Origin of the sequence: Pseudoduganella sp. R-34 (assembly GCF_049904655.1) — a bacterium.
GTDB lineage: Bacteria > Pseudomonadota > Gammaproteobacteria > Burkholderiales > Burkholderiaceae_D > Rugamonas.
Window position 1 is genome coordinate 2,428,411 of the sequence record NZ_CP184572.1, and the last position, 111,719, is coordinate 2,540,129.

At 62.1% G+C, this 111,719-nt stretch carries 106 protein-coding genes, 3 tRNA genes, 1 pseudogene and 1 riboswitch (2 of these 111 only partly in view); of the genes and pseudogenes, 28 read left to right on the top strand and 82 right to left on the bottom strand.

Annotated features, from left to right (window positions below):
- The 12 genes from cheB to ACN9MW_RS11180 all read right to left on the bottom strand — a co-directional run.
- A protein-coding gene (cheB, locus tag ACN9MW_RS11125; protein ID WP_426170716.1) for a chemotaxis-specific protein-glutamate methyltransferase CheB crosses the window boundary here: on the bottom strand, window positions 1-517 show its 5' portion. It extends 512 nt beyond the left edge of the window; only the first 517 of its 1,029 coding nucleotides appear in the window; it begins with the start codon at window positions 515-517; its stop codon lies off the left edge, out of view.
- Window positions 514-2,811 (bottom strand): hybrid sensor histidine kinase/response regulator, encoded by a 2,298-nt coding sequence (locus ACN9MW_RS11130; protein WP_426170718.1) that lies wholly within the window; start codon window positions 2,809-2,811, stop codon window positions 514-516. The genes cheB and ACN9MW_RS11130 overlap by 4 nt, the downstream gene beginning before the upstream one ends.
- Entirely contained in the window at window positions 2,808-3,479 is a 672-nt protein-coding gene (locus tag ACN9MW_RS11135; RefSeq protein WP_426170720.1) for a chemotaxis protein CheW, read from the bottom strand. The genes ACN9MW_RS11130 and ACN9MW_RS11135 overlap by 4 nt, the downstream gene beginning before the upstream one ends.
- 15 nt (window positions 3,480-3,494) lie before the next feature.
- A complete protein-coding gene (locus tag ACN9MW_RS11140; RefSeq protein WP_426170721.1) occupies window positions 3,495-4,808 on the bottom strand; it encodes a CheR family methyltransferase in 1,314 nt (437 codons plus the stop codon).
- Window positions 4,805-5,263 carry a chemotaxis protein CheW gene (locus tag ACN9MW_RS11145; RefSeq protein WP_426170723.1) on the bottom strand — a complete coding sequence of 153 codons (459 nt, stop codon included), beginning with the start codon at window positions 5,261-5,263 and terminating at the stop codon, window positions 4,805-4,807. Before ACN9MW_RS11145 ends, ACN9MW_RS11140 begins: the two co-directional genes overlap by 4 nt.
- Window positions 5,260-7,071 (bottom strand): methyl-accepting chemotaxis protein, encoded by a 1,812-nt coding sequence (locus ACN9MW_RS11150; RefSeq protein ID WP_426170725.1) that lies wholly within the window; start codon window positions 7,069-7,071, stop codon window positions 5,260-5,262. Before ACN9MW_RS11150 ends, ACN9MW_RS11145 begins: the two co-directional genes overlap by 4 nt.
- A 96-nt stretch (window positions 7,072-7,167) precedes the next feature.
- The gene (locus ACN9MW_RS11155; protein ID WP_426170726.1) at window positions 7,168-8,400 is read right to left on the bottom strand and encodes an argininosuccinate synthase; all 1,233 of its coding nucleotides are present in this window, start codon (window positions 8,398-8,400) and stop codon (window positions 7,168-7,170) included.
- A gap of 59 nt (window positions 8,401-8,459) precedes the next feature.
- Window positions 8,460-9,386 carry an ornithine carbamoyltransferase gene (gene argF / locus ACN9MW_RS11160; protein ID WP_426170727.1) on the bottom strand — a complete coding sequence of 309 codons (927 nt, stop codon included), beginning with the start codon at window positions 9,384-9,386 and terminating at the stop codon, window positions 8,460-8,462.
- Between the two features lie 45 nt (window positions 9,387-9,431).
- Window positions 9,432-12,266, bottom strand: coding sequence for an ATP-binding protein (locus ACN9MW_RS11165; RefSeq protein ID WP_426170729.1), 2,835 nt, complete (start codon window positions 12,264-12,266; stop codon window positions 9,432-9,434).
- 10 nt (window positions 12,267-12,276) lie between these two features.
- On the bottom strand, window positions 12,277-13,176 hold the full coding sequence (rsgA, locus tag ACN9MW_RS11170) for a ribosome small subunit-dependent GTPase A (protein WP_426170731.1): 900 nt from the start codon (window positions 13,174-13,176) through the stop codon (window positions 12,277-12,279).
- On the bottom strand, window positions 13,173-13,514 hold the full coding sequence (locus tag ACN9MW_RS11175; RefSeq protein WP_426170732.1) for a 4a-hydroxytetrahydrobiopterin dehydratase: 342 nt from the start codon (window positions 13,512-13,514) through the stop codon (window positions 13,173-13,175). The genes rsgA and ACN9MW_RS11175 overlap by 4 nt, the downstream gene beginning before the upstream one ends.
- On the bottom strand, window positions 13,511-14,782 hold the full coding sequence (locus ACN9MW_RS11180) for a M48 family metallopeptidase (RefSeq protein WP_426170734.1): 1,272 nt from the start codon (window positions 14,780-14,782) through the stop codon (window positions 13,511-13,513). The genes ACN9MW_RS11175 and ACN9MW_RS11180 overlap by 4 nt, the downstream gene beginning before the upstream one ends.
- Before the next feature lie 57 nt (window positions 14,783-14,839).
- Between ACN9MW_RS11180 and orn the strand changes: the two genes are divergently transcribed.
- A complete protein-coding gene (orn, locus tag ACN9MW_RS11185) occupies window positions 14,840-15,427 on the top strand; it encodes an oligoribonuclease (RefSeq protein WP_426170736.1) in 588 nt (195 codons plus the stop codon).
- Between the two features lie 28 nt (window positions 15,428-15,455).
- Here orn and ACN9MW_RS11190 read toward each other — a convergent pair whose 3' ends face one another.
- The 8 genes from ACN9MW_RS11190 to ACN9MW_RS11225 form a co-directional block, all read right to left on the bottom strand.
- Window positions 15,456-16,817, bottom strand: a complete 1,362-nt coding sequence (locus tag ACN9MW_RS11190) for a DUF3526 domain-containing protein (RefSeq protein ID WP_426170738.1) — start codon at window positions 16,815-16,817, stop codon at window positions 15,456-15,458.
- Window positions 16,818-18,251 (bottom strand): DUF3526 domain-containing protein, encoded by a 1,434-nt coding sequence (locus tag ACN9MW_RS11195; RefSeq protein ID WP_426170740.1) that lies wholly within the window; start codon window positions 18,249-18,251, stop codon window positions 16,818-16,820.
- Window positions 18,248-18,973, bottom strand: a complete 726-nt coding sequence (locus ACN9MW_RS11200) for an ABC transporter ATP-binding protein (RefSeq protein WP_426170741.1) — start codon at window positions 18,971-18,973, stop codon at window positions 18,248-18,250. Before ACN9MW_RS11200 ends, ACN9MW_RS11195 begins: the two co-directional genes overlap by 4 nt.
- A 17-nt stretch (window positions 18,974-18,990) precedes the next feature.
- Window positions 18,991-21,099: a TonB-dependent siderophore receptor gene (locus ACN9MW_RS11205; protein WP_426170742.1), complete on the bottom strand. Its 2,109-nt coding sequence runs from the start codon at window positions 21,097-21,099 to the stop codon at window positions 18,991-18,993.
- Window positions 21,100-21,159: 60 nt separating this feature from the next.
- On the bottom strand, window positions 21,160-21,498 hold the full coding sequence (locus ACN9MW_RS11210) for a hypothetical protein (RefSeq protein ID WP_426170743.1): 339 nt from the start codon (window positions 21,496-21,498) through the stop codon (window positions 21,160-21,162).
- Between the two features lie 68 nt (window positions 21,499-21,566).
- A complete protein-coding gene (locus tag ACN9MW_RS11215) occupies window positions 21,567-21,899 on the bottom strand; it encodes a hypothetical protein (protein WP_426170745.1) in 333 nt (110 codons plus the stop codon).
- Window positions 21,900-21,973: 74 nt separating this feature from the next.
- The gene (locus ACN9MW_RS11220) at window positions 21,974-22,795 is read right to left on the bottom strand and encodes a crotonase/enoyl-CoA hydratase family protein (protein WP_426170747.1); all 822 of its coding nucleotides are present in this window, start codon (window positions 22,793-22,795) and stop codon (window positions 21,974-21,976) included.
- A 14-nt stretch (window positions 22,796-22,809) separates the two neighbouring features.
- A complete protein-coding gene (locus ACN9MW_RS11225; RefSeq protein ID WP_426170748.1) occupies window positions 22,810-23,499 on the bottom strand; it encodes a UPF0149 family protein in 690 nt (229 codons plus the stop codon).
- A gap of 66 nt (window positions 23,500-23,565) precedes the next feature.
- Between ACN9MW_RS11225 and ACN9MW_RS11230 the strand changes: the two genes are divergently transcribed.
- Together ACN9MW_RS11230 and ACN9MW_RS11235 are read left to right on the top strand one after the other, a co-directional pair.
- Window positions 23,566-24,543, top strand: a complete 978-nt coding sequence (locus ACN9MW_RS11230; RefSeq protein ID WP_426170750.1) for a serine/threonine protein kinase — start codon at window positions 23,566-23,568, stop codon at window positions 24,541-24,543.
- Between the two features lie 188 nt (window positions 24,544-24,731).
- Window positions 24,732-27,020 (top strand): hypothetical protein, encoded by a 2,289-nt coding sequence (locus tag ACN9MW_RS11235; protein WP_426170752.1) that lies wholly within the window; start codon window positions 24,732-24,734, stop codon window positions 27,018-27,020.
- A gap of 76 nt (window positions 27,021-27,096) precedes the next feature.
- Here ACN9MW_RS11235 and ACN9MW_RS11240 read toward each other — a convergent pair whose 3' ends face one another.
- Together ACN9MW_RS11240 and ACN9MW_RS11245 are read right to left on the bottom strand one after the other, a co-directional pair.
- The gene (locus ACN9MW_RS11240) at window positions 27,097-27,459 is read right to left on the bottom strand and encodes a hypothetical protein (protein ID WP_426170753.1); all 363 of its coding nucleotides are present in this window, start codon (window positions 27,457-27,459) and stop codon (window positions 27,097-27,099) included.
- On the bottom strand, window positions 27,459-28,490 hold the full coding sequence (locus tag ACN9MW_RS11245; protein ID WP_426170754.1) for a DUF475 domain-containing protein: 1,032 nt from the start codon (window positions 28,488-28,490) through the stop codon (window positions 27,459-27,461). Before ACN9MW_RS11245 ends, ACN9MW_RS11240 begins: the two co-directional genes overlap by 1 nt.
- A gap of 68 nt (window positions 28,491-28,558) precedes the next feature.
- Here ACN9MW_RS11245 and ACN9MW_RS11250 point away from each other — a divergent pair, with 68 nt between their 5' ends.
- The 5 genes from ACN9MW_RS11250 (at window position 28,559) to ACN9MW_RS11270 (ending at window position 38,539) form a co-directional block, all read left to right on the top strand.
- Window positions 28,559-28,981 carry a divergent PAP2 family protein gene (locus ACN9MW_RS11250; RefSeq protein ID WP_426170755.1) on the top strand — a complete coding sequence of 141 codons (423 nt, stop codon included), beginning with the start codon at window positions 28,559-28,561 and terminating at the stop codon, window positions 28,979-28,981.
- Window positions 28,982-29,206: 225 nt separating this feature from the next.
- On the top strand, window positions 29,207-30,391 hold the full coding sequence (locus ACN9MW_RS11255; RefSeq protein ID WP_426170757.1) for an efflux RND transporter periplasmic adaptor subunit: 1,185 nt from the start codon (window positions 29,207-29,209) through the stop codon (window positions 30,389-30,391).
- Window positions 30,392-30,430: 39 nt separating this feature from the next.
- A complete protein-coding gene (locus ACN9MW_RS11260) occupies window positions 30,431-33,643 on the top strand; it encodes an efflux RND transporter permease subunit (RefSeq protein ID WP_426170759.1) in 3,213 nt (1,070 codons plus the stop codon).
- Window positions 33,644-33,724: 81 nt separating this feature from the next.
- Window positions 33,725-36,934, top strand: coding sequence for an efflux RND transporter permease subunit (locus ACN9MW_RS11265; RefSeq protein WP_426170760.1), 3,210 nt, complete (start codon window positions 33,725-33,727; stop codon window positions 36,932-36,934).
- A 156-nt stretch (window positions 36,935-37,090) separates the two neighbouring features.
- Window positions 37,091-38,539: an OmpP1/FadL family transporter gene (locus ACN9MW_RS11270; RefSeq protein ID WP_426170761.1), complete on the top strand. Its 1,449-nt coding sequence runs from the start codon at window positions 37,091-37,093 to the stop codon at window positions 38,537-38,539.
- Between the two features lie 45 nt (window positions 38,540-38,584).
- Here ACN9MW_RS11270 and ACN9MW_RS11275 read toward each other — a convergent pair whose 3' ends face one another.
- On the bottom strand, window positions 38,585-39,808 hold the full coding sequence (locus ACN9MW_RS11275; RefSeq protein WP_426170762.1) for an NADH:flavin oxidoreductase/NADH oxidase family protein: 1,224 nt from the start codon (window positions 39,806-39,808) through the stop codon (window positions 38,585-38,587).
- A gap of 133 nt (window positions 39,809-39,941) precedes the next feature.
- On the opposite strand from ACN9MW_RS11275, the gene ACN9MW_RS11280 reads away from it, so the two are divergent.
- Entirely contained in the window at window positions 39,942-40,373 is a 432-nt protein-coding gene (locus ACN9MW_RS11280; RefSeq protein WP_426170763.1) for a MerR family transcriptional regulator, read from the top strand.
- A gap of 45 nt (window positions 40,374-40,418) precedes the next feature.
- On the opposite strand, the gene ACN9MW_RS11285 is transcribed toward ACN9MW_RS11280, so the two are convergent.
- From ACN9MW_RS11285 to ACN9MW_RS11310, 6 genes are all read right to left on the bottom strand, one after another.
- The gene (locus ACN9MW_RS11285) at window positions 40,419-40,745 is read right to left on the bottom strand and encodes a hypothetical protein (protein WP_426170764.1); all 327 of its coding nucleotides are present in this window, start codon (window positions 40,743-40,745) and stop codon (window positions 40,419-40,421) included.
- A 41-nt stretch (window positions 40,746-40,786) separates the two neighbouring features.
- A riboswitch (SAM-I-IV-variant riboswitch) is annotated at window positions 40,787-40,889 on the bottom strand.
- A gap of 115 nt (window positions 40,890-41,004) precedes the next feature.
- Window positions 41,005-41,649: a GNAT family N-acetyltransferase gene (locus tag ACN9MW_RS11290; RefSeq protein ID WP_426170765.1), complete on the bottom strand. Its 645-nt coding sequence runs from the start codon at window positions 41,647-41,649 to the stop codon at window positions 41,005-41,007.
- A gap of 147 nt (window positions 41,650-41,796) precedes the next feature.
- The gene (locus ACN9MW_RS11295; protein ID WP_426170766.1) at window positions 41,797-42,279 is read right to left on the bottom strand and encodes a hypothetical protein; all 483 of its coding nucleotides are present in this window, start codon (window positions 42,277-42,279) and stop codon (window positions 41,797-41,799) included.
- Window positions 42,280-42,296: 17 nt separating this feature from the next.
- Window positions 42,297-42,563 (bottom strand): hypothetical protein, encoded by a 267-nt coding sequence (locus ACN9MW_RS11300; RefSeq protein WP_426170768.1) that lies wholly within the window; start codon window positions 42,561-42,563, stop codon window positions 42,297-42,299.
- Window positions 42,564-42,581: 18 nt separating this feature from the next.
- On the bottom strand, window positions 42,582-42,941 hold the full coding sequence (locus tag ACN9MW_RS11305) for a helix-hairpin-helix domain-containing protein (protein ID WP_426170769.1): 360 nt from the start codon (window positions 42,939-42,941) through the stop codon (window positions 42,582-42,584).
- A gap of 289 nt (window positions 42,942-43,230) precedes the next feature.
- Window positions 43,231-43,965: an ATP-grasp domain-containing protein gene (locus ACN9MW_RS11310; protein ID WP_426170770.1), complete on the bottom strand. Its 735-nt coding sequence runs from the start codon at window positions 43,963-43,965 to the stop codon at window positions 43,231-43,233.
- A 451-nt stretch (window positions 43,966-44,416) separates the two neighbouring features.
- Here ACN9MW_RS11310 and ACN9MW_RS11315 point away from each other — a divergent pair.
- A protein-coding gene (locus tag ACN9MW_RS11315) for an IS3 family transposase (RefSeq protein WP_426161420.1) occupies window positions 44,417-45,585 on the top strand; the annotation gives its coding sequence in 2 pieces (ribosomal slippage) (window positions 44,417-44,684 and window positions 44,684-45,585; 1,170 coding nt in all).
- A gap of 301 nt (window positions 45,586-45,886) precedes the next feature.
- Here ACN9MW_RS11315 and ACN9MW_RS11320 read toward each other — a convergent pair.
- The 4 genes from ACN9MW_RS11320 to ACN9MW_RS11335 form a co-directional block, all read right to left on the bottom strand.
- Window positions 45,887-46,273: a hypothetical protein gene (locus ACN9MW_RS11320; RefSeq protein WP_426170771.1), complete on the bottom strand. Its 387-nt coding sequence runs from the start codon at window positions 46,271-46,273 to the stop codon at window positions 45,887-45,889.
- 389 nt (window positions 46,274-46,662) lie between these two features.
- On the bottom strand, window positions 46,663-46,944 hold the full coding sequence (locus ACN9MW_RS11325; RefSeq protein WP_426170773.1) for a hypothetical protein: 282 nt from the start codon (window positions 46,942-46,944) through the stop codon (window positions 46,663-46,665).
- A gap of 639 nt (window positions 46,945-47,583) precedes the next feature.
- Window positions 47,584-48,051 carry a hypothetical protein gene (locus tag ACN9MW_RS11330; RefSeq protein WP_426170774.1) on the bottom strand — a complete coding sequence of 156 codons (468 nt, stop codon included), beginning with the start codon at window positions 48,049-48,051 and terminating at the stop codon, window positions 47,584-47,586.
- A 17-nt stretch (window positions 48,052-48,068) separates the two neighbouring features.
- Window positions 48,069-48,437 carry a transposase gene (locus ACN9MW_RS11335; protein WP_426170776.1) on the bottom strand — a complete coding sequence of 123 codons (369 nt, stop codon included), beginning with the start codon at window positions 48,435-48,437 and terminating at the stop codon, window positions 48,069-48,071.
- 644 nt (window positions 48,438-49,081) lie between these two features.
- Between ACN9MW_RS11335 and tnpB the strand changes: the two genes are divergently transcribed.
- The 3 genes from tnpB to ACN9MW_RS11350 are packed head-to-tail and all read left to right on the top strand — an operon-like array spanning window position 49,082 to window position 50,404.
- Window positions 49,082-49,432 (top strand): IS66 family insertion sequence element accessory protein TnpB, encoded by a 351-nt coding sequence (gene tnpB / locus ACN9MW_RS11340; protein ID WP_426170777.1) that lies wholly within the window; start codon window positions 49,082-49,084, stop codon window positions 49,430-49,432.
- Complete coding sequence (locus tag ACN9MW_RS11345; protein WP_426170778.1) at window positions 49,384-49,935, top strand: transposase domain-containing protein; 552 nt, start codon at window positions 49,384-49,386, stop codon at window positions 49,933-49,935. The genes tnpB and ACN9MW_RS11345 overlap by 49 nt, the downstream gene beginning before the upstream one ends.
- A complete protein-coding gene (locus ACN9MW_RS11350) occupies window positions 49,904-50,404 on the top strand; it encodes a hypothetical protein (protein ID WP_426170780.1) in 501 nt (166 codons plus the stop codon). Before ACN9MW_RS11345 ends, ACN9MW_RS11350 begins: the two co-directional genes overlap by 32 nt.
- Before the next feature lie 419 nt (window positions 50,405-50,823).
- Here the strand turns inward: ACN9MW_RS11350 and ACN9MW_RS11355 are convergent.
- The 5 genes and pseudogenes from ACN9MW_RS11355 to ACN9MW_RS11375 all read right to left on the bottom strand — a co-directional run bounded on the left by ACN9MW_RS11355 (window position 50,824) and on the right by ACN9MW_RS11375 (window position 53,214).
- Window positions 50,824-51,219: pseudogene (locus ACN9MW_RS11355) on the bottom strand (IS66 family transposase).
- A 2-nt stretch (window positions 51,220-51,221) separates the two neighbouring features.
- Window positions 51,222-51,509 carry a hypothetical protein gene (locus tag ACN9MW_RS11360; RefSeq protein WP_426170781.1) on the bottom strand — a complete coding sequence of 96 codons (288 nt, stop codon included), beginning with the start codon at window positions 51,507-51,509 and terminating at the stop codon, window positions 51,222-51,224.
- A gap of 103 nt (window positions 51,510-51,612) precedes the next feature.
- Window positions 51,613-51,993: a hypothetical protein gene (locus tag ACN9MW_RS11365; protein ID WP_426170782.1), complete on the bottom strand. Its 381-nt coding sequence runs from the start codon at window positions 51,991-51,993 to the stop codon at window positions 51,613-51,615.
- 24 nt (window positions 51,994-52,017) lie between these two features.
- On the bottom strand, window positions 52,018-52,536 hold the full coding sequence (locus ACN9MW_RS11370; protein WP_426170784.1) for a hypothetical protein: 519 nt from the start codon (window positions 52,534-52,536) through the stop codon (window positions 52,018-52,020).
- A gap of 360 nt (window positions 52,537-52,896) precedes the next feature.
- Window positions 52,897-53,214 carry a hypothetical protein gene (locus ACN9MW_RS11375; protein ID WP_426170785.1) on the bottom strand — a complete coding sequence of 106 codons (318 nt, stop codon included), beginning with the start codon at window positions 53,212-53,214 and terminating at the stop codon, window positions 52,897-52,899.
- 823 nt (window positions 53,215-54,037) lie between these two features.
- Between ACN9MW_RS11375 and ACN9MW_RS11380 the strand changes: the two genes are divergently transcribed.
- Entirely contained in the window at window positions 54,038-56,341 is a 2,304-nt protein-coding gene (locus tag ACN9MW_RS11380; RefSeq protein WP_426170787.1) for an alpha-amylase family glycosyl hydrolase, read from the top strand.
- A gap of 46 nt (window positions 56,342-56,387) precedes the next feature.
- Here the strand turns inward: ACN9MW_RS11380 and ACN9MW_RS11385 are convergent, their stop codons facing one another.
- The 12 genes from ACN9MW_RS11385 to ACN9MW_RS11440 all read right to left on the bottom strand — a co-directional run bounded on the left by ACN9MW_RS11385 (window position 56,388) and on the right by ACN9MW_RS11440 (window position 67,260).
- Window positions 56,388-56,738: a hypothetical protein gene (locus ACN9MW_RS11385; protein WP_426170789.1), complete on the bottom strand. Its 351-nt coding sequence runs from the start codon at window positions 56,736-56,738 to the stop codon at window positions 56,388-56,390.
- A gap of 15 nt (window positions 56,739-56,753) precedes the next feature.
- Entirely contained in the window at window positions 56,754-57,113 is a 360-nt protein-coding gene (locus ACN9MW_RS11390; RefSeq protein ID WP_426170790.1) for a hypothetical protein, read from the bottom strand.
- 12 nt (window positions 57,114-57,125) lie between these two features.
- Window positions 57,126-58,052 carry an NAD(P)H-hydrate dehydratase gene (locus tag ACN9MW_RS11395; RefSeq protein WP_426170792.1) on the bottom strand — a complete coding sequence of 309 codons (927 nt, stop codon included), beginning with the start codon at window positions 58,050-58,052 and terminating at the stop codon, window positions 57,126-57,128.
- Complete coding sequence (locus tag ACN9MW_RS11400) at window positions 58,049-58,813, bottom strand: histidine phosphatase family protein (protein ID WP_426170793.1); 765 nt, start codon at window positions 58,811-58,813, stop codon at window positions 58,049-58,051. The genes ACN9MW_RS11395 and ACN9MW_RS11400 overlap by 4 nt, the downstream gene beginning before the upstream one ends.
- 215 nt (window positions 58,814-59,028) lie before the next feature.
- Entirely contained in the window at window positions 59,029-62,568 is a 3,540-nt protein-coding gene (locus ACN9MW_RS11405) for a pectinesterase family protein (RefSeq protein WP_426170795.1), read from the bottom strand.
- Window positions 62,569-62,599: 31 nt separating this feature from the next.
- Window positions 62,600-63,169 carry a PEP-CTERM sorting domain-containing protein gene (locus ACN9MW_RS11410; protein WP_426170796.1) on the bottom strand — a complete coding sequence of 190 codons (570 nt, stop codon included), beginning with the start codon at window positions 63,167-63,169 and terminating at the stop codon, window positions 62,600-62,602.
- 344 nt (window positions 63,170-63,513) lie between these two features.
- Window positions 63,514-63,825 (bottom strand): hypothetical protein, encoded by a 312-nt coding sequence (locus ACN9MW_RS11415; RefSeq protein ID WP_426170798.1) that lies wholly within the window; start codon window positions 63,823-63,825, stop codon window positions 63,514-63,516.
- A 32-nt stretch (window positions 63,826-63,857) separates the two neighbouring features.
- Entirely contained in the window at window positions 63,858-64,394 is a 537-nt protein-coding gene (locus ACN9MW_RS11420) for a YcxB family protein (protein ID WP_426170799.1), read from the bottom strand.
- Window positions 64,381-64,824, bottom strand: coding sequence for a TIGR02594 family protein (locus ACN9MW_RS11425; protein ID WP_426170801.1), 444 nt, complete (start codon window positions 64,822-64,824; stop codon window positions 64,381-64,383). Before ACN9MW_RS11425 ends, ACN9MW_RS11420 begins: the two co-directional genes overlap by 14 nt.
- An 85-nt stretch (window positions 64,825-64,909) precedes the next feature.
- Window positions 64,910-65,365, bottom strand: a complete 456-nt coding sequence (locus tag ACN9MW_RS11430) for a type II toxin-antitoxin system RatA family toxin (protein WP_426170802.1) — start codon at window positions 65,363-65,365, stop codon at window positions 64,910-64,912.
- Window positions 65,359-65,853, bottom strand: coding sequence for a GNAT family N-acetyltransferase (locus ACN9MW_RS11435; protein WP_426170804.1), 495 nt, complete (start codon window positions 65,851-65,853; stop codon window positions 65,359-65,361). The genes ACN9MW_RS11430 and ACN9MW_RS11435 overlap by 7 nt, the downstream gene beginning before the upstream one ends.
- Before the next feature lie 9 nt (window positions 65,854-65,862).
- Entirely contained in the window at window positions 65,863-67,260 is a 1,398-nt protein-coding gene (locus ACN9MW_RS11440; RefSeq protein WP_426170806.1) for an L-cystine transporter, read from the bottom strand.
- Between the two features lie 107 nt (window positions 67,261-67,367).
- Between ACN9MW_RS11440 and ACN9MW_RS11445 the strand changes: the two genes are divergently transcribed.
- On the top strand, window positions 67,368-68,999 hold the full coding sequence (locus ACN9MW_RS11445) for a methyl-accepting chemotaxis protein (RefSeq protein ID WP_426170808.1): 1,632 nt from the start codon (window positions 67,368-67,370) through the stop codon (window positions 68,997-68,999).
- Here ACN9MW_RS11445 and ACN9MW_RS11450 read toward each other — a convergent pair.
- From ACN9MW_RS11450 to ACN9MW_RS11465, 4 genes are all read right to left on the bottom strand, one after another.
- Window positions 68,918-69,115 carry a DUF2970 domain-containing protein gene (locus ACN9MW_RS11450; protein WP_426170809.1) on the bottom strand — a complete coding sequence of 66 codons (198 nt, stop codon included), beginning with the start codon at window positions 69,113-69,115 and terminating at the stop codon, window positions 68,918-68,920. The genes ACN9MW_RS11445 and ACN9MW_RS11450 overlap by 82 nt on opposite strands.
- A gap of 82 nt (window positions 69,116-69,197) precedes the next feature.
- On the bottom strand, window positions 69,198-69,947 hold the full coding sequence (locus ACN9MW_RS11455) for a hypothetical protein (protein WP_426170810.1): 750 nt from the start codon (window positions 69,945-69,947) through the stop codon (window positions 69,198-69,200).
- Window positions 69,948-70,005: 58 nt separating this feature from the next.
- The gene (locus tag ACN9MW_RS11460) at window positions 70,006-70,830 is read right to left on the bottom strand and encodes a GGDEF domain-containing protein (RefSeq protein WP_426170812.1); all 825 of its coding nucleotides are present in this window, start codon (window positions 70,828-70,830) and stop codon (window positions 70,006-70,008) included.
- Between the two features lie 167 nt (window positions 70,831-70,997).
- Entirely contained in the window at window positions 70,998-71,597 is a 600-nt protein-coding gene (locus ACN9MW_RS11465; protein WP_426170814.1) for an IMPACT family protein, read from the bottom strand.
- 96 nt (window positions 71,598-71,693) lie between these two features.
- On the opposite strand from ACN9MW_RS11465, the gene ACN9MW_RS11470 reads away from it, so the two are divergent.
- Together ACN9MW_RS11470 and ACN9MW_RS11475 are read left to right on the top strand one after the other, a co-directional pair.
- On the top strand, window positions 71,694-73,307 hold the full coding sequence (locus tag ACN9MW_RS11470; protein ID WP_426170816.1) for a hypothetical protein: 1,614 nt from the start codon (window positions 71,694-71,696) through the stop codon (window positions 73,305-73,307).
- The gene (locus tag ACN9MW_RS11475; RefSeq protein WP_426170818.1) at window positions 73,297-74,412 is read left to right on the top strand and encodes a sterol desaturase family protein; all 1,116 of its coding nucleotides are present in this window, start codon (window positions 73,297-73,299) and stop codon (window positions 74,410-74,412) included. The genes ACN9MW_RS11470 and ACN9MW_RS11475 overlap by 11 nt, the downstream gene beginning before the upstream one ends.
- Here the strand turns inward: ACN9MW_RS11475 and ACN9MW_RS11480 are convergent.
- A complete protein-coding gene (locus ACN9MW_RS11480) occupies window positions 74,324-75,673 on the bottom strand; it encodes an APC family permease (RefSeq protein ID WP_426170820.1) in 1,350 nt (449 codons plus the stop codon). The genes ACN9MW_RS11475 and ACN9MW_RS11480 overlap by 89 nt on opposite strands.
- The gene (locus ACN9MW_RS11485) at window positions 75,657-76,721 is read right to left on the bottom strand and encodes an aromatic ring-hydroxylating oxygenase subunit alpha (RefSeq protein WP_426170821.1); all 1,065 of its coding nucleotides are present in this window, start codon (window positions 76,719-76,721) and stop codon (window positions 75,657-75,659) included. Before ACN9MW_RS11485 ends, ACN9MW_RS11480 begins: the two co-directional genes overlap by 17 nt.
- Before the next feature lie 70 nt (window positions 76,722-76,791).
- Between ACN9MW_RS11485 and ACN9MW_RS11490 the strand changes: the two genes are divergently transcribed.
- From ACN9MW_RS11490 to ACN9MW_RS11500, 3 genes are read left to right on the top strand one after another with little or no spacing between them, the layout of a single operon-like run.
- The gene (locus ACN9MW_RS11490) at window positions 76,792-77,184 is read left to right on the top strand and encodes a hypothetical protein (RefSeq protein WP_426170823.1); all 393 of its coding nucleotides are present in this window, start codon (window positions 76,792-76,794) and stop codon (window positions 77,182-77,184) included.
- 20 nt (window positions 77,185-77,204) lie between these two features.
- Window positions 77,205-77,663, top strand: coding sequence for a MarR family winged helix-turn-helix transcriptional regulator (locus ACN9MW_RS11495; RefSeq protein ID WP_426170824.1), 459 nt, complete (start codon window positions 77,205-77,207; stop codon window positions 77,661-77,663).
- Complete coding sequence (locus ACN9MW_RS11500; RefSeq protein WP_426170826.1) at window positions 77,660-79,114, top strand: MDR family MFS transporter; 1,455 nt, start codon at window positions 77,660-77,662, stop codon at window positions 79,112-79,114. The genes ACN9MW_RS11495 and ACN9MW_RS11500 overlap by 4 nt, the downstream gene beginning before the upstream one ends.
- Before the next feature lie 19 nt (window positions 79,115-79,133).
- Here ACN9MW_RS11500 and ACN9MW_RS11505 read toward each other — a convergent pair whose 3' ends face one another.
- Window positions 79,134-79,700 (bottom strand): hypothetical protein, encoded by a 567-nt coding sequence (locus ACN9MW_RS11505; protein WP_426170828.1) that lies wholly within the window; start codon window positions 79,698-79,700, stop codon window positions 79,134-79,136.
- Between the two features lie 231 nt (window positions 79,701-79,931).
- Here ACN9MW_RS11505 and ACN9MW_RS11510 point away from each other — a divergent pair, with 231 nt between their 5' ends.
- Window positions 79,932-82,670 (top strand): TonB-dependent receptor, encoded by a 2,739-nt coding sequence (locus ACN9MW_RS11510; protein ID WP_426170830.1) that lies wholly within the window; start codon window positions 79,932-79,934, stop codon window positions 82,668-82,670.
- Here ACN9MW_RS11510 and ACN9MW_RS11515 read toward each other — a convergent pair.
- A complete protein-coding gene (locus tag ACN9MW_RS11515) occupies window positions 82,667-83,353 on the bottom strand; it encodes a YjjG family noncanonical pyrimidine nucleotidase (RefSeq protein WP_426170831.1) in 687 nt (228 codons plus the stop codon). The two genes, ACN9MW_RS11510 and ACN9MW_RS11515, sit on opposite strands and share 4 nt — an antisense overlap.
- A 51-nt stretch (window positions 83,354-83,404) precedes the next feature.
- A tRNA-Lys gene (locus ACN9MW_RS11520) sits at window positions 83,405-83,480 on the bottom strand.
- 83 nt (window positions 83,481-83,563) lie between these two features.
- Here ACN9MW_RS11520 and ACN9MW_RS11525 point away from each other — a divergent pair.
- Window positions 83,564-83,779, top strand: a complete 216-nt coding sequence (locus tag ACN9MW_RS11525; protein WP_426170832.1) for a hypothetical protein — start codon at window positions 83,564-83,566, stop codon at window positions 83,777-83,779.
- 1 nt (window position 83,780) lies between these two features.
- A complete protein-coding gene (locus ACN9MW_RS11530) occupies window positions 83,781-84,434 on the top strand; it encodes a pentapeptide repeat-containing protein (protein WP_426170833.1) in 654 nt (217 codons plus the stop codon).
- Between the two features lie 5 nt (window positions 84,435-84,439).
- Here the strand turns inward: ACN9MW_RS11530 and ACN9MW_RS11535 are convergent, their stop codons facing one another.
- The 4 genes from ACN9MW_RS11535 to ACN9MW_RS11550 are packed head-to-tail and all read right to left on the bottom strand — an operon-like array spanning window position 84,440 to window position 87,942.
- A complete protein-coding gene (locus tag ACN9MW_RS11535; RefSeq protein ID WP_426172172.1) occupies window positions 84,440-86,212 on the bottom strand; it encodes an FUSC family protein in 1,773 nt (590 codons plus the stop codon).
- Window positions 86,213-86,217: 5 nt separating this feature from the next.
- The gene (gene mdtN, locus ACN9MW_RS11540; RefSeq protein ID WP_426170834.1) at window positions 86,218-87,243 is read right to left on the bottom strand and encodes a multidrug transporter subunit MdtN; all 1,026 of its coding nucleotides are present in this window, start codon (window positions 87,241-87,243) and stop codon (window positions 86,218-86,220) included.
- A gap of 9 nt (window positions 87,244-87,252) precedes the next feature.
- The gene (locus ACN9MW_RS11545; protein ID WP_426170836.1) at window positions 87,253-87,462 is read right to left on the bottom strand and encodes a YtcA family lipoprotein; all 210 of its coding nucleotides are present in this window, start codon (window positions 87,460-87,462) and stop codon (window positions 87,253-87,255) included.
- 54 nt (window positions 87,463-87,516) lie between these two features.
- Window positions 87,517-87,942: a MarR family winged helix-turn-helix transcriptional regulator gene (locus ACN9MW_RS11550; RefSeq protein ID WP_426170838.1), complete on the bottom strand. Its 426-nt coding sequence runs from the start codon at window positions 87,940-87,942 to the stop codon at window positions 87,517-87,519.
- A 124-nt stretch (window positions 87,943-88,066) separates the two neighbouring features.
- Here ACN9MW_RS11550 and ACN9MW_RS11555 point away from each other — a divergent pair, with 124 nt between their 5' ends.
- A complete protein-coding gene (locus ACN9MW_RS11555; protein ID WP_426170839.1) occupies window positions 88,067-89,212 on the top strand; it encodes a glycerophosphodiester phosphodiesterase in 1,146 nt (381 codons plus the stop codon).
- 1 nt (window position 89,213) lies between these two features.
- Here the strand turns inward: ACN9MW_RS11555 and ACN9MW_RS11560 are convergent, their stop codons facing one another.
- The 4 genes from ACN9MW_RS11560 to ACN9MW_RS11575 all read right to left on the bottom strand — a co-directional run bounded on the left by ACN9MW_RS11560 (window position 89,214) and on the right by ACN9MW_RS11575 (window position 97,389).
- Complete coding sequence (locus ACN9MW_RS11560) at window positions 89,214-92,201, bottom strand: TonB-dependent receptor (protein WP_426170840.1); 2,988 nt, start codon at window positions 92,199-92,201, stop codon at window positions 89,214-89,216.
- Between the two features lie 114 nt (window positions 92,202-92,315).
- Complete coding sequence (locus ACN9MW_RS11565) at window positions 92,316-94,346, bottom strand: hypothetical protein (RefSeq protein ID WP_426170842.1); 2,031 nt, start codon at window positions 94,344-94,346, stop codon at window positions 92,316-92,318.
- A 10-nt stretch (window positions 94,347-94,356) separates the two neighbouring features.
- On the bottom strand, window positions 94,357-96,306 hold the full coding sequence (locus ACN9MW_RS11570) for a glycoside hydrolase family 97 protein (protein WP_426172173.1): 1,950 nt from the start codon (window positions 96,304-96,306) through the stop codon (window positions 94,357-94,359).
- Window positions 96,307-96,384: 78 nt separating this feature from the next.
- Entirely contained in the window at window positions 96,385-97,389 is a 1,005-nt protein-coding gene (locus ACN9MW_RS11575) for a LysR family transcriptional regulator (RefSeq protein WP_426170843.1), read from the bottom strand.
- A gap of 157 nt (window positions 97,390-97,546) precedes the next feature.
- Here ACN9MW_RS11575 and ACN9MW_RS11580 point away from each other — a divergent pair, with 157 nt between their 5' ends.
- Together ACN9MW_RS11580 and ACN9MW_RS11585 are read left to right on the top strand one after the other, a co-directional pair.
- Window positions 97,547-98,770 carry a GNAT family N-acetyltransferase gene (locus tag ACN9MW_RS11580; RefSeq protein ID WP_426170844.1) on the top strand — a complete coding sequence of 408 codons (1,224 nt, stop codon included), beginning with the start codon at window positions 97,547-97,549 and terminating at the stop codon, window positions 98,768-98,770.
- A gap of 104 nt (window positions 98,771-98,874) precedes the next feature.
- Complete coding sequence (locus ACN9MW_RS11585) at window positions 98,875-99,939, top strand: acyltransferase family protein (protein WP_426170846.1); 1,065 nt, start codon at window positions 98,875-98,877, stop codon at window positions 99,937-99,939.
- 6 nt (window positions 99,940-99,945) lie between these two features.
- On the opposite strand, the gene ACN9MW_RS11590 is transcribed toward ACN9MW_RS11585, so the two are convergent.
- The gene (locus ACN9MW_RS11590; RefSeq protein WP_426170847.1) at window positions 99,946-100,743 is read right to left on the bottom strand and encodes a TonB family protein; all 798 of its coding nucleotides are present in this window, start codon (window positions 100,741-100,743) and stop codon (window positions 99,946-99,948) included.
- A 365-nt stretch (window positions 100,744-101,108) separates the two neighbouring features.
- Here ACN9MW_RS11590 and ACN9MW_RS11595 point away from each other — a divergent pair, with 365 nt between their 5' ends.
- Window positions 101,109-101,786: a substrate-binding periplasmic protein gene (locus tag ACN9MW_RS11595; RefSeq protein ID WP_426170848.1), complete on the top strand. Its 678-nt coding sequence runs from the start codon at window positions 101,109-101,111 to the stop codon at window positions 101,784-101,786.
- On the opposite strand, the gene ACN9MW_RS11600 is transcribed toward ACN9MW_RS11595, so the two are convergent.
- Genes ACN9MW_RS11600 through ACN9MW_RS11610 form a run of 3 tightly spaced genes read right to left on the bottom strand, consistent with a single transcriptional unit; the run spans window position 101,783 to window position 104,918 of the window.
- A complete protein-coding gene (locus ACN9MW_RS11600) occupies window positions 101,783-102,094 on the bottom strand; it encodes a putative quinol monooxygenase (RefSeq protein WP_426170850.1) in 312 nt (103 codons plus the stop codon). The genes ACN9MW_RS11595 and ACN9MW_RS11600 overlap by 4 nt on opposite strands.
- Before the next feature lie 32 nt (window positions 102,095-102,126).
- The gene (locus tag ACN9MW_RS11605) at window positions 102,127-102,936 is read right to left on the bottom strand and encodes a helix-turn-helix domain-containing protein (RefSeq protein WP_426170851.1); all 810 of its coding nucleotides are present in this window, start codon (window positions 102,934-102,936) and stop codon (window positions 102,127-102,129) included.
- Window positions 102,937-102,968: 32 nt separating this feature from the next.
- Window positions 102,969-104,918 (bottom strand): phosphatase PAP2 family protein, encoded by a 1,950-nt coding sequence (locus tag ACN9MW_RS11610; protein ID WP_426170853.1) that lies wholly within the window; start codon window positions 104,916-104,918, stop codon window positions 102,969-102,971.
- A gap of 104 nt (window positions 104,919-105,022) precedes the next feature.
- Here ACN9MW_RS11610 and ACN9MW_RS11615 point away from each other — a divergent pair, with 104 nt between their 5' ends.
- Window positions 105,023-106,066, top strand: coding sequence for a hypothetical protein (locus ACN9MW_RS11615; RefSeq protein WP_426170855.1), 1,044 nt, complete (start codon window positions 105,023-105,025; stop codon window positions 106,064-106,066).
- A gap of 22 nt (window positions 106,067-106,088) precedes the next feature.
- Here ACN9MW_RS11615 and ACN9MW_RS11620 read toward each other — a convergent pair whose 3' ends face one another.
- The 11 genes from ACN9MW_RS11620 to tolB all read right to left on the bottom strand — a co-directional run.
- Window positions 106,089-106,706, bottom strand: coding sequence for a hypothetical protein (locus tag ACN9MW_RS11620; protein WP_426170857.1), 618 nt, complete (start codon window positions 106,704-106,706; stop codon window positions 106,089-106,091).
- A gap of 134 nt (window positions 106,707-106,840) precedes the next feature.
- Window positions 106,841-107,116: a type II toxin-antitoxin system RelE/ParE family toxin gene (locus tag ACN9MW_RS11625; RefSeq protein WP_426170858.1), complete on the bottom strand. Its 276-nt coding sequence runs from the start codon at window positions 107,114-107,116 to the stop codon at window positions 106,841-106,843.
- A complete protein-coding gene (locus tag ACN9MW_RS11630; RefSeq protein ID WP_426170860.1) occupies window positions 107,091-107,294 on the bottom strand; it encodes a stability determinant in 204 nt (67 codons plus the stop codon). The genes ACN9MW_RS11625 and ACN9MW_RS11630 overlap by 26 nt, the downstream gene beginning before the upstream one ends.
- Window positions 107,295-107,393: 99 nt before the next feature.
- A complete protein-coding gene (locus ACN9MW_RS11635) occupies window positions 107,394-107,915 on the bottom strand; it encodes a hypothetical protein (protein ID WP_426170861.1) in 522 nt (173 codons plus the stop codon).
- Between the two features lie 8 nt (window positions 107,916-107,923).
- Window positions 107,924-108,628, bottom strand: a complete 705-nt coding sequence (locus ACN9MW_RS11640; protein ID WP_426170863.1) for an FRG domain-containing protein — start codon at window positions 108,626-108,628, stop codon at window positions 107,924-107,926.
- 178 nt (window positions 108,629-108,806) lie between these two features.
- Window positions 108,807-108,882, bottom strand: a tRNA-Lys gene (locus tag ACN9MW_RS11645).
- Window positions 108,883-108,899: 17 nt separating this feature from the next.
- Window positions 108,900-108,975: transfer RNA gene (locus ACN9MW_RS11650), tRNA-Lys, on the bottom strand.
- A gap of 64 nt (window positions 108,976-109,039) precedes the next feature.
- Window positions 109,040-109,792 carry a tol-pal system protein YbgF gene (ybgF, locus tag ACN9MW_RS11655; RefSeq protein ID WP_426170865.1) on the bottom strand — a complete coding sequence of 251 codons (753 nt, stop codon included), beginning with the start codon at window positions 109,790-109,792 and terminating at the stop codon, window positions 109,040-109,042.
- Between the two features lie 87 nt (window positions 109,793-109,879).
- Entirely contained in the window at window positions 109,880-110,404 is a 525-nt protein-coding gene (locus tag ACN9MW_RS11660) for an OmpA family protein (RefSeq protein ID WP_426170867.1), read from the bottom strand.
- A gap of 80 nt (window positions 110,405-110,484) precedes the next feature.
- Window positions 110,485-111,009: a peptidoglycan-associated lipoprotein Pal gene (gene pal / locus ACN9MW_RS11665; protein ID WP_426170869.1), complete on the bottom strand. Its 525-nt coding sequence runs from the start codon at window positions 111,007-111,009 to the stop codon at window positions 110,485-110,487.
- Between the two features lie 55 nt (window positions 111,010-111,064).
- Window positions 111,065-111,719, bottom strand: the 3' portion of a protein-coding gene (gene tolB, locus ACN9MW_RS11670; RefSeq protein WP_426170870.1) for a Tol-Pal system beta propeller repeat protein TolB. 608 nt of this gene lie beyond the right edge of the window; 655 of the gene's 1,263 nt are visible here — the last part of the coding sequence; its start codon lies off the right edge, out of view; it ends in the stop codon at window positions 111,065-111,067.

Sequence of the window (111,719 nt, forward strand, 5' to 3'; positions counted from 1 at the left end):
GGATGCGCGCCACTGCCATGGGCCCGCCGGTCGAGGCGCCGATCGCCACCAGCGTGTCGAGCACCGCTTCGCGCGGTTGCGGCAGCGTTGCGTGCCGGCGCGGCGGCATGGACTGGTTGCCGCCGCTGTGGCGGATCAGCTTGTCCATGGTCTTGATCTTGTGCAGCAACTCCGCGTCACCGCCTTCTTTCCCCTGCAGCACCGGGGTGGCCGTGACGTCCAGGGCGCCGGCGCCCAGGGCGCGGAATACCTGGTTGACGTTGTCCTGCGGGCGCCCCGTCACCACCAGAATGGCGCAGGGACTTTCCTCCATGATGCGGCGCGTTGCTTCAACCCCGTCCAGTTCCGGCATATTGAGGTCCATCAGGACCAGGTCAGGGCGGTCGGTTGCGCATTTCAGCACCGCTTCGAGACCGGTGCGGGCGATCCATGCCACCTGGTGTTCCTGCGTGCTGGCGACCACGCGCCGCAGCGCTTCAGCCGCCATCGGAACATCGTTGGCGATGGCGATCCTCATCGGTAAGCGTCGCCTATCAGGTCGGACACCGCATCCAGCAGCGTCTCGTCATGGAAGCTGCCCTTGGTCAGGTAATAGTCCGCCCCCGCAGCCAGGCCGCGTGCACGGTCTTCCGGCCGGTCCTTGTAGGAGACGATCATGACGGGCAGCTTATGCAAGTGCAGGTCTTTCTTGATCAGGGTGACCAGTTCAATGCCGTCCATGCGTGGCATGTCGACGTCGGTGATGACCAGGTCGTAGTCGCCGCTGCGCACCACGTTCCAGCCATCGATGCCGTCGACCGCGATGTCCACTTCAAAACCGCGCCCGACGAGCAATTTACGCTCCATCTCGCGCACTGTCAGCGAATCGTCCACGACAAGGATGCGTTTCATTCTACGCCGTCCGGCGTGGTCTGAGCGCGTAAGTTGATGCAGGCCGCCTTCTTCCAGCAGCTTTTCGACGGAAAGCAACAGGTCCGGTACGTCCAGGATCAATACCGGTTCGCCGTCGTCCAGCAGGGCGGCGGCTGAAATATCGCGCATCTTGCCGAAAATCGGGTCAATCGCCTGCACTGCCAGGCTTTCCTCGCCGCGGATCTTGTCCACTACCAGGGCGTAGCGGCGCGCGCTGCCGCCGATGACGACGACGGGCATTTCCTCGGCATGTTCCATATCGCCCAGCTCCAGTACCTGGGCCGCAGCCACCAGGCCAAGATGTTCGCCGTCATGGTCGAAGAACTGTTTGTTCTCCAGCGTGTGCACGGCGCTTTGCTGCACCATGAGGACGCGCTCCACCTTGACGATGGGAACCGCATAGGCTTCGCCCTTGACGTCCACCACCAGGGCGCGCACGATCGATTGCGTCAGCGGCAGCGTGATCGAAGTGCGGAAGCCTTTGCCCAATTCGGAATCGATGCGCACCGTGCCGTTCTGCTGGCGGATGGTGTCGTGCACGATGTCCAGGCCGACGCCGCGGCCTGAAATCTCGGTAATGCCCCCCTTCAGGCTGAAGGCCGGCAGGAACAGGAACTCCATCAACTCTGCGTGCGACATGGCGGCTACCATCTGCTCGGTGGCCATCTTGCGCTCGATGACGGTGCTGCGTATTTTTTCCGGATCGACGCCGCGGCCGTCGTCGCTGATCTCGATATTCAGCATGCCGGCGCGGTGGCGCGCCTCCATCGCGATGGTGCCGGTGGCTGGCTTGCCGGCTGCAAGCCTTTCTTGCGCGCTTTCCATGCCGTGGTCGACGGCGTTGCGCAGCATGTGGTTGAGCGGGCTTTCGATGCGCAGCAGGATGTCGCGGTCGACCAGCGTGTCTTCGCCTTCCACTTGCAGCACCACGTCCTTGCCCAGGTTGCGGGCCAGGTCGCGCACCATGCGCGGGAAGTGCTGGATGCCGTCGCGGAAAGGCCGCATGCGCAGCGACAGCACTTCATCGACCATGTTTTCGGAGCCCGTCAGCAGACGGCGCTCGTAGTTTTCCATGTCGGTGATGTGCTCCAGCATGAATTGCTTGAGCGGCTGGCTTTTCTGGATCGCCAGCAGGGCCTTTTCCTTCAGTGCCGGGTCGCTGGTGCGGGATGCGGCTTCCATCACGTCTTCCAGCACCGCGAACAGGGCGGCCTGGTTGCGCTTGTAGCGCTGCATGCCCTGGATCAGGGGATGCAACTGGTGGGCGTTGATGCGGGCTTCGCTCGCCAGCGCGAGCAGGCGGTCGAAGTTTTGTGCGGTTTTCATCGGCGGAAGCGAGCGGCCGGGCACCGGCTGTTCCGCTACGCCGTCGGCCGGCGCCGCCGCGACCAGACTCTCCGGCCGGACCTCAGGCGCCGGCTCCGCTGCCGGCGCCGCCGTGATGGCTGGCGCGGGCGGCGGCAGGGCAGCCGGCAGTTCGACCGGCTCGGGCAGGAAGGCAATGCCCTGCACATCATGCATGGTCTTGCCGACTTGCGCGCTATTGGCCGCCAGCCAGGCATCCAGGTCGCCATTGAGGCGCGAGCACTGCACGATCAGGTCGACCGCAGCCAGCAGGGTGTCAACCCGGTTGGCAGTCAGTTTCAGTTTGCCTGCCTGGGCGGCGATGAATGCATCTTCCATGCCGTGGGCCAGTTGCACGATCATCTCCAGCCCAACGATGGACGCGGCGCCCTTGATCGAGTGCGCGGCGCGCATCATCGATTCCACGGCAGCCGGGTCGTTGCGGCGCTCGAAGGCCAGCAGGCCGTCGGTCAGGATCTGGGTCTGGCTGTCGGCCTCCATGCGAAACAGGTCCAGCATGGAGAACTGGCTCAGGTCATCCTTCTTGTCGGTCATCGCAAGGTCCTCGCTAGCTGGTGGCCGAGCAGGCTGTCGTCCAGGCAGCCCACCTGCATGTCCTGGTGCGGAAGGACCCCGGCCAGGTAACGCTCAATGCCCTTGTTGATGGTGGCGGCAGGTGGTTTCAGTTCGCTGGCCGCATAGCGGATGATGCCGTGCAGTTCCGCCACCGGCAGGGCGTAGGACTGGCCCTCCCACTGCACCAGCAGCATGCGGGCGAAAACATGGCGGCCGCCGGTTGCCTCGCCGCCGGCTTCGTCGATGCCCAGCAGTTCGGCCAGCGAGATGCAGGGATACAGCTTGCCGCCAGCGTTGACGATGCCGCGCAGCCCGCGTGCATTGCGGTGCGGCAGGCGATGCGAAATGGCTTTCGGCGCAATCTGCTGGAACATATTGGTCGGCAGGGCTAGCCACTCGCGGCCAATGCGGAAGGCGACGCAGGAGCTGTCGTGGCGCGTGCCCTCATCTTGCGGGGCGCGGAAGTGTTCGGCCCATTCGCGCAGGTAGGCCGGATCGACAGGGCGTTGCAGGTTGCGCAATGCGGCGCCGGCATACACGTCGCAATTGCGGCAGTGGACCGCCTTGTCGAGGATCTCGCAGCTATGGTCGCCGGCGACGCCGATACGGTTCCAGCAGGCGTCCAGGTCTTGGATTTGATCAGTCATTGTCTTGGTCTGCTATCACTGTGGCTGCTGGCGCTGGAAAGCGCGCGCGGCACGGGCCTTCAACGTAGCGGCGGCGCGGCTGTTGCCGCCTTGCTCCTGCAGCAGGGCCAGGTGGCACAGGGCTTCGTAGTGTTCCGGTTGCAGGTAGAGGCAGCGCTTCAGGTGTGCTTCGGCATCGGCCGGCTTGCCGGCGGATTCAGCCAGCAGGCCGAGGATGAAATACGCTTCGGCCGACTCGGGCTGCTGGGCAAGAAATTCACGGCAGGCGGCATCGGCTTCCAGCAGTTTGCCGGCGTCGGCCAGCTTGCGCGCGTGCGCGAGCAGGGATTCGTCGCCGGCAGCGACCGGACGGGACGTTGCGCTGGCGTTGGCGCGGTTGGCACGGGGCGGGTGCGGCGCCACCGGGGCAGGGCGGCTGCCGCGTGCCGGAAGGCTTGCCAGGGCCGGCGCAGCGGATGCGGTGGCTCGCTCCGGCGCGATGGCGGCGGGATGCGCGAGGCCGGCGCCGGACGGCAAAGGCGTGCCGGCAGGCAGGGCAGCCCGGGCCGGTGCCCCGGAGCGTTTGATGTCCTTGCGCAGGGCGAATGCCTGGCGGTGCGGCAGCGGCGAAAAGCCGTGACGCACGAAGGATGGCACTTCTGCGTATCCGGCCAGGATCATGCCGTCTCTGGCCAGGTATTCAGACAACCGTGCAATGGCAGCAGCGGTGGTTGGCTCGTCGAAATAGATCAGCAGGTTGCGGCAAAAGATCACGTCATACTGGCGCGCCGTTCCAAGCTCGCCTTCCAGGATGCTGCCCTGGCCGAACCGGATGCGCGCCCGCAGCGCGTCATTGATGCGATACAGTTCATCGTCGCCGGACCAGGTGAAATAGCGGTCGCGGAACGACAATTCCCGTCCGCGGAACGCATTGCGTCCAAATACCCCGGCCTCGGCGCGCATGATGCAGGCTGCGCTGATATCCACGGCATCGATCATGAACGCTTGCGGCTTCACGCCGGCATCGAACAGCGCCATCGCCATCGAATAAGGCTCTTCGCCGCCGGCGCAGGGCACCGACAGTATGCGCACGAGCCTGGACCCTTCGGCCAGCCGCTGGCGCACAAATGCGACCGCCGCGGCGAAAGCTTGCGGATCGCGGAACAGCCATGATTCCGGCACCACCACCAGCTCCACCAGTTCGCGCAGCTCCGCTTCATCCAGACCGTCTGCGTAAGCCTTGTGCTCCGTTGCGCCCGTCGCCTCCATGCGCCGCTTCACCGCCAGTTCGACCGTGTTGCGGGCCAGGTTCATGCCGGTCAGGCGGCGCAATGTGGCCAGTACATTCATCCCGCCGCAGCCTCCGCCGGGAACAGGCGTGCCCGCAACTCGGCTGGCAACAGGTCATTGACCTCGACCAACTGCACCATGCCTTGCGCATCGCCTGCGACCCGGCCCAGGAACGGCGCCGCCTGCACGCCGCTTGGCACCAGGTCTTGCGGCGCCACGTCCTGCACGCCCTGCACCCGTTCGGCCATCAGTCCCAGTGCGTGCACTGTGCCATCGGGCGCCGTGTAATCGGTCACCACGATGCGCGTGTCGTAATGCTGCCGCGACGGCGCCCGGCCGCTGATGCGCGACAGGTCGATCACCGGCATCGGGGCACCGTGCAGGTTCAGCAAGCCCGCCACACTGTCCGGCGCCAGCGGGATGCCCTTCAGTTCCAGCAGGGGCAGCACGCGCTGCACCTGCCGCAACGGAAGACCGTAGCGGTCGGCTCCAATGTGGAAGACTAATACTTTCATGCGTTCACGGCGAAAGTGGAGACGCTCGACTGCAGGTCGCCGGCCGCATACTGCAGCTGGTGCACGGCCTCGCTGGTTGCCTTCAGCGATTCGACGGTCTGCTGGGTGGCATCGTTAAGCTGCATCATGGTTTCGCTGATCTGCTGCGCGCCCACAGCCTGCGCCTGCATGCCTTGCAGCACCGCGTCGAATTGCGGGGCCAGTTTCTGCACCTGGTCCATCACGCCGGACAACTGGTCGGTCACCTGGCGCACCTCGCCCACGCTGCGGCGGATCTCTTCCGAGAATTTGTCCATGCCCATCACGCTGGCCGAAACAGCCGACTGCATTTCCTTCAGCATCTGCTCGATATCCCAGGTCGACACCGAAGTCTGGTCGGCCAGGCGGCGGATTTCGGTTGCCACCACCGAGAAGCCGCGGCCTGCTTCGCCGGCCTTCTCGGCTTCGATGGCGGCATTCAGCGACAGGATGTTGGTCTGGTCGGCCACCTTGGTAATGGTGGTCAGCACCGAGTTGATGTTGGACGCCTTTTCCGACAATGCCGCCAGCTTGGCATTGATCGAATCGGTCGCGTTGACCATGTTCTGCATGGTCTGGTCCATGCGGCGCAGGTTGCCCTGGGCCTCAGAAGTGGCGGTGGTGGTGTAGTCGGCCACCGCGGTCGCATCTTCCATCGTCTTCAGCAGTTGCGAGGTATTGGACGAAATCTCCTTGGTGGTGCTGAGCACCTCGACCGAAGTCTGTGCCTGCTCGACACCGGTGGCTTCCTGCTGCTTGGCCGAAGCGGCAATCTCGGTGGCCGAGGTGGTGACCTGGATGCCCGCCTTCTGCACATTGTTCAGCAACTGGCGCAGGTTGTCGAACATGCGCTGCAAGCCATCGCCCAGCTGGCCGATGGCGTCATCGCCGCCCACGGAGATCTTGCCTGTCATGTCGCCGCCGGCAGCGCGCGCCACAACGCCAAGCAGGGAATCGACTTTCGCGCGCAGCTCATTGGTCTGCGCCTGCTCGCGCAGCGTTGCATCCTGCAGTTGCTGCGCCATCTTGTTGAAGTCTTCGCTGACTTTCCCCAGTTCGTCGCCTGACGTCACCACGGTTCGGGCGGCCAGGTCGCCGCCGCCCAAGCGGGCGAGCCCAGCGGTCAGGTTGGCCAGCGGGCCCAGGATGGCGCGCCCCAGCGTATAGGCGATCAGCAGGGACAGCATGAATACCGCCGCGCCGCCGCCCAGCAGCAGGTTGGTTTGGTTCGAGTGCAGGTCGACCGCTTTGGCGCTGCGCTCGGCCAGCAAGCGGCGCTCTTCTTCAGACGCCTGGTCCAGCAGTTCGCGCGCGCTGCCGACGATGGCGCCGGCTTCCTTCAGCTCCGACGACTGCCCCAGGATTTCGGCCGCGCCTTTGGTGTCGCCGAGTGCGCGGCGCTTGTCGATCTGGCGACGGATATTGACGTCGGCCCAGGTCGTGAGCAAGGCCTGGGCGCGCTTCAGGCGCTCGTTCTGTTGCGGATTGTCTGCCGTCAGCTGGACTGCTTTGGCGATATGCTGCTTGAGTTGTTCCGCGTTTTCACGCTCGCTGCCGATCAGGGCTTCGCTGCCGGTCAGGATATAACCGCGCGTGTCGACCTGGATTTGCAGGGACACGCTGTTGATGCGGTCGAGCTGAAGCAGCACCTCCATCGTGTGCCGGTCCCACCTGTTGGCATCGGTCAAGCTGGCGAAGTTGTTATAGGCCGTGATCAACAGTAGCAAGATGATTGCCACGATGCTGCCGAAGCCGATATACAGTTTGTTCTTGATGCTCAGATTGTTCATGCGCGGGTCTCCGGGGACGGGGGGCTTTCTTCCAAGGCAATGTAGCAAAAAAAACGGGCCGCGCAAAGCGGCCCGTCTTAGAGGAGCGGAGGCAGCTTACTGGCCGCGCTTGTTCCTTGCGTTGGCGGCGATGCGCATGCGCAGCGCGTTCAGCTTGATGAAGCCGCCGGCGTCGGCCTGGTTGTAGGCGCCGCCGTCTTCGTCGAAGGTGGCGATGGTCTGGTCGAACAGCGAGTCGGTCTTCGAATCGCGCGCGACGACGATCACATTGCCCTTGTACAGCTTGACGCGCACCCAGCCGTTCACGGTGGCCTGGGTGTGGTCGATCAGGGTTTGCAGCGCGACGCGCTCCGGCGCCCACCAGTAGCCGTTGTAAATCAGCGAAGCGTAGCGCGGCATCAGGTCATCCTTCAGGTGCGCCACTTCGCGGTCCAGGGTGATCGACTCGATGGCGCGGTGCGCCTTCAGCATGATGGTGCCGCCAGGGGTTTCGTAGCAGCCGCGCGACTTCATGCCGACGTAGCGGTTCTCCACCAGGTCCAGGCGGCCGATGCCGTGCTTGCCGCCCAGGCGGTTCAGCTCAGTCAGCACGGTGGCCGGCGACATGCGCTTGCCGTTCAGGGCAACGATGTCACCCTTTTCGAACTCGATGTCCAGGTATTCCGGCTGGTCCGGTGCAGCTTCCGGGCTGACGGTCCAGCGCCACATCGATTCTTCGGCTTCGGCACTTGGGTTTTCCAGGTGGCGGCCTTCGAAGGAGATGTGCAGCAGGTTGGCGTCCATCGAGTAGGGCGCACCGCCGTTCTTGTGCTTCATGTCGATGTCGATGCCGGCGTCTTCCGCGTATTTCAGCAGCTTCTCGCGCGACAGCAGGTCCCACTCGCGCCATGGCGCGATCACGCGCACGCCTGGCTTCAGTGCATAGGCGCCCAGTTCGAAACGAACCTGGTCGTTGCCCTTGCCGGTGGCGCCGTGCGAGATGGCGTCGGCGCCGGTCTGGTTGGCGATCTCGATCAGGCGCTTGGCGATCAGCGGACGTGCGATCGAGGTGCCCAGCAGGTACTCGCCTTCGTACACGGTATTGGCGCGGAACATAGGGAAGACGAAGTCGCGCACGAACTCTTCGCGCACGTCGTCGATGAAGATGTTCTCAGGCTTGATGCCGAACTTCAGCGCCTTGGCGCGTGCCGGCTCCAGCTCTTCACCCTGGCCCAGGTCGGCGGTGAAGGTCACGATTTCGCAGTTGTAGTTGTCCTGCAGCCATTTCAGGATCACGGAGGTGTCCAGGCCGCCGGAGTAGGCGAGGACTACTTTCTTTACGTCGCTCATGATTTTCTCAGTCAGTTGGTATTGGTTGGTGTTGCCTGAAAAATGGGGTACGTCCCCATTTATCGAGCAATCTTGCCCAGCAGCAAATATTCGATCAGGGCCTTCTGTACGTGCAGGCGGTTCTCGGCTTCGTCCCAGACCACCGATTGCGGGCCGTCGATGACTTCGGCGGATACTTCCTCGCCGCGGTGGGCCGGCAGGCAGTGCATGAACAGGGCGTCCGGCTTGGCGCGGGACATCTTGGCGGCATCGACGATCCAGCCGTCGAAGGCCTTCAGGCGGGCCGCGTTTTCTTCCTCGTAGCCCATCGAGGTCCACACGTCGGTGTTGACCAGGTCCGCGCCTTCGCAGGCGTCGGACGGGTTGGCAAAGAAGGTGTAGCGGTCGGTCGATACCAGCGACATGTCCATGTCGTAGCCGTGCGGCGTGGAGACATTGACGTGGAAGCCGAACACTTCGGCCGCCTGCAGCCAGGAGTACAGCATGTTGTTGGCGTCGCCCACCCAGGCCACGACCTTGCCCTTGATCGAGCCGCGATGCTCGATATAGGTGAAGATGTCGGCAAATACCTGGCATGGATGGTGTTCGTTGGTCAGGCCGTTAATCACCGGCACGCGCGAATGCGCTGCGAAACGTTCGATGATGTCCTGGCCGAAGGTGCGCACCATGATGATGTCGCACATACGGGACATGACCTGGCCCGCGTCTTCCACCGGCTCGCCGCGGCCCAGCTGGGAATCGCGGGTATTCAGGTAGATCGCTGCGCCGCCCAGCTGGTGCATGCCGGCCTCGAAAGACAGGCGGGTACGGGTCGAATTCTTGTCGAACACCATGACCAGGGTGCGGTCGATCAGCGGGTGGTAAATCTCGTAGGCCTTGAATTTGCGCTTGATTTCCGCTGCGCGGGCGATCACATATTCGTACTCCTCCAGGGTCAGGTCCTTGAACTGGAGATAGTGCTTGATGCTTTTAGGTGGTATAGACATCTTTGCAAAGTTTTGCTGCGGTGGACTAAAGATTATACGGGCATTTCAATAAATCGTGGCCGGGCGTTCGGGGTCATGCCTTGGCGCCGATATCGGCAGGTCCAGCGTGAAGGTGGTGCCTGCGCTGCTGCTGTCGACGGCGATCTGGCCGCCCAGCAGGGAAGTGACGATGTTGTAACTGATTGATAACCCCAGCCCCGAGCCGCCCTGTCCCAGTTTGGTGGTGAAAAACGGGTCGAAGATGCGCGTCTGGTTCTCCGGCGCGATGCCGCTGCCGTCGTCACTGAACGATATTAGCACGCGGCCTTCCATCGGCGTGGTCGCCAGCAGGTGCAGCTGGCCCCCTTCGCGGCCGTCGAAGGCATGCAGCAAGGCGTTGTTGATCAGGTTCGTGATGACCTGGCCGAAGGGGCCGGGATAGCTGTCCAGCATGATCAGCTCCGGCACCTCGAATGCGATCGTGTGGCCTTCCTTGCGGATGCGGTTCATCACTGTCGCCACCACTTCATGCGTCACCTGCTGCAGGTTGAAAATGCGCCGCTGCTCGGTGGTGCGGTCCACCGCCACCTGCTTGAAGCTTGACACCAGGTCGGCCGCGCTGTGCAGGCCGCGCATGACCAGGGTGGAAGCCTTGCGCGCGTCGTCGATGTAGGCCAGCAGCTCGGATTTGCGCAGCCCCCGGCCATTGACCACTTCTTCCAGTTCGGTGGTTTTCTGTTCCAGCGTGCTGGCAATCAGCAGGCTGTTGCCGATCGGCGTATTCAGTTCATGCGCCACGCCTGCCATCAGCGCGCCCAGCGCCGCCAGCTTTTGCTGCGACACCAGCTGCGACTGGGCTTCCTGCAGCTGCCGGTAGGCGAGGGCGTTGTCGAGCGCGATGGCGCCGTAGGCGCACAGGGTGCGGAAAATCAGCCGTTCCCGTTCGCCATAGGCATTGGCATGCATGGCTTGCGCCGTCATTACGCCCAGCGCCCGCTCGCCCACCAGCAACGGCACGTACAGGGCGCTGCGGCTGGCTGCCGTGCCGGGCGTGACCGTGCTGTCGCGCTCGGGCGGGATCTGGTCGATGTACACCTCGCGCCGCTCGCGCAGGCATTGCGCGGTGTAGGCGGTGGGGTGGTCGAGCGGGATTGCGTTGCGGGGCAGGGCCTGGCCGGCTTCCACGCCGAAGGCACGTTCCAGCTGGCGGCCGGCCGGATCGACCAGGTAGACCGCGAAGGTATTGGCCGACAGCAGGGCGTGGGTGTGGCGGTCCAGGGCCTGGAATACGGCGCCGGCGTCGAGGTGGGTGGTGATTTCCTGACCGATGGCCGATAGCCGCTCCAGCAGCTTGGTGGTTTGCTGCAGCACTTCGGCGCGGCGCGCTTCGGACATTGCCAGTTCGCGATGATGCAGGCCTTCCGCACGCGCCTGTTCCGTCTGGTGGTGCACCTGCATGGCGATGGCGCGGCTGGTGGCGTCCAGCGTGTGGGTCTTTTCGCGCGCGGCGCTGGCGGCGGTCGCCATTTCGTAAGCACGGCCGAAATCGCCCAGGCGCGCGTACTCGGCGCCCAGTGCGTCATACAGGTCGCCCGGCACTGTGTAGCCTTTGATGGTCTGTGCCGCTTCCAGGGCCTGGTGCAGGTAATGCAGTCGGGCGTTGGGCGCCTGCATGCCGGGCGGCGCGGACAGCTGGAGCTGGCCGTGGATCAGGGCCAGCACCCGCAGTGCCGCCACGTGGTGGAAGGCATTATGGTGGCGCGATGCGCGTTCCACCGCCATCAGCGCCATGTCCAGTGCTTCCAGCGAACGATTGAGGAAGCACAGGGCATGGGCCTGGCCGCGCAGCGCTACGATCTTGAAGTCGCCCTGCTGCAAGGCTTCCGCGCGCTCAGACAGCCGCTGGAAAGCATCCAGCGCTTCGCCGTAATCCTTCTTGTCCAGGCACAGTTCGCCCAAGTGCTGCAAGGCGATGGCGTAGGTGCGGCCGTTCGCTTGCGGCGCCAGGATTACCAGCGCCTCGCGCAGCAGCTCTTCCGCCGCGCCAAGGCGGCCAAGGCGGCGCACGATGTCGGCCGTGTGCACCAGGCAGGAGCCGATGCTGCGCGGCCAACCGGTAGGTTTGGCCAGGTCCATGGCGCGCTGCATCCACTCCAGGCCGGAGTGGTGGTCGTTCAGTTGCGAGAATTTCTCCGCGATATTGATGGCGGCCGTGGCGGCTGCGCGAATCTGCCCCGTTTGCAGCGCGGCTTCATAGCTGCGGATGTAGAAGCTGGCCGAATTGCCGATATCGCCGGCCTGGCTGGCCGCGATGGCGAAAAAGTCGTTGATCCAGCATTCGATGCTGGGCGGCGCTTCCACCGACATGTTGAAACGCTCGCCCCAGCGCTCTGTCGCGGCGTGCAGGTCGCGCAATGCCGCCCAACGCGCCTGCACAGCATCCGCAATGGTGGCGCGCTGCTCGTCGGGCGCCGCATGGGCTGCGTTGGAACAGGCTTCCAGTTCAGCATCGCGCTGGCCATGGTTGCCGCGGTCGACCGAGATCCAGGCCTTCAGCCAATGGGCGTCGGCCCGGCCGATATTGTCGTTTTGTGCTTCGAACACCTCCAGCGCGCGCGAAGCGAGGCTGGCGGCGGCATCGAGCTCGCCAAGCAGCCAGCGGATTTCGCCGTCGACCAGGTGCAGTCGCGCTTCGAGCGAAGCGCGTGCATCGCCCGGCAGGTGAGCCAGGGGCAGCAGGGCGGCTGCTTCGCGCGCCAGTTCCTGCGCGCGCTTGCCGTCGCGCTGGCGCAAATGCCAGGCCAAGGGGAGCAGCACCGGAAGCCGCGCAATGCCGCGCAAGGGCAGCAATTCGAGCTCCCAGTGCGCAACGGCATCGTCATCGGCAAACAGAAGCTGCATTGGCGTCCCGTCAATAGAGCGTCTGCGAGGACTCGTGCAACAACTGGCCGTACAGCGTATGCCGCATTTTCGCGATCTTGCCTTCGTTGACGGCCTCCAGCACCGCGCATTGCGGCTCGCTCAGGTGGCGGCAGTTATAGAACCGGCAGCCGCCGAGATAGGGCTGGAAATCGCGGAAGGCCCGTTCCAGCATGCCTTCGCTCAGGTGGTAAAGCCCGAACTCCTGGAAGCCAGGCGAATCGATCACGCTTGAATCCGGGCCCACATGGTACAGGCGGGTGAAGGTGGTGGTGTGCTTGCCGGTGTCGAGCGCCTCGCTGATTTCTCGCGTGGCGATATCGGCGTCCGGCACCAGGATGTTGATCAGCGAAGACTTGCCCATGCCTGACTGGCCGATCAGAATCGAGGAATGACCTTGCAGCAGCGGCGCCAGCGTTGCGCCAGTCTGCTCGGGCTGGCCGGTGGCCGAGACTTCGATCACTTCGTAGCCCATCGCCGAATAGACCTGCAGGCGCTTGCGCGCGTGTTCCAGCATGTCGGTCACGTCAACCTTGTTCAGCAGCAGGCGCACGTGAATGCCGGCCGCCTCCGCAGCCACCAGGGCGCGCGACACCAGGTCGTCCGAGAAGCTTGGTTCCGTTGCGACCACGATGAACAGTTGGTCGACATTGGCGGCCAGCAGCTTGGACTTGTACTGGTCGGAGCGGTACAGCAGCGTCTTGCGCTCCTGGATCTTGTCGATCACCGCCTGGTCGGGCGAAGTCAGGGTCAGGTCAACGATGTCGCCGACCGCCACATTGGTCTTCTTGCCGCGCGTGACGCACTGCAGGCGCTGGCCGTCCGCTTCGGCCAGGTAGTGGCGGCCGTGGGCTGCGATGATGGTGCCGGTGCGTTTGGTCCCCTTGCTCATGCCTGGCCCAGTGCATCGGCCTTGGCGGCGCAAATGAAATCGTTGATCGACAAGCCGTTGACCGAGTGCGTGTCGTAGCGCACCTGGCAGGTCTTGTAGCCCACCACCATTTCGGGGTGATGATCTTCGCGGTGGGAAATATAGGCCAGCGCATTCACGAAAGCCATCGTCTCGTAGTAGTTGTTGAAGCCGAAAGTGTTCACCAGCTTGCCGCTGGCCATGCTCCAGCCATCCAACAACTGGACCAGGCGCAGCGCCTCAGGGGCGTCCAGGGCCTGCGTCTGGTGGCTGCAGCGCAGCGCGCGCAAATCGGCCGCGGTGTGGATATTCGCTGTCATTGAGATGCCGCCAGGTTGAGTTGACGAATCCGCACGCTGGCGGGCGGGTGCGAATCGTAGAAGGCCGAATGCAGCGGGTCAGGCGTCAGGGTTGACGCATTGTCCTCGTACATCTTGACCAGGGCCGACACCAGGTCGCGCGCATCGGTATGCCTGGCGGCGAAAGCATCGGCCTCGAACTCGTGCTTGCGCGAGCTGAGCGAAGTCAGCGGGCCAAACAGGAAGGTAAATACCGGCAGCACCAGCATGAACAGCAGCAGTGCCAGTGCGTCGTTGGACTGGCCGGGCACGATGATCGGATTCACGCCCAGGCCGGTGTAGAACCAGAGCTGGCCTTTCAGGTAGCCAAGCAGTGCGAGGAAACCCAATGACAAGCCGAACATCACCACGATGCGCTTGATGATGTGTTTCAGCTTGAAGTGGCCCAGCTCGTGCGCCAGCACCGCCTCGACTTCCTGAGGCGACAGGCTGGACACCAGGGTGTCGTAGAACACGATGCGCTTGGCCGCGCCGAAGCCGGAGAAGTAAGCATTGCCATGCGCGCTGCGCTTGGACCCGTCCATCACGAACAGGCCCTTGGAGGCAAAGCCGACGCGCGCCATCAAGCCCTCGATGCGCTGCTTCAGCGATTCGTCGGCCAGCGGCGTGAACTTGTTGAACAGCGGAGCGATCAGGTTCGGGTAGAGCGCCATCACCAGCAGCTGGAAGCCGCACCACACGAACCAGGCGTACAGCCACCACAGGCTGCCCGATTTTTCCATCAGCACCAGGATGACCCACACCAGCGGCAAGCCGATCACGCCAGCGACGCCGACACCCTTGAGCAGGTCGATGAAGAACAGGCGCTTGCTCATCTTGTTGAAGCCGAAGCGTTCCTCCAGCTTGAACTGGCGGTAGTAGTCGAGCGGCAGGTCGACCAGGCCTGAGATGACGCAGACGGCAACGATCAGGCCAAGCTGGTAAGCCATGCCGCCGCCGGTGGCATTGAACAAGGTGGCCGAGAGCCATTGCAGGCCGCCCAGCAAGGTAAGGCAGATCAGCATGATGCTGGACAGCATCATGTTCAGCAGTCCCAGCCTGGTGCGCTCGATGGTGTAGTCGGCGGCTTTCTGGTGGGCCGCGAGCGGGATTTTTTCCGCGAAATCGGCTGGCACGGCGGCGCGGTTTTGCAGCACATGGCGGATGTGGCGCGAAGCGAGCCAGAATCGCACCACCAGAGTTGATGTTAAAAATGCAATGAACAAATACGAAAACGCGTGTGAATACATTCTGTGCCTGTGAGAAAATGGCGGATTAACCTGCCCTATATTGTCTTAGAGAGAATTATGTCACAAGCGAACGACACCCCAGCAACCCCGGTCACCCCGCAGCGCCCGAATGAAATGAACCTGGTGTGGGTCGACATGGAGATGACCGGCTTGGAGCCTGAGACCGACCGCATTATCGAAGTGGCAATGGTGGTCACCGACATGCACCTGAACGTGCTGGCCGAAGGCCCGGTGCTGGCGATCCACCAGTCGGACGAAACGCTGGACAAGATGGACGCCTGGAACAAAGGCACCCACGGCCGCTCCGGCCTGATCGACCGCGTGAAAGCGTCGACCGTGACCGAAGCCCAGGCCGAAGCCGAATTCATCGCCTTCATGCGCCAATGGGTCCCGAACGGCAAATCCCCAATGTGCGGCAACACCATCGGCCAGGACCGCCGCTTCATGGTCAAGTACATGCCCAAGCTGGAGGCCTTCTTCCACTACCGCAACATCGACGTGTCGACCCTGAAGGAGCTGGGCCGCCGCTGGAAACCGGAAATGGTCGCCGGCTTCAAGAAAGCCCAGAAGCACACCGCCCTGGCCGACATCATCGAATCGATCGAAGAGCTCAAGTACTACCGCGAGAACTTCATCAAGCTCTAATCAGCCGAGCCCGTGTCACACCATGGGGTCACACCCCAAGTGTGACACGAGCTGTGCTGCGCAGCCCGAGCGCCAGCGCGGCGCCCGCCAGCAGGGCCAGCGCGCAGGCCAGCAGGGCAGGCGGAAAGCCGGCGCCCGGCGCCGGGACAAACACTGGCAACCGTGTAAAGTCCGCCGCGCCGAACGGCTTCTCGTCAAATACGTAAGGATAGAAGTGGCGTCGCACCCGCTCATGGTAGGCGGCCACGCGATCCTGGTAGGCCATGCGGGCCTGCATATCGGTTCCCGCCAGCCGATGCAGCAGCACCTGCACATTCACTCCCGCCAGAAATATTGCCGCATTGCGCGTCCACTCTTCACGCGACCACAGTGCGTTGCGGTACTGGGCTGCCTGCCCAGCAACCATGTCATCCCCGGCCTGGTGCATGGCGTAATACCACTTCCAATGGAAGCCTTCAGGCAGCGGCGCCGTGTTTTTCCACTCAGGATGGGTGCGGAAGAAGCGCTGCATCGTCTCCTCCTTCGGTTTGTCCCATGCCGCATGCACCGCCTGGCGCTGCGCCAGGGCCAGTTCCGCGCCTTGCGCTACCGGGATGGCCCGCTCCAGCGCGGCGTTGACTGCCGTCGGCAGCACCAATGCGAGCAGCACGAAGGCGGCCAGCAGCAACGCGGCGCCCGCTGCTGCGTTACGCGCCACAGCCGCGCCCCAGGCGGCCACGCCGCACCAGAAAACAAGGTAGAGCAGCGCAGCACCCGCCATCAGGGCCGTTTCACCCGGTGCGGCGTCGGACAGCAGCGCACCGGCAAGCAAAGGCACAAGCAGGGCCGCGGCAAGCAGGGCAAGGCGCAGCAGCACGCGGCGCCGCCACAGCGCGCCGGGCTTGCCGGGCAGGGAGGACAGCAAGCGCAAGCGCCCGGCCTCGCGCTCGCCGCTGACCATGTCGTGCATCAGGGCGATGATGAACAGCGGCGCCAGGTAGACCAGCACAAAGGCGAAGTCGAATCGTCCCGGCGCAGCCAGCTCGGGATTGATCGCTTCCGATTCATAGAGCTGCGCTTGCAGCCCAAGGGCGCGCACCTGCAGCGCATAGGGCTGGACGTCGCGCTGCCCGATGGCGGCAAAGGCCAACGGTGACGCCGGGTCGAAGGTCAGGTGAGGCGTGTAGTAGGCCGTGAGCCCGGCATCGCCGTCGGCAGGCTGGCGTTCTGCCCGTTCTGCAAGGTCGGCGGCATGGACGGCGGCGATCCGCTCAAGCGCGACGCGCTGAGCGCCCATCGCCTGCATGCCGTTCCAGACCGACAGTGCGGACAATAGCGCCAGCACCACGAGCGCCGCAGCCGCAGGCCGCGAGCGTAGCAACAGCAGAAGTTCAAATTTCCAGTTCTTCATTCAGATATTCCTTTCCAGGCGGCGCGCGACCCAGGCGGCCAGCAATGCGGCGGCCCCCAGCCAGCCGGCGAGGATGGCCAGCGCCGGCCATACGCGCTGCGCGACTGTGCGTTCCAGCGGCGAGGGGGGATGGCGGTAGCGCGGCAGTGCGCGCCAGTAGTCAGCCGAAATGCGCTGGGCGCGGTCGTCGTGATACTTCACTTTTTCGGCGTGCAGCCGGTTCAGCGCCTGGATCAGGCGATAGCGATAGTCCTCGCCGGCCAGAAGGAAGCGCTCATGCGCCGCCCGGTCGGTATCCGCCAGCGCCGCCGACATGCTGCGCAGGGCCAGCAGCGGCACCGCCAGCGCCGCCGTATCCAGCACGCTGCCTTGCGCGGCCTGGCGTGCGAAGTCGCGCTGCATGCTGGATAAAAACAGCTCGCTGGTCAGGCGCTCGCCTTCTTCGATCACCAGCCCCTTGTAGTTGACGGGCAGGTCCTCGACCTTGCTGACACCATACCGTTTCAGCACGCTGTCGCGGAAACTGCGGAAGTAGGGATCGTCCGGGTTATGGCTGTCGCCGATGCGCGCCAGTTCGGCGTGGACGGCCGCTTCCATTTCGATGCGGGTAGGGCGCGGCACCATGCTGGAAGCCAGGTCGGGCAGCATGCGCGGCAGCAGCACCGCCATCAGGGCCCAGGCGCCAACCAGCAAGAGCAGCGCATCGCGCGCCCGCCGCGCCAGGGCGGAAAGCAAGACCGCAGCAGCCGACCACGATAGCAGGTAGGCGGCGTAGCCCAGCGCCAGCCAGCCGGCCGGCGCCACCAGCAGCGGATCGGCCGCAGCGATCAACAGCAGGGCTGCCAGCGCCGGCGCCGCCAGCATGAGGGCCAACGCGCCGTGCGCCGCCAGCTTGCCCGTCACCAGCGCGCCGCCGCCGACGCCATGCGCCAGCATCAGCCGCAGTTGATCGCGTTCGCGCTCGCGCGCCAGGGCGCCGAACGCCAGGAACACCAGCAGTAAAGGGGCCAGCACCTGCAGCACGAAGGCCGGCGTCAATTGCCCGAAGCGCAGCAACAGCGAAGACTGGCCGGCGTCGCTGAAGTTGGCGCTGTTCTGGCGGTGCCCTTCCAGGTACAGCGTGCTGCCGGTGAAAGGCGCCACGCCGAAGTCGAAGAAGGCGAGGGCGGTCAGCGGGCGGAACACGTAGTGCCCGTAATGCACCACCCGGTGCGGATGACGGTCCGGCTGGCTGTTCCACTGCTCGTCGGCCTGCTGCTGCAGGCGGGCACGCTGCGCTTCCACGCTGTGGGCGCGTTCCAGGCTGACCATGATGGCCGCCAGTGTCAGCACCAGCAGCAGGCCCGCCGCAGCAACGGCGACCCTGCTGCGCCGCAGGGCGCGCCATTCCTCCAATGCCACGCGCCAAGCGGTGGCGGCAAACGCGGGCCTCATGCCGCCCTCCGTGCATCGGCATAGCGCTGGAACAACTGCTGGACATCGAAGCGCTGCGGCCCGTGCGCGGCCAGTTCATGGGCGATGCGGCCCCGGTCCAGGAAGCCGATGCGGTCTGCCACTTCGGCAGCGCCCAGCAGGTCGTGCGTCACCATGAACACCGTGACGCCGTGCTCGCGCAGCTTGAGCAGCAGGGCATTGAATTCGCTGGTGGCATGCGGGTCCAGGCCGGACGTAGGCTCGTCCAGCAGCAGCACCGGCACCAGGCGCGCCGCCGCCAATGCAATGGCAACCTTCTGGCGCATGCCTTTGGAGTAGCCGCCGAGACGACGGTCCCAGGCCGCCGGGTCCATGCCGACGTCGTCCAGCGCCGCCTCGATGATGGCGGGCGCGGCGTCGGCGCCGCCCATGCGCAGCAGGTAATCGAGGTTCTCGCGTGCCGACAGGTGTTCGTACAAGGCGACGTTCTCCGGTACATAGGCCAGGCTGGCGCGCGCCGCCAGCGGATCGAACGCGGGATCGATGCCGCACACGCGGGCATAACCCTCCGCCGGGCGGGCGAAGCCGAGGAAGGCGTTCAGCGTGGTGGATTTGCCGGCGCCGTTGCCGCCCAACAGGGCGTAGATCTCGCCCTGGCGTACCTGCAAGTCGAGGCAGTCAAGCACGCTGGCCGTGCCATAGCGGACCGTCAGGCCCACCGCTTCAAGTGCAATCTTGGTCATCTGTGTTCTCCTTTCAATCAGTAGGAAGCCTGCAGCCCCAGCGAGACCGCACGCGGCGTTCCGGGCGCGACCCAGGTGCGCTGGTAGGAACTGGTGTAGTAGGTCTTGTCGAACAGGTTGTCGATATCGAGCGACAGCCGCAGGCCGCGGGCGATGTGCCAGTGCGCGACCAGGCGCGCCACCGTATAGGCCGGCAGATCGAACGGCGCTGCACCGCTGCTGGCCTGGGCCTGGGTGCGTGCTTCGCCCAGGCGGCGGCCCGTGTGCGTCACGCCGCCGCCGACGCCGAAGCGGGCGCCGTTGGCCAGCGCGCCTTCGTACATCAGCATCAGGCTGCCGTTCACGCGCGGCACGTTGAGCAAACGGCCTCCCGTTTCCAGCGTGTTGTCGCGCACCACCTGGGCGTCGATCAGGGACAGGCTGGCATTGGCGCGCCAGGCGCGGCCCAGTTGCCCGGCCAGGTCGAAGTCCAGTCCCCGGCTGCGCACCTCGCCAGCCGCCACGGAATAGGCGGGTTGCTGCGGATCGGTGGTGAGGGCATTGCGTTTGCGGATGTCGAACAGGGCCAAGGTGGCGCCGAGCCGGCCGCCTGCCTGCTCCCATTTCAGGCCCGCCTCGCTGGCCTTGCCGCGCTCGGGCGCGAAGGCGGAGCCGCTGGCGTCGCTGCCCGTGTTGGGACGGAAGGAGCTGCCCCAGTTGGCAAACAGCGTCCACGCCGGCGTGGCGAGGTAGCTGGCGCCGATGCGCGGGGAAGTGGCGTTCGGCTCCTGGCGCGCAACCGTGCCGTTGCGCCGGTTGGCCAGGGTCTGCTCGTGCCGGTCGTGCCGCAAGCCGGCCACCACGCGCCAGTGCTGGCCGAGGCGCAGCGTGTCCTGCGCATACACCGCCACGTTGCGCTGCTTCTCCAGCGTGTCGGTAAACAGGGCTGGCACCGGCAGCGGCTGGCCGTAGACGGGCGCCAGCACGTCGATCGCATACGGCGCGGCGGCGCTCGGGCTGGCGCGGAACATGCGCAGGTCGTAATCAAAGCGGTAAGCTTCGGCGCCGAGCAGCAGTTCATGGCCCGGCGCCGGACTGCCCGCCAGTTCCATGTGTCCGCCCAGGTCGTCGGAGCCGTAATCGCGCAGGCGGCGCTGGCGGCGCAGCGTGCGCTGGTCTGCATTGAGGGCGGCGGCCGGTTCAGTGGAGTAGCCATCGAGCAGGCCGCGCTTCCACAGCAAGCCGCCGCGCAGTTGCCACGCGTCCGACAGTACATGCTCGAGCATCAGCTGCTGCGTGCTGTTGAAGATGCGGATATCGCCGTCGCCCGGTTCGCCGAGGAAGCGCCCGCGCGGCACGGCGCCCAGTTCATCGTTGACCGCTGCGATGCCGCGGTCCAGCGTGCCCACATGGCGCAGCAATTCGCCGCGGTACTCGAGGCGCGTGCCCGGTCCGGCCTTGATGCTGAGCGCCGGCGCCAGCAGGGTACGGCGTGAATGGACATGGTCGCGGAAACTGTCGCGCTTTTCGCTGGCAGCATTCAGGCGCCAGGCCAGCGCTTCGCCCAGCGGGCTGGTGGCGTCGAGGGCCGCGCGGCGCAGGCCGAAGCTGCCGGCCACCGCATCGAGCGCGTAGGCGGGCCGCCAGAGCGGCCGTTTGCTGACGATATTCAGCGTGCCGCCAGGTTCGCTGGCGCCGTACAGCGCCGCCACCGGGCCTTTCAGGAACTCGATGCGTTCGACGGCGGCCGTGTCGCGCGGCGCGTTGATGCCGCCGCGGTTGGCGGCAAAGCCATTCAGCAACAGGGCCATGCCGTTGTTCGGGTCCCCGGCCAGGCCGCGGATGGCGATGTTGTCCCACAGGCCGCCAAAGCTGTTCTGGCGCGACACGCCGCCAGCGTAATCGAGGGCATCGTCGATGCGCAGGGCGCCCAGGTCGTCCAGTACCTGGCGCGGCATGATGCGCACGGTTTGCGGCAGTTCACGCAGCGGCAAGTCGGTCTTGCTGCCCAGCGCGTCGCTGGCCAGGTAGCTGCCGGAGTCGCGGCGGCCCACGACTTCGACGGATTGCGGTTCTTCTGCACGAACCGACAGGGTGAGCAGTGCCAGCGCAGCCGGGATGGCACGCAGGCGGATTTTCTTCGTCATTTTTATCTTCTCGTCTTGCTTGATCAATGCGCCGCCGCACTGGGCGGCGCCGGGTCTTGGTCAGGGCAAGGCGTTGGCGGGCGGGCCGCGCGGGAGGTAGGGCGGTGCGGCGCGGCGGCCAGGCAAAGCCCGCTCGGCATAGGCCAGCGGGCGTGCCGGCGCCTGTGCCTGGGGCAGCAGGAGTGGCGCGGCCGGCAGGCGTTCGGCCAGCGTGGCGGCATCGTAAGCCAGGCAGGAATGCGCGTGCGCGACGTCGCGCACGTCCTTCTTCCAGGCGTGGGCGAGGCGGTGCTGCAGGCCGGCGGAAACCGCTGTCAGCAAGGCGGCCGCCAGCAGGGCGGCCAGCGCAATATGGATGGCACGCCGCGATGTCACGCGGGTGCGGCGGAATATGGGCATATCGGGTAGCGGCACGATGCCGCGGACGTAACAGGGAATCCTGCGCGCAAGCGGGCAGGGAGGTCAGGTCACGAAGCGATATGGGGCGGCGCCTGCCGCTGGGGGATCAGGTAGCGCTGGGGCGAAATTGCCGCTGGCGCCGAAGGCTGGCGCGCCAGGAAGTAGGCGACTGCCAGGAAGACCGCCAGGAGGGCGGGCGGCGTCGAAGGAACGTCGGCCGGGAAATGGCTGGCCATCTGGCAGGCCACGCAGTCATCCAGCTTGTCGGCCAGGTCGTGGCTGTGCGAGGACGCCGCCAGCAACTGCAATGCAAACACGATCGCGCACAACGCCAACAGCCAGCGCCACAAGCGATTGCCGTGGCGCAGTCCGGAACGTTGGGTATCGGGCCTGGTTTGCATAGCGAGCGAGTATAGCAACTTTTGTCCACTTTGTTCCTGACCCCAGGTGGACAAATTTTGCTGGTTGTTACTTGTCAGTCCTTGAACGCGGGCGGGCGCTTGGCCATGCCGGACATCATGGCTTCCTGCAGGTCGGCCGACATCAGCATGGCCGCGTTCCAGGTGGCGTTGTAATTGAGGCCGTCGGCAATCGAGTGGTCGCGCGCGTAGGTGATCATTTCCTTCACGCCGCGCACGGCCAGCGGCGCCTTGGCGGCGATATCGGCGGCAATGGCGCGCACGCCTTCGCGCAGCGCTTCCGGCGATTCGAACACGCGGTTGACCAGGCGGATTTCCCTGGCTTCCGCCGCCTCCACCTTGCGCGCCGTGTAGGCCAGTTCGCGCGCCATGCCTTCCCCGATCAGGCGCGGCAGGCGCTGCAGCGTGCCCACGTCGGCCGTCATGCCGATATCGATTTCCTTGATCGAGAACCAGGCGTCCGCCGAGCAGTAGCGCATGTCGGCGCAGGTGACCAGGTCGATGCCGCCGCCCACGCAGGCGCCATGCACGGCCGCCAGTACCGGCTTGCAGCAGCGTTCCAGGCTGGTGAGGGTGTCCTGCAGATCGAGGATGATGCGGCGCAGCGATTCGCGCATGCGGCCCTCGCAGTCGTTCTGGATCTGCTGGCCCAAGCCCATCATCATTTGCAGGTCGATGCCTGCCGTGAAGGCCTTGCCTTCGCCTTCCAGCACGGCGACGCGGATCTCGGGCGTGTCGTCAACGTAGCGGAAGGCGCTGCGGATGTCGTGCCACATGGCCAGGTTCATCGCGTTCAGCTTTTCCGGCCGGTTCAGGCGGACGGTGGCAATGTGGGCGTCAACGCTGATGGCGACAGTTTCGAGGACTGGAATGCTCATGGGGCTCTCCGTGCTTATTGCTCGGCGCCGTGGCACTTCTTGTACTTCTTGCCGCTGCCGCACGGGCAGTCGTCGTTGCGGCCGACTTTCGGCTCCTCGTGCTTGACGGTGGTCACGCCGGTCTTGCGGCGCGGCACCCACCATTTGTGGATGGCCGGCAGGTTGGCTTCGATGTCCAGCGCCAGTTGGTGGGCTTTCACCGGATCTTCCACTTCCGGCAGTTCTTCCGGCTTGATCTCGTCGGCGCCCAGCAGGTAGATCGGGCGCATCAGCGGAGCAGCTTCGGAATCCCAGATCTCGTCCCACGACCCCTCGCGCAGTTCCATGCCTTCCCAAAAGCCCCAGCACCAGGCCTCGGCGTTCAGCAGGACCTTGCCTTCATGTTCGTGCTCGACGAACAGCGGTTCGAATTCTTTCGGCGCCACTTCAAAGGTCACCAGCACTTCGTTCATGAAGCGGGTGATCAGGTTGTAGATGCGCTCTTCCTGCTTCGGGTTCTTGAACTTCGGACCGTGCTTGCGGTCCTCGCCCCAGATGCTCGGCAGCCATTCGGCCGGGGTAATCGGTTCCGGGCCGATGGCGATGGCGGTCAGGTAGCCATGCAGGTGGTCCATCGTCATGGAATCCTCCGGGCTCTGGTCGCCCAGCAGGAAGTTGTCGAGTTCGTCGAATTCTTTGTCGGTCAATGGCTGGTCGAGTTGCATGGCTTGGTGCTCTATATATTGGGTCGAAGGGCGACAGTATACGCCCTGGCCCTTACAATAGCGAGAATGACGCATCCATTCCTTGAACTGAGCCCCGACCGGGTACTCGACGCCCTGGCCAGCATCGGCCTGTATGGCGATGGCCGCCTGCTGGCGCTGAATTCCTATGAAAACCGTGTCTACCAGGTGGGCATGGAGGAGGGGCCGCCGGTGGTGGCCAAGTTTTACCGCCCAGGGCGCTGGACTGACGAGCAGATCCTCGAAGAGCACGCCTTCGTGCAGGAGCTGCAGGAGCGCGAGGTGCCGGCCGTGCCGGCGCTGGCGCGCGATGGCCGCACCCTGCATGAATTTGAGGGTTTCCGCTTTGCCGTCTTCCCGCGCCACGGCGGCCGTGCGCCGGAAATGGACGATCCCAAGGTGCTGGAGTGGACCGGCCGCTTCATCGGCCGCATTCACGCGGCAGGGGCGGCGCGGCCGTTCGCAACGCGCCCGACCCTGGACATTGCCTCCTTTGGCGAAGAGCCGCGCGACTGGCTGCTGGCCAACGATTTCCTGCCGCCGGAACTGGTGACGCCCTGGCGCTCGGTGGTCGACCAGGCACTGGACGGCGTGCGGCGCTGCTATGAGCGGGCAGGGCAGGCCGAGCTGATCCGCCTGCACGGGGATTGTCATGGTGGCAATGTTTTGTGGACCGATGCAGGGCCGCATTTCGTCGATTTCGACGATGCCCGCATGGGGCCGGCCGTGCAGGACCTGTGGATGATGCTGTCCGGCGAACGGAGCGACATGGTGCGCCAGATGGGCGATATCCTGGCCGGGTACGAGGACATGCGCGAATTCGACCCGCGCGAGCTGTACCTGGTGGAAGCCCTGCGCACGTTGCGCCTTATCCACTACTCGGCCTGGCTGGCGCGGCGTTGGGACGATCCTGCGTTCCCGGTGGCTTTTCCGTGGTTTAATACACAACGATACTGGCAAGATCGTATCCTCGAATTGCGCGAGCAAATCGCGCTAATGGACGAGCCTCCCCTCTGGCCAGTTTGAAAAACCGGTAACCCGGTGTCAGGCCCTGTGGGTCTGACACCTGCCACGCGGCTGGCGCAAGTCCGTGTCGCGGGTTTACCTGTTTTAAAACGAGAATTGCCGGGAAATCCCCGCTTTCCTCAAGAGCTTCGCCCCTGTTGGACTCATCGATAATGGCAACATCACCCCAAAAGCCAAGCGAGATCCTCATGCAAGCACAACTGCCGCCAAATACCGACGCCGTCGCCAGCGACCGTGCTGAGCATGAGAAAGCCGAGCTGAAGGCGATCACCGAAGCCATCGCCCGCGTCGAAGCCGAGGCGAAGGCCCAGTGCGCCGCAGAATCGCGCGCTGTGGCCGAGGCCCGCGCCCGCGCTCTGGCCGAAGACCGCGCCGCCCTCGAATCAGCCGCTGCTGCTGCTGCGGTGCAGAACGCCGAAGCTGCTGAAGAAGCCATCAAGATCAACAGGGAGCGCCTGGAAACCCTGCGCGCCGCCGCATCCGCCAGCGTGGCCCGCCTGGAAGCCGTCAAGCAGGAAACCGCCGAACTGCGCGCCCGCGTCGATGCCGACATCCAGGTGCGCCTGGCCGCCGAGCAGCGTGCCAAAGCCGAAGAAGAGAGCCGCCGCCGCGCCGCCGAGCAGGTGGCGGAAGAAGCCAAGCTGACCGAAATGGCCAGCAAGGCTGCCGAAGAACTGGCCGCGCAAGCCGAGCAAGCCCGCCTGCAAGCCGCCGAACGTGCCGCTGCCGTGCAAGCCGCCCGCGATGAAGTGGTAGGCGTGGCTTCTGCCGACGCCCGCATGACCACGATTGCACGCGAGCGCGAACGCCAGGCCCACGCCGCCCGCTTGACGGCCGAACAACTGGCCCAGGCCGAAGCCGAGGCCCTGGAAGCAACCCGCCAGCGCGAGCGTGCCGACCAGGTGGCCCTGGAGGCCGCTTTCAAGCGCGCCGCCGCCGAAGTGCGCGCGCTGGAAGAAGCCCGCGCCTTGGCACACCTGGAGCAGGAGCGTGAACAGATCGCCTTGGCCAAGGCCGAATCCGACCGCAGCGCCGCCCAGTCGCTGCACCTGCGCCTGCAAACCGAAAAGGAAATCCGCGACGCCGCCCTGCACCGCGAACGCGTCGAAGCCATGGCCGCCGACGCAGCCCAGGCTCGCCGTGATGCCGACCTGCAGATCATCGCCGCCACCGAGCGCCGCGTAGACACCGACCGCCAGCTGCACGCCATCGCCATGGCCCGCGTCGAGGCCGAGCAGCAAGCCGATTTCGAAACCCGAGCCCGCCTGGAGGCGGAGGCGGTAGCGCTGGAGCAGGCCAAGCTGCGCGAACAAGCCGAGCAGGCCGCTGCCGAGCAGGCCCGCATCGAAGCCGAGGAACACCAGCGGGCGGCCGCCATCGCAGCCGAACGCCAGCAACTGTCAGCGCGCTCCGTCGCCGTGGCAGCGGAGCAGGCTTCGGCCGAGAAGATCGAGCGCGATGCCGTCGCTGCGCAACTGGCCGCCGCAGAACAAGCCAATGCCCTGGCCCAGGAAAAAGCCGCCGCCGCTGTGCGCCTGGCCGATGCCGAGCGTGCCCGCGCCGAAGCAGAGCAGGCGGCGCTGGATGCCATCAATGCCCGCCTGGCGGAAGCTGAACGCGGCCGCGCGGAAGCCGAGCAGGCCGCGCAGGCAGCGATGAATGACCGTATCGCCGCTGAAGAAGTGGCCACCGCAGCGGCCAAGGCGCGGGTCGATGCCGAACGCGCCGGCGCTGCCGAAGCTCGGCGCAAGGCGGCTGCCGATGCCCGCTTGCAGGTGGCGGCTGAGCAGGAAGCCTCGGCCGTGCGTGCAATGGCTGAGCAGGTTGAATTTGATGCGGCCAACAAGGCTGCTGCTGCCGAGGCTGCCGCTGCCCAGGCGCGGCTGGCAGGTGAACTGGTCAAGGCGCAGGCTGAGCGTACCAAGGCCGAGCAGGCCCGCGTTGCGGCGGAGGAGTCGCTGCTCAAGTCGGAGCTGGAGTTCGTGGCCAAGGAGCGTGAGACCCTGGCGCTGATCGACCAGAAGCTGGTGCAGCAGCGTGCGGCCAATGCGGCCGAGGTGCGTGCGGCCAAGGCGATCGAAGTGCGCGTTGAGCTGGAGAAGAAGGCAGCCGCGGCCGCAAAGGCGCGTGCGGATGCCGAGGAACAGTTGGTGGAAGTGGCGCGCCAGCGTGAAGCGGCTGAGGTGGCGGCCAATGAGGCGGAATGGGCCAAGCTGGCGGAGCAGAAGACCCTGGTCGATACTGTTCATGCGCATGCCGAATTGCAGCGCCGGGTGACGGCGACAACTGCGGCGATGGTGGAGTCGAAGAAGAAGCTACTGGAGCAGGAGGCACGCCGCCAGCATGCGGCGCAGAATATGCTGAGTGCGATGGAAGATAAGGCGGCGCATCCGGCCGACGAGCATTCGGAGACCATGGCGCGCGATGTGATTGGGCGGCTGAAGGAAACTGCTGGCGCCGTGTGGCGCGGCCGTTAAACCGGTAAACCGGTGTCTGACCCACGGGGTCAGACACCGGGCCAGCGGCCGTCGCGTCATAAGTGCCTGTACCGGTTTAAGGCTGAACGTTCACCGACTCAACAAAATACTGCGTATCGCCGAAGCACGAAGTCGGCAACCCCTTATGCTGCGCATAATGCAGCACCACCCGCTTGCCCGCGGCCGCCGCGATCTGCGACGCGACAGCATCATCGCGCACGGTAAATTCGAACTTCTCCGGAATCGCCCCCGGCATCGAGGTCAGAAGAATCTCCCCCTCCCAGGTCTTGCAAATCCACCCGCGTTTGGAAAACTTCTGCAAATAACCGGCGCGCTCGCCCTCCGAATACGAATAGCTCAACGCCACCCACACATACGCTGCAAACAGCAGCGCCACGGCGGCCAGCAGGCCACCGACAATCACCAGCACACGACCCATTAAGACTCCTGAGGATGTAATTTCTTGTATTTGAGGGAAGACCACAGCGACACGGCAATGAACGCCACCCCGGACAGGCCGGTGAACCACTCCGGAATGTGATACTTCACGCTGGCGAACATGATCAGCGCCAGGATGCCGATTGCGTAATGCGCGCCGTGCTCGAGGTAAATGAACTCGTCCAGCGTGCCCTTGTGCACCAGGTACACCGTCAGCGAACGTACGTACATCGCGCCAATGGCCAGGCCCAGCATGATGATCACGACGTCGCTGGTAATGGCAAAGGCGCCGATCACGCCGTCGAAGGAGAACGAGGCATCCAGCACTTCCAGGTAGAGGAAGCCGCCGATCGAGCCGCCGGCCACCGCCTTGCCCACTTCGCCATGGCCTTCTTCTTCCAGCAGGCTGCTGATCCAGCCCACGCCCACGTAAATCGCGGTACCGATCACGCCCGAGTACAGCACGGTATAGCGCTTGGCTTCCGGCACCATCTGTACGCACAGCACCACGGCAACCAGGGTCAGCAGCACGGCCAGGCTTTCGGTGCCGTATTTGCCAACTTTTTCCTCGAACCAGTGGATCCAGTGCACGTCCTTTTCTTCGTCGAACAGGAAGTTCAGGAAAACCAGCAGCAGGAAGGCGCCACCAAAGGCTGCCACTTCCTCATGCACCCCCAGCAGGTGGCGCGAGTATTCTTCCGGCGTCTTGAGCGCCATGTCCCACACCGACAGCATGTCCAGCCCGGTCGCCGCCGCCACGATGGCCAGCGGGAAGATCAGCCGCATGCCGAACACGGCCACCAGGATACCGACGGTCAGGAACAGTTTCTGCCAGAACGCGTTCCAGTTCTTGAGGACCGAGGCATTGACCACGGCATTATCAAACGAGAGGGAGACTTCCATCACCCCCAGGACGCCGGTAATCCACAGCGCGGTAATCGCAGCGGACATGCCGCCATGGTTATAGCCCCACCAGCCGGCCAGCCCCATCAAGACGATGGTGACAATAATCGAAATCCTGAAATGCTTCATTTTTGCTTGCTATTAATAATTGTTAGTGCGCCGATTATAATGGGGGATTGCACCTTAGGACGCTATAAATGGATCTCGCTTACCTGCTGACGCCTGTCTTGACCTGGATTACTGTCGGTCCGATCAAATTCCTGATTAACAGTATCAAAGCCCGCAAATGGGCATTCAACCTGGTCGGGAATGGCGGCTTCCCATCCAACCACAGTGCCGTGGTCTCCAGCATGGCCACCCTGATCGCCCTGCGCGAGGGCATCGGGCATCCGGCCTTCGGCGTGGCAGTCGCGCTGTGTTTCATCGTGATCATTGACGCCAACAGCCTGCGCCAGCACGTCGGCCGCCAAGCGGCGGCGATCAACCGCCTGGCCAAGGATGCCACGGACCATAAATGGCTGCGCGAACGGATGGGCCATACCGTGATCGAGATCACCGGCGGCCTGGCCACCGGCATCGCCATGGGCCACATCATCTTCGCCCTGTTCCCGCGCGTCTGATCCCTTCAAATACCCCTGGATTGCTACACTAATGTAGCAATCCTTTCTTGCAGTTCAGCCACCGTTTTTGCGGTTCATCCGCGAATCCTGCAGTCCAGCCCTAAAAACCCGCAGTCTGGCCCGCGGTGAATTGACACTCTCCCTCTGTAAAAGGATACTTTTGCACGCTGCAGAAGTATGCATTCCATATTCAAAAATAAGCCGTCCACCAAACTGGAGATTCACATGTTGCGTAAAACCCTATTAGCTCTCGCCGTTGCATCCGCGCTGGTCGCCTGCGGCAAGTCCGACAAGGCGCCTGAAGCCGGCAAGGCCAGCGCCTCGGCGACTGCCGACGCGAAAGGCAAGGGCGATGACAAGAAGCTTGCAACGCTGCAGGTTGCATCTGAAGATCTGGTGACGGTGGAAAGCAATGCCCTGTCGTCCGGCCCGGTGATCACCGGTTCCATCCAGCCTGAACGCAAGGCCGACCTGCGCGCCGAAGTTGGCGCCGTCGTGATGCAGGTGCTGAAGGAGAACGGCGAAGCGGTCAAGAAGGGCGACCTGCTGGTGCGCCTGGACGATACTTCCCTGCGCGATGCGCTGAATTCGGCCCAGGAAGCCGTGCGCGCCTCGACCCAGTCGCTGGACCAGGCCGAGCGCGTCCTGCAGCGCCAGAAAACCCTGAAAGCCTCCGGCATGGTGTCCTCGCAGGTGCTGGAAGACGCCGAAGTGCGCCGCAATAACGCCCAGTCCGACCTGTCGGCTGCCAAGGCCCGCCTGGTGGCGGCCAACCAGCAGCTGACCCGCACCCTGGTGCGCGCTCCGTTCGACGGCATCGTCTCCGAGCGCAAGGTCTCGGCCGGCGATACCGCGCAGATCGGCAAGGAACTGGTGAAAGTGGTCGACCCGGCGTCGATGCGCTTTGAAGGCCGCGTTTCCGCCGACTCGGTGGGCGTGGTCAAGGCAGGGCAGGGCGTTGTGTTCGCCATCAACGGCTACCAGGGCCAGAACTTCCTGGGCAAGGTCAAGCGCGTTGACCCGGCCGCCAATCCGGTCACACGCCAGGTGGAAGTGCTGGTCGATTTCGCCGACAAGAACCTGCCGCGCGTCGCCGGCCTGTTCGCCGAAGGCCGCATCGAAGCGGAAACCACTTCGGCCCTGATGGTGCCGGAATCGGCCCTGGTCAAGCAAGGCGACACCACCTACGTCTGGAAGATCAAGGACAAGGCCTTGTCCAAAGCCACGCTGCAAATGGGCGCACGCGATGCGCGCAGCGGCAACTGGCAGGTGCAATCGGGCCTGGCCAAGGGCGATATCGTGATGCGTACCCCGGCCTCCGGCTTCCGCGATGGCCAGAAAGTGGACCTGCAGATGAACAAGGCGGTTGCATCCGCTTCGGTGCCGGCCGATGCCGTCAAGGGCAACTAAAGAAGTATAAAAAACCAGGGAAACCGGGGAAACTAAGTCATGTTCCTTTCCAATTTCAGTATCAAGCGCCCCGTCGCCATGATCGTTCTGATCGTGGCGATGATGGCCATGGGCCTGCTGGCCCTGTCCAAGCTGCGCGTCAACCAGAATCCCGACGTTGAGATTCCGCTGTTGATCGTCAACATTCCGTATCCTGGCGCTTCGCCGGAGACGGTCGAACGCGAGGTGGTCAACCGCCTCGAAAAATCGCTGCAGTCGATCGCCGGCGTGACCGACCTGTATTCGACCTCGCGCGAGGGCAGCGCCACCATCGAAATGCGCTTCACGTTCCAGAAGAACCTGATCGAAGCGTCCGACGAGGTGCGCAACGCCATCGCCTCGGTGCGCTACAAGCTGCCGACCGAGATGCGCGAGCCGATGATCCAGCGCATCGACACCTCGGCCGACCCGATCATGCAGATGTCGCTGTCGTCCAAGACCCAGTCGCACGCGGTGCTGTCGCGCCTGGCCGAAGACAAGCTGGCCGACCGCTACCGCGCGCTGGACGGCGTGGCCGTGGTCAACGTCAACGGCTCGCTGCGGCGCGAGTTGTCGGTGCTGCTGCGCGCCGACAAGCTGCGCGAGTTCAACGTCTCGGTGGCCGAAGTGGCCAATGCGGTGCGCATGCAGAACACCAACGCCCCGGTGGGCAAGGTGCGCGGCGACCTGGAAGAAAAGGCGATCCGCCTGGTCGGCCGTATCGAGCGTCCGGAAGAATTCAAGGACGTGGTGGTCAAGCGCAACGGCGACCAGCTGATCCGCCTGGGCCAGGTGGCGACCATCGAAGACGGCTTCGCCGAGATCAATAACGTCAGCCTGCGGTCCGGCAAGCCGAACGTCGGCCTGGCCGTGATCCGCGCGCGCGATGCCTCCACCGTGTCGGTGGCCAAGGCAGTGCGCAAGCTGACCGAAGAAATCAACAAGGAATTCAAGGAAGAAGGCAACGGCACTTCGCTGGAAGTGACCCGCGACGGCGGCGAAGACGCGCAGGATTCCCTGAACAACGTGATCGAAGCCCTGGTGTTCGGCGCCGTGCTGACCATCTTCGTGGTCTACGCCTTCCTGAACTCCTGGCGCTCCACCCTGATCACCGCGCTGTCGCTGCCAACCTCGGTGGTGGCGGCGTTCATCGCGGTCTGGCTGTGCGGCTTCACGCTGAACTTCATGACCCTGCTTGGCCTGTCGCTGGCAATCGGCGTGCTGATCGACGATGCCATCGTGGTGCGTGAAAACATCGTGCGCCATATGCAGAATGGTTCCGACCGCCGCAAGGCTGCGCTGGAAGGCACGGCCGAAATCGGCCTGGCCGTGGCAGCGACCACCTTCTCCATCATGGCAGTGTTCATCCCGGTGGCCTTCATGGGCGGCATGCCGGGCGAATGGTTCCGTCCATTCGCGCTGACCGTGACCTGCTCGGTGGCGGTGTCGCTGTTCATCTCCTTCACGCTGGACCCGATGCTGTCGGCCTATTGGGGCGACCCGCCGGACCATCACAGCGCGCCGAAGAAAGGCATCGGCAAGGTACTGGACAAGTTCAACCACTGGTTCGACCACCAGGCCGACCGTTACGGCAAGGTGATCGCCTGGGCGCTGCACCATCGCCGCTGGATGGCCGTGATTGCCGTGGCGACCTTCGTTGGCGCGCTGGCGCTGCAGGGCACTATCGGCGGCTCCAGTTTCCTGCCGAAAGTGGACTTCGGCACCATCGCCATCGACGTGCGTACGCCTTCCTCGTCCAGCCTGGACTACACCAAGACCAAGATGGACAAGGCCGCGCAGATCGCCCACACCATTAAAGAAGTGAAGGCGACCAGCACCTACGTCAACCTGTCGGGCGGCCGTATCTGGGTCGACATCGGCAAGCGCAAGGAACGCAAGCGCGATGCCACCGAGATCGGCATGGAACTGCGCCAGAAGCTGGCCGGCCTGGTGGGCGGCGAGTTCGTGGTGCTGGAAGACATCAACAACGGCGCCCGCAAGCCGGTGCAGATCGACTTCGTCGGTCCCGATTCGCGCAAGCTGATGGAGATCACCAACCAGTACATGGACAAGCTGCGCCAGGTCAAGGGCGCGGTCGATGTCGGCCTGTCCGAGCAGGATCCGAAGGACGAGCTGCAGATTGAACTGAACCGCGGCCTGGCCAACTCGATGGGCATTTCCGCCGGCGATGCGGCGCAGTCGCTGCGCGTGGCCTTCGCCGGCATCGAAGTTGGCGACTGGGTCGACCCCACAGGCGAAACCCGCGACGTGGCAGTGCGCCTGCATCCGGAAGACCGGGTCAGCCCTGACAATATCGAGCGCCTGCCGATCGCCGTCACCGGCACCAACCAGATGGTGCCGCTCGACCAGATCGCCAAGATCACCATGGGCAAGGGCCCGGCCACCATCCGCCACAAGAACGGCAAGCGCATGGTGTCGGTATCGGCCAACGTGGAAGGCCGCTCGAACGGCGAAGTGATCAAGGAAGCCCGCGAGCTGGCTGAAAAGATGGACTACCCGCCAGGCTTCGGCATGGACGTGGGCGGCTCCGGCAAGGACCAGGCGGAAGTGTTCGGCGCGATGGGCATTGCCCTGGTATCCGGCATCGGCCTGATGTACCTGGTGCTGGTGATGCAGTTCGGCTCCTTCACGGCGCCGGGGGCGGTGATGCTGTCCTTGCCGCTGTCGCTGATCGGCGTGGTGGTGGGCCTGCTGCTGACGGGCGGTACTCTCAACTTGATGAGCTTTATCGGCGTCATCATGCTGATGGGCTTGGTCGCCAAGAACGCCATCCTGCTGCTCGACGCGGCGCGCAAGCGTGAGGAAGAGGGCTATGGCCGCGAGGATGCACTGATGTATGCGGGCCGCATGCGCTTGCGCCCGATCCTGATGACGACCTTCGCGCTGATCGCGGGCATGATGCCTGTGGCAATCGGCATGGGCGACGGCGGTGAGTTCTATCGCCCGATGGCGGTGGCCATTATTGGCGGCACCATCACTTCGACCCTGCTGACCCTGCTGGTGGTGCCGACTTTCTACGACAGCATCGAGATTACCCGCGACCGCATGGTGGCCAAGTTCAAGTATCGCGAGCAGCGCTGGAATACGGCAGTGGCCTTTGTGCTGACCTTCGTGGAAGCGATCCTGGCGCTGACCTTTGTGCGCCTGGTGTTCCGACTGGTGATGAAACTGGTTGGCCTGGTGACCGGCCGCCGCCAGCCATCGGCAGCGTAAAGCGCCTGAAACGCGTCAAGCGCGTACCAAGAAGGGCCTTCGGGCCCTTTTTTTGAACCAATGAGTTAAGGAAAATGCAAGATGTTCCTCTCCAATTTTAGTGTCCGGCGCCCCGTCGCGACGATCGTCCTGATCATCGCCATGATGGCCATGGGCTTGCTGGCCCTGTCCAAGCTGCGCGTCAACCGCGAGCCGGACGTTGAACTGCCGATGTTGTTCATCAATATCCCCTATCCGGGCGCCTCGCCGGAAACCGTGGAACGGGAAGTGGTCAACCGCCTGGAAAAGTCGCTGCAGTCGATTTCCGGCGTGGACGACCTGTTCTCCAATTCGGGCGAGAGCATGGCGACCTTCCAGATCCGCTTCAGCTTCAACAAGAACCTGATTGAAGCCTCGGACGAAGTGCGCAATGCCATTGCCGCGGTGCGCTACAAGCTGCCGACGGAAATGCGGGAACCGATGATCCAGCGTGTCGATACCGCGGCCCAGCCCGTGATGCAGCTGGCGCTGTCGTCGAAAACGCTGTCGCATGCCGCCATTTCGCGCCTGGCGGAGGACAAGCTGGCCGACCGCTTCCGCGCTTTGGACGGCGTGTCGGTCGTGAACGTCAACGGCGCGCTGCGGCGTGAGCTGTCGGTGCTGCTGCGCGCCGAGAAGCTGCGCGAGTACAACGTTTCGGTGGCCGAGGTCACCAGCGCCTTGCAGATGCAGAACACCAATGCGCCGGTGGGCAAGGTGCGCGGAACCCTGGAAGAAAAGGCGATCCGCCTGGTAGGCCGCATCGAGCGCCCGGAAGAATTCAGGGACGTGGTGGTCAAGCGCAATGGCGAACAGCTGGTGCGCCTGGGCCAGGTGGCGCAGATCGAGGACGGCTTCGCCGAAATCAATAGCGTCAGCCTGCACAGCGGCAAGCCGAACGTGGCACTGCATGTGATTCGCGCCCGTGATGCATCCGCCGTGTCGGTGGGTAAGGAAGTGCGCAAGCTGACCGAGGAAATCAACAAGGAGTTGGCCGACAGCGGCACTGTGCTGGACATCACCGAAGACGGCGGCAAGGAAGCCCAGGAATCGCTGGACAACGTGATCGACGCGCTGGTGTTCGGCGCCGTGCTGACCATCTTCGTGGTGTACGCCTTCCTCAACTCCTGGCGCTCCACCCTGATTACCGCGCTCTCGCTGCCAACCTCGGTGGTGGCGGCCTTCATCGCGGTCTGGCTGTGCGGCTTTACGCTGAACTTCATGACCCTGCTTGGCTTGTCGCTGGCGATCGGCGTGCTGATTGACGACGCCATCGTGGTGCGTGAAAACATCGTGCGCCATATGCAGAATGGTTCCGACCGCCGCACGGCTGCGCTGGAAGGCACGGCCGAAATCGGCCTGGCCGTGGCCGCGACCACTTTCTCGATCATGGCGGTATTCATTCCGGTGGCCTTCATGCCCGGCCTGGCCGGCGAATGGTTCCGCCCATTCGCGCTGACCGTGACCTGCTCGGTGGCCGTGTCGCTGTTCATCTCCTTCACGCTGGACCCGATGCTGTCGGCCTTCTGGGGCGACCCGCCGGACCACCACAGCGCGCCGAAGCAGGGCCTCGGCAAGCTGCTGGACAAGTTCAACCACTGGTTCGACCGCCAGGCATCCCGCTACGGCAAGGTCATTGCCTGGGCGCTCGACCATCGCCGTTCGATGGGCGCGATTGCGCTGGCCAGCTTCGTTGCCGCGATTGCGCTGCAGGCGACAGTGGGCGGCACCAGTTTCATGCCGAAGCAAGACCACGGTGCCCTGAAAGTCGAAGTACGCACCCCTTCTTCGTCCAGCCTGGCCTACACGCGCGGCAAGATGGAGAAGGTGTCCGCTGTTGCCATGGGCATCAAGGAAGTGAAGTCGACCGAGGTGTACATCAACCAGGCCAGCGGCAATATCTGGATCGATATCGGCGAGCGCAGCGAACGCAAACGCGGCGCCGGCGAGATCGCCTCCGAACTGCGCCAGAAGCTGGCTGGCATGGTGGGCGGCGAGTACACCGTGATCGACGATTTTGGCGGCGGGGGCGGCGGCAAGGCCGTGCAGATCGACTTTGTCGGCCCGGACTCGCGCAAGCTGATGGAGATCACCAACGAGTTCATGGCCAAGCTGCGCCAGGTGCCGGGTGCGGTCGATGTCGGCCTGTCCGAACAGGATCCGAAGGACGAGCTGCAAATCGAACTCAATCGCGGCCTGGCCAACTCGATGGGCATTGCCGCCGGCGATGCCGCCACCTCCTTGCGCGTAGCATTTGCCGGAGTGGAAGTGGGCGACTGGGTTGACCCGACCGGCGAAGCGCGTGACGTGGCTGTGCGCCTGCATCCGGATGACCGCCTGAGCCTGGAACATATCGAGCGCCTGCCGATCAAGGTGGCTGGCACCAACCAGATGGTGCCGCTGGACCAGATCGCCAAGGTCTCGATGGGCAAGGGCCCGGCCGGCATCCGCCACAAGAATGGCATGCGCACGATCGCCGTCACCGCCAACGTGGAAGGGCGCGCGGCAGGCGAGGTGCTGGCCGACGCCAAGAAGATCGCCAAGGAAATGAATTATCCGCCGGGCTTTGGCCAGGGCGTGGGCGGCGCCAGCAAGAACCAGGGCGAAATCTTCTCCGCGATGGGCATCGGCCTGCTGTCCGGCATCGGCCTGATGTACCTGGTGCTGGTGATGCAGTTCGGCTCGTTCACGGCGCCGGGCGGTGTGATGCTGTCGCTGCCGCTGTCGCTGATTGGCGTGGTGGTAGGCTTGATCGTGACCGGCGGCACCCTTAACCTGATGAGCCTGATCGGCGTCATCATGCTGATGGGGCTGGTGGCCAAGAACGCCATCCTGCTGCTCGACGCGGCGCGCAAGCGCGAAGAGGAGGGCGCCAACCGCCACCAGGCCCTGATCGAAGCGGGCCAGATGCGCCTGCGCCCAATCCTGATGACCACCTTTGCCCTGATCGCCGGCATGATGCCGGTCGCGATCGGCATGGGCAACGGCGGCGAGTTCTACCGGCCGATGGCAGTGGCCATCATCGGCGGCACCGTCACCTCGACGCTGCTGACCCTGCTGGTCGTGCCGACCTTCTACGACAGTATCGAGATCGCCAAGGAGCGCATGGTCGCCAAGTTCCAGCGCCGTGATGAACGCTGGGGCGCCGCGCTGGCCTTCATCCTGACCCTGGTAGAAGCGATCCTGGCCCTGGTTTTCGTGCGCCTGGTCTTCCGCCTCGTTATGAAGCTGCTCTCGTTTGTAACCAGAAAGCAACGGAGTCAGCTCGCCTGATTCCCCTATGACAGAGGGCTTTCGGGCCCTCTTTTCTTAAACTATTTTCAATTAAAAAGCACCGTCGTACGGTTTTGGTGTAGACTGCGGTGCCCTCGCGCATTTCTTATGACGCAAGGTTGAACATATATCAATAACGAACAGCCGAGACCTACCTTGAACCCAAAATACCTCTCCCTGATGGTTGCTGCCGCCCTGTCGGCCGCCGCAATGAACGCAAACGCATCCGGTTACCGCTTCGGTTCCCAGTCCGTGTCCGGCCAGGGCACTGCGGATTCCAACACCGCTGAAGCTGCCGATGCTTCCACCATTTTCGCCAATCCAGCCGGCCTGTCCCGTCTGGAAGGCACCCAATTCTCCGGCGGCATCACCGCCGTGGTACCGCACTCGACCTACGACGACCAGGGCTCGCAGCGTTACGGCAAGGTCGGCTCGACCGGCGGCGCAGCGCATCAGGATGACTACGCTCCAAGCGCGGTGGCGGCTCCTTCCCTGTACATCTCCCACAAGCTGAACGACAAGTGGGCGTTGGGCTTCGGCGCCTTCGTTCCTTACGGCGCGAAGCTGGACTATGACAACAACTGGGCCGGCCGCTACGCGCTGACCAGCATCGACCTGAAGTCGGTGACCCTGAACCCATCCGTCTCGTTCAAGCTGGACGAGCGTCACTCCTTCGGCTTCGGTATCGATGCCGAGTTCATGAAGGCCGAGCTGGGCCAGGGCGTTGACGTGCCAGGCTCCATCATGTTCCTGAGCGCCAACGCTGCCACGAACCCTGCGATTGCCGCGCGTCGTGCTGAACTGCTGCAAAAGATCGTTTTAGCCGGTGGCAACCCTGCTGCCCTGTTAGCCGCTAAAGATGGCCACGCCACCATGGACGGCAAGGATTGGGGCGTAGGCTTCAACCTGGGCTACATGTTCAACCTGACCAAGGACACCCGCTTCGGCCTGGCCTACCGCTCGTCGATCCATCACAAGCTGAAGGGCGACGCGGTGTGGGACTTCTCCACCGTCACCAGCGATGCAAAGGTGAACGCCGTGTTGCAAGCGTCCTCCCGCAAGGCCAATTCGGGCGCCCTGGTTGACATCAAGACCCCGGAAACCCTGTCGGCCAACGTGTTCTCGCAGATCGATGACAAGCTGGCTCTGATGGCTGACCTGACCTGGTCCCGTCACTCCCGCATGAAAGACCTGCATATCGAGTTCGTCGGCACCGGCGAAGGCGATGAAGTGATCCGCCAGCAATGGAAAAACACCATGCGCGCATCGCTGGGCATGAACTACAAGCTGAATGACGCCTGGATGCTGCGCGCCGGTGTGGCAATCGACGAATCCCCAGTGGAAAAAGCATCCCTGCGCCATCCAGCACTGCCTGATTCGGACCGCAAGCAGCTCTCCTTCGGTGCAAACTGGAAGGTAACGGCTAATTCGTCGATCGACCTGGCTTACAGCTACCTGAAGTTCGATGACGCGTCGTCCACTTACCAAAACCAGTGCAGCACCCTGGCACCTGCCGGCACCTGCACCGGCAACGGCGAAACCACCGTCGGCACCTGGAAGACCCACATGTCGCTGGTTGGCCTGTCGTACAACTATAAGTTCTAATCCTCCACGGATGAACCGAGAAGCCGGCGCTTGCGCCGGTTTTTTTTATGTTTGAACCCACTGGCGGTATCGAAAATTCCCGATCGTTGTGCCCCATTGCTGCTGCAACAGCGCGAGAACGGGCGTCACGTTGGGGTTGGCCGGTTTGCCGCGGCTCAGGCGGCGCAGCTGGTGCTTCACCATCGCCATGTAGGTCACCGAAGCCAGCACCTTGTTCTTCCAGGTGATGGCGCGCAGCAGGGGAGCCTGCGCCTTGTCCGTGCGCCAGGCATTGGGCAGTTGCGGGTCGAGTGCGAGTGCGGTGCCGATGCCCGCCATGTCGATGCCGCTGGCCAGTACTTGTTCGACGACAGCAAAGCGGCGGATGCCGCCGGTGACCATGACCGGCATGCGCGCCACCGACCGGATGTCCTTCGCAAACTCAAGGAAATAAGCTTCGCGCGCCAGCGTGCGTCCATCGCGCGCCTCGCCCTGCATGGCCGGTGCCTCGTAGCTGCCGCCCGAGAGTTCGATCAGGTCCACGCCTAGCGGGTTGAGCATCTCGACCACCTTCTTCGCATCGTCGGTACTGAAGCCGCCGCGCTGGAAGTCGGCCGAATTAAGCTTCACGGCAACCGCGAAACTGCTGCCCACCACAGCGCGCACGCCTTTGACGATGTCGATCAGCAGGCGGGCACGGTTTTCGAGCGAGCCGCCCCAGCGGTCATCGCGCTTGTTGGTGATGGGGGAGAGGAATTGGCTGAGCAGGTATCCATGCGCCGCATGGATTTGCACGCCATTGAAGCCGAATCCCTCAGCCAGTTGCGCGGCCTTGATGAAGCGCTCCTTCACTTCAGCGATATCTGCCTCCGTCATCGCGCGCGGGGCAGCGAACTGCTTCGAAAAACTCTCCAGATCCATCGCCACAGCGGAAGGCGCGAGGGTCGGCTGCCCCAGGGCGGCCGGCATCTGCCGGCCCGGATGATTAAGCTGTAGCCAGATGTGGGCACCATGGGCTTGCGCAGTTGCCGCCCAATCCTGGAAGCGGTCGCTGTGCAGCCAGGAATCCAGCACAACGCCGCCCGGCCCGGTCATGGCGCGCCGGTCGACCATGACGTTGCCGGTAATGAGCAGGCCGGCGCCACCTTTAGCCCAGGCGCGGTAAAGCCGGATCAACTGGGCGGAAGGAGCATGGTCCTTGTCCGCCATATTCTCTTCCATGGCGGCTTTGGCGATGCGATTCGGGATGACGGCACCGTTGGGCAGTGCCAGTGATTCGAAAGGGTTCATCGTGAAGTCCAGTGAGTTGCGATGGCTCCACCTTAGGATTAAAGTTCACTTGAAGGTCAAGCATTTATTTCGGTCATTGACCTTCAAGTGGGCTTTAAGCTTATAGTGATGCCGTGAACAGCGGGTGGACACTATGAAAATTGGGGAACTGGCTCGGCAAACAGGCTTGGCTGCATCGGCGATACGCTTCTATGAATCGAAAGGGTTGTTGAAGGTAGGGAGGCGGCAATCGAACGTCTACCGCGAATACCCGGAGGAAGCGGTAATGGTGCTGACGATCATCAGCGATGCGCAGCATGCAGGCTTCTCGCTTGAAGAAATTGCCCAGTTGTTGCCGGACGAGGCTTCGGCGTGGAAGCACGATGAATTGCTTGCGGCCCTGCGCAAGAAGATCGCCGACATCGAGGTGCTGGAACAGCGCCTGGCGCGCAGCAAGTCCGAACTCCAGTCGCTGGTGGAACTGATTGATTCAAAGCCCGCAGATGTTGGCTGCAAGGAGAATGCCGAACGGGTGATGGCCGCCATGGAAGGGCGCAGGAGATCGACGCTGCCGAAGCAGCCCTGAGCTGTCTCTGTCTTCCGGCAACCAATGTACCGTTTGACTTTCGAATCAGCGTTGCGCCGCGTCGCTGTCAAAGTGGAGCATGTGCTCGACATGCACCTTGATCTCGCCATTCAGGCAGGCCAGTTCCGAGCGCAGCTCACGCGCCGATTCATCGCCAATGCCTTTCACGGTAATACAGTGATCGTAGCAGCCTGCGCGGCGCGAGATAACCCATTTCTCGATTTGGGCGTTTGAGTTTTTCAGCGTGGCTTCCAGCTGGCCCGCAACGGGTTCGTTGGTTCCCAGCGAGAGATGGAACGTGTGGGTCATGCGGAACTGGTTGCGCCAGGCGCTGAGGTCCAGGGAGGAAGCAGGGGAGGTGTGAGTTGTCATGGTTTCTCCTGAGAGCTTGGCCCGATTCGGAGCAAACCATGTCGCACCCGCTTCGTTGCCGTTAATAGGCCGCATCGCCGTGATGGCTTCCACCTTGCCCGGGGAGGCAGGTTGGCGTCGAAAATTCGACTCTTGATGCTGATTAGTTGATAACAAACGTCGCTAAACGAATTTCGTTATACAGAACTTGCGTTCAATATAGCGGAATTTCTTTGGTTGAGCAACAAATCATTGTAGTGGTGAGCAAAGCACTAATATTTCACCTGCCAGCCGCTGGTAGAACTGCAGTAGACCACGGAGAAATGACGCTCCAGCCAAGGCGGGTATAGAGCGCCCGACCATCCTCGGTCGCCACGAGCAGCCGTTCGGTTACGCCGGCTTCGGTCGCGAGGGTATCGAGAGAGTGCATGACGACACTTCCCAGGCCGCGGCGTCGATGGGATTCTGCGGTTTCGATCTGGTCGAAGATGGCGGTCTGGCCGTGCAGCACAATACGGCCCGACGCTGCCAATTCCTGGCTTTCGTGAAACACTCGCACAACGTGCGCGCCGTGTTGGGTTTCGACAGTAGTCCGGTAACCCGGAGGCATCGCCACTTTGATGTTTGGCTGCGAAGGTCCGGCCATGAGGTAGCCGCGTCCTTCAACACTCCAATGCGCTGGCAATGCCCGCCGCAAGTCCTCCGGCTCGACAGGGGCCTTGAGGAAAATGAATGGTTCCCGTATGCGATCCGCGCATGCTTGAAGTGCTTGCCCTGCATCGGCAAACACGTAGCGCCGCAATTGCGCCGGCATGCCGACTTCGACGACCAAGCCACCATCGTAGGGCACTGGCAATGGCACGCCGCGCGACAAGCTCCAGCCCATAAGCCAGCGTTCGATCAGCGCAAGGTCGATATTCTTCAAGCCGGTTTCTCCGATTGAGATCAGGACGTTAGCCTAACATCAAACGCGCGCCGTTGCTTGGAGCCTCGCCGCCCAACCGCCGCCTTTGCAGTGGCAAGGCAAATTCCAGATCAATCGGGGGTAGGCAAGGGGCGGGTCAGCGCGCGTTCATTTGGCCTCGCAGAAGCTGTTGCCCGGACTGTCTCCTGGCACGTATCGAAGTTGCTCGATGTCGCGAATTTTCAAGTAGGGCCCTTCTTGCCGATCGCTGTATCCAACCAGGATGACGCATGCGTCTTGCCTGAGAACGCTGTATAGCTCGTAGAAGTGGCCAGCTTTCGGCTGGAAACTGGAGGTGATGCGGCAGGCGTAATCGCCTTTGGTAAGGTAGGCCGTAAACGTGAGCTGGCGATCCGCAGATAACTGCAAGGGATTTTCAAGCCGCCGAACGCGCCTTGGCGAACGGCAGGTGTTCGGGTCGTCATAGATGACAAGACCGGAGATCGCAGCGGAGCCACCAACGGCAACCTGAAGTTGTGCAGTCCTTCCTTCAGTGGGAGAAACGAAGTCTGGAACAGGGCTGTACTGCGCGGCTGCCGGCAAAGCTACAGCCATCAGCCCAACTAGAGCGAAGTGAGTGAAGTTGAACACGAAATGAGACTTTGATGTCACGAGCGACGCACAAGGCGTGAAAAATAACCCAGATCATCCCATGCAGCTGCGCCAGAAACGATTGCCTGGGCAAGCTCGGGAGCCAAAGCGTCCGCTCCGATTTGGCCCATAAGACTGAGCATACTCACTTGGTATCCCGCCACTATTTCAGCGCGTCGCTCCGGACTATGCCCAGACCACATGTAACCCTTGTCGTTGTACATTGCCGCTATATCGAGAACGTCGATCAGTTCTTTCTTTAAATCTGAGATTTCGTCGGCCATAGAATTTATTTGGTCAAATCAATCGGCTGCCGGAACGCACAGCGTCGAGGCAGAAGACAATGTCAGGGGTTCACCAGCGGCGACTGCTGGCAAATTGCCGTATTTTCGTTTGCGCAGTTCGGTGAAATGCCACCAAGGCTTGGGCGCACCCCCGCCCAGGAAATCAGTCACCGACATGAATACGTCCAGAACGCATGGGTCATGACGCGTGCCCGTGACGACGCAGAGGGATTCGTAAAGGTGAAGTGGGTCAGCACCAGCCAATTGGGCGGGCTTACTAAAACCTAGCAACTCGAAGTCGCGTGCTGCAGCTGGACCGATGTTGGGAAGGTCGGTGAATCGCCGGATTTTTTCTCGAACGACTTTTTGAGGGTTCATGATTGAACGTGTAGCGTGCAGGCAGTCCAGTTCACTGCAAGTTGGGAGATTCGGACGACGTCATACTATTCAAAGAGAGGAAGATGTTAGTCCTTAACTTCGTCGCGGCGAAGATCAGAGGCACAGCCTCGAAGCCAGCTACGTACATCGCAAAAATGTGCCGAGGCGCCCCAGCGGCGGAGTTTCGTCCCTGTTTCCTAGAGGTTGGGAATTTCTATGATGCCCTGAAAGGGTTCGCACAACAATTTGTATGCGAACGACCGCGCCGCCAATTCAGTTTCGAGTTCCATCACTTCGAAGTCTTCGTTCGGAAGTCTTCCCAGCGAGCCTCAATGATTGAGCTGTAAGGCAAAGAAGGGAGTCCATAGCAGCCAAGTGAAAATCCCTCATTGACCTCAACCAAGATTGTTTCGCCGCTTTCAGTTACGGCGAAGTCGATTCCATAACCTGACGGCGAATCTGCATAGGCAAGGACCGCGGACTCGATGAGCTTGAAGTCCGGGAATGCCCGGAAGTCCCCCTTGTAGTGGCGGCATCCAACGATGGTCCCTCTCAGTACAAAGACGCGATACTCAGAAATCATTGAAACGGGTTCTGAGCAAATAACAGGATAGCCGCCCGGTAGCGATGCGGTTATAGCCAGGTCCCGATAGTTGGTGACGACTTTTCCGCCGAAGAGCTTTCTATCGTTGGGGAGCGGCTTGATAAAAATGCTGCCGCCTCGATCCACAATGCTTCGCACCTCGCCCATCGAGCCTTCCCAAGTACGGCGCCCGGCAAATGAAGAAATTGACTCAGGGATTGAAACTAATCCAGGAGGGGTAATGCCAAGGCGTGTCAAGGCGCTCACTACTACTGGGATACCGCCAACGACTATGGTCTCGTCATCAAGCTCTTTGGAACTGAGCTCTTCGAACTCAAAGAACTCAATAAAGTATCCCTTCTCGGCAAAGCCGAGAAAGGCAGTTAGAACATTGATATTCGCAAATTCGCCGCGATGCTTTTGAATGAGGGCGGCTTTCATTTGGCTGCGCCTAACGAGGCTGTATAAAAAAAACGGTTCACAAGCGACACCTCGCGCGCCCCATGATCTTCACCAGCGATTCTGGTTGCAAAAACAGTCATGACGGCAGTTTGCCCTATGGCCGCCCTTTATGGCAAGCGCAATACACGGCCCCCTGGAAACGGCAGGTTTGCAACGATACAGGCCTTTATTTTCCCTACCCGTGCAGCGCCAACTTCCAGGAGTTCATCTAGTTTTCGTGGCGCGCTGGAGTCATGCCCATACCGTGCGAATCACTGGCGGATGAAGCGTAGCGCGTAAGCTGCCCAGTTGATTACAAATAGAAGGTTAGGTAAATGTAATCGTTGATGCCGATCGAGGAAACTCCTCTGCCATCTCTTGAAGACACGTGAGGTAACCTGACTTTTTCGGACACTCTCGTTTGTTAAACTTAGCAACGGGAGAAGCATTTATGAAATCGAAGACATACACACCGGAGTTCCGGGCAGAGGCGGTCAAACTAGTCCTCGCACAGGGACTGACACTGGAGGAAGCCGCGCAGCGGCTTGACATTCCTAAGGGAACACTGGGGACTTGGGTTAACGCTGCAAAGCGAAGCAATGATACTGGGGCTGCTCCCGGTAGTCGCAGCGTGGCGGAGCTTGAAGCGGAAGTGGCTAGGCTGCGCAAAGAATTGGCCGTTGAACGCATGGAGAAGGAAGTGCTAAAAAAAGCAACGGCGTACTTTGCAAGGGAGTCGCTGCCAGGTACGCGTTCATGAAGTCGGTGCGACTCGACGGATACCCGACGGATTTGCTTTGCAGGGTCTTGAATGTCTCTCGCAGCGGCTTTTACGCATGGCAGGGGCGCAAGCCGTCGCGCCGCGCTCAGGAGGACGCCAAGCTGAAGGTGGCGATTCAGGCCGTGCATCAGCAATCGCGCGAAACCTATGGCACGCTGCGCGTTCATCCTGAACTGAAGGAGCAAGGATTTGAGGCCGGGCGTGATCGCGTCGCCAGGTTGCGCACAGAACTTGGTCTGCGCTGCAGACAAAAGCGCAAGTTCAAGGCCACCACCAATTCCGGGCATGACATGCCGGTCGCGCCGAACTTGTTGAACCAAACGTTCCTGCCGACGCGGCCAAACGAAGCCTGGGTGGCAGACATCACCTACATCGCGACTGAGGAAGGCTGGCTCTATCTGGCCGGCGTGAAGGACGTTTTCACCTGCGAGCTGGTGGGGTATGCGATGGGGCCACGCATGACGCAGGACTTGACGGCGCAAGCCTTGTGGCGGGCTGTGCGCAACAAAAGACCGGCGGCGGGATTGATCCATCATTCTGATCGCGGCAGTCAATACTGCGCCGAGAAATACAGGAAACTGCAGAACCAATTCGGAATGCAGACTTCGATGTCGCGCAAGGGAAACTGCTTCGACAACGCGCCGATGGAGAGCTTCTGGGGCAGCTTGAAAAATGAGCTGGTTCATCATCGTCGCTTTGCATGCAGGTCTGAAGCGCAGGCGGCCATTACGGAGTACATCGAGATCTTCTACAACCGCCAACGGCGTCATTCGCGCCTTGGCTACAAATCGCCGGCACGCTTTGCGGCAGACTTCAACAAGGAAGTGCTGGCAGCTTGAGACGAGAGTGTCCACTATTGACAGTACACCTCACCTCTCGCTCACTAAGGCGTGCAAAAGTCGCACGAAAAGCCTCGATGCCAGGATGATCCAGAAGATTGCAGCCAATCGAGCCGAGATCATCGTTCCCGTCAAAAAATACGTCGATAGGAACGAGTTGCGGCTCGTGCTCTGAACTAAGCTTTTCAACTAATGCGTTGCGTTTTTCAGTATTCATGATTATTCGAATTTGGGCCAAAGCAGACGTTCAGCGGCGCCGTCGGGCGCCCCGCTGGATTGAATGGTTGGGAAGTACGCCCAACTATGAGGCATTCCATGGCTTCATGATTTGACCGTTCCAGGGCGTAAAAAGGTACCCCGATGAAGCATCCTGTAAAGCGACTTGGGCTTCCATCAGCGAGTTAATTTCGTCCAGAGCCGCATCCAGATCGGAAATAAAGAGTTCGAATCGAGATCCGCACTTAGACAGAAACTGTTCGTGCTCCGATCCTTGGCCAATTTCCTTTGCCTCCAGCAAAACATGAGGAAGTTGGACAAGCGTGATCTTAAACTCCTGTGATCCAAGCCTTTTCGCGAATAGCGAGCCCCCGCTCGATCTCACGTCGAAGTCGTATTTCGTAAGTTCTTGCTCCGCTTGCTGGAGTGAGGACGAACCTTCGGGAAAGAAGATAAGGCATGTGCTATTCAATGTTTGCGCTCCTACGTGCGTGCTAATCGACGGCTTGAGCGCGCAACCCGCAAGCTATCCGATTGGCTTTAAGGTTTGGCATTTGCGTCCACCCGCTTGAGCCGAAAAAATTTACGAAGCACCCACAGGATAAGGCCAAGCAGGACAAAGAACGACGCTTGCAACGAGTACACTTGAACCGTTGAAGGGCAGCCCCAAGCGCAGACTGATATATTGAGCGCAGCGGAAAAAGCTAGCGCGGCGATCAGTACAGCCAGTATAAGGAAGTGCTGCACCTTCGTCATGGGCGTCCTAGTAGCCACCGGCCGCCGCAGCGCGCAGCGATGCAGCGGTTCGGTGGACGGAATTGTCGGGTAAGAAACTCAACAAAGATTGGTGCGCGCAGTTGCTCACGGCGCCTTGGATACGCAACGGAACTCAAGGGAGAACGCTGCGCTTCTCGCAAAGCCGGAATTTGTCTCGTCGGCCTTAATCGTTTCCACAGCCTTCCCATCCTTCGAGCAGAAGGCATTTGCTTCAGCATACACCTCACCTTTAACACCGATAGGTGGGCCAAACCCGACCTGCGGGCTTTTCTTCGCAATCAGGAATGTGTCTTTTTCCATTTGCACGACACCCGTACTCGCGCATCCCGCCAACAGTACTACGAAAAACAAACCAAGCAGTTTCAAACAATTCTCCTTCTCTCCTCGTCCTACTACATTAAATCGCGGCGCAACGAGTGCGATAACGGCGGCTGAAGTGCTCAGTGCGTAAGCCGTCCGTTTGATTGAAAGGTCGGGCAAATGGGGACGCATCAAATTCCCCTCACTTGCACGAGTCCGAAGTTCATAAGCAGTTCGTCAGGGATGAAACCAATTTCGCATCGAACGCACCAATAACCCTTTACGAAGCCCATCGCCGGCACCAGTTCCGTCGCAGGATCCTTCCAGTCAAATTCAGTCGGCAAAGCATGAAGCTTGCGCGTGACATGATCCTCGGATTTACAACGAGGGCAACTTACTCTGTCCGGAATAGAATGCAACGGTTTCGTCATTCTTCAGTTGGCCCAACGAATGTAAGGGCCTTCCCCCGTCCCACATGCGCAGCCAGGTACTTGCTGCAAGCACCTGCGGTCTAAAGATTTGGAAGTCCTCCTCATCATTGGTCCACAAGGGGGAGTTATGAATAAGATTAGCACTTTAGCAGCAAATGGGAATGGCGAAAACGTTCTGACTGTGATCGGCATCGATCTGGCATGCAGGCTTATACCGCATGCCGAACCTATTGATGAACCCGTTGTACTCTCGGGGGCGTCCATATCTGAATTGTTAGGCCGCAGGCTGTGATGCCAGCCAAACGGTTTGTCGGCGTCTGAGCATGCCATGGCAATATGGACAGCTTTGAAGCGGCAGTTCATTGAACTCGTCCCAGACCTTCTGTGGGTCTACGCTGGTCCCCGCGTACGATACGCTGTCGGGCGTTGCGGATGCTCCGCATCGTCTATCGCAGTGTTCGCAGATGACGTCTTCGTAGTGGACGCGATAGTAGCGACCGTCAAGGCGAAGCATGGGAACGACGAGCCAGCCAATATGGTGAGGTTTGTGAACGAGTCCAAGGTGAGCGACGTGGAACTGGCCGTACTCATCGAGCCATCTCTTGATCCAGTCTGGAATGGGCAATGCGATATCTCCCAGTGCCGCATCCCTAATAATCTCTGACCAGGCTTCCAGCGATGGGAAGTGCACGATCTGGCCGTGAATGACTTCAGTGCGAATGCGTGGATCAGCAATTTCCATGTGCTGTGCTCTACGGCCTAACGAGGCTGTAGAAATATCCCTTTTCGGCGCGAGTTTGCGCAAACCTCAGGGATTTCTGCCAGCAGCTCAGTTGATTTTTTAATCATTCCGCCAGTTTGCCGCAAACTGCCAGTTTCAGGCAAGTAAAGGCAGTTGGCTTCAGCCCTTTTAGCGTTTCTTAGGCCGCGTATCCGTTCCTTGCCAGCTTTTCGATATTGTGAACCTAGGCAGTAGAGATGCCATTGAGTGTTCACCTTTGCCTGGCTTCGCAACGTAAAGCGGTCAAGCCGCTTGTTGTAGCGCAGGTTAGCGAAGACCGGCTCCATGGTGGCCATGCGCCGACTATACAAAGCGCGGCCACGTGGTGTATCGATTGCCTGTCGCATGGGCTGCACGTAGGTGAGTGGTGACGCCTGCCCTTCCTGAAGAAGGCCACTTGGCGAACCTGCGTGCGCTGCGGATGGCGCGCAGCTTTGCTTGGCGCCTGTGAATTTGTGATGCTGACGGCCGTTGGCAGTGCAGTTCGTGCCACTGCTGTAAAGGTGCTCACCTGCCGGGTAAATGCAGCTCTTGGTTTTTCCATCGAGCTGAAAGTCGGCCGGTCGGAAATGTATGGTGCGCTTTGGCAGCGAGGCACCGCGCTTGTCGTAAAGCGGTAAGCGTCCAGCCCTACCACCTGTAATTTCTTGTTGAACGGTTCAATACTCCTGTCTTTTTTGGAGACGGGAATGTCGGGACAAGACAACAGCAACTGTGGCAAGAGCGGTTAGATGCGGGGCGAGTCAGCGGCGAATCGATGCGTAGTTTTGCAGCTCGCCAAGGCTGGGCGCCCGCGCCAAATAGCATGGTGGAAGAAGCGCTTGGCAGAAGCAGCGGCCTGAACCCATGCCGCTGTTGCCGGTAAAAGTGAAGGCGATAGTGGCAAGCGGCCCGATTCGCCTGTCTGCCCGAATTGGTCGCTCGATTTGCCCAACACCACGCCAGCAGCGTAGTTGGCAGAATTGCTGCGCAGTCTGTGATGCAGTTGCAGGTGAACGCGGTCCGACTGGCCACACAGCCGGTCGATATTCGTGCCGGAATTGACCGGCTGTCGCTGCATGTGCAGCAAGCGCTGGGCAGGGCTCCTTGCGATGGCACGGCCTACGTCTTTGCCAACCGGCGCCACACGCGCCTGAAGGTAGTGTGCTGGGATGCCAACTGCGTGTGGATGTGCGTGCGGCGCCAGCATCATGGCCAGTTCGTTTGGCCGCAAGCCGGTGACACCAGTTGGGAGCTGACGGCCGAACAATGGCAATGGCTGATGGCCGGTGTGGACTGGCAGCGCTTGTCGAGTTGGCCTACTACCGCCGCATTTGGTTTGGCAAGAAGAGCGAAGCCTTGACCGGTGAGCAGCGCGAGCTGTTTGAGGAAACGGTCGATGCCGATCTGGCGGAATTGTCCAACGGTTCCGCCGCAACCGTGACGCGTGATTTCATGGTCCAAGTGTTGGGCGGCAGCGATTGCGGCACGCCGACTGGGCTGAATCCGTATGTCTGCTATCTGAACGATACGTCGGCCATGACGGTGCAGGTGGATGTGTCGGCCACGGCGACGCCGCTGGCGCCGATCGTTGCCGGTGCGTCGATCGTGATTCCTGGCGTGCAAGTGCAGGCGGACGTCAGTGAGCTGTCGATGGAGGCGTGGCTGCAGCAGTTGAGCCAGTCCCTGGCTGGATCTTGCTGGCGCAGATGGCGCAGTTGTCCGGTCCGCAAGGCTGATCGCCTGCTGACACCAGGTAGTCCGCAGGCCGTCAGGCTCGCGGGCTGCCGAGATTGGGATAAAATAATTGCATGTTGGAAATTTGTGGGGCGCTGTGAAGAAAAATCTGAAGCAAAGAGTGAGTAGGTGGAAGCGTTGTGTAGCCGTCGTGATAACGATTGGTGCATGCGACGTATATGCCGTGGAAAGTGGATATGTCGGACGAGATTACAGCAAGCTTTATACAGAATGCGAAGTGTTGCAGACCGGCATGGTGGTCAACGGCGGGTCGCAATTCCACATTGCGCAATGCAAGGCTTCGCAGGGGCCAAGTGGCAAGCTCCGCATCTGGAGAGTGGATTCGCTGCCGGTGAAAGGCAGGGAGGTGGTAATCGTGACTGCCGAGGTTGTCTTGCCTTGGCGGAAGGTTCGGCCGGTTGAGTATCAATTCGTTGATTGTAAGCTGAAGGGACAGCAAGATTATCAGGTCGCCGGTTTCGTTCATCCATATGACCGCCGCTGGAGTAATGCGCTTTATTACTTCGATCCGGCCCGCTCCGACCTCAAACAGATTCCCTCTTCTGCGATTGCGGACTGTATTTTCCCTGAAGGGTAAGTCAGTGGGCCGCGACTTCGGTGAATCATGAAGTCCGCAACGACGCTTCCAGTTGCACTTCGCTGCTTGAGTAGTTGTCGGGAGAACTCAAGGAAAAAGCCTGCAAGGCGCGAACCTTGCAGGTTTTTTTGTCAGCTGTGAGGCTGTTGGCTATTACATCATGCCGTCCATGCCACCCATACCGCCTATGCCGCCGGCTGGCTTGTCTTCTACGACTTCGGGTAGGCGTCCAGCGAAGCCACCTGTTCGGTGGAGTTAAGCTGGCGTAGAGTTCGGGAATGGCAGCAACGAATCGATCTGGCTGTTCGCGCACGTCGGGAGACATTCCAATATGCTAGCCAGCCAATGCAGCGATTGAGACCATTGAGCCTGGCGGTGCCGAGCAAAGTCTGGATGGCGGCAGCGCGTCGGCCGGCGCGCTACGAGCCGGCGAAGAACCAGTTTTTCTTGCCGATGGCAATCGGGTGGACCGTATTCTCGATTGCGTTGTTGTCGATCGGGGGCGTGCCCGAGTCGGCGTAACGCACCAATGTTGGCCAGCGCTTGAGCGAATGCTCAATGGCTTTGCCAGTACCGCTGCCGGTGGCCACGACCTTCTGCATGCTCACCAGCCACGCGTGCAGCGCCCCCAGCGCAGGCTATGCATGCTCTTGCCGCATCCGCAGGCGTTCGTCGGCGTTCATGTTTTTAGCTTGCTGCTCAATGGCATACAGGGCGGCGATGCGCTGCAGTGCTTCCGCAGCTACTGGGCTGCCATTGGCAGCGGAGGCAGTCCAGTTGACTGCATTGTTGGGCAAAGCATCGCTAAGCTTCAAAGCTAGATCCTTGAGAGGAATTCAAGGCCACCTATACGATGTCCGGTGAGGACATCGACGATGACAGTACCAAAATGGGGGTGTTCAAGAACGACATTTGTTTCGAACTGCCATTCTGCACCAGCAGCATGTGCATTTTGCGCTGAGATGTAGCGAACGTATGCTGCGCTTTCCCAGGCGCCGGCCCCGCAGTCTTCCAGCGCGTGCGGAAGCCACGGGTATTCCGGCGCTTGAACCCTTGCAATCGCAGCTAGAATTTGCGGCGTGAATCCACAGCTCAAATCAGCCATGTCATTTCCTTTGCGGCCCAACGTTGGACGTAACCGGCCGCAGCAGCGCGCAGCGATGCGGAGGTCCGGTTGACGGAATTGTTGGGCGATTTTAGGCAAGTGCTCACTTGGGGTTGATCCAGTGACGAATAGCTTTCCCGCTGTGACTTACCATGATGTAGGTTTGGCCACCGAACCGGCTTTGGCAACACCCGACCTCCCAACCTTCCTCATTAATTTGCAACGTAAATGCAGGCTTCCAACGCAAGGAATTGGCATTTGCGTATTCACGAGCAATCACCAACGCGAGCGCGGGTTCTAGTCTGTCCGATTCGTCTAGGACCCGCCCATTCTCGCCGTTGATCCGAGTGATCGTTTCATTCTCAGCTTGAACTTGCCACTCACCTGCATCGAAGCCAATAAAAAATGGCGGTCGCCATGCCCAGCTTCGATCCTTTGCGGTGGCGCAAGCAGTCCTAAACACTTCGATTTCATCAATGGTCATGGCTGAAGGGCGCAACCGTCGAGCTCAGTGGCGACGCTGTGAAGCAGCGGCATCCACTGGGGCGTCAGGTTCGGCAGGTTGAAAAAGCCACGGCTCGCCTTTTGTGCAGCCAAGCATCAGGCGCCTTTGAGTAAACAAAAAACGGTTTACGCGAGAACGTAGGTCACCAATTCGGAAGGACCAAACAGGTCTTTCGCAAATGCGCAGGCTCCATTGATCATTTGTGCCGTAGAACCCGAAATTCAGCTCAAGCTCGGCCGGGCTTTCAACATCTTGAAGGAACCCGAAGTAGTCAGGAGTCGACACGATGTCTCGGACTCTTCCCTCGTCGTCAATCAGATGAAACCAAGTTCTCACGCCGTCAAAGTAGTCGTAGTTTGTAACAAAAATGGTGAAGGCGCCGCACAAAAACTGTGCGGCAATCTCATCTCCATCGACCACCACCCAGGTTGGTTTTCCATCGCGAACCAACCGGCGTTTGAACGCTCTGAAAGGGTACCAAGCGGGAAGCACTTGAAGTGAATATCGTTCAATCGGTTTCATGCGAATTTCTACGCCGAATGTGGCGCTAACCGGCGGCTGGAGGGCGCAGCGCGTAAGTCGTTCGGTTGAGCTAGATGTTGGACACGCGCGTGAACTGGCCGAGAAGGCTCAGACGATAGCGTGTCTGCGAATGCGCCAACACGAACGGGCGCAAAACGCGCATGCTGGCCCCTGCCACCGACCTGGGAGCAGCCAGCGGCCCAAACGCCACCGATAGCCACGGAGGCCGAGCAGTGGGCCTTGGAGCCAAGCGGAGAGGACGAAGCGTGCATCATGTTCACAGCGATGACCAACGTTCAAAGTAGCTGGCCTCAGGAACGGGCAGCGTGGAGGCAGTCCAGTTGACTGCAATGTTAGAGATTAGTCGGCAATCCCGTACAGGCCAAGTTGTTTCCATTTTGCGTATGACAGTACCGAGATCAGCTTATGCAAGAAGGCCTCTTCATCAGGGCGCAAGTCCAACGTGAGCAGGGGGAGCAATTGCGGAAGTGCCTGCTCGATCTCTGCGACAGAAAAAGCCTGATCTTCTAAAAGATTGGAGATCCGTTGAACGAATGAAGATTCGACTCGTTCAAGCAGACGCAATATGGCTGGAAGTTCGGCGAACTCAATTCCACCCACTATATCCGGCGCGTCCTTGACCTTGCTCCCTCGGCCAACTACCAAATCGTATGCCATTGGTGATCTTTAACGTGGTTGTTCAGCGGCGCCCTCAGGCATCCGCTGGAACTTGTGGTTGGGACGGCTGTCTTGCATCCGACTGGCATGGCCTGGATTCTGCCAAGAGCCCCTCGCTTCCGCCGACTCCCGCCAAACGGATCGCCTTGTGGCACTCCGGGCAAATAACGAAGTATTCGCTTTTCGCAGGATCGACCGTGGCTGACCCTCTGCGGAGAGTGAAGTTGGATTCATGAGACGCGCTTTGATCAAGTGGGCAAATAGTTTCAGCGCTCATAGAAGCTCCCAACGTGGTGCTAACCGGCGGCTGGAGCGCGCAGCGCGTAAGCCGTCCGGTTGAGCTAGATGTTGGACACGCTCGTGAACTGGCCGCGAAGGACCAACCGACAGCGTGTCCGCGAATGCGCCCGCACGAACGCGAGCAAACCGCGCGTGCAGGCCCCTGCCACCAAGCTGAGAACTGCCAGCGGCCCAATTGCCAGAAGTAAGAGCTGAAGCCTGCATCATGTTCAAAGCGATGACCAACGTAAAGTCGACGTCAAATTGACGTTTTAATAAATTTCATAATGCCGTCTTTTGGCAATTTATGCAATGCCAAGCCCCAGGTTTTGGCAATCTGCGCGCATAAAACCTCCCAAATTTAGATAAAAGCGTCGATTGGTAGGCTTCGAAGGCAACTACGGCTGAAGGCGAGCAAAAAAGATGGGTGTAGTTGAATTACGTCACGCCAATTCAGCTTGGTTGAGTAAACAAAAGCTAAGGCGCAAAATCGATTCGCTGTTACGTAGTAGAAGTACATAAACCAATAAAATAGGGAGATTATATGAAGGTTCGCCGTGCCCTCGGGTTGGCGACGTTGGGCTGCGCCATGCTTGGCAGTCCGCTCGTCGTTCGAGCCGCAATCAATGCCAACAATCTCGGCGCCGCCTATGACGCCACGAAATCCAGCATCAACTTCAAGATCTACTCCAGCCGTGCCACCCGCATTGACCTGTACCTGTATGGCGCCGCCACCGGCCAGCAGGAAAAAGTAAGCTTGCCGATGACCCTCGGCACGGGAGGCATCTGGAGCCTGAACGTCACCAGCAGCCAACTGGCCGGCTACGGCATCACCGGTACCGTCTACTATGGCTACCGCGCCTGGGGACCGAACTGGCCCTATAACGCGACATGGGCCAAGGGCTCATCAGCCGGGTTCATTGCGGACGTCGACGCCAATGGCAACCGCTTCAATCCTAACAAGCTGTTGACCGATCCCTATGCGCTGGAAATCAGCCATGATCCGACCACGTCCACAATGAGCAACGGCACGATCTACGCCAGCGGCGCGCTTTACCGCAACATCGACAGCGGCAGCAGTGCTCCGAAAGGCATCGTGCTGCAGGGCGATGCCCAATCGATCGGCACCAAGCCCACGCGCGCTTTCAAGGACGATATCGTGTACGAAGCCCATGTGCGAGGGCTGACGAAGAACGACAGCAGCATCACGGCCGCTTATCGCGGCACCTACAAAGGCGCGGGGTTGAAAGCGCCATATCTCGCAAGCCTTGGCGTGACCGCAGTCGAATTCCTGCCGATGCAGGAAACCCAGAATGACACGAACGATGCCGATCCAAATTCAAACACGGGCGACAACTACTGGGGCTATATGACCCTGAACTACTTTGCGCCGGATCGTCGTTACAGCTACGATCGGACGGCCGGCGGCCCGACCCGCGAGTTCAAGGAAATGGTGAAAGCCTTCCACGACAACGGCATCAAGGTGTATATCGACGTGGTCTATAACCACACGGGCGAGGGCGGCCAGTGGAATGCCGGCGACAAGACCACCTACAACATCTATGGCATGCGCGGGCTCGATAACCCAACCTATTATTCGCTGACCAGCGACTTCCAGAATTCCTGGGACAACACCGGTGTGGGCGGCAACTACAACACGCGCAACATGGTGGCGCAGAACCTGATCGTCGATTCGCTGGCTTACTGGCGCGACAAGCTGGGCGTGGACGGCTTCCGCTACGACCTGGCTTCGGTGCTGGGCAACACTTGCCAGCATGGCTGCTACAACTTCGACAAAATGGATAGCGGTAATGCGCTCAACCGCATCATGGCGGAGCTGCCGGCACGCGCGGCCGCTGGAGGCAGCGGTGTTGACCACATCGCAGAACCATGGGCAATCGGCGGCAACTCTTACCAGGTTGGCGGCTTCCCGACTGGCTGGGCGGAATGGAACGGCATCTACCGCGATGTGATCCGGCAGGACCAGAACAAGATGGGGCAGGTGGCCATCACCCCCGGCACGCTGGCCACGCGTTTTGCGGGTTCCAGCGACTTGTATGGCGACGATGGACGCAAGCCCTGGCATTCGGTGAACTTCATCACAGCCCATGACGGCTTCACGCTCAAGGATCTGTATAGCTGCAATTCGAAGAACAATACCCAGGCCTGGCCTTATGGCCCAAGCGATGGTGGCGAGGACAATAACAACAGCTGGGACCAGGGTGGCGTTGCGGGCGACCAGCGCAAGGCCGCGCGCAACGGCATGGCGTTGATGTTGTTGTCGGGTGGCGTGCCGATGATGGTGGGCGGTGACGAGTCGCTTCGCAGCGTCAACTGCAACAATAATCCCTACAACCTGGACTCCGTCGCCACGTGGCAGAACTGGAGCTGGACTGCGGACCAGTCCAATTTCCAGTCCTTTACCAAAGGCCTGGTCGCGTTCCGCAAAGAGCACCCTGCGCTGCGTCCTGCGAATTTCTATTCTTCGACGGACGGCAACGGCAACGTGATGGAGCAACTGCGCTGGTTCAAACCGGATGGTGCAGTGGCCGATGCGACGTACTTCAATGACAGCAATAACCACGCGATTGCCTGGCGCATCGACGGCAGTGAGTTTGGCGACAGCGCTTCCGCCGTCTATGTTGCCTACAACGGCTGGAGCGGCAATGTGAACTACACGCTGCCGTGGCCGGGTACGGGCAAGAGCTGGTACCGCGTGACCGACACTTGCACCTGGGCCGAAGGCCCCGGCCAGGTTCGCACGCCAGGCGCGGAAGACTTCATCGGCGGCGAAAACTATGTCTACGGCGTTTGTGGCCGCGGCTTGCTGCTGCTGATTGCGAAGTAGAAAGCTTGGATGGGTAAAACGCCGACGCTGTGACGCCGGCGTTCCGCTATCGGCCTGGTTGCTGGCCGCTGGGCGGCGTTGACGTTCCCGGTGTGTTGGCCGGGCTGGTCGCAGGCGTCGCGCCGCTGGCGGGGGCCGTTGGCTGCGTGCCCTGGGTGGCGGCGCTGCCGCCGCTGGCGCCGCTGGTCGAATTGCCGGCGCCGGTGGCAGGCGGGCTGGGAAGCGCGGCTGCTGGCGCTGGTGCGGTACCGGTGCCGCCAGTATCCGGCGTGGTCTGGGTTCCGATGCCTGTTGGCGGGTTGGCAGGGCTTTCGGCGTTATGTTTGCTGCAGGCCGGGAGGACGGCTGCAAGCAGGGCGCCCAGCATCAGGGCGCCCGCATGGCGGAGAATCGGCATGGCAGGGCCTCCGTTCTAATAAGTTGGGCGTCGATCGCGCTGCATGTCCTTCTGGTCTGTCTTGTCGGGCACAGTGGACGGCGGCTGGGCGGCGCCTGTGGTGCCTTGCGTGCCGCTGGTCCCGCTGGTTCCTGGCGTGGCTCCGCTTGCTGGCGTTGTCGTGGTGTCTGGTGCTGGCGTCGTGGAGTCGGACGGTGGCGTGGTTGGCGTCACGGGTGCCGGGGCAGGGGTTGCCGGCGGCGGCGTTGGCGTTGTTGTTTCTGGCGAAGTTACCGGCGCAGGCGTCGTGTCTTCCGTGCGGTTTTTGCAGCCGGCCAGGCCGGCGGCCAGGACTGTGCCCAGCAACAGGGCGCCTGCTTTGCTCATGGTGTTCATCTTGAATCTCCTTTATTGGGCAGCCAGCACCCGCAACAATGCCGGTACTTCGGCTGCAATTTCACGCGCCAGGTAGCCCAGTGGGCCGCAACGCAGCGCCAGTTGCTCGCCGGCGGCCGCGTGCAGCACCACGCCCCAGGCCGCAGCCTGTTCCAGCGAAGCACCACGCGCCAGCAGCCCGGCGATGATGCCGGCCAGGGTATCCCCCGAACCGGAAATGGCCAGGCCGGCATTGCCGCCCTGGTGTTGCCACAGCTTGCCGTCCGGCGTCGCCAGCACCGTGGTAGCACCTTTCAGTGCGAGGACGGCATTCCAGCGGTCGGCAGCGGCTTGCGCGGCGCCATGCGGCTCCCGCTCGATATTGCCGCGCACACCGCCCGTCAGTCGCGCCAGTTCGCCGGCGTGGGGTGTCAGCAGTACAGGCGTGGAAAAACGGAAGTGCTCCCAATCGACTGCTTCGTCCAGCAAATGCGGCTCGCCACGCGGATGTACCGCGCACATGGCGATGGCATCGAGTACGATGGGAATGGCGCTGAAGCGCTGCAGCAGCTGGTGCACCAGTTCCACGCAGCTGGCTTCGTCCTCCATGCCGGGGCCGACCAGCAAGGCATCAGCCTTGCCGGCCAGTTCAGCGAGGCGGCGCGCGCTGTCGGCCTGGAAGCCGTGTGCCGCGGTTTCGCCCAGGCTGATCACGCGTGCTTCGGGGATGGCGGCGCCCACTTGCGGCGCCACGCTGGCAGCGGTAGCGATGGTCAGCTTGCCGGCACCGGCGCGCAGGGCCGCTTCGCCGGCGAGGATGGCGGCGCCGGGCATTTCCGCCGAGCCGGCAACCACCAGCACGTGGCCGCGCACCTCCTTGTCGCCATCGAAGCCGGGTTGCGGCAAGGGCCAATCGCGCAGCAGGGCGGGAGCCAGTTCGATCGGGGCGGCGTTGCTCATGGTTTCGGCGCGGCCGGGACGTCCGGCTTGTCGGTGACGGGGGTGCCGCTGTCTTTCAGCGGGGCGACGAAGTTTTCCAGCTCCAGCACCAGCTTGCCGCGTTTGCCCGCTTGCGGATCGAACTGGTAGGAGGTCACGCCGCAATTCGGCACATCGGCCGCGCGGTCGATGGCGAGAATGGTTTCCTCATCCAGCCGCTCGACCAGGTAGCGGAAGCAGTTCACGATCACCTGGTGGCCGATGATCAGCACGCGCTCGCGGCGGTATTCGCGGGTGATGGTGTCGAGCACACTGCGCAGGCGCAGGATCACATCGCACCAGCTCTCGCCACCGGGCGGTCGGAAGTAGAACTTGCCGACGTGTTTGCGCTGTGCCGCCAGGTCGGGGTATTTCTCAGAGATGCCCAGTGGTGTCAGGCGATCGGTAATGCCGAATTCCTTTTCGCGCAGGCGTTCATCGGAGACCACGGCCAGCATGTCCTCAGGGCCGAGGCATTGCAGCACCGCTTGCGCCGTCGCGCGGGCGCGCAGGTAAGGCGAGTACAGCACGACATTGGGCTGCTGCCCGGCGGGCAAGGCCGCGAACCATTGCGCCAGTGCGTCCGACTGGCGCATGCCCAGTTCGGAGAGGGGGACATCGACATCGCGCTCGGCAATGTCGATCAGCAACTCATTGGCAGCCGTGGCAGCATCACGCGCCACGTTGCCGGCACTCTGGCCGTGGCGCACAAGCCAGATCTGTTGCGGCCATTTTTGCTCCATCGCATACCTTTCGGTGGATAGCCAAAAGCCTATGGTAAGCGATGCGATGGCAGGGCGGCACACAATCCCCGCCAGCAAGAATTACAGCCGCGCCCGTGTCACACCCTGGGGTCACACCCCAAGTGTGACACGGGCTCAGCCAAGCCGTAGTCGAGGCCGTGTCACTTTCGGGGTGTGACCCCAAGGTGTGACACGGGCTCGGCTGGTGGGGCGGCTTAGGGGTTCCAGCCGGCGCCGTTGTTGTAGGCGGCGAAGAGTTGGGCGCGGGTGGCGAAGCCGGCAGCGACGTCGGTGGCGCTTAGCTGGTAGCCGCCGACGCGCGTGGCGAGGTTGAGTGGGGCGCCGGACAGGTCGGTGCTGCCGTACTCGCGCCAGCCGCTGCCGGCATTGGGCACGGCCGGGCTGGGCGCGGGTTGGCCGTTGACGCCGGCACCGGCCCAGCCGACTGGCGCAACGTGGCTATCCATCTGGCAGTTGATGAAGGCGATGTTGTCCCATACGCTTGCGTTGCCTGAACTGCGTGCCAGGTAGGTGGCGCCGTTTGGCACGTCGCCGTGCGCGGGGCCAGGGCCGGGGCCGTGCGTCAGGCGGCTGTTGAGGAAGACGTAGCCTTTGTCGCTGGCATTCGGTACGCGCGCTTGCAGGACATACCCGCCGCTGCTGGCGCTGGTAGTGTCGCCGACCGAGCGGATTTCGCTTTCTTCGAACAGGGCTGCGTGGCTGCCTCCCCAGATGAAGTCGACATTGCCCGCCACCAGCGTGCGGTAGAACCAGGACCAACCTTTCAGGTTCAACGTGTCTTGTTCGCTGTAGAAGGCGGCGTCGCGCGCAATCAGTCGGCCGTTGTCGTTGTTGAAGTACAGCGTTTCCGCCTGTGCCGAGATGTTGGCGGCGCGCAGGGTGGTGTTGCGCAGGGTGAGGGTGTCGAGCAGCAGCATGTCCGAGGTTTCCACCAGCATGACGGAACGTCCACCTGCAGCAGTGGCGCTGGTGCCTGGAGCTTGGCTGGCGCCGGTGCCGGGATTGAGGGTGTCGTGGTTGGTGTATTGGATTACCGTGCCGTCGCGGCTTTCACCGCGCAGGGTGACTTTGTCCTTGCCCCGCAGGTAGAGCAGTTCGTTGTAGCTGCCGTTGCGGATCGTGACCGTGGCTGGCGTGGCCTTGTCCACGTTCTGCATCAGGAAGTTCAGCGCTCCCTGGACGGTGGCGAAGTCGCTGCCGGCATCGGCGCCGACCACCAGATCCGGGCCCGCCGGAGCCGCAGCCTTTGTCGTGAAGGACCAGTTACCCAGCTTGCCGATGCCGACGAAGGGTGTACCGCCCAGCGTGGCGCCATTGAATACGCCGTTCGCTATCGCAACGTAGTATTCGGTTGCGTAAGCGAGCTTGCCGTTGTGCGGCTTGATTGTCACGACGTTGCCGTTGATCGTAATCGGATTGGTATTTATTTTGCGTACTGCCGCCTGGCCGGGGTAGCCCAGTTCATCGCTCTCGCCGGACAGCTTGATCACGTCGACCAGCGCATCGTCCATCTTGCGGAAGATGCGAATGGTGCCGCTGCTGCCCAGTGATGGCGTGCTGTCGAATGCCAGGCGCAGGCTGGCGTCCACCTGGGCCTCGCCCTGTGCCGTAGCGGGGGAGGCGCGGTCGGCCAGGGTGTAGGTTTGCGTCGGTTGCACGAATTGCGCACCAATGGTGGCGCTGATCAACCGCACCAGCGTCGGGTCGCTGTCGCTGGTCACGCGCACCGTGGCGTTGCCGGCGCTGACCGGCGTCAGTGCCAGCGTGTTGCCGCTGATGCCGACTGCCAGCACCGCCGGGTTGCTGGAACTGGCGCTAAAGCTGTCGGCCGATCCATCGGGCTTGACGGCGGTAACAGCCAATTGCAGCGGCGCGTCGCCCGCTTCGGCGGTGTAGCTCGTCGTGGCGGGGTTGAGCGTCAGTTGCGAGGGCTTCAGGCTCGGGTCGCCAATCCGCACGTCGTCGATCTGGAAGGATTTGTTGGCGGTGTACAGGCCGACCAGTCCGCGCGCGCTGAAGGCGGTGTCGGTCACGGAGCCAAGCGACTCGCCATCGAGATAGACCGTCAGCGTGCTGCCGATCATCTCGAAGCGCACGGTGTAGAACACCGAATCCATATTGATCGGCTTGCGCACTTGCTTGGGGCGGGTCAGCGCGCCGTTCAGCATCCTGGCGATTTCAACCTGGGTGCTGGTGTTGGCGCTCTGGACATTCAGGCCGGCGCCATACCAGTTGCTGGCGTTGGTGTAGCGCGTAATCAGGTAGAGCTGCTTGTTGCCGGTGGTGCTGTTGGTTTGCGGCTTGATGCGCGCTTCGACAAAGTAGTCGCCGCTCGGCACATTGGCCATGGCGGCTGGCTTTAGCAGGGCCAGCACGCCGCCGGTGGTGGCGGCGGTGTACTGCATCAGCATATTCGTCGCGCCGACCGCTTCCGCCTTGACGCTGAAGCTGCCGTTCGCGCCGGCCACGGGCAGCAAATCCCAGTTGGCGGAGGTGCCGGACTGGAAGTCGTCGCAGAAGTACAGGCCGCTCGGCGGGCAGCTCAGGGTAAGGATCGGCGTGCCGCTGGTGTCGCCCGTGCCGCTGATGCTGGTGGACAGCTTGCCGGCACCGGCCTGCGCCAGCGCGTTGGCCTTCACCAGGGAGGTAGGGCGCACGCTGTAGGTATATGGCGGCGTCCACGTCACGTTATTGTTGATGGTGCATCCTCCAAGCAGGGTGCCGTTCAGCAGCGAGCCACTGTCCTTGAAGGCGCCGGTGGCGGCGCCGCCCGGATTGACCACGATATTGCTGCAGCCCTGGGCTCCGGTGATGTCGAACACGTTCGATTGCGACAGGATCCTGGAGTTGTAGCCGGCGCCGATGCTGTACAGGTTCGCATACACCGCGGCATCTCGGCTGCCGGTGAAATAGTTGTTAAACAGGTGGACCTGGCCGTAACGCACGCGCGGTGCGCGGCTGGACACGTTGCGGAAGACATTGTTGCTGAAAGTGACGCGCAGCTTGCCTTCGTCGGCTGTGGCGCCGTCGCCCGAACCGATCAGGTTGTTCTTGTGGTGCTCGCCGAACACGTTGTACGACACTGTCACGTAGTCGGATGCGTTGGTGATGTCGAGCGCCCCATCGTGGCATTGTTTCAGCTGGCCGTTTTCGATCGGCAGCAGGTTGTCCGTCATCGGAGCGTCAGTGAATGTATTGTGGTCGATCCAGACGTGGTCGGAGCCTGAAACGCCGATCGCGTCATAGGCCGAATTCCATGCACCATTGGCGCCGTCGTTCGGGTCCCACACCGGCCCCACGTCGCAGGGCGCAACGATCTTCAGGTTGCGGATGATGATTTGCGAGACGCCGACAAGCTGGATATGGCCGTTGACGATGCCTGCGCCGGCTCCAGCACCGACCAGGGTCGTATTGCTTTTCAAGCGGATCGCGCCGCGAATGGCCTGGTCGCCCGTGTTCGCGTAAGGCACGCCTTCAGTCATGTCGATCGTGCCGGTGATCTTGATGATCTTGGGATTGATGCCGCCGTTATTGATGGCGTTGACCAACTGGGCGCGATTGCTCACGCTGTAGATTTGCGAAGCGATGGCGGCTGAGCCGCCGGCGGTTCCGCCAGCTTGGCTTGCCCAGCCGTCGGCCGGGGCGGCGACGCGCGCCGGATCGTCGGCCGCCTGCGCGGGCAGGCATAACGCTGCAAGCAGGGCGAGCGCGATCCTGAAACCTTTGAGTTCCATAAGATTCTCCTTGGGGGAAAGGGGGACAGTGTCAGCTGCGTCGTGTGCGGCGGCGGCCTGCCGCCAGCGCGGCAAGGCCGCCCAGCATCAGTGCAGCGCTGCCCGGTTCCGGCACGGCGGTGGCATCCAGCTGGGCCGTGATGCTGGCAAATTCGGTCCAGGTGGTGCCGCTCAGGTCGATGTCGATCGAGTTGCCGTTGGCGCCCAGCGACAGGATGGGCAAGCCGCCGATGCCGCTGGCGTCAAGCAGTTTGAAGGCGGTCAACGGTGCAGCCAGGGTGCTGCCGAAGTCAAAGTGGAACTGGTATGTACCCGGCGTGACCGCGTTATTTGCGATCACGGTCAACAGGCCGCTGGCGTCGAAGTCGAAGCCGAACATGGCATCGGCGCTGAGGAATTCGACGCCGGTGCCGGTTGGATCAAGGGCGGTGGTGTTGGCGCCCGGTTCGGGTTGGAACAGGTGGTCAAGGCCGACGATGGTGTCGGGCGAGCCGTTGTAGGTGGCGGTGATGACGGCATCCTGCAAAGGTAACGGTGCTGCGTGCGCAATTCCGGTGGCGAGTACGGCAGCCACCAATGTCTCCATTATGGTTTTTCTCATCGTGTGCTCCGGTGGGGCTGAATAGGCGTGCCTGATCGGCACTGCCGATCTTATATTGGCCTGACCAATATTTCAATCAATCAGGCCAAATGTGATGCGGTCAGACCACGTTGCCTCGCGGAAATACAAGTCATTCTGTCGCGACCATTCAACACTCCACGCCACGAAGGTGTCATCGCCCGCAGCGCAGCGGCTGCAACCACAGGACGTAGCAGTGCTTAAGCCAAGGCAAGCGGTACCAGACAAGCAAGCAAGAGCGTTCCGCATAACCCGGGGGCTGCAAGACACGCCTATCGAGCATTAACTTTCGCATGACAGGGAAGCATTAATGTCAGCGTCATGCCTCATGGTGTCCGGCCTTGAGTCAGGTTGGACCATAAGACAAGTGCGCCTTCGCGATCAACTGGCGAGAGCCTCGTTGATTCCAGTACTTCCGACATATCCGAGTCTGAATACTTTGTGTAGAGCGCATAGCCATTCGAAAAGATCGAGATGCTATAAAGCGGGCCAGACGCCGACCCGCATTCAATCCAGGCATCGGGGTGGTCGGCGTCGGCTTTCTCAAAGAGCTCGTCAAGCGCGGTTTCCATTTCCGCTATTGTCGGATTGCGCAGGGAACTTCCGAATACCTTGGTGAGAGTAATCCATTCGTGCATGTGGTCCTCGATACAGATACGTGCCTGAAGCGTCAGGCTACATTCTCGAATTTGGCCGTGAAGCCAATCACTTTGCCCCCTGAAGCTTGAACAGCCCTCAGCACGAATACCTGCATTTCCGGCGAGACCGTTTCAAGAGGCATTGTGATGAACTGCGCCTTGGAAAACAACAGAAGCCAGAAGCCGGGAAAACACCATATTTCGACAACCGATGACCACTGCATGGTGGAGCTTCCAATGCCCGACGAAACTGAAAACGTCGATGCGTCGGCAGTGAAGACCGCTTGCGGCCTTCCCATGTCATGCAGCTTTGCCATCACGCTGCGATAGTGGACCACATAGATTGCCAGAACAATGGCAAAGGCAAACGCCAGAGCGGCGCCAAGGGCGCCAATGAACCAGGACGATTCACCTTCAACGAGCAGCCACACGAAGGCAATGGTGGCGAATGATAGTGCCAAAGGAAGGCTTATGCCGACTGACCGGCGCCAGAACGCCAGCACTGCTCGACGGAGGAGTTGTTTGTCATAGGTGAGCGTGGCTTGATGGGACATATTATTGGAGGCCACTGGGCCACCTGTAGGCGAGAACCATGGACTTTGGATAGAAGTGTTCCCGTACCTGTCCAAGCTGATTACCTCCGAGGAGGTAAACGAATTCTTGGTCTTCCCTCAAATAGAAGCCTACGTGTCCTTTCCAGCTGGCCGGATCATCTCGCCAAAGAACTGCAACGCAACCAGGTACCGGACGTTCAATTTCCTCACCCCACTCAAGCCACGATCTGGCGAGAGCAGACGCCGTACCGGCAATGCCCGCTTGTGCAAACGACCAATTGACGAACGATGAACACCAGGACACTTTGTCATCGTAACCTTCGATATTGGTGCCTGCGTGGTATGAATTGATTCGCGGGTTGCTCGAACCGACGGGGTATGCTGCGATCCCCAATTCGCCGATAGCGATTGCCAGCCAAGGTGGAGTGTTCAATTGAGCGGTCAACTTAACAGGTCAGGATTAAATTCTAGCCAGCGTCGTGCTTTTGCTATAGAGGGCGTAGTAGTACTGCTGTACTCTGCCTCTGAGCTCAGAGTTGGCTACGATAGTTCGCTGCCGCATACTGCTGAAGCGCGGCGATACGCTTGCGCGTCTCTCGCTTGAAAAAGAACACTACCGCTGGAGTCAGCAGCCAGGATAGCCAGCGCGGCTTGGTCGTGATGTTGTATGAGAAAAGAACCCTGGTCCTGTCGGGGCCGAGTTCCTTGAAATTCCACCCGCCGGCAAATTTATCGAAGATGTATGGGCCCTTGATCAGCTTCACGGCCGCAACCTTGTTGGGCTGGTAGGACACGTAGACCGTATCCATGCTAAGGCCATTGGCCGCAGTGCAGCGAACCAGTTCGCCTTGCGCAGCGTCCGTCGCATTGACCAGGAATGCCTCTGTCGTGAGAGGATCCCACTTTGCCCTCAGGTCGTAGTCCTGGGTGAGCTTGAACAGGTATTCGGCACTTGCGCCGACTTCGAAGTCGTAACGTATCAGCATAGTGAGCGTAGGTAGAATCTGGTATCGACTGCCATTACCGGGAAGGCAGGAGGCAATTCGCACTGGTTTATTTCGGTGAAGCCGTTCTTCTCGTAGAAGCGATGTGCCGCGACGAATGCATCGGTTGTTCCAAGATAGACTTTGTCGATCCCCTGGAGGCGCGACCATTCGAGCAAGCTATTGAGAAGATGCCTGGCCACGCCATGCTCGGCGCCTCGATGGGATTGCGAGACGAACAGTTTGCGCAAGGCGGCCTGGCTGCTGCCGATGTCCAGCAGGGCAATGGTGCCGACGATGGCGCCTCCATGCTCGGCCACCCAGAAGCCACCGGCGCCGTGCTGATAGAAGCTCGGAATGTTCAGCAGGTCGGGCTGGGCTTCGAGCGTGATCGGAATGCCGAACTCGGATTGCTGGATCGGAAGGATCACATCGATGACGGCTTGAGCGTCAGCAGGTGTGTATTGGCGAATGCGTAAGGTCGACGTCATATTGACGGTTTACGCCGCGGCCTGGGAATCGACCTGCAACTCCTGGTCGCTGGCGAATGCCGCCATATTCGTTTCGCCCATCACGCGGCTGGTGACGGTGCCGGCGGCGATGGAGCCGCTGACATTCAGCGCCGTCCGGCCCATGTCGATCAGCGGTTCGATCGAAATCAGCAGGCCTGCCAAGGCCACCGGCAGGTTCATTGAGGACAGCACGATCAGCGCCGCAAAGGTCGCACCGCCGCCAACGCCGGCCACGCCGACGGAGCCGATGGTGATGATCGCCAGCAGCGGTACCAGGAACGAGGCGGTGAAAGGATCGATTCCGACCGTCGGCGCGATCATCACGGCCAACATGGCGGGATAAATGCCGGCGCAGCCGTTCTGGCCAATGGTGGCGCCAAACGACGCGGCGAAGTTCGCGATGCCTTCCGGCGTGCCCAGGCGCTGCGTCTGGGTCTGCACGCTCATCGGGATGGAGCCTGCGCTGGTGCGGGACGTGAACGCGAAGGTCAGCACCGGCAGGATCTTCTTCGTATAGCGCAGCGGATTGAGGCCGCTTGCGCTGACCATCGCCAGGTGCACGCAGAACATCAGCAGCAGGGCGCAGTAGGAAGCCACGACAAAGCCGATCAGGTTCAGGATGTCGGCATAGCTGGAGCTGGATACCACCTGTGCCATCAGCGCGAACACGCCGTAGGGCGTCAGGCGCAGCACCAGCGTCACCATGCGCATCACGATGGTGTGCGCCACGTGCACGGCATGGTCGAAGGAAGTGAAGTGCTCGGGCTTTTTCTCCGCGATGCCGATGGCGGCCACGCCGATAAACACTGCGAACACCACCACCGCAATGGTCGACGTCTTGCGCGCGCCGGTCATGTCGAGGAAGGGGTTGCTCGGGATGAAGGAGAGCAGCATGTTCGGCAGCGAAATCGACTGCGCGTCGGCCAGCTTGCCTTCCAGGTAGGCGCCGCGCGCCACTTCCGCCGCGTTCGACGCCAGGCCGGCCGCGCTCAGGCCGAATACCTTGGCCATCAGGATGCCGATCGCCGCCGCCACGGTGGTCGTCAGCATCAGGGTGCCGATGGTGAGGGCACTGATCTTGCCCAGCGAGCTGGCGTTGCGCAGCTTGAGAATGGCCGAGACGATCGACACCATGATCAGCGGCATGACGATCATCTGCAGCAGCTTGACATAACCGCTGCCGACGATATCGAGGTACTGGCCGGTCACCTTGACGATGTCGCTGCCGGCGCCGTACAAGGTTTGCAGCCCGGCGCCCAGTACAACACCCAGGCCCAGCGCGCTGAACACGCGCACGGTGAAGCTGGCATGGCGTTTCTGCTGCATGACGAGGAAGGCCAGCACGATGGCGGCGACGGCCAGGTTGAGGATCACTTGCAGGTTCATGTAGGGTCGGCGGCTTATATTCTGGAATCGACAGATTCTAATTGAATTGGTGTAGTCTTGCCTATTTGCAGTGCCGAGGTTGCAGAGTCGCTACGAAAGGAATAGCCATGTCGAAGCAATCGATGAAGGTGGGCACCCGGCTGGCGCTGGGTTTTGGCCTGGTGCTGGCGCTGATGGCCGGCGTGTCGGGCCTCGGCATCTTCAACATGCACCGCATCCACGCCCAGCTCGAGAAAGTCGTGCGGCTCAATGTGGCGAAGCTGACCTATGTGCAGGACATGTCGGAGGCGGTGCATGTCGTGGCACGCGTCACGCGCACCCTGGTGCTGCTCTCGGACGAAGCGGCAATGCAGCGCGAACTGCCCAAGATCCAGGCCGCGCGGGCCCAGTACGACAAGGCGCAGGCGGCGCTGGAAGCCTTGCCTGCCACGGAGGAGGGCAAGGCGATCCGCGCCCGCATTCGCGCGCTGCAACAGGAGTCCCGTCCATTGACCGACCAGCTGCTGCGGCTGGCCATGCAGCACAAGGATGACGAAGCCGTGGCCCTGCTGATGCAGAAAGCCGGCCCCGCCACTCAGCGCTGGCAGGACGTAATGGATGAAGACGTGCAATTGCAGCGCCAGCATAATGCCAGGGACGCTGCCGCCGCGACCGAAGCCTATGCCGCGGCCCGCAGCATGATGCTGGTGATGAGCGGCGTGGCGCTGGTGGCCGGCGTGGTGGCCTCTACCCTGATTGCGCGCCGCTTGCTCGGCCAGTTGGGCGGCGAACCCGATGTGGCGGCCGAAATCGCCGGCCGTATCGCTGCCGGCGACCTGACCGTGCATGTGGAAACCCGCCAGGACGATGAAGCCAGCATGATGAAGGCCATGAGCATGATGCGCGACAGCCTTCTGCGCATCGTATCCGAAGTGCGGCAGGGGACAGAGACCATCAACACCGCCGCTACCCAGATTGCCGCCGGCAACCTCGACCTGTCGTCGCGTACAGAACAGCAGGCCAGCGCGCTGGAGGAAACCGCGTCCTCGATGGAGGAGCTGACCAGCGCCGTGCGCGAAAACGGCAACAATGCACGCCAGGCCAACGAACTGGCCGCGGCGGCGACCGCGGTGGCGCAGCAGGGCGGCGCCGTGGTGGGGCAGGTGGTGCAGACCATGGGCTCGATCAGCGATTCTTCGCGCAAGATCTCGGACATCATCGGGGTGATCGACGGCATTGCCTTCCAGACCAATATCCTGGCCTTGAATGCGGCGGTGGAGGCGGCGCGCGCCGGCGAGCAGGGGCGCGGCTTTGCCGTGGTCGCCACCGAAGTGCGCCAGCTTGCGCAGCGTTCGGCCGCTGCGGCCAAGGAAATCAAGGACCTGATCGTCAATTCGGTGGAGCAGGTGGACCAGGGCAGCGCCCTGGTCGCCCGGGCCGGCAGCACCATGGATGAAGTGGTCGCTTCGGTGCAGCGGGTGTCTGAGATCATGCGTGAAATCACGGCCGCCGGCGATGAGCAAAGCGCCGGCATCGAACAGATCAACCGGGCTGTGACGGAGATGGATACGGTCACGCAGCAGAACGCCGCGCTGGTGGAGGAAGCCGCATCAGCAGCGGATGCGCTGAAGCAGCAGGCCGCCCACCTCGATACGCTGGTGGGCGTGTTCAAGCTGCATCACGATGTGGCCAGGCGTACCGCAAACAGCAGGATGGCGACGAAGCAGCTGGCCGCAATCAGCCCGCCTGCAATGACGTAGCCGGGACGCAGGGCGCCGGCGTCGCGCTCGAAATCGCTGCGCCGGCGCAGTCCGATGAAGGACCAGGCAACGGCCAGCATGGTTTCGCCGAAGCTGCGGGGTTTGGTGTCGTCCATGTCGTATCCTTTCGAGGTTGGGCCTATTGTGCGCCGGCCCGGCCTCGAAAAACAGGCGCAGAAGCGCCCGGAAACGACCGTATCAGTTGGCAGCCGGCTGGCCGCGCAGCCGGGCCAGGGCCTTGAGCAGTTTGCCGCGCTGGCCCCCGGTCCAGTCCAGGCGCAGCAGGTCGGCATCGCCCAGCGACTCCAGGCTGGCCGCCGCCTCGTCGCTGCCGCCGTCCGCTTCTTCCAGCATTTCCTCGTACAGCTCCGGGTAGGCCTGGATGCGCAGCATGACTTCGTCCGCGACCTCGTCTTCCACCAGCGTGTCGCCCCAGGCGAGCAGGCGTTCGGCCAGCTCGGACAGCGCGGCGTGGCGCTCGGGCGACGTGGCCTGCTGTTGCAGCAGGTCGAAACTGGCCAGGGCTTCCTGCAGCTGGCGGGTGCAGGCCGAGACGTGGCAGGCGTAGGTGGCGAATTCGCGTGCCAGCGGACCGCCTTCGGCGATCTGGCGCCAGCTCGCCAGCATGGCGTCGCCGCCCAGCACCGGGCCGGCGCCGGGCACTTGCCAGGCCTGGGGGGCGGCCAACTGGCGCAGCTGCACTTCGGCGCGCCCCAGGCAAACCTGCAGGTCGTCAAGGCGGCGTGCATAGGCGCTGTTGGCGCGCGACGCGCGCAGCCTGTCCAGCAGGTGAATCGGGATGGCTTCGCGGCCGCGCCATCGGGCCACGGCTGGCAGGGTGGCGGCACGCGGCGCGGATGCCGGTGCCAGCAGGTGGTTCATGGCGCGCGCTCCGCGGCTACGCAGCAGCCAGGTGTCGCCAGGTTTGAACTGTATTAAAGAGTCCATCACAACCTCCCTCGGGCTTTGAGGGAATTCTGAACCTTTTATCAAGCCCCCGCAAGCCTCAGCCAGCGCCGATGATGCGATTGCGGCCGGCGCGCTTGGCCTGGTACAGGGCGTCGTCGCCGCGTTTCAGCACGTCTTCGCAGGATAGGTCGCCGGCGCGAAAGCAGGCCAGGCCGCCGCTGATGGTGACGGAGTCGCCAATGCAGCCCAGGGCTTGCAGGGTTTCCGCGATGCGCAGGCGCAGGCGTTCGGCAATGGGCGTCGCCTGTTCGCAGGTGGTGTGTGGCATCAGGACCACGAACTCGTCGCCGCCCAGGCGGGCCGGCGCGTCGGTCGTGCGCAGCTCGCGCTGGCACACGTCGGCGGTGGTCTTGATCACCATGTCGCCGGCCAGGTGGCCGTGTTCGTCGTTGACGCGCTTGAAGTGGTCGATATCGAAGATCAGCATGGTCATCGGGGTGGCGTAGCGCTCGAAGGTATCGAAATGCTCGGCCAGCACGCTCATCAGCTTGCGCCGGTTCAGCAGGCCGGACAGCGAATCCACTTCGCTCTGCATGCGCAGCTGAACTTCCAGTTCCTTGCGCGCCGTGATGTTGCTGGCCACCCACAGCACGGCATCTTCGTCGTCAACCTGGAAGTCCAGCGCCTGGAGGCGGCCCTCGAACCACAGGCGGTAGCTCGGACCGCTGCCAGCCTGCCCCTTGATGTCGCCTTGCACCAGGCTGTATTCGACAATGTGCAGGGCGCGCCAGGCCAGGGCGGTTTCGATCTCTTTCAGGAACCAGCTGGCCTTGTCCGGCGTCAGGACGTCATGGACGGTTTTGCCGATCAGGTGGGTGCCGTCGTGGTAGTACCGCAGGTCGATGCCGCCAAAAATAGCCATGTAACGGCCGCTGCGGGTCAGGACGAACGCAGGGTCGGGCAGGGCATTCAACAGCGATGAGAGTTGATTGCCAGAAAATAGTGTTTCATCGCGCATGACTATGACAGTATCGAGACCCGCCCAATAACGCAAAAATTGTTAATAGGAAATTATTTAATTGTAACTATTTAACTTTCATCGTGTCGTGCCTGCCACGCGAGCTGGCCGCTGGCTGCCTCGTTCAGCTGGGCCGCCAATGCCGGCGCGGCGGCCTGGGCGATGCGGAAAGCCAGTGATACGCGCTGCCCGTGGCTCACTTCCAGCAGGATGGCGCCGGCGGCGGCCAGTTCACGCCGCACCATGCCTTCCAGCGAGTAAGGCAGGGTGCAATGCACTTCGGTATAGCGCACGATGGCGACTTTTTCCACTTTCATCAAGGCCTGGGCCACGGCATCGGTATAAGCTCGCACCAGGCCGCCCGCGCCCAGCTTGATGCCGCCGTAATAGCGCACCACGGCTGCCAGCACGCCTTCCAGGTCCTGGTGGCGCAGCACGTCGAGCATGGGGCGGCCCGCCGTGCCGCCGGGTTCGCCGTCATCGACTGCCGCCGACTGGCCGCCGGCCAGCAGGGCCCAGCACACATGGGCCGCAGCGGGGTGCTCGGCGCGCAGGCGGGCCACGACGGCCTGCGCCTCGGCGCGGCCGGTTACCGGAGAGACAAAACCGAGAAAACGGCTCTTCTTTACAATCAAATCGCTAGTCGCGGGAGATATAATGGTTTGTGGCATGGGGCCAACATGATACAGCTTTGCTGAACAGTTAACGTCCGGCTTCCCTTACAATGCCGTTGCAATTTGTTCAACTTGGTCTACGTGGCGACGTTCGTGGCAACTTATCGGATCAAAACCCTTGGCGTACAAAGCGGCTTCCTGCAGGAGCGGGTCGAGGCACGCCTGATGCTTTTGTTCCGCCGCCCCCTGGAGGCGGTGCGCCCGATCACGGCCGGCAATGGCGCGATCGTGAAGAAGGGCGTCGACTGGGCCATGGCCGAGCGCTTCCGCGACGCCTTGATGACCTGCGGTATCCGCTGCGAAGTGGAGGAGGAAAAGGCGCCGCCCCCGCGTGCGACGCTGGCTGAATACGCCGTGCAATTGCAATCGCACCTGGAATTGCTGGACCCGGGCCGGCGCTGGACTTTCATGGCGGCAGAAGGCGAACTGTTTGGGGTGCCCGGCCCGGAGTCGCCCTATCCGCTTGAACTGCTGGTGCCGCTGGAGAGCATGTACCAAGAATGGCTGGGCGCATCGCTGGCCGCCAGCGAAGACCTGCTGCGGCACACCGCAGGCATGGTCCTGATGGGAAATACGCCCGGCATGGTGGAGGAGGCCGTGCGCCACCTGCTGCCGATCGTGCGCAACAGTGCGGAGCGCGGGCAAGCCATGCTGGCTGCCGCCCGGGGCTACTCGCCGCTGCTGTTCCGTCCCATTTGCGAGGGCCTGGAAATGGGCCTGGCCTTCCACCGCGGCACGGTGACCCACCGCGTGGCACGGGCGCATCTCGAGGCCTGGGGGCTGACCGAGGATGCCGCTTTCGAAGCTGCCTTCGCCAATTTGCGCGCGCGCTCGACCGCGCCGCTGCTGTCGTCCCCGCAAGGTGTCTTTGCCGGCGGATGGGAAGATGGCTACAGCTCCTCGCGCATGCTGCTGCCTGAATTGATCAAGGCGGCCGTTCCGGATGGACGTCCGGTCGTCATGGTGCCGACGCGCGGCATGCTAATGGTGTGCAGCGACCAGAACCTGGTGGCGATGGAGGCGATGCTGAAGGCCGCTATCGAGGCCATGCGCGAAGAGAAAATGGTCATGCCACGCCTGCTGCGCCTGGTGGACGAGCGCTGGCAGGTCTTCGTGCCGCCAAGCCTTGAGCGGCGCCTGAACAGCCTGGCCAAATACGTCGAAGGCAATGATTACCGCTTGCAGAAGGAACTGCTGAAAACACACGAATGGGCCAGTGGGCGCAATCGCTGCGTGGTCACCTACCTGGTCGGCAAGCTTGGCCCGGAGCAGGTCCGCACCAGCGCCTGCACCTGGACGCGCGACATGCCAAGCCTGCTGCCGAAAACCGACCTGCTGTACTTTGCCGATCCTTCCAGCCTGGACCCGCCGATTACCGTGAGCTGGGACGCCGCCATGCCGGTGGTGGGAGCGCTGATGCAGCGCACCGACGATTACCCGCCGCGCTATTTTGTCGAAGGCTTCCCGAACGAGGTGCAGTTGGCGCAACTGGCCGATATCGCTGCCGGCGCGCGGCGCGAAGCAAAGGCGAAGGCCCTTGCCGCCGCCCAGGCTGCACAAGCGGCCATGGCCGCGCAGAACACCCGCCCCATGCTGGACTCGCGGCGCATGCAGACCGTGGCGGCAGTGCTGAACCGTCCTGTCGGCGAAGTGCTGCGCAGCGCGCTTGGCCGCAAGGCCGGCGCCAAAACCGCGCATGCTCGATAACAATGCACTGGTGGCTGCGGCCACGCCCGTCTTTCTTGTCATGATCGCTGCCGAAGCCTGGCTGGCCCATCGCCGCCGGCTGCAGGCCTATTCGCTGGCCGACAGCCTGACCAGCATGGGCTGCGGCATCTGGACCGTGACGCTGGAAGTGTTCACCAAATCCGCCATGCTGCTGGCCTATGGCTGGGTGTTCAGCCATTTGTCGCTGTGGCAGTCGGCGCCCGCGTCGGCCTGGACCTGGGCGTGGTCGTTTGTCGCCTTCGATTTCGTCTATTACTGGGCGCACCGCTGGTCGCACGAAATCAACTTCCTGTGGGCCGTGCATTCACCGCATCACCAGAGCGAAGAGTTCAACCTCACCACGGCGCTGCGGCAGGGCGCTTTCCAGGATCTTTTCCACGCGCCGCTGTTCATGGCGCTGGCGCTGCTCGGCTGCCCGCCGGGCGTCTTCATCATCCAGCTCACGCTGAGCAAGTTCTACCAGTTCTGGATTCATACGCGCCTGGTTGGCCGGGTGCCGCTGCTCGAGGGCATCCTCAACACGCCCAGCGCGCACCGGGTGCACCATGCCGTCAACGACGTCTACCTCGACCGCAACTACGCCGCCACGCTGATGATCTGGGACCGCCTGTTCGGCACCTATATCGAAGAAGGCGAGGCGTGCGTTTACGGCGTGCGCAAGGGCGCGCCGGGCTGGAATGCGGTGCGGGCGCAATTCGCCTGGCCGGCCGTGATGTGGCGCGATGCGCTGCGCACTGCGCGCTGGCGCGACAAGCTTTCGCTGTGGTTCCGCCGCACCGGCTGGCGTCCCGCCGATGTTGCCGCTGCCGATCCGTGGCCGGCCTTCTCGCTGCCTGCGGGCCGCCTGTACAGCGCCACCCGTGCCACAGCCGGCGGTGCGCGCTGGACCTTCGCCGCGCTGTCGATGTTTGCTGCCGCAGTGGCCATGCAGAACCAGCTGGTCCTGCATGCCGCCACGCTGTCGCTGGCGGCCAGGCTGGCGCTGGCTGGCGCCGTTACTGCGGCGCTGCTGCTGGTGGCGTATTGCCTGCAGCCTGTTGCGCCTTCTGCCGCCAACGCACCAGCCAGAACACGGGCAGGCTGACCGCACCCAGCGCCATGCCCCACCAGAAGGCTTCCCTGCCCATGCCGTAAAAGGCCCAGAGCGAAAAAACGCAGCTCATCACCGCACTCAGGGACAGCGCTGCCCCTCGCGCCAATACGCCGCGCCGGTGCAGCCTGAATACCGCCGCGCCGCCGACCAGGTAGAGCGGCATGCTGGCTGCCGTGACCACCAGCGTCAGGAAAGTGAAGGCCTCGGCCGTCGAGCGGCTGTAGTTCATTGCGATCATCACGCTGGCCAGCGCTCCCACCAGCAGCAGCGACCAGGCTGGCGCGCCGTGGCGGTTGGGCGCTTTCAACATGGCGGGGAAAATGCCGTGGCGAGCCATCGACGCGGTCACTTCGCCCGCCAGCATGGTCCAGCCATTCAGCGCCCCCAGGCCGCTGAAGATGACGGCCGTCGCCAGCCAATGCCCGCTGCCGCCATCCCAGTAGCGGCGGAACAGGTCGACGAAGGGGGCGTTGGAGGCGGCCAGCTCGGCCTGCGGCAGCAAGAGCATGGGAATCGTGCAGACCAGCACATACACTGCTGCCGCGACCAGTGTGCCGGCAATCGTGGCGCGCGGGATGGTGCGCTCCGGCTCGTGCACCTTGGTCGCAGGCAGCGAGGCGCATTCCACGCCCAGCATTGCGAACAGGGCAATGGTGCCGGCTGCGGCGGTGCCGTCCAGCGTGAATGGCGTGGGCGGCAGGTGCGCCGCGTAGGCGGCGCTGTCGGTTCCCAAGATCCACACGCCCAGCAGCACGATGGCGCTCATCGGCAGCAGCTTGAGCGCCGCCGACACCAGTTGCACCCGGCCCGAAGCCAGCGCACCGCGCAGGCTGACCAGCACGAAGAACCAGATGATGCCCATGGCCGCCAGCGGCGGCAGGGCCGGGTGCGCGGACAGCGCCGGCGCCAGCGTTGCCAAGTAACCCACGATGCCGATCGCCAATGCGGCATTGGTGACCCAGATCGACACCCAGTAGCACCACATGGTGAAGAAGGCAACGCCGTTGCCGAAGGCGCGCCGGCAATAGCCGTAAGGCCCGTCCTCGTCCGGCATGGCGCGCGCCAGGCGGGCGAAGACGTGGGCGATGAACAGGCAGCCGATGACGGAGATGGCCCATCCCGCAAACGCGTTCCTGCCGAACGGCGCCAGCGCGGCGGGCAGCATGAAGATGCCCATGCCGATCATATTCCCCACGATCAGGGCTGTGCACATCCAGAAGCCGAGCGGCTTGGCCTTATCCGTGGCGTGCATAGGCCGCGCGCAGCAGGTTCTGGAAATGCCACACGCCGCTTTCGCGCCTCGGGTTCAGGCGCCCGGCGGTGTATGAGCCGGATGCCAGGCCTTGCTGGACGTGCTGGCAGATGCTGATGTCCTCGGCCTGGATCTCGTCGCTGAAGGCTTGCTCGGCCTGCGCCCGCGCCTGCACTGCCGGATCGTCGGCGTAGTAATAGTCGAACTCCACGATGCACTGCCTGTGCCCGGCCGGCAGGATGCGGTTGGTCTGCAGCCGGCCCGGTGTGATGTTCAGCATGATGTTGGGGTAGATAAAGTAGTACCAGGCATTGCCGTCGCCGTAGATTCCGTCGTTGTTGCGCAGCGGCGAGTGCTGCAGCGAATGCCATTGCGCCAGCTCGGTGTCGTAGGCGCGGTAGTCGAGCACCTGCGACAGGCCGGGATGGACGAAGGGCAGGTGATAGCCTTCGAGGAAGTTGTCGACATAGACCTTCCAGTTGCATTCGAGCTTGTAGGTGTCGCGCTTGGCGAAGCGCATGGACGACACGCCCGCCGGGGCGATGCGCTCGGCGATGCCGGCAAAGACCTGTTCGAACGGCGGCGCGGCGGCATCCAGCGCCACGAACACCAGCCCCTGCCACTCGCGCACCTGGATGCGGGGCAAGCGGATCGCCGACTTGTCGAAGCCGGCCGCGTCTTGCATTTCGGTGGCCGCACGCAGTGTGCCATCCAGTTCGTAAGTCCAGCCGTGGTATTTGCAGTGCAGCGCCCGCGCGCCCTTGCCGTTACAGGTCGCGAGCGGGCCGGCGCGGTGGCGGCAGACGTTGAAGAAAGCCTGCAGGCTGCCGTCGCCCTGGCGTATGATGATAATCGGCTTGCCGGCAATGTCGCCGACGACATGGTCGCCGGTTGCACTGAGCTCCCCGGCGTGCGCCGCCAGTTGCCAGGTCGATCCGAACACTTCCCGCAGCTCGAATTCCAGCCATTGCTGGTCGGTATAGAAGCTGGCATGCAGCGCGCGGGCGCGTTCCAGCGGCTCGATACGGCAATGCTCCTGCAGGGTCATATGTGCTCCGCGGCGCGAAAGATTCACTGTCTCATAAATTGCAGCGCACTGGAAGAAAGAGGTTGCAAAAATGGACGAAGGTCTTTTCTTTGAGGGTTTGCAAGCCTTGCCTGCATCGGCCTTCCCCAAGCATTGCGGCAATTGCGGGCGGGCTTTCGCCACGGCGCAGGAATTCATGCAGCAGACCCAATCGGTGCGCAAGGACATCACTGGCCTCAAGCAAAGCTTCGACGACGACAGCGTTGCGATCGTCGAAGCCTATCGCAATTGCCTGTGCGGCTCGACGCTGATGGACTTTTTCAGCGACCGGCGCGGTATCTCGGAGGCCGGAGTCCGGCGCCGCGAACTGTTCGAAAAGCTGCTGCCGCACCTGCAGGAAAAGGGCATGGCGCCAGCGGCGGCACGCCAGCATTTGCTGGCGCTTTTGCGCGGCAAGGAGAAATCTGGCAATATATGTAGGTAGCCTACCTAACTATATGGCCGATGCCGAAAAAACATGAAGCGATCCTGACGCCGCGCGTGCTCGCCGCCAGTGAAGAGCTGCGCCTGACGCTGAAACGGCTGGTGCGCGAGATGCGCCGCGACGCCAGCGAAAACGGCGGCGATATCCCCTTGGTGCAGTACATGCTGCTGGCCATCATCCAGGAACAGCCTGGCATCGGCGTGGCCGAACTGGCGCGCATGGAAAACGTGCGCACCGCCACCATGAGCGGCCATGTCAAGGCGATGGAGGAGGCGGGGCTGGTGCAGCGCAGCGCGCCCGATCCGCAAGACCGGCGCCGCTCCGGCCTGCAGGCGACGGCGCATGGCGCCGCGTGCATCGAAGCCTTGCGCGACAAGCGCCGCGACTGGATGGCGCAGCGCATCGCCCGCCTGACGCCGGCCCAGCTGGCTGCGCTGGAAGCCGCCATTGAACCCCTGAACATCATCGGAGCACCATGAAGGACACCGCTGTTACCGAGCGCGAAATCCGCGCTGTCTACCTGGCCATGATGGCCGTGCTGGGCCTCAGTGCGCTGGACCAGAGCATCGTCGCCACCGCCTTGCCGCGCATCGTGGCCGACCTGGGCGGCATGGCCCACCTGTCGTGGGTGGTCACCGCCTATGTGCTGGCTTCCACTGCCACCATGCCGCTGTACGGCAAGCTGGCCGACCAGTACGGCCGTCGCCCGATGATCTTCGCCGCCATGGGCGCCTTCCTGCTTGGCTCCGCGCTGTGCGGCCTGTCGCAGAACATGACGCAGCTGATCGTGTTCCGCGCGATGCAGGGCGTGGGCGCGGGCGGCTTCCTGCCGCTGGCCCAGATCATCATTGCCGACATCATCCCGCCGGCGGAACGCGGCAAGCGCATGGGCATGGTGCCGGTGGTGTATGCCGCCACCAGCCTGCTTGGGCCGGTGCTGGGCGGCCTGATTACCGACGCCTTGTCGTGGCACTGGACGTTCTACGTCAACCTGCCGGTTGGCGCCGTGGCCTTCTATGCCATCGCACGGGCGCTGCACAAGGAAAAGGTGCACCATGCGCACCGTGTCGATTATCTGGGCTCCGTGCTAATGACCGGCTCGATCACGTCGGCGCTGCTGGTGCTGGCGCTGGGCGGCACGGAATGGCCTTGGGATTCCCTGCAGGTGCAGGTGTGCAGCGCGGTGGCCGTGGTGCTGGGCGCCTGGCTGGCCATGCATGTACGCAAGGTGCCGGAGCCTGTGCTGCCGCCGGATTTGTTCGGCAACCGCGTCTTCAATATCGCCAGCGTGGTGATGGCGCTGACCTTCATGGGCCTGATGGGCGCGACCGTGTTCTTCCCGCTGTTCTTCCAGGTGGTGATGGGCAGCAGCCCGGCCAGCTCCGGCCTGCTTACCGTGGCCATGATGATTGGCCTGGTCGGTTCTTCCATGCTGAGCGGCCGCAGGCTGGCGCGCACCGGCAAGTACAAGGGCGTGCAAGTGGCTGGACTGGTCGCCGCGCTGGTGGCGTTCAGCACCCTGGCGCTGGGCATGGAGTCCGGGTGGGGCTACTGGGTCATCGAGCCGGCGATCTTCCTGCTCGGCGCCGGCCTGGGCCTGGTGATGCCGAACATGACGATCGCGGTGCAGAACGCCTTGCCGCTGCCGCGGCGCGGCGTGGGGACGGCGATGCTGACTTTCTTCCGCTCGCTGGGCGGCTTGCTGGGCGTGACCGGTTCGGGAGCCATGCTGGCGCATTCGCTGCATGTCCACGGCGTGAACGCCGTGGCGGCCGTCGGGCCCGGCGTCAGCGTGCTGGCTTCGACGGTGGCCGTCTATCGCCACGCAATTGCCGGCGTCTTTGGCGCCGGCGCGCTGCTGGTCCTGCTAGGACTGATTGTGCTGCTGTTCCTGCCGGAGATCGCGCTGGCAGGGCACAAGGCCGATTAGCGCGCGGCGCCGGCGTTCATCAACGAACGAGCAGCAGGCCGATGGCGAAGAAGAACCAGGCTAATGCGCCGAGCACGCACCAGGCGATATTGGCCGCGGTGAAGTTGTCGTTGCTGCTGCCGGCCGGGTCGCCGCTGCGGATGTTGATTTCCAGCTGGACCTGCTTCAGCAGCAGGCCAGTGGGGATCAACAGCAGGATCGAGACCACGTCCAGGAGCAGCGAGCCGGTGCCGGCCCATGACAAGGCGTAGCCAGCGAGCATCAGGAACACCATGCCGGTCGCGTAGGTGTCGCTGTTCCAGCTGCGGCCTTTGCCGCTGGGGTCGTAGTCGGCCACTTCGTGGTACAGGGTATGCGTAAAGAAGAGGGCGAACAGCGCGCGCGGCAGCGGCCAGACGTCATCCCCGGTAGCGCGCTTGTGCCGCTGCCAGTTCTGGAAATTCCAGTGCAGCTGGAACAGGCCGAAGGTGAGGAAGAACAGGATCAGCATCTTGCGCGTGGAGACCACGTAAAAGCGGTCTTCCACGCCGGAATGGAAATGTTCATCAAGGTTGGCGCTCGGCGCGGCGTATACGTTATCAGACACTGGGAATCCCGAAATTTTCAGAGTGCAAATTGTAACTTCTGTTGCTGTCAGCAAACTATCGAATAGTCACGGGTTGCATAAATCCGACATCAGGCATCGTGCTCGCGCGCAGCCAGCGGGCCAGGCTGACTCATACGTTTTCGGAATATCAATACTGAAAGACGCAATACTTTGATATTGCAAGCCCTGCGTAACATTGGCTCACCAAAACCAAAATAACGGAGACAATTTATGCGTAAGACTGTATTGGCGGCGCTGATCGCAGAGATCCTGCTGCCGCTGGGTGCCAATGCTCAAACGGCGGAAGAGCAGATCGATCCTTCTGCCAAGGTGGTGGTGAGTGGCGTGCGCGCTTCGCTGGCGTCCTCGCTCGCGACCAAGCGCTTGCAAGAAGGCGTCGTGGATGCCGTATCGGCCGAAGACGCCGGCAAGTTCCCCGATACGAACATTGCGGAATCGCTGCAGCGCGTCACCGGCGTGCAAATCCAGCGCAACAACGGGGAAGGGCGCTACATCTCGGTACGTGGCCTGGGCCCCGAGTTCAATAATGTGCTGGTCAACGGCCGCACCATGACCAGCGACACCGGCGGCCGCGATTTTTCGTTCGACCTGCTTTCGTCCGACCTGATCTCGAAGGCCATCGTCTACAAGACTTCCATGCCTTTCCTGCCGGAGGGCGGCATCGGCTCCACGGTCGATATCCAGACCGCGCGTCCCTTGTCCGGCAAGGCCGGCCACTCGGGCGTGATCAATGTATTCGACTCCTACGATTCGAACTCGAAGAAGAACACGCCCAACGTCAGCGGCATGTATTCCTTCGCCAATGAGAACAAGACTTTTGGCGTGACCGGTTCGCTGTCGTACACCGACCGCGCGTCGAAGCAGAACAAGGCCATCAACGATGCCTGGAACCTGCGCGACGTGTATATGATCGACGGCGACCTGAATTCCAAGGGCCTGACCATGGCCAACGTCACCAGCAAGAAGCTGCTGATGCCGCAAAGCTTCGGCTACCAGCAGGAGAACGAAACGCGCAAGCGGCTGGTCAGCAACGTCACCGTGCAGTACAACCCTTCCGCGGACTGGAAGCTGACCGCCGATGCCTTGTATTCGCGCCTCAACCAGCGCAACGACGTGATCGCCATCAGCGACTGGAACAACCCGGTGCAACTGGGCGTGAAGTACGACTCCAACAACCAGGTCACGAGCTTCCTGCGTCCCGGCGCGAACTTCTTCGCCAATAACCCGGCCCTGGTCGGCGACGGCACCGGTATCCTGACAGATGCCAATTCGAACGACATGATCGTCAAGGGCGGCGACCGGCTGTCGATTACCAAGGCCTTTGGCCTGAATGCGAAATGGAACGCTTCACCTGAGTGGAAGCTTGAAGGCGACGTCTCGAATTCGCGAACCACCACCAAGACTCCGGACCAGTGGATCGTGGCGGGCATGGTGCCGAAAAATGGCGATTCGCTGACCTTTGGCTCCATCCCGAGCCTGTCGTTCGGCGACGGCATTACGGACCCGAACGCGGTACGCGCCCACGCCGTGTCCAACAAGGATGTGCGCTTTGCCGATGAACTGAGCGAAGCCCGCATGAACGCCTCCTGGGCGCACGAGATGGGCGCCTTCAAGGGCATCGACACCGGCGTCTCATATTCGCAGCGCAAGGTCGGGCGCAACCAGTGGGAAAGCGATTCGTGGAACGCTTTCAGCGGCTACCACGTGTCGCTGCCGTCATCCTTGTTCACGGTGAAGTCGCTGGATAACGCCTTCCCGGGCGCGCCGGCGAGCTACCTGAGCTTCGATCCGTATGCTTACATGAATTACCTGAACCAGCCGTCCACGCTGGCGCTGTCGAACGATCCGGCGCTGTACCTGGACAAGAGCAAGTTCCCGAACGGCCCGATGTCCATCGATTACACCAAGCCGAACTTCTGGAGCGTGAAGGAGAAGGTGTCGAGCATCTTCCTCGATTCGAAGTGGGAAGGCGAGCGCTGGTCGGCGAATGCAGGCGTGCGCGTGGTGCGCGTGAATTCGACTTCCACCGGTATCAGCCGCGTGCTGCTGTCGGCGACCAAGAGCCCGAACGACACCACCTACATCCTGAACTACGGCCCGGCGGTCGAGACGTCGGTCGAGAACAGCTATAACAGCGTGCTGCCATCGGGTAACCTGAAATTCGACCTGACCGATGACATGGTGCTGCGCCTGGCCGCCTCCAAAACCGAGACCCGGCCGACGCTGAACCAGATGGGCGTCGACAACTGGTACGGCGGCCGTTTCGGAGACGTGCAGACCGGCGGCGGCAATCCATACCTGAAGCCGATGGAGTCGAAGAACCTGGACCTCTCTTATGAGTGGTACCTGTCCAAGACCAACTTCCTCGGTGCGGCGATCTTCCAGAAGAATGTGTCGAACTTCCTTGAAAAGCGCCTTGAAGACATCACCATCCCGCAGTACTCGGAAGTAGTGCACGATACCCGCATCCGCAATGGACAGAAGGGCAAGATCAAGGGTATCGAGCTGGCCGGCCAGTATGCCTTCGACAACGGCATCGCGTGGCTGCGCGGCTTTGGTGTCGCCGCCAACTACACCTTCGTCGACGCTACCGCCAGCCGAGACGATGCAGCAGCCCTCGATTGCGGCTACCCGGGCTTGTCGAAGCAGTCGTACAACGCTTCGCTGTTCTATGAGAACGAGACCTTCTCGGCGCGCGTGAGCTACAACTGGCGCAACAAGTTCGCCGTCGATTGCGGCGGCGGCAGCACCCAGCCACGCACCCGTGCAGCCTACGGCCAGTACGACCTGAGCCTGCGCTACAACATCACGCCGAAGATCGCCTTGTACCTGGACGGCATCAACTTGAGCAATTCGCGCATGCACGAATATGCCAACAACGAGAGCCAGTTCCTGACCCTGGAAGATGTGGGGCGCCGGGTCAACGCCGGCCTGCGCTTCGCCTTTTAAGCGAGCAAAGGAGCGATATCGTCTAGATGGGCGGCTTCGAAAGTGGGCAGGGCTTCGGTGTCGTTGTCTAAACGGCCCGGGTTGTACCAGCAGCTTTCGATGCCGAAACGGTTGGCGCCGAGAATATCGGCGTCCAGCCGGTCGCCCACGATGATGGTTTCATCCTTGTTGAAGGCACGCGCCATTTTCGTGGCGTATTCGAAGAAGCGGCTATCCGGCTTGGCATAGCCGCATGCTTCGGAAGTGGCAGTGAAGGAGATGTAATCGCCCAGGCCGGAGCTGGCAATGCGGCGGTCCTGGATGTGCGCCACGCCGTTGGTGATGATGCCCACTTCGCCGGCTGCGGCCAGCGTTTCGCACAGGCGACTGGCGCCATCGACCAGGACCACGGTTTCGGACAGGGACTCCAGGTAGCGGTAGCTGGCTTGCTGCGGATCGATCTCCAGCCCGTTTGCCGCAAAAGTTTTGCGGAAGCGTTCCACTTTCAGGAATTCCTTGGAAACCGTACCGGCTTCAAACGCCCGCCACAGTTCGATGTTGATGCCTTGATATTGCTGGAACATTTCATCGATGCTGTCACGGAAGCCAAGCTGCCGCAGCACGCGCTCAAAGGAAAGCTTCTCGGAAGCGCGGAAATCGAGCAGGGTGTCGTCGAGGTCGAACAGGAAGAGGGAATGCTTCATAATGCAGATAATAAAATAGCCAGCCCGAAGGCTGGCTATTCTATCTTTTTCTGGTAGGCCGTGCGGGGCTCGAACCTGCGACCAACGGATTAAAAGTCCGCTGCTCTACCAACTGAGCTAACGACCCGAAGGGCCCGAATTATATAGATACGGAATCGTTTCGGCAAGTGCCCGCATGACGCGTATAATCGGCGCCGGAAGGAACCGATCATGACTTACGAAGAATATCTCGACGAAGTGACCACGCTCATCTTCGAAAAATACAACCTGAAAGACACGCTTGCGGTCAAACTGGTGATGGATGCGCAGGACGCAGAATTCTTTGTCCGCCATGACGACGACAAGAAGCTGCGCAATATCGACCAGGCCCACAAGGACGCCAAGACGATCTACGAAGCCTACGCCGCCCGCACCCAGCGCCGCTAACATGGAGATGGATCGCGACTCGCTGGTGGAGCAGCTTTCGGCAGGCGTGCGCCATTTCGTGCAGTGCAGCTTTGACGAGGCGGACCTGTCGCGCCTCGACCTGCAGGACTGCGTCTTTGAGCGCTGCACTTTCAATGAAACGATTCTGTACGCATGCAAGCTGGCTCGCAGCAGTTGGCAGCGTTGCCGCGGCATGTCGGCCGATTTCGAATCGGCGGACCTGGTCGATGCACAATTCCAGGGCTGCGACCTGAATAACAGCAAATGGCGCCGCAGCAAGCTGGCGTCGGCCAGTTTCCGCAGTTGCAAACTGACTGGAGCGTCCTTCGAAGAGGTGTCGCACCTGGGCGCCAGCTTCGAGGAAAGCCTGCTGGTTGGCGCGGATATGCGCGGCTTTTCATTCCGCAAAGCGACCTTGAACCAGCTCGATTTTTCGGATGCCGACTTGTCCGGCTGCGATTTCCGCGAGGCCGTGCTGGAGGGCTGCAGCCTGCGCGAAGCCGTGCTCAAGCTGGCCCGCCTTGAAGGCGCCGACCTGCGCGGGGCAGATATCGGCGGCCTGGATCTGGCCGACTTGCGCACCTTCAAGGGCGTCGTGATATCCCACGCCCAAGCGGCGGCAATCCTGGGCGAGATGGGACTGTTGGTCGCCTGATCGCCCTAATGGCTGGCCTGTTGTGCGGCCAGCTTCTCCTCCGCTTGTGCCAGCGTGTTCGCGATGCGACGTGCATTGCGGTCGCGCCAGCCCGGCTCTAGCGCCACCCTGGCGTGCAGTTCACGACATTGGTTCAGCAGGCCCCAGGCCTCCAGCCGCGCCGAGCCAATACCCTGTTGATCGGCGTGCACGCAAGCGGCGACCGCCTTGCGCAGGCGCGACAGAGCTGTTTTGAGCGCCTGGCCTTCGCGTTCTGGCCACAGCAGCGCGTATATGGTGATCGAAACCGCCAGTCCAAGCAGAATGCCAATCAACCGGTCGCGGATCTCAGTGACGTCGGTGACGGGCCCGAAGCTGCCCAGTTGCGCCAGTGCGAATGCAAACATCATTTGGACGCCGATGTAGTTCGAACGCGGCGGCCCCACGGCAATCCACGCACCAAGCGCGATGATGGGCAGGGACATGGCCAGCAGTCCGACGATGCTGTCGAGGTGCGGCACGACAAATACCGTTGCCGCCAGCGCGGCCAGGCTGCCAAGGCAGCAACCCAGCAAGCGGTTGATGCCTTTATGCGTGGTCGCGCCGAGGCTTGGCAGGGCGAGAATGATGCAGGTCTGCATTGCTGTATGGATGCCGGGCCATTGAAGGCCCGTGTAGATGACGTAGGTGATCATCGCAGCCAGGACTGCCTTGAAGGCAAACTGCAGGTAAACGAGGCGCAAGGGATTTCCGACGGCACCGGACGAGCGGGTTCCGCCTTGGCGCGCCAGTCCGGCGGCACCTGGGGTGGCATCGGCGTCCGCATTTGCCGCGGCGTGCAAAGCCCGCGCCATCTCGCGCAAAACCACGCTGTGCGCGTGCGACGCGCCGGTTGCAGCTCCCGCTGCGGTGCCAGCCAGGCCGGCCGAAGCCGGCGCTGCAGAATCCGGCGTGAAGGCCGTCCCATGCCCGAGACACTCCCGCAGTGACGCGCAAGCCTGTCGAATCGCGATCATCTGCTTGTGCTCCTCCTGCGAAGCTTCGAACGGCGCCAGCCTGGCCAGTTGCGCGGCCGCGGCATGCAGGCGACCGACGGCCGCAGCACGCGCCGCAGTGCGTTCCTCATTGCCCAGGGCTGCAAACGCCAGTTGCCGCTGCAGGGCCAGCACGCCGCGCCCGACCTGGCCGCTGTGAAAGGCTGGCGCTGCGGCACCGGCGATGCGCGCCTCAAGCTGGTGCTCGACTTCATCAAGCTGGCGGCCATATTCTTCCACCAGGAGCTTGACCGGCAACGCAGGCCGGAACAGGCGCTGGATGATCATCGTCACCACCACCGGATAGGTCGAAGCTACCCATACCCACAACAAGGCGCGCGTCATCACTTCGGGATCTTCGTAAATGTCGGCCATGCTTTGCCCATACACCACGATCAGGGCGGTGAGGAAGCCGATGGCGCCGAGCTTGCTGGTCCGCATGAAATACATGCCGCAGAAAGCAACCAGCGCCGCGCCGAGAATCCGCAGCATCGGGGCGTCGATGAAGAATTTGAGCAGGAGGATGGACGACGCCACCGCCAGCGTACTGCCGATCCCCAGCACGATGCCGCTCATGCGGGTCAGCACGGTATTCTCCTGCGCGGTGAAGAACACCATGATCAGCGACAGCGAGAGCGAAGGAATTTGCAAGGCCATCGAGCAGACGATGACCACGGTGCAGCTCGCGAGCAGGCGCCACACCGCATCCATGCGGCCAGGGAAGGGCGCCAGTTCGGCGCGGATACGCGCCATCAGCGCTTCCATGATGTTCACTTCGCGTTCAGCATGGCGACGGCCGAAGCGCCGATGCGGAACGCTGCGTCTGGCTGTTCGATCAGGATGCGCACGGGGAAGCGCTGCGCCACCCGCACCCAGTTGATGGAACGCGGTACGCGCGGCAGCCCTGCCACTTCGCTGCCGCCGTCGTCGGGGAACACGCCGTAGCCGATGGACTCGACGGTGCCGCTGTAGCGTTTGGAGGTGTCGCCAAGCAGGTAGACTTGGGCATGGCGGCCGGCCTTGATGCCGGCCAGGTCGGTCTCGCGGAAATTCGCCACCACGTACCAGCGGCTGGAGCTGGCCAGCGTAAACACCGGATGGCCGGCAGCGGCAAACTGGCCCACCGAGGTTTTCAGGTTCAGCACGATGCCGTCGCCCGGCGCGCGCACCTCGGTATAGGACAGGTTCAGGCGCGCCAGCGCGATCTCGGACTTCACGACTTCGCGCCTGGCGACCAGCGCATCGACGCCGCTGACGGAAGCTTCGGCTCGGCGCGCATCAAGCAAGGCCGCACTAAGCTGGGATTGCGCGCCGCGCCTGGCGGTGCGAGCCTGGTCGATGCGCTCGGCCGACACGAAGCCTTTGGTGAGCAAGGGTTCGAGCCGCGCCAGCGTGTCGCCCGCCTGCTCGGATGCGGCCTTTGCGTGTTCGACGTTCGCCTGTGCTGCAGCGGCGGCAAACTTCTGGGCATCGACCGAGCGCTGGGTCAGCCTGATCTCGCTGTCGAGCGCTTTCAGGCTGGCTTCGGCCTTTGCCAGGGTTTGCTCGAAGGGCTGGGGATCGATGCGGAACAGAAGGTCGCCTTTCCTGACACGCTGGTTGTCCGCCACCGGCAGCTCCACGATCCTTCCGTTGACTTCGGGGGCGACGTTGATGGTGTCGGCATAGACGTAGGCATCATCGGTGCGCGGCGCTTGGTCGATCGTGCGCACGACGTAGATGGCGAGGCCGATTGCGGCCAGGGCCAGCACCAGCACGATGGCGCTCCAGCGGCGGGAGTTCCTGGTTTTCTTCATGACCTCACCTCAATGTTGGAAAAATACGAGCCACGCCGACAGGGACAGCACGGTGGCGAGGGCGGGGTAGCCCAGCGCGAGCAGATGCGCCGGGGCGCCGGCCAGCCAGCCGCGCGCATTCAGCACTGTGTGCAGCACGAAGCACAGCACCGTGGCGCCGGCAATGCAGAAAAGCCAGTCGGGAAAATAGGCTCCCAGCACATTGATTGAAGGTTCCACATTACTTCCTTAATGTAACATTGCCTAGGCAACCTATTCGGCAAAAAAAAAGATCTACTTCCCGGCGAACATCTTCAGCAACAGGGCTTCGAGAGCATGCAGTTCCTGCGCACTGAAAGTACCGAAGTACTGTTCGATCACGGTGCCCGAAGCTTCCAGCAGGCTGGGGAAAAGACGCCGGCCTTCTTCGGTCAGTTCCAGTTGCACGGTGCGGCGATTGGCGGCGCTCGGCCCTTTCTGGATCATGCCTTTCTGTTCCAGGCGGTTCAGCATGCGGGTCATGGCGCCGGGGCTGTACGAGAGCTCCTTGCAGATCTGCGCTGCGATGTTGGCGCGGCCGCCATGCAGGGCAGACAGCACCACGTATTGCGCCGCCGTGATATCGAAGGGCGCGAGCCTGGCATCGAGTTCTTCTTCCAGGGCTTTCTGGGCGCGGCTGACCAGGCGGGCAACGCGGCGAGGGTCGGCTTGTTTGTTCATAAATGAACTATACGTTGCCTAGGCAACGGTTGTCAAGCACCTCGAGCACGCTTGCGCAATTCACAAGCTTGTCATTTTCGCTACCTACAATCCGCCAGTTTTCAACTTACACAGCGGGGCAACGATGAAGAAGGCGATAGCAGGAGCGGTAGCGGCAGCGGTATTGGCGGCATGTGGCGGGACTTCGCAGGCGCCGCTTCCCACTTTGGACGGCAAGCCGGCCCTGGTGGTGGCGCACCGCGGCGCCAGCGGCTACCTGCCGGAGGAAACGGTGGAAGCCTATGCCAAGGCCATCGAGCTGGGCGCCGACGCGATCGAGCCGGACGTGATCTCCACCAAGGATGGCGTGCTGATTGCCCGCCACGACCCGAACCTGGCGTTCAGCACCGACGTGGCGCAACATCCGGAATTCGCCGCCCGCAAGCGCAAGCTGAGCGTCGACGGTGAACTGCAGGACGGCTGGTTCGCCAGTGATTTCACGCTGGCGGAGATCAAGACCTTGGGCGGCATTTCAACCGATGCCGAACGCCCGCAGCAATTCAACGGCCAATACAAGATCGCGACCATCCAGGAAGTGATCGACATGATCAGGAAGAGCGGCCGCAATATCGCCATCTACCCGGAAACCAAGAACCCGACCTTCCACCGCCAGCAAGGCTTGCCGCTGGAAGACAAGCTGCTGGCGATGCTGGCGGCCGCCGGCTGGACCGAACGCGACTCGCCGGTCTACATCCAGTCCTTCGAGCCGGGCAGCCTGAAGTACATGCGCAGCAAAGGTTCGAAGCTGAAGATGGTGCAGCTGATCGACGCCGACGACGTCGACCTGAAAACCGGTGCGCTGACCTACGCCGCGCCATACGACAAGCCGTTCGACTGGGCGCAGGCCGGCGACAAGCGCCTGTTCAGCGACATGGTGACCCCGGCCGGGCTGGCCGAGATCAAGACCTATGCCGACGGCATCGGCCCATGGAAGCGCTACATCGTCAGCGTCAAAGGTGCTGCTGATATCAACGGCGACGGCAAGGTGAACGATGCCGACACCACCACCATGGAGCCCACCTCGCTGGTGGCGGATGCGCACAAGGCTGGCCTGTTCGTGCACCCGTACACCTTCCGCAACGAGAAGCGCCGCCTGGCCAGCAACTACAAGGGCGATCCTGTGCTGGAGTACAAGCACTTCTTCGCCCTTGGCGTCGATGGCGTGTTCAGCGACTTCGCCGACACCGCGCTGGCAGCGCGTGCGGAATACCTGAAGGAAGCGGGGCGCTGATTCAGAACTTGTGGTGGTACTCCGCGGCAAAGCGCACCTGGCGTTCAGGTGCGCGCCCCAGCACCTGCCCATAGTAGGGGCTGACGGTGTTGGCGCCCGCGTTGTAGACCGGCTGGGTCGCCAGCGTGGTCTGGCGGTTCAGCAGGTTGAACACGTCCGCCTTCAATGCCAGGCCCTTGAACATGCGCGGCATATAAGTCGTGTTCAGCGCGATGCGGAAATCGGTCGGCATCCTGCCCGCGGAGCCGCGCGGCGCCGGCTTGTCGTCGCAGTAGAAGACGGCAGCGCCATAGCCGGCTGCCGGATTCTTGCCATCCTGGTTGAGCGCGGCCGGCAGGTTGCCGATGCAGGACTTCGGCGCGCCGGTGACGATGTTGACGTTGCCGCCCACGGTCCATTCCTGGCCAAGCTGGTAGTAGCCGAAGGCCTTCAGCACGTGGGTATGGTCGTTCGGCAGGGGGCCGCTGGCGTGATCCATCAGTTCCGGGAAGTCGAACGAGGTGGTGGCGGCGATGTCGGCCTGGCCGATATCGGACATCACCTGGCCTTCCATATTGCCCCTGGTGCGCGACAGCGTGTAATTCAGCTTGCCGTACCAGCCATTGCGCATCGGGTGTTCGATGAAGAGGTCCAGTGCCGTATAAACGCGGCTTACCTTCGGCAGGCCGATGTCTTCAGCCGTCAATGGAATGGAAACCAGCTTGCCATCGCCGGCCAGGTCCAGCGTCAGGGTGTTGTCGCGGCCGGGATTGATCAGCAGGCATGGCATATCGTATTTGCTGGTATCGACGTTGTTGCGCTTGCCCCAGGCGCGCAAGGGGCGCGAATCGCACCAATCCTCGATCGTGTTGCGCAGCGTGCGATAGGTGACCTTGCTGCCGACCGTGTACTCCGGCGTCAGTGCCGCCTCGAAGCCGAGTGCAAGCTCGTCCTGGTAGGTTGCACCCAGCTTGCTCGATGCGACCTGGCGCGGGTCTTTGGGCGTGCCCCATTCGTTGCCGCCGGAAACCGGTGGGGAAATTTCCGTCAGCCCGGTCGGTACGCCGGTTTTCGGATCGACGCCGGTATAGGTGTAGTAGTGGTCGATGTGGACCGGATTGCCGGCCAGGCGCGATGCCACGCTGGTCGGAATTTGCAGGTGGTAGCGGCCAAGGTTGGCAAAAGCTTTCAAGGTGCTGTCTCCGCGCACGTCCCAGGATGCGCCGATGCGCGGGGCGAGCATATGGCGCTGCGCTGCATAAGCCTGGCCGAAGCTGTTCTTGTTGGTGAACTGCTCGTTGCGCAAGCCCAGGTCGAGCAGCACTGTATCGGTGACCTGCCAGCGATCCTGGATGTACTGGGCCGACTGATCGGTTTTTGGCGAGGCGGAGTCGCTCTGGTGATACTCGTTCACGTAGTAGCCTTGCAGTCCGTATCCACCTCCCGATGCGGGCGTCCTGCCGCCAGGAACCGCTTTACTGGGATCGCCGCGGAAGTAGGTCCAGCTGCCACCGCCGGCCAGTTCCGAGCCATTGATCGATGAGACGTTGTTGCGGTCGATGCCGGCGCGCAGGCCGTGGTTGCCAAGCTTGTACTCCACGTCCAGGCGCAGCGTGGATTGCCTGTCTTCCGCATTCGGCACCTGGATGGTGCCGCCGATGGCCTGCGGGTTGGTATAAACCAGTCCCGGCACCTGGGCATTGAGCGGGGCATTAACCTGGTACACGCCCGGCACGTAGCCTTCACGCGATTGCGGATAGGTCGACTTGAAACGCCCCGCCAGCGCAGTCACTGTCAGGCTGTCGCTCAGGAAGCCGGTATATTTCACGATCGAGTCGTTGGTCTTGACGCCATCGCCGGTGGTGCCGCCGGCGCGCACCTCGTTGCGCTGCAGGCTGGCGTAGTCGAAGCCGTAATTCTGCTGCGTTTTCTTGTTCTCGTCGTGGATCTGGGTGAACTCGAGGCGATGGTTGTCGCTGATGTTGTAATCGAGTTTGAGCAGGTAGCGCGGCGTGCGGGTCTCGCGTTCGGTCCAGCCGTTGGTCTTGTTGAGCGAATCGGAATCCTTGCTGATGTAGCCGGTGCTGAAGCGGTCCTGCTCGATATTGGCGAACATGAACAGCTTGTCCTTGACCAGCGGGCCGCCGACGTAGGCGCTGCCGAAGACGTCGGTGGCGTTGTTGCTGTGACGGTAGGTGAGCAGCTTGCCGTCGGTCTTCGGGTTATGTCCGGTGTTCGGATAGTAGGTGTTGTCCGGCTTGGCGCGCAGCCAGTCCGGCGTGTATTGCAGCACGGCGCCGGCTTCCCAGTTGTTGGTGCCGCTCTTGGTGGTGATGTTCACCACGCCGCCGGTGGAACGGCCAAATTCCGCACTGTAGCCGCCTTGCAGGATCTGCGCCTGTGCGATCGCGAAGAAGGGCAGGGTGGTCGAGCCGATCTGGCGATAGACATTGGTGACCGGGAAGCCGTTGATGAAGTAGGCGTTCTCGCTCACGCCGGCGCCGCCGAAGCTGTCACCACCGATGCGCGTGTTGCCGCGCGCAGTGCCGGGCGCAAGCTGGATGATGCCGGACAGGTTTTGCGAGATCGGCAACGTAGCCAGTTGGCGGGCGGTGAACACAGCGCCGTTGTTCGTGTTGCTGACGTCGATAGTCGGGCGCCGGCTGGTCACCTTCACTGCCTGGACGGGTTCGAAGGACGCTTCCACGCCTTGCCCAATCAGCGCCTCCACTTCCAGCTCGCGTTCGACGACGCCGTCGCGCATCAGCAGCACCTTGTAGACGCCCGGCGGCATGGAGCTGGCGTTATAGCGCCCGTTGGCATCGACGGTGATGGTGCGGCGCGCGCCGGTTGCGACGTTCACCAGCACGATGCTAGTCCCGCTCGCGTTGGCAACCTGGCCGAAGATGCTGCCGGTGGCATTCGATTGAGCAAGGACTGGCCCGGCGAAAGCCAATGCAAGGGCGTGCGCGACGAGCGTCAAGCGCACACGTTGGGAAGGGTTCTTCATTGCGTCTCCTGTTGTGGTTATGATTCGGCCGCGCAAGGCGGCCGACGGAGACATGCTAGGTAGCTTGGTGGTGGCGAACAATTGAATGTTTACTCGCCATCTATGCACAAAAGGTTATATCTTGCCTGGCAGCGTGACGAGCAGCGGCGCCTTGCCGTCCCAGGCCTGGTCCAGCAAGGTCTTTCCATCCAGGCGAACCAGCACGCGCTGGCCGCGCGGCGTGCGCGTGGTGACGATGTCGATGCCGCCGCCGTCTTCGCCCGCGCCGAAGGCACGCATATGCCGCAACGCCATGCGCGGCCAGCCATGCGGCAAGCGCGGTGCGATAGTGAAGCTGCGCAGGCTGGCCGCCTCGATGCCGAACAGGCCTTCCGTCATGACCCGCGCATACAGCCCGCTTTCGGCGGACAGGTGGCGTTGCTGGCCTTCCGGCCAGGCTTCCACCGCATACGGCACGTGGTCGCCCAGCAGGCGCCGGCCGGAGTAGTAGCGCAGGTAGGGCATGGTGCGTTCCAGTTCGCCCGCTTTCAGCAAGCCGCGTAACGCATACAGCGTGGCGCGGTCCCAGAAGGTCTTGTCGCCCGCTTCGGTCAGCACCCCGTTCTCGCTCCAGAGTTGCGGCGACAGCAGGGCATCGACGGTGCCGCGCTGGCGCTCGTTGATGCCCACGGCCAGCGGCAGTGCGATCCAGGCGCGCAGCTTTTCGTTGCCGTCGTAATAGCGGTAGGTGTCGAAGCCACCCATGCGCGCACCGAAATGGCGTTCGATCGCACTGCGTTGCGCTTCCGCTTCCTGCCGCAGCGCAGTCGCACGCTGCGTATCGCCCAGCGAAGCTGCCAGCCGGGCAGCACCTTGCAGCCCGGCGTAGGCCAGCACATTGGTCGACAGGTTGGCCTTGCCGGCCGGGAAGCGGCCTTCCAGCTCGTCGCTGTCCGAATGCACGACGCCTTGCGCGTCGCGCTTGCGGCGTGTGAATTCCAGGCACCAGTCGATCAGGGGCAGCAGCTGGCGCGCGGTGCCCGGGTCGCCTTGTGCCAGTGCGAACTGGCTGGCGCCGTAGGAAATCATGGCGCAGTCGCCGCGGTCGCCGGCACCGTTCCAGTAGCTGCGTCCTTCGGCGATGATCGAGGAGGGGATGGGCTTGTAGGCTGCGTTCATGTAGCGCGCGAACATGCCGAAGCTGGTGAGCGCGCTCTGCACGCCGGCGCTGTCGCCCAGGTAAGGAAAGAAGGGATTGACGTATTCCGCCTGGTCGTTGGCCCAGATGGCGGCGTAGTAGCGCGTGCCGCCGGGCCCATGCAGCAGGCCGCCGCGCGTGGCGAAGATGCTTTCCGCAGCCCGGATCTTGGAGAAGGCGAACATGGCGTCGAGCACCGGCTCCGGCGTTTCCAGCACCAGGTTGCCGCGCCATTGCGCTACCTTGCGTGCGCGTTCCTGCAAGGCTTCGCCGCCGTCCACGTAGACCATCTCGTTCTGCAGGCGGCCGCTGATGATCACGTCCACGTGCACGCGGGCGCCGGGCGCCAGCTCGCCTTCGCGGGCCGGGGAGCGCACTTCAATCACGTAGGTGCCGTGGGTGCCGCGATCGGCCGGCGTGGTTTCGCTGCGCTCCAGCGCGCCGAAGCTGTAGTGCAGCATGCTTTGGCCGCTATTTTCCAGTTCCAGCCGCTCAACCAGAGCCGGCTCGCTGGGCGACGGCGTCAGGGTGCGCGTCAGCGTCAGGCCAGGCGCCAGCTCCGAACGCAGCGCGAGGCGGCCGTCGAATCGAACTTGCTTCAGGTGCTCGCCAGCGGCGGGTTGGCCGTCGATGGCGATGACCGGCGAGGCTTCCGCACCGAATTTACGAATCAGGCTGGCATGGGTGTCGTCGGGAATGGTGCGCAACATCGGCCACACCACGGTGCGCGCCAGCAGCAGCGAGCCGTCGCCCTGGCTGCCGTAGTCGATCACGGCCGAGACCTGGCGGCCGCTCATTTCAAGCTGGTCGCGGTGGACGTCTTTCACCTGCCAGCGGATAGCGTCGCCGTCGATCTGCCAGCGCGGCGCAAAGGCCGGCGGTACGGCGTGTGCAGGGCTTGCGGCTGTTGCGCCGGCGGCAAGGGTTGCGGCAATCAATGCCGCGCAAATGCGGGAATTAATTTGCATCCGCTTCTCCTCAATTCATCTTGCGGATGATCGCCGCCCAGCCGCCGCCCGGCGCGAGGCGCATCGTCAGGCGGCTGCTGCGGCTGACGCTGGCGCCGCCCTTCTGCACGTCGGTGGCGAAGACGCCGGCGTTCGGCCCATCTTCCATGCTGTCCAACTGGTAGCCGCCGTCGCCCAGGAAGGACAGGTCCAGCTCCAGGTCGCGGCCGTCGGCGCCGGTCATGGCGCCCACATACCAGGTATCGCCGCGGCGGCGCGCCATGGCGACGTAGCGGCCAAGCTCGGCGTGCAGCACGCGGCTTTCGTCCCATTCCACCGGCACCTGGCGGATGAACTCCAGCGAGGATGGGTTGGCGCGGTATTGCGAAGGGCTGTCGGCCAGCATTTGCAGCGGGCTTTCGTAGATCATGTACATCGCCAATTGGTGCGCGCGCGTGCCCTGGCTCATGGGGCGGTCGAAACTGGCGACGAAATCCTTGCGGTGCGCATTGTTCATGGCGCCCGGGGTGTAATCGACCGGGCCGGCGAACATGCGGATGAAGGGCAGGGTGACGTCGTGTTCCGGCGTCTGTTTGTCGCTCCACTTATTGTTTTCCAGGCCCTTTACGCCTTCGAAGGTCAGCACGTTGGGCCAGGTGCGCTGCAGGCCGCTGGGCTTGAAGCTGCCGTGGAAGTCCACCAGCAGGCGGCGCGCGGCGGCTTCGCGCGCCACGCGCTCGTAGTAGTTCACCATCCACTGGTCGGAGCGCTGCATGAAGTCGACCTTGATGCCGGCAGCGCCCCAGCGCGCGAACTGGTCCAGTGCCGCCGTCATCTGGGTGTCCAGCGTCTTCCACGACACCCACAGGATGATGCCGACGCCGCGCTGCCTGGCATATGCCATCAGTTCCGGCATGTCGATCTCCGGCTTGACGGCCAGCAGGTCGCCCAGCTTGTACCAGCCCTCGTCCATGATGATGTATTCGAGGCCGTTGTCGGCCGCGAAGTCGATGTAGTGGCGGTAGGTGCGGGTATCGAGTCCCGACTTGAAGGGTACGCCATAGAGCTTGTTGCCGTTGTACCAGTCCCAGGCCACCTTGCCTGGCTTGATCCAGGCGGTCTCCTTCAGTTCTTGCGGCTCGGCCAGCAGATAGGGCATCTGGTTCAGCAGGAGGCCGCCGGCGTCGGCGGAAATACCCAGGATGCGCCACGGGAAGCTTCGCTTGCCAGCGGTGCGTGCGATGTAGGGTGCCTCCTGCGTGACCGGCACATTGCGGTCGTCGCGCGCCGTTTCGGCCAGCGCCACTTTCGGGAAGACGGCGCGCAGGCCCGCCGCTTCGCCGTGCAGGTACAGGCCGGGATAGTCGTGCAGGCCCGATTCGGTGAACACCAGGTGCACCCCGCCATCACGCACCAGGGCCGGCACGCCAACCAGCTTGCCGGCGGCGTCGCCTATGGTCAGCGCCTGGTAATAGTGCTCGTTGTGCGACTGCATCGACTTTTCCTGGGGCCAGTACAGGGTGTCCTGCGGCCGCAGCCTGACACCAGCCTGCTCGTCTTCCACCGTGACCTGGCCGGGCAGGGAGGTGTGGAAGCGGTAGGCGATGCCCTCGTTGTAGGCGCGCACTTCCAATGCATAGCCGCCGGCGAAGTCGAGCTGCAGGGAGTTGTAGTGGTCGCGCACTTCACGCGACTTCTGCGCGACCACCGGCCGCACGGTCGTATCGATGCTGCGGCGCTGCTGGCCGGCCAGGCGCGGCTTGTCGCCCAGCGTGCCAAGGCCGGCCAGGGTCATGCTGATTGGCGTGGGCAGCACCAGTTCGGTGCCGCGATGGCTGACGGCGAAGGCCAGGTGGCCGCCGGTATCTATCGTTACGAGCAACTGGCGGTCGGGGGAGCTGAGTTCGACGCGGGGCGCGGCGTGGCCGGCCAGCGGCGCGATCAGCAGCAGCGCACTGGCCAGGCAGCGCATAAGGGGCATATGGTTCAAGGCAGGTCTCCGGATATGGGTGTGCCGGTCCATGCTATGCGCATGCACCGGTGCCGATCCAATGACTTTTTACGCGAGAGCTATGTCGTAGAGGTTATACGCCGCAGGCGTCGGCGCGGGCGCCGGCACAGCAGGGGGCGGCGCCGAAGCCTCGCGCCGGATCGCCTCCAGCAATAGTTCCGCGCCTGGCGACAACATGCTGTCGCGCCGGCGGATGATGCCGAAAGGGTCCATGCGGCAGTCCAGCTCCAGCGGCAGGATCGCCAGCAGCCCCAGTTCCCGAAGGCGCCGCGCCACATCCGCCGACATGACGTTCAGCGCATCGCTCATCTGCAGCATGCTGGTGATCAGCACAATCTCGCTGGTATCGACCACGTCGGCGGGCGGCTCCAGTCCAGCGTTGTGGAACAACTGGTCGAAACGCTGGCGCAGGATGCTGCCGGGCGGCGGCGTAATCCAGGGCGCATGCACCAGGTCCTGCAAGCCAAGGCCGTGGCGCACGGCCAAGGGGTGTCCAGCGCGAGCCACCACCACGACCGGCTCCGGCGCCAGCTCCTCGTACAGCAGTTCGGCGCAGTCGTGGAAACCTGTAAGGCGCGCCAGCAGGAAATCAAGCGTGCCCCGCTGCAGGCGCTCCAGCAGTTCGTTGCTGGACTCGACCTGCACGCCGATGCGCAGTTGCGGCACCTGCTGCTTGATGCGCGTGATGGCCCGCGGCAGCAAGCCCAATGCCGGCGTCATGATGCTGCCCACGTCGACCTGGCCCGCCAGGCCGGCCTTGAGTGCCACGATATCCTCGTGCGCACGCGCCAGGCTGCTCAAGGCCATGCGTGCGTGGCGGATCATGCTTTCGCCGTAAATGGTGGGCAGCATGCCGCGCGGATGGCGTTCGAACAGCGCGATGCCGAGCATGTCTTCCAGTTCCTTGAGCTGCTTGGAAGCCGCCGGTTGCGTCATGCACAGGGTCTCCGCCGCGCGCAGGATATTGCCCGCGTCGTCGATGGCGATCAGCAGCAGGAGCTGGCGGGTCTTGAGCCGCGCGCGCAGGTACCAGTTCGGATTCGGAGCAGTCATTGCAGTGCCTTTCGGGTCGATTGGCGTTTTTAACATGTTCAAAATGGTATCGGTGTTGCCAATTTATCGATTGCGCGCATATCGTGGCCTCCTTCAAATTATTCGGCACAACGCGGCCCGTGGTAGACTGCGCCGTCCAATTGCCAATTTTCTAACGATGAAGATCCAGCAAAAACTGCGCTCAGTGAAAACCGCCCTGTCCGAACGCCGCGAAGTGCGCAAGCGCCTGCGCGGCCCCGCCCAACTGCGTTACGCCATCGCCGACTCGATCGGCATGCTCGACGCCCAGGCATGGAAAGGGCTCACGGCCCAAGCGGGCTTCTTCCTGTCCTACGATTACCTGCGGTCGCTGGAGACCGTGCTGCCGACCAACCTCGAGCCGCGCTATGCGCTGGTGTACGAGGATGAACAGCCGGTGGCCGCGCTCTATATGCAGCTGGCCGACATCAAGCTGGCCCAGGCCAGCAAGACTTCCTTCGGTGCGCTGGGCGAGAGCCTGGGCCAGCGCGTGCTCACCTGCGGCAACCTGCTGACCTTTGGCCAGCACGGCATCGCCATCGCCCCCGGCGTCGATCCGGAACTGGCCTGGCACGGGGTGGCCGAAGTGCTGTACCGCGTGCGGCAGGCGGAAAAGCTGGCCGGCTCGGCCAACTTCGTCATGATCAAGGACTTGCACGGACCGCAAGCGGAGGATGCCGCCTTCCTCAAGAACCTCAGCTACCGCTTCGTGGAAACGGAGCCGAACATGGTGCTGGCCCTTGGCGAAGACTGGAAAAGCTACGACGACTACCTGGCCAGCCTGGCCTCGAAGTACCGCGCCAACATCCGCAACGGCATCCTGAAGCCGATCGAGGCGGCGCAATGCACGGTGGAGCACTTTACCGGCATAGCCGCCATGCAGGACGAGATCCATGCCCTGTACAAGGCGGTGCAGGTGAACGCCGGCTTCCGTCCGTTCGAACTGCTGCCGGAGTACTTCCCGGCGCTGCAGCAGGCGGCAGGGGAGCGTTTCCGCTGTAGTGTGCTCAAGCGCGAAGGCAAGATGCTGGGGTTCCTGGTCACCATTGCCGACGGCGAGACCGCCATCGCCTTCCACATCGGCTTTGACCGCGCCGCCGCGGCCGACCTGCCGATCTACCTGCGCCTGCTGCACGCCGGCATTGCCGACGCCATTGGCCTGGGCTGCAAGCGCGTGTCCTTCGGCCGTACCGCGCTGGAGCCGAAAGCGGCGCTGGGCGCCCGACCGGAAACGTTCGGCGTCTTGATCCGCCACCGCCAGCCTTTGATGAACAAGGTGATCAAGCACCTGCTGCTGAACATCGACCACGATGAGGCGCCGGATCGCAGCCCGTTCAAGAAGGCCGAAGGCAAGGCTGCGTAACATCTGGTTACTTACGCGGTGCTAGGCGCGCGCCTCTAATCTGCTGAGCTCGGTTATCATGTCGACCTTTTGCACAGTCGGCAGCAGATGTAATGAAGTATGGCGTGATCAATTTATTAAAGGCTGTTGCAGCACAGCTAATTGTGTTGCACCACCTGGCGTTTTACGGCCCCATGGCCGACCACGTGCGGCTCATCCTGCCAGACCTGATCGACTGGCTGGGAGGCAGCGCGCGCATTGCCGTGCAAGTGTTCCTGGTGGTGGGCGGCTTCCTGGCCGCCAAATCACTGGCGCCGAGTGCGCAGCCGGTGATGGTCGACCCGCTGGGCGCCGTCTGGCGCCGTTACGCCAAGCTCGCGCCGCCTTTCATCGCCGCGACCCTGATTGCAGCGCTGGCGTCCGCGTTTGCCAGCCAGTGGATGGACCATCATTCGATTTCCGCCCCGGCGACAGTCGGCCAGCTGGCTGCGCACGCCGTGCTGGCACATGGCGTGCTCGGTTTCCCGTCCCTGTCGGCAGGCGCCTGGTACGTCGCCATTGATTTCCAGCTGTACGCCATGGTCGTGGCCATCCTGTGGCTGGCGGCCCGCATCAGCGGCCCGGTGCGCCGCGCCTGGCTGGTGCCAAGCCTGGTTGCCGTCGGCAGCGCGCTGTCGCTGCTGCACTTCAACCTGGACTCCGATTGGGACAATTGGGGGCCGTACTTCTTCGGCAGCTATAGCCTGGGCCTGGCCGCATGGTGGGCCGGCGATCCGCGGCGCAAGACGCGCGGTGCAGTGCTGGTGCAGGCGGCGATTTTCCTGCCGGCCTTGCTGGCGCTGGCTGTGAACTTCCGCAGCCGCCTGGCGCTGGCCATCATGGTGGCGTGCGCGCTGGTGATCTTCGGCCGCATGCAGTTCAGCGGCGAAGGCCGCTTGCTGGCCGTGGTCAATTCACTGGCCCGCACCTCGTACTCGGTTTTCCTGATCCACTTCCCGGTCTGCCTGCTGGTGAATGCAGCCTTCACCCGCTTCGTGCCTGCCGATCCGGTGCTGCAAGGCGGCGGCATGCTGGCCGCCTGGGGCGCCAGCCTGGTTGCGGGCGCTGCTTTCCATCGCTGGATCGAAGTGCCGCTCGGACGCCTGCTGCAGCCTTCTTCCTCCACAGCCAGCGCTGCCCAGCGCGCGTAGGCTCGCTTACTCGAGCGACCAGACATACTCCATCACCAGCCATGAAGCGACGCGCTTGCCGTCCTGCTCGGCTGGTGTGAATTTGCTGGCGGCCACCGCCAGTAGCGCTGCGTTATCAAGCTCGCTGTAACCGCTCGATTTGAGCTTCCTGGCGCGCTTTACATTTCCTTCTTCATCAACCAGGAATGCGAGCCTGACGGAACCAGTCTCTTCGTAGCGCAATGAGGCGTGGGGCCAGGTTGGCCGGTTAAAGCTGGCGATGCTCGGGCGTGCCACTTTCTTGCCCGTTGCAGGATCCCTGGCGCCGGTGATCAGCTCAGGAAAAGCCGCTTCAACCTGGGCCAGCTTGGCCGCGTTCTGGTCGATCAGCGAGACGGCTTCATTGAAAACGGTTGCCGAATCACTTGCCTGTGCAGCCTTCAGGTATGCATCGCGCATGACGGTCGGGTTGCTTGCCCAGTTATATGCGACCAGCAGTGCCGCGACCGCATCGTCTTTCTGTCCCTTGCCCATGAAAACGGCAGCCAGGTCCGACCAGAACGGCGCGTAAGACGGTTGATGGCGGATGGCTTCCTTCGCTTCGCTCTCGGCGGCCTGGTACTGCTTTAGCTGCAAGTACTGCAGGGTGAGGGCGCGGCGGTACGCCGGCAACTGATCGTAGTCCTTGTTCGCATTTTGCAGAACCGCGGTCAGTGCGGTAGCAGGAGAGTCAATGCCTGTCGCTTCGGAGCCAATTCCCGGCCGGGTCTTCTGCCTGCTCTGTGTGTCTTGCCAGTTGGGGGCCAGGGAGGTCAAGTGCGTCATTTGCGCAAGCTCATTCGCATGTTCGCCCGCCCTGGCGCTTGCCAGCACACCTGCAATGCAGGCGTTTTGGTCCGGACACGCAGGACCTGCCAAGACGAGGCTCGGCGCCATTGCCGCACAAATGATCAAGAAGTGGCTGATTCGCATCGCTCTTAACATCTTTCCTGGAATATTGAGAAAGGCGCAATTATAGGCGCCTCAGTACGAGGCAACTAGGCATTCGGCCACGCCTGGTATATCGTGTAAGAAGCGCAGCTGTAGCTGGAGGCTGAATGTGGCGTTGGCATGCACTGGGAGTCCTGGCGCGAAAGTGGCTTTGGCTAGCCTTGGCCATAGGCTGCGCCGCGAGCGCGGCTGAGCCGGTCATGCCGGAGGTCCACGTCGGCATGGGTTTGCCCAAGCCGCCTTATGTGATGGAGTCAGGCATTGCAGGCCTGGACTACGACATCGCCAGACAAGCTTTGGCGTCCGGCGGCTATAAGCTGGTTGGACATATGCTTCCGCAGACCCGGGCGCTGGCGATGCTGCGCGCCGGCCAGCTCGATGGCCTGCTGTCCATCAGCGAAGGGATTGGCGGCCAGGACTACTTCACGGACAACTACATCGTCTACCAGAACGTCGCCACCACGCTCACCCGCCGCAACCTGAAGATCCAGCAGATTGAAGACCTGGCCAATTATTCAGTGGCAGCTTTCCAGAATGCGAGCATGGTGCTGGGCGACCGCTTCAGCCTTGTTGTCAGCGGCCATTCAGATTACAGGGAAGTGCCGGCCCAGATCACGCAGAACAAGCTTCTTTTCACAGGCCGGGTAGACGTCGTGGTGGGCGACCGCATGATCTTCCGCTACTTCTCGGAAAAGCTGGAGCCGCGAATCGATGCCAGGCAGCCTGTGACCTTCCACCGGATCTTCCCGGAAAGCCCGCGCAGGGCTGTCTTTCGCGACGTACGTGTACGCGATGCATTCAATACCGGCCTGAAAAACCTCCATGCCAACGGCACTTATGACGCACTGGTGAAGCAATACCTTGGCCCGCAGCCTTAGGAGAGCGAGAACTCTCGCAGGAAGCCATTGCGCCGGCCCATGCGCACCAGTGACGGCGGCGCACCAAGGTAGGTGGCGAACCTGGCGACCAATGCCTGCAAGGGGGCGCTTTCCATGTGCGCCTGCAAGGCTGCTGCATCGGCATAGTGTTCGAACACGATGATGCGGTTCTCGTTTTCCAGATCCGTGAGCACTTCATATTGCAGCGTACCGGGCTCGGTACGTGAATGTGCCACCAATTGATCGAGTGCGGCAAGCAGCTCCTGTTGGAATTGGGGATGGACGTCGAGTGTGGCAAGCAGGTACATGGCGGCTCCGGTGAATGAATGGAATCGCGAGTCTACGCAACCGGCCGCGATGGCGGATTGTAGAAATGGGACTTTTCGCGCAGGCCTGTGATGATTGCCTGCGGAGTGCTGCCGGTCAGTGCGCGCGTCTCGTGGATAAAGTGCGACTGGTCGAAATAGCCCATGCGCAATGCTGCATCGAGCGCAGGCAGGGAGGGGGTGAGCGCCAGCATGCGCATCGTATGACCCAGGCGGGCGACGCGGGCAAACTGCTTGGGGCCGAGGCCATAGGCATCGGTGAACTTGCGCTGGAAGTGGCGGCGGGTCCAGCCCGATAGTTCGGCCAGGGCATCAATGCTGGTGCCCGGCGCGTAATAGAGCTTATCGAGCAGGGAGTCCAGCCCGTGCCCGCTGCGGTCTTCATGCTTACCCAGGCGCGCCAGGAAGAACTGGTCGAGCGCAGCGGCGCGCGCGGCTGGGCCGTCGGCCTGCGCCAACTGGTCGGACAGGCGCTCAGCACCATCTTCCCAGACCGCTTGGGCCGGCCAGGCCTCGTCATGCAAACGGGACAGCGAGGCCGCGCAAAAATGCCGCAGGCTGCCTCCACGAAAGCGCACTGCGACGAACCCGAAAGCCCCATTTGCTTCGATGGCGATGGCGCGCGTGCGCAGGCAAAGCAGGACCGCCCGTGGCGACTCTTTGCCGTCCAAGAGATAAGGCGAGCTGTAATGAAATATGCACTCGGAACCGGTACCGGGCGGAAGCCGGGGCGGAAGGGGAGAATCGCCCTCCCAGCCCCAGTAGCGGTCGATAAACGGGCGCAATTGAGCGGTCGGGCGAAGATGCCAGCATTGTAGGAGCATGCCGGCGATGTTACCCGATTCCTGCCAACTGCTTAGCTGCCAATGGTGAGCGTCAAGGTAGCGGCACTGTAATTTGGCGTGACGTTGGCAAAGCCATCCACCGTAATGGTGGCGAACTTTCCCTTCAGGCTGGCGGCCGTGATGAGCGTCAGGACATCGCCGGCTTTAGGCTTGTAGCCGTTGGCGAACTTCACGTGCAGCGTTCCGCCGGCGATGGTGGCGGTAGATGCCACGGCCAGGCTGCCCTGGCTGCCTGAAGCGGCGCCAAGATCCAGCTCCAGGGTGGTGCTGCCGCTTAACTGGGTGTAGTTGCCGGCCAGTTTCAGCGCAGTCTGGGCGTTAGCCACCAGGGTTCCACCGCGTACGTACATGTCGCCTGTGCCGAATGCAGAGGCGGAGTCGCCTTGCAGGGTTCCTGCGGTCAGCTCGGTACCGCCACTCCAGGTATTTGCCCCGGCCAGTTTCAGCGTGCCTGTGCCTTGCTTGACCAGTTTGCCGTTGCCACTGATGTCGTTACGCCAACGATCTGCCGCGTTGAAGCCACCTTTGCTGGCATCCATCACGATGACGACGTTGCCGCTGAACGCCCCGTAGCCGTCGGCTGCGGCAAACAGGTTGATTCGGCCCCATCCCTCCGCATCATCCATCACTGGGTAGCCGGATGGCAGGGCGGTGGTTTTGAGCACGACGCGGCGCTGCGCATCGCTCAGGTAAGGCTGGCGCGTCTCCAGCAACACTTCGGCGCCTTTCGGTACAGCGGCGATGGCATTGGTCGCGGAGACAGGCGTGAAGCCATACGTGAGCCGGCGCAGGTAGTTGGCCTTGTTGGTCGCATAGTCGGCAAACCGGTCGTCGGCGAGCGTGCCCGATTGCGCGAACGTGGCAAAGGTATCGGCGTTGGTGCCGGTAGCCGCCATCAGTGTGGCGTGCGCCTGGGTGACGGCAGCGGCTTTCCTGGCCATGTTCGCAGGGTCCGCCAGATTCGCCGCGGCGCTGGCCTGGCCGAGGATACGGCCGCTCAAGACATCCAGCGGCGAATGCATGCCGGCCAGGATGCGCGATTCACCCAGCTCGAGGCCGCGGCTAAGCATTTCCTGGAAGCGCTCCGGCACCGCATACGCCATGGCGACAGCGTCGCGCACGGCTTCGGCTGAGTGGCCGCTGGTGAAACCGCCGTCGGTAGTCGGAGTGCTGCTCTTGGCCGGCACCAGTGTCGGCAGCACCTGCACGCTGCTGCTCCAGCGGTAGGGGCGGGCGTATTTGTAGAAACGCTTGGCCGGTTCGGTGGAAGCGTTGTTGCCGACCAGGTTGACAAGGTCGACCACGCTGCCGAAACGTTCATTGGCGCTGCCGGCAACGCCGGTGTTATTGCCGGTATCGTTATACAGCTTGCTGGTGGCGTCGCTGGCGACGGTGGTAATGCTGGTGACTTGCTGCGCCGCGCTGCGCCAGGCGTCGGTCAGTGGGCCCATGCCGTCGGTGACGCTGTAGCCTTTGCCGCGGCGGTCATCCAAGTAGGCCTGCACCACTTGCACCGCGCTGCGGCTTGCGGTGGCTTTGACGACATAATCGATATTGGCCTGGTGCACAGCAGCGTTGACCACCTTGCCGTCCGGCGTGCCATCGTTAGTTACGCCGCTCCAGGTTGAAGGGACCACCGCCGGGAAGCCATCAACAGCGGGCGCGCTGACGCCCGCATCGACTATTTCGGTCAGCGGTTTCCATACATCGAGAAAGCCACCCAGAACGCGTACGCCGGCATTGGTGGATAGCGTGGCATAGCGGGCGTCGCCGCGCTGGTTAGTGGCGATGGTGTCGACAAAAGCGGTCACGGTGGGAAGCGGCACCACTTCCGCCGCGTCCTGGTCGGCTGGCGCCGCCGGGATCACCAGCGGTTCGTCGGAGGAGGCGCCGCCGCAGGCGCTCAGGCCGAGCGTAATGCCCAGGGCCAGGAGGTTGCGACGCGAGGAAGGCTTTTGCATGTTGGTTACCGTGCGTTAGTTGAAAACGCACAAAGGTAAAGAGGGCTTGTGACATATCGATTACCCGGGGCCGCTGAAAAGCCTGATGATGAAAATGTCATCGCATGATATCGAAATCGATATTGCTAAAACTTCTTTTCAATTCGATAAAGTGTTATCTTGCGGCCTGGATTCCCTCATTACCCGCACCTGCCTCAAAGATGATCAGACATTTTCTTATTCCAGTTGCCGCGCTATGGAGCAGCGTGGTATTTGCCGCAGCTGTCAACCCGCTCACCGTCGATATTGGCACGGACGATGCCCGCCGCTTTGCAAACCTGATGAAGGACAATGCCGTGCCGACGGCCGAAGTCCTGCAACGTGAATACCTGGATCGCGCCGGCCCAGGCGTCAAGATTTTCACCCCAATGCGCATTGTCAACGCCGAGCGCCTGGCGCGCAACGTTGCGTCCAAACCTGACACCTATCGCTATGCCATCAGGGAATGCCTGCCACGCCTTCCAGCGTTGCGAAGCGACCTTAGAGCGATCTACCTCGCCTTTTCAGGCTTGCTTCCCGAGCGCCCGCTTCCTGCAATCGAGGTCGTGTTCGGCGCGTTGAATTCAGGAGGAACAGCCAGTTCGGACACGCAGGTAATTGGCCTCGAGGTGACCTGCCCGCCGGGCACAACCCCCGAACAGTTCCGTACCAGGATGCGCGGCTTCTTCGCGCACGAAACAGTCCACACCTGGCAGGAGGCGGAAACACCGCAGGCCCTCGCCGATCCACTGTTAAGCCAAGCCTTGAGGGAGGGCGTTGCCGATTACCTCGCAAATTTGGTCACCGGCGAAATACCCGAACCCGAGCGCGATGCGTGGGCACGCCAGCGCGAGTCGTGGTTGTGGGAAGAGTTCAAGCACGATCGCCAGTTTATGCAGTCCGACAGTGAGAGCTTGCGCAAACCTGGCGCCAGCCCACGATTCAAGCGTTGGTTTGCCAACTACGGCAGCGCTCCGGAAGGCTGGCCGAGCGAGGCGGGCTATTGGATCGGCATGCGCATTGCCGAAGCTTATGTGAACCGCGCCTCCGACAAGCAGGCGGCGATCCGAAAACTTGTTGAACTCGAAGATCCTGCTGCCATCCTGGAGGCAAGCGGTTATAAGAATTAACCCTGCCGGCCAGAGACGTTATTTACCACTTCGGTATTGGGTGGCTGTGGGACTTGTCCCATTCATCAAAACTTGTGGGAACGTCGGGCTCTCCGTCCGACTTTGGTATGACGGCCAATTCTGGTTCCTCGCGCGGTTCGTGCGTGTACGCATCCAGTTTCGTCACGGTGCCCTTGATTTGATCTTTGTCGATCTTGCCCGAGAACGTTAGCTGGACGCGTGCCTCGCGCTCCTTGTCGCCCACAAATTCGGAGCCGTCCGAATACTTTGCCTTGAACGAGATGGTCTTTTGTTCTTCATTGTAGATAACGTCATAGATGGACGCTTGCGATGGTTCCAATGAACCGTCGGCGATACCAATGGCGCCAAAGACGACATTGCCTTGCTTGTACAGATCCAGGCTATAGCCGGAATTGGCGTGGGGCTCGTCGGTGTCGCTGTATTCCATGCTGAAGTAGGTGCCAATCACTGTCACAGGCCCGGCAGGAGTGCTTGCAGGTTTTGCGTTGGCCGTCACCGACGGCTGGACCGCCTTGGTGTCTGAAGCGGGCTGGCCGGCGGTCGAATAGCTGTAGATGCCAGCGGCCAGTGCCGCGAACACGGCGCCGGTTGCAGCGACAAGTGCGAATGTTTTTTTCATGAGTTTCCGATGTGGTCCCGGCAATTCGGCAGTGGGCGGGCATGTTATCAGAATGGCCGCATTGCAAATTGCGCAAAAAGTCACAAGATCGCTTGCCGCTTCAAGAACTCTTAATCCGTTGGTGTCCGGGATCATTAAGGAAACTGTTGTCGGGTATGGACTACGGCAAGAATTTCTATTGCAGTCGCGCTAACACGATAAACGACAAGGTAGTTTGGGTGAACAACCATTTCGTGGGTGTCGGCTACGCGTCCCAATCGGTATATGTATGGGTGTAGCGGGAGCTGCGAAACAGCGCGATCGATTTTGTTGTACAGATCAGTTGCGGCTTGCAGGTTGCGCTCTGCAATGTAGGCAAGAATCGTCGCCAGATCGGCTTGCGCTTCAGCTCGCCATTGAATCGGAAGCATTGATGTCACGCTTCGCTTCGATAATCTTGCGGAGTGCAGCCATTACTTCTTCGTGGGGGGCGGGGAGACACCGATCGTCAAGCGACTTCTGTACTTTTGTCCGAAACCAAATATCGTAGGCTTCGGCTTCTTCAGCCGTTGCGAACTCGGACTCGGTCGGGAGGGGGGAGGCAGACATGATTTGGGAATTATACGGCAGAAGGAATGCAAGTCGTCCGCCCAACGAACTTCATTGACTGGCGTCAAAACGGACGTTGTTCTCCGCTCAGCGCTGGCTTCACTGAGTTCGAATCCGTGGCTCGAGTCGGCGCCCAGGTGGGCGCAACCCAATGGGTGAGGCTGGCGGTGGGGTATTGCTTGAGATTCCCCTTGGTATTCCCATTTCTTTTGGTAGGCTACCTTCTTGATGAACGATTATCTCAGTTAGAAATACTGTCTTATCATTTTCCAGTTTCAAATAAATGCCTTTGGTATAAGAGCAGGGCGCAAATGCCGGATGATAAGCAAGCCCATCAAACTCAAGTGCGATGTGTTTTTGCTGGCAAACTAAGTCGTATACATGGGGCAGGAAATTTTCCCGAGGCGCTGTGCCATGATAGATCATCTCGTTCGTAAGATACGTATGGATTTTCCCATCATCTTGCCAAAATTGCGATAGCCAATGGCGTCGATAATACGCAGTTCGTGGATGAGATATTTTTACGAAGTTCTCATAATATTCAGGAAGGGGAAGTCCTCTGGCAAAAAAGTCAATTGGAAACTCTTCGCCTTGCTTTAACTTAACCCATGGTATTGCCAACAGCGCTGCTAAGACGGGGTCATTCTTTGTGTTAGGAAATAAATATTCAGTTGAAATATCTGGAATCGCATTGGACGCGAATTTCGCAAGTATGTCGGCTGGCGCAACAATTTTTGCGACAAGACAGTCGGGCGGAAGTGACTCCAGCGGCCCACCATGAAGGCGTCTTGTACCAAAAATCGTGGGGTCCCCTGAGCCGTCGTAATCTCAACTAGGTCTACGGCGTTTATCGAATTACGGCGCAAGCTTTTGCGGCTGATCGCGTATACGACTCCCTTTCCAGGGTGGGGTTCATATTTTGCGTAATCACGAATTTTGTAAAGAGGGAGTTCGTCGCAGTCTTCGCTGAGTTCGATCGCTTGTTGTGAGTTGTACCGATTTGCAGCAAACCATGAAGCTACAGCAGGGCTAGATGTAGCATCGATGAAGAAAGACCTCCAGCCATAGTGTTGCAGAATAGCTTGATCAATCGCGAGGTCTGAAGTTTGCTCGAAGTTCTTGACGAAGGATTCCAGCAACGCTTTCGAATAATGCGTCCACTTCAACATTCTTTCGGGAATGCAGCCGTGGCGGCTAAAGCTTGTAACGATGCTTGGCGTTAAATCGGTGTTTAAGTATTCTTTGGTTTGCCCTCGGAATAAAGCGTTTGGCCCACATTCCTCAAAGGCCTTTGCAAGCTCGTTGATGCTTTCGCATTTGAAGGTCTCCATCATTTGCCCCTAGTTCCGCCCTCTGATGATCTGATCTGGCGACGATTACCGATTGAAAGGATGAGTGTACTCTGCAATTCTTTAGTGAGGAGCAAGTGCAGCAATGACGAGGAGGGGACCAGAGAGCGACCAGAAACAAAAAAGCCCACAAACCGAAATTCGTGGGCTTCTCTGCGTATCTTGGTAGGCCGTGCGGGGCTCGAACCTGCGACCAACGGATTAAAAGTCCGCTGCTCTACCAACTGAGCTAACGACCCAAGGTTCTCATTTCGAATGGTAGGCCGTGCGGGGCTCGAACCTGCGACCAACGGATTAAAAGTCCGCTGCTCTACCAACTGAGCTAACGACCCGTCGAAAGAAGAAGCGAGATTATAGGCTGGGTCGGCCCAGCTGTCAAATACTCGCCTGCACTTTTTACTTGATGGATTTCAGGCGGTCCTTGGCGGTAGCGGCCGCTGGGGTGCCTGGATAATTCTTGATCAGCTCCTGCAATGTCTTTTTGGCATTGTTGACCGCCTTCAGTTCGGTTTGGCAGCTTGCGATGTTCAGCAGGGCGTCGGCGGCTTTCGGGCTATCCGGCCAGGTCTTCACGACCACTTGCTGAGCGGTGATGGCGTTTTTGCAGTCGCCCTGGGCATAATAGGCGTTACCCAGCCAGTATTGGGCGTTCGAAGCGTAGGCCGAGGCGCCGAAGCGCTTCACGAAGTCTTGCAGCGCGCCAGCCGCGCCTTTGTAGTCGCCGCCCTTGAACTGTGCCATCGCGTTGTCATAGGCGTTCTGTTCGTCCATATTGACCGAGGAGGTCTGGCCGTCGATGGTTACCTGGCGCGGTTCCAGCTTCTTCATGCGGGCATCGAGGTCGGTGTAGAAGTCCTTCTGGCGCTTTTGCGCGACCTGGATTTCGTTCAGCAGAATTTCAGTCTGGCCGCGCAGGCGTGCAACTTCTTCGCGGAGCTGGTCCTGCTGCGAGATCATGTCCAGCGTGGTGTTCTTGTCGGTCTTGGTGTCGATCAGGTTTTTCAGGTCCGCTTCCAGCTTGGCGACCTTGGACTTGAGATCCATGATGGCCTTGCGTGCTTCATCATCGTCGAACAGGCCGGCCGATGCGGTCAGGGGCAGGGTGGCAGCGAACAGGGCTGCCATCAGGGCAGACTTAGTGAATTTCATTTTTTCTTCCTTGCACAAAAAAAGAAATGGGGCAGGGCGCAGTATAAACTGCGCGCTGCCCCTTGTGCGACATCTCTGGCGGTTGGCCTATCGCGCCTTGTAGACGATGTCAGCACGGCGATTCTTGGACCATGCTTGTTCGTCGTGGCCTTCAGCCGCGGGCTGTTCCTCGCCCTGCGAGACGGCTTCCATCCGGCCTTCTGGCACGCCCAGTGCGGCCATCGTCTTGCGCACAGCTTCGGCTCGCTTCTGACCAAGGGCCAGGTTGTACTCGGAGCCGCCGCGTTCGTCGGTGTTCCCCTGGATCAGGACGGTACGCTTGTTCTTGACCAGGTACGCGGCGTGGTTCCGCGCCACTTGTTTCCCATCTTCGCCCACAATGTAGCTGTCGAAGTCGAAGTGTACGGACCGCTCGGCCAGGGAGCCCCCGGGGATATCCAGTTCGTCGATATCGGTGTCTGGGAGCGGCATCGGGCCACAAATCACGCGCTCGGGAGGCACCTGAATTTCCTGCGCAACCTCTTTTGACGCTGCCAATTGCTGCGGGGTGGAGCAAGCAGCCAGCAACGCGATGCTGCAGATTGCGGGAATATGTTTTTCGATTTTGCGCATTCTATTGCGAAAAAATTAGGGGCGGTGCGCAGACTAGACTGCGCACCGCCCCTCGAGTGCGGCATTGTTAAGCTAAAAAATTACTTAGCTTTGTAAACGATGTCAGCACGGCGGTTCTGCGACCATGCTTCTTCGTTGTGGCCTTCAGCCTTAGGCTTTTCTTCGCCCAGGGACACGGCTTCCATGCGGGACTCGGCCACGCCCAGGGCTGCCATCGACTTGCGCACAGCTTCAGCACGCTTCTGGCCCAGGGCCAGGTTGTACTCGGAGCCGCCGCGTTCGTCGGTGTTGCCTTGGATCAGGATGGTGCGCTGGTTTTTGCCCAGGTATGCAGCGTGGTTCGATACCACTTCTTTGCCGTCTTCACGAACAACGTAGCTGTCGAAGTCGAAGTACACGGAACGGTTGGCCAGCTTGCCGCCTGGGATGTCCAGTTCGTCAACTTGTGCTTGCACTGGCTGAACCACGCGTGGTTCTTCCTTAGGTGGCTGAACCACTGGCTTTTCTTCCACGGCTACTGGCTTGGTTTCTGGCTGTGGGGTGGAGCAAGCTGCCAGCAGGGCTGCAGTGCTGAGGATGAAGGCTACGTGTTTTACGTTACGCATTTTTATTTCTCCTGGTCGTTAAAGGTGCTACTTCTCGTTTACTTCTTTTACTTCTTCACTTCATGAAAGGGCCCCAAGTGGGTTCCTTGATATTGCCCGCCTGAATACTCAGGCGTTGCTTAACCCGGCCGTCTGTCGATGCCACGGCCAGCGAGCGGCGGCCGCCGTTCTGAGTGGCGTACAGGATGTACTTGCCATTCGGAGCGAAGCTTGGCGAATCGTCGCTTGTGGTATCGGACAGGCGTTGCTCTTGGCGGGATTCCAGGTCCAATACGAACAGCTGGAAGGCGCCGCCATCGCGCCGCGAAATATAAGCCAGCGTCTTGCCGTCAGCGGAAATGCGCGGGCTGATATTGTACGAGCTGCCAAACGTCAAACGCTGTGCTTCGCCACCGTTGACGCTCATGCGATAAATCTGCGGACCGCCGCTGCGGTCGCTGGTGAAATAGATCGACTGGCCATCGGCGCTGAATTGCGGTTCGGTGTCGATGGTGGTGCCGTTGGTCAGGCGGCGCATGCCGCTGCCGTCGGCGTTGACGATGAAGATCTGGGTGTTGCCGGGCTTGGACAGCGCCACCGCCAGGCGCTTGCCGTCCGGCGACCAGGCCGGCGCGGAGTTGTTGCCCTTTTCGTTGGCCACTACGGTGCGCTGGCGGGTCGTCAGATTCTGCACGTAGACCACCGGTTTGCGCTGCTCGAACGAAACGTAG

Excerpts from the sequence above, each read along its gene's own strand:
- ACN9MW_RS11500 (WP_426170826.1), top strand. The coding sequence starts at position 77,660 with ATGAAGGACACCGCTGTTACCGAGCGCGAAATCCGCGCTGTCTACCTG.
- ACN9MW_RS11195 (WP_426170740.1), bottom strand. The coding sequence starts at position 18,251 with ATGAGGCCCGCGTTTGCCGCCACCGCTTGGCGCGTGGCATTGGAGGAA.
- ACN9MW_RS11220 (WP_426170747.1), bottom strand. The coding sequence starts at position 22,795 with ATGAGCATTCCAGTCCTCGAAACTGTCGCCATCAGCGTTGACGCCCAC.
- ACN9MW_RS11140 (WP_426170721.1), bottom strand. The coding sequence starts at position 4,808 with ATGAATGTACTGGCCACATTGCGCCGCCTGACCGGCATGAACCTGGCC.
- rsgA (WP_426170731.1), bottom strand. The coding sequence starts at position 13,176 with ATGAGCAAGGGGACCAAACGCACCGGCACCATCATCGCAGCCCACGGC.
- ACN9MW_RS11375 (WP_426170785.1), bottom strand. The coding sequence starts at position 53,214 with ATGGCATACGATTTGGTAGTTGGCCGAGGGAGCAAGGTCAAGGACGCG.
- ACN9MW_RS11465 (WP_426170814.1), bottom strand. The coding sequence starts at position 71,597 with ATGCCACAAACCATTATATCTCCCGCGACTAGCGATTTGATTGTAAAG.
- ACN9MW_RS11165 (WP_426170729.1), bottom strand. The coding sequence starts at position 12,266 with ATGCAGCTTCTGTTTGCCGATGACGATGCCGTTGCGCACTGGGAGCTC.
- ACN9MW_RS11550 (WP_426170838.1), bottom strand. The coding sequence starts at position 87,942 with ATGAACAAACAAGCCGACCCTCGCCGCGTTGCCCGCCTGGTCAGCCGC.
- ACN9MW_RS11595 (WP_426170848.1), top strand. The coding sequence starts at position 101,109 with ATGCCGGAGGTCCACGTCGGCATGGGTTTGCCCAAGCCGCCTTATGTG.
- ACN9MW_RS11190 (WP_426170738.1), bottom strand. The coding sequence starts at position 16,817 with ATGAAGAACTGGAAATTTGAACTTCTGCTGTTGCTACGCTCGCGGCCT.
- ACN9MW_RS11245 (WP_426170754.1), bottom strand. The coding sequence starts at position 28,490 with ATGAAGCATTTCAGGATTTCGATTATTGTCACCATCGTCTTGATGGGG.
- ACN9MW_RS11575 (WP_426170843.1), bottom strand. The coding sequence starts at position 97,389 with ATGACTGCTCCGAATCCGAACTGGTACCTGCGCGCGCGGCTCAAGACC.
- ACN9MW_RS11480 (WP_426170820.1), bottom strand. The coding sequence starts at position 75,673 with ATGCACGCCACGGATAAGGCCAAGCCGCTCGGCTTCTGGATGTGCACA.
- ACN9MW_RS11570 (WP_426172173.1), bottom strand. The coding sequence starts at position 96,306 with ATGCCCCTTATGCGCTGCCTGGCCAGTGCGCTGCTGCTGATCGCGCCG.
- ACN9MW_RS11400 (WP_426170793.1), bottom strand. The coding sequence starts at position 58,813 with ATGGAGCAAAAATGGCCGCAACAGATCTGGCTTGTGCGCCACGGCCAG.
- ACN9MW_RS11450 (WP_426170809.1), bottom strand. The coding sequence starts at position 69,115 with ATGGACGACACCAAACCCCGCAGCTTCGGCGAAACCATGCTGGCCGTT.
- ACN9MW_RS11615 (WP_426170855.1), top strand. The coding sequence starts at position 105,023 with ATGATATCGAAATCGATATTGCTAAAACTTCTTTTCAATTCGATAAAG.
- ACN9MW_RS11310 (WP_426170770.1), bottom strand. The coding sequence starts at position 43,965 with ATGAAAGCCGCCCTCATTCAAAAGCATCGCGGCGAATTTGCGAATATC.
- ACN9MW_RS11380 (WP_426170787.1), top strand. The coding sequence starts at position 54,038 with ATGAAGGTTCGCCGTGCCCTCGGGTTGGCGACGTTGGGCTGCGCCATG.
- ACN9MW_RS11335 (WP_426170776.1), bottom strand. The coding sequence starts at position 48,437 with ATGCGACAGGCAATCGATACACCACGTGGCCGCGCTTTGTATAGTCGG.
- orn (WP_426170736.1), top strand. The coding sequence starts at position 14,840 with ATGTCACAAGCGAACGACACCCCAGCAACCCCGGTCACCCCGCAGCGC.
- ACN9MW_RS11260 (WP_426170759.1), top strand. The coding sequence starts at position 30,431 with ATGTTCCTTTCCAATTTCAGTATCAAGCGCCCCGTCGCCATGATCGTT.
- ACN9MW_RS11395 (WP_426170792.1), bottom strand. The coding sequence starts at position 58,052 with ATGAGCAACGCCGCCCCGATCGAACTGGCTCCCGCCCTGCTGCGCGAT.
- ACN9MW_RS11390 (WP_426170790.1), bottom strand. The coding sequence starts at position 57,113 with ATGAACACCATGAGCAAAGCAGGCGCCCTGTTGCTGGGCACAGTCCTG.
- ACN9MW_RS11600 (WP_426170850.1), bottom strand. The coding sequence starts at position 102,094 with ATGTACCTGCTTGCCACACTCGACGTCCATCCCCAATTCCAACAGGAG.
- ACN9MW_RS11460 (WP_426170812.1), bottom strand. The coding sequence starts at position 70,830 with ATGGCTATTTTTGGCGGCATCGACCTGCGGTACTACCACGACGGCACC.
- ACN9MW_RS11580 (WP_426170844.1), top strand. The coding sequence starts at position 97,547 with ATGAAGATCCAGCAAAAACTGCGCTCAGTGAAAACCGCCCTGTCCGAA.
- ACN9MW_RS11250 (WP_426170755.1), top strand. The coding sequence starts at position 28,559 with ATGGATCTCGCTTACCTGCTGACGCCTGTCTTGACCTGGATTACTGTC.
- argF (WP_426170727.1), bottom strand. The coding sequence starts at position 9,386 with ATGTCTATACCACCTAAAAGCATCAAGCACTATCTCCAGTTCAAGGAC.
- ACN9MW_RS11330 (WP_426170774.1), bottom strand. The coding sequence starts at position 48,051 with ATGGAAATTGCTGATCCACGCATTCGCACTGAAGTCATTCACGGCCAG.
- ACN9MW_RS11605 (WP_426170851.1), bottom strand. The coding sequence starts at position 102,936 with ATGCTCCTACAATGCTGGCATCTTCGCCCGACCGCTCAATTGCGCCCG.
- ACN9MW_RS11435 (WP_426170804.1), bottom strand. The coding sequence starts at position 65,853 with ATGACGTCGACCTTACGCATTCGCCAATACACACCTGCTGACGCTCAA.
- ACN9MW_RS11275 (WP_426170762.1), bottom strand. The coding sequence starts at position 39,808 with ATGAACCCTTTCGAATCACTGGCACTGCCCAACGGTGCCGTCATCCCG.
- ACN9MW_RS11155 (WP_426170726.1), bottom strand. The coding sequence starts at position 8,400 with ATGAGCGACGTAAAGAAAGTAGTCCTCGCCTACTCCGGCGGCCTGGAC.
- ACN9MW_RS11405 (WP_426170795.1), bottom strand. The coding sequence starts at position 62,568 with ATGGAACTCAAAGGTTTCAGGATCGCGCTCGCCCTGCTTGCAGCGTTA.
- ACN9MW_RS11180 (WP_426170734.1), bottom strand. The coding sequence starts at position 14,782 with ATGTATTCACACGCGTTTTCGTATTTGTTCATTGCATTTTTAACATCA.
- ACN9MW_RS11495 (WP_426170824.1), top strand. The coding sequence starts at position 77,205 with ATGCCGAAAAAACATGAAGCGATCCTGACGCCGCGCGTGCTCGCCGCC.
- ACN9MW_RS11590 (WP_426170847.1), bottom strand. The coding sequence starts at position 100,743 with ATGACGCACTTGACCTCCCTGGCCCCCAACTGGCAAGACACACAGAGC.
- ACN9MW_RS11130 (WP_426170718.1), bottom strand. The coding sequence starts at position 2,811 with ATGACCGACAAGAAGGATGACCTGAGCCAGTTCTCCATGCTGGACCTG.
- ACN9MW_RS11660 (WP_426170867.1), bottom strand. The coding sequence starts at position 110,404 with ATGCGCAAAATCGAAAAACATATTCCCGCAATCTGCAGCATCGCGTTG.
- ACN9MW_RS11365 (WP_426170782.1), bottom strand. The coding sequence starts at position 51,993 with ATGACCATTGATGAAATCGAAGTGTTTAGGACTGCTTGCGCCACCGCA.
- ACN9MW_RS11235 (WP_426170752.1), top strand. The coding sequence starts at position 24,732 with ATGCAAGCACAACTGCCGCCAAATACCGACGCCGTCGCCAGCGACCGT.
- ybgF (WP_426170865.1), bottom strand. The coding sequence starts at position 109,792 with ATGAAATTCACTAAGTCTGCCCTGATGGCAGCCCTGTTCGCTGCCACC.
- ACN9MW_RS11485 (WP_426170821.1), bottom strand. The coding sequence starts at position 76,721 with ATGACCCTGCAGGAGCATTGCCGTATCGAGCCGCTGGAACGCGCCCGC.
- ACN9MW_RS11285 (WP_426170764.1), bottom strand. The coding sequence starts at position 40,745 with ATGACAACTCACACCTCCCCTGCTTCCTCCCTGGACCTCAGCGCCTGG.
- ACN9MW_RS11300 (WP_426170768.1), bottom strand. The coding sequence starts at position 42,563 with ATGGCCGACGAAATCTCAGATTTAAAGAAAGAACTGATCGACGTTCTC.
- ACN9MW_RS11625 (WP_426170858.1), bottom strand. The coding sequence starts at position 107,116 with ATGCTTCCGATTCAATGGCGAGCTGAAGCGCAAGCCGATCTGGCGACG.
- ACN9MW_RS11305 (WP_426170769.1), bottom strand. The coding sequence starts at position 42,941 with ATGAACCCTCAAAAAGTCGTTCGAGAAAAAATCCGGCGATTCACCGAC.
- ACN9MW_RS11555 (WP_426170839.1), top strand. The coding sequence starts at position 88,067 with ATGAAGAAGGCGATAGCAGGAGCGGTAGCGGCAGCGGTATTGGCGGCA.
- ACN9MW_RS11280 (WP_426170763.1), top strand. The coding sequence starts at position 39,942 with ATGAAAATTGGGGAACTGGCTCGGCAAACAGGCTTGGCTGCATCGGCG.
- ACN9MW_RS11360 (WP_426170781.1), bottom strand. The coding sequence starts at position 51,509 with ATGGCTGATTTGAGCTGTGGATTCACGCCGCAAATTCTAGCTGCGATT.
- ACN9MW_RS11445 (WP_426170808.1), top strand. The coding sequence starts at position 67,368 with ATGTCGAAGCAATCGATGAAGGTGGGCACCCGGCTGGCGCTGGGTTTT.
- ACN9MW_RS11385 (WP_426170789.1), bottom strand. The coding sequence starts at position 56,738 with ATGCCGATTCTCCGCCATGCGGGCGCCCTGATGCTGGGCGCCCTGCTT.
- ACN9MW_RS11560 (WP_426170840.1), bottom strand. The coding sequence starts at position 92,201 with ATGAAGAACCCTTCCCAACGTGTGCGCTTGACGCTCGTCGCGCACGCC.
- ACN9MW_RS11255 (WP_426170757.1), top strand. The coding sequence starts at position 29,207 with ATGTTGCGTAAAACCCTATTAGCTCTCGCCGTTGCATCCGCGCTGGTC.
- ACN9MW_RS11565 (WP_426170842.1), bottom strand. The coding sequence starts at position 94,346 with ATGCAAATTAATTCCCGCATTTGCGCGGCATTGATTGCCGCAACCCTT.
- ACN9MW_RS11455 (WP_426170810.1), bottom strand. The coding sequence starts at position 69,947 with ATGGACTCTTTAATACAGTTCAAACCTGGCGACACCTGGCTGCTGCGT.
- pal (WP_426170869.1), bottom strand. The coding sequence starts at position 111,009 with ATGCGTAACGTAAAACACGTAGCCTTCATCCTCAGCACTGCAGCCCTG.
- ACN9MW_RS11175 (WP_426170732.1), bottom strand. The coding sequence starts at position 13,514 with ATGACAGCGAATATCCACACCGCGGCCGATTTGCGCGCGCTGCGCTGC.
- ACN9MW_RS11200 (WP_426170741.1), bottom strand. The coding sequence starts at position 18,973 with ATGACCAAGATTGCACTTGAAGCGGTGGGCCTGACGGTCCGCTATGGC.
- ACN9MW_RS11610 (WP_426170853.1), bottom strand. The coding sequence starts at position 104,918 with ATGCAAAAGCCTTCCTCGCGTCGCAACCTCCTGGCCCTGGGCATTACG.
- ACN9MW_RS11230 (WP_426170750.1), top strand. The coding sequence starts at position 23,566 with ATGACGCATCCATTCCTTGAACTGAGCCCCGACCGGGTACTCGACGCC.
- ACN9MW_RS11210 (WP_426170743.1), bottom strand. The coding sequence starts at position 21,498 with ATGCCCATATTCCGCCGCACCCGCGTGACATCGCGGCGTGCCATCCAT.
- ACN9MW_RS11410 (WP_426170796.1), bottom strand. The coding sequence starts at position 63,169 with ATGAGAAAAACCATAATGGAGACATTGGTGGCTGCCGTACTCGCCACC.
- ACN9MW_RS11430 (WP_426170802.1), bottom strand. The coding sequence starts at position 65,365 with ATGCTGATACGTTACGACTTCGAAGTCGGCGCAAGTGCCGAATACCTG.
- ACN9MW_RS11240 (WP_426170753.1), bottom strand. The coding sequence starts at position 27,459 with ATGGGTCGTGTGCTGGTGATTGTCGGTGGCCTGCTGGCCGCCGTGGCG.
- ACN9MW_RS11205 (WP_426170742.1), bottom strand. The coding sequence starts at position 21,099 with ATGACGAAGAAAATCCGCCTGCGTGCCATCCCGGCTGCGCTGGCACTG.
- ACN9MW_RS11525 (WP_426170832.1), top strand. The coding sequence starts at position 83,564 with ATGACTTACGAAGAATATCTCGACGAAGTGACCACGCTCATCTTCGAA.
- ACN9MW_RS11475 (WP_426170818.1), top strand. The coding sequence starts at position 73,297 with ATGCTCGATAACAATGCACTGGTGGCTGCGGCCACGCCCGTCTTTCTT.
- ACN9MW_RS11135 (WP_426170720.1), bottom strand. The coding sequence starts at position 3,479 with ATGACTGATCAAATCCAAGACCTGGACGCCTGCTGGAACCGTATCGGC.
- ACN9MW_RS11150 (WP_426170725.1), bottom strand. The coding sequence starts at position 7,071 with ATGAACAATCTGAGCATCAAGAACAAACTGTATATCGGCTTCGGCAGC.
- ACN9MW_RS11415 (WP_426170798.1), bottom strand. The coding sequence starts at position 63,825 with ATGCACGAATGGATTACTCTCACCAAGGTATTCGGAAGTTCCCTGCGC.
- ACN9MW_RS11630 (WP_426170860.1), bottom strand. The coding sequence starts at position 107,294 with ATGTCTGCCTCCCCCCTCCCGACCGAGTCCGAGTTCGCAACGGCTGAA.
- ACN9MW_RS11490 (WP_426170823.1), top strand. The coding sequence starts at position 76,792 with ATGGACGAAGGTCTTTTCTTTGAGGGTTTGCAAGCCTTGCCTGCATCG.
- ACN9MW_RS11535 (WP_426172172.1), bottom strand. The coding sequence starts at position 86,212 with ATGGAAGCGCTGATGGCGCGTATCCGCGCCGAACTGGCGCCCTTCCCT.
- ACN9MW_RS11225 (WP_426170748.1), bottom strand. The coding sequence starts at position 23,499 with ATGCAACTCGACCAGCCATTGACCGACAAAGAATTCGACGAACTCGAC.
- ACN9MW_RS11265 (WP_426170760.1), top strand. The coding sequence starts at position 33,725 with ATGTTCCTCTCCAATTTTAGTGTCCGGCGCCCCGTCGCGACGATCGTC.
- ACN9MW_RS11640 (WP_426170863.1), bottom strand. The coding sequence starts at position 108,628 with ATGATGGAGACCTTCAAATGCGAAAGCATCAACGAGCTTGCAAAGGCC.
- ACN9MW_RS11515 (WP_426170831.1), bottom strand. The coding sequence starts at position 83,353 with ATGAAGCATTCCCTCTTCCTGTTCGACCTCGACGACACCCTGCTCGAT.
- mdtN (WP_426170834.1), bottom strand. The coding sequence starts at position 87,243 with ATGAAGAAAACCAGGAACTCCCGCCGCTGGAGCGCCATCGTGCTGGTG.
- ACN9MW_RS11145 (WP_426170723.1), bottom strand. The coding sequence starts at position 5,263 with ATGAAAGTATTAGTCTTCCACATTGGAGCCGACCGCTACGGTCTTCCG.
- ACN9MW_RS11215 (WP_426170745.1), bottom strand. The coding sequence starts at position 21,899 with ATGCAAACCAGGCCCGATACCCAACGTTCCGGACTGCGCCACGGCAAT.
- ACN9MW_RS11620 (WP_426170857.1), bottom strand. The coding sequence starts at position 106,706 with ATGAAAAAAACATTCGCACTTGTCGCTGCAACCGGCGCCGTGTTCGCG.
- ACN9MW_RS11370 (WP_426170784.1), bottom strand. The coding sequence starts at position 52,536 with ATGAAACCGATTGAACGATATTCACTTCAAGTGCTTCCCGCTTGGTAC.
- ACN9MW_RS11440 (WP_426170806.1), bottom strand. The coding sequence starts at position 67,260 with ATGAACCTGCAAGTGATCCTCAACCTGGCCGTCGCCGCCATCGTGCTG.
- ACN9MW_RS11510 (WP_426170830.1), top strand. The coding sequence starts at position 79,932 with ATGCGTAAGACTGTATTGGCGGCGCTGATCGCAGAGATCCTGCTGCCG.
- ACN9MW_RS11530 (WP_426170833.1), top strand. The coding sequence starts at position 83,781 with ATGGAGATGGATCGCGACTCGCTGGTGGAGCAGCTTTCGGCAGGCGTG.